A 115,343-nucleotide genomic window follows, 5' to 3' on the forward strand; every position below is an offset into this window, starting at 1 on the left:
GGTGCGGTGCTGCCCATTCTGGCGTTTTATATCGTCGCGGCCGAAGAGCAAGGGGTAGAGCCTGCGCTACTGACCGGCACTATTCAGAACGATATTCTGAAAGAATATCTGTGCCGCAACACCTATATTTACCCCCCCAAACCCTCCATGCGCATTATTTCCGACATCATCGCCTGGAGTTCGCAAAATATGCCGCGCTTCAACACTATCAGCATCAGTGGCTACCATATGGGAGAAGCCGGCGCTAACTGCGTGCAGCAAGTGGCTTTTACTATTGCTGATGGTATTGAATATATCAAAGCGGCCTTAAATGCCGGTTTAAATATTGATGACTTCGCCCCACGCCTCTCATTCTTCTTCGGCATTGGCATGGATCTGTTTATGAACATCGCCATGTTACGCGCCGCACGCTACCTCTGGAGTGAGGCGGTCAGTGGATTTGGCGCAACCGACCCTAAATCATTAGCGCTACGAACCCACTGCCAAACTTCAGGGTGGAGCCTGACCGAGCAAGACCCCTACAACAATATTATTCGTACTACCATCGAAGCTCTGGGCGCAACACTCGGCGGCACACAGTCTTTGCATACCAATGCTTTTGATGAGGCTCTCGGCCTACCGACTGATTTCTCAGCACGCATTGCGCGTAATACACAAATAATCATTCAGGAAGAATCGGCGATTTGCCGCACCATTGACCCGCTGGCAGGCTCTTATTTTGTCGAGTCATTAACCGATCAAATGGTGAAACAAGCCAGAACCATTATCAAACAGATCGATGATGTGGGCGGCATGGCCAAAGCCATTGAGGTTGGGCTACCCAAACGGATGATTGAAGAGGCGTCCGCCAGTCAGCAATCACTTATCGATCAGGGAAAACGCGTTATTGTCGGGGTGAATAAATATAAGTTAGAGACAGAAGCTGAAACTCAGGTGTTGGATATTGACAACGTTAAAGTTCGCAATGAACAAATTGCACAACTTAAACGTATTCGCGCCGAGCGAGATAACAGCGCGGTTCAACAAGCATTGCTAAACCTGCGTCATGCGGCGGAAAACCATGAAAATCTACTGGAAGCCGCAGTTCAAGCTGCACGACTGCGGGCAACACTGGGTGAAATCTCAGATGCAATGGAGAGGGTGTTTGACCGCTACCTGGTACCAAGCGAATGCGTTACCGGTGTCATTGCGCGCAGCTATCACCAGAGCGAGAAAGACGCTCAGGAATTTGATCAAATAGTGGCGCAGACCCAAACGTTCTTCAGTGAGAATGGGCGCAGACCCAGAATTCTGATTGCCAAAATGGGCCAGGATGGCCACGACCGGGGGCTAAGGTTATTGCCAGCGCTTACTCTGACCTCGGTTTTGATGTCGATCTTAGCCCGATGTTCTCAACACCGGATGAAATCGCCCGTCTGGCGGTGGAGAATGACGTTCACGTCATCGGTGCTTCTTCCCTTGCCGCCGGCCACAAAACATTGATCCCCGAGTTGATTGAAGCGCTGCGTCAATATGCACGGCCAGATATTCTGGTGGTGGCTGGGGGGGTTATTCCGCCACAGGACTACGCCTTCTTGCGTGAACAGGGTGTGGCAGCAATTTATGGGCCGGGTACACCAATGCTCGTTAGCGTGCGTGACGTTCTACAACTCATCAGCCGCCGCCATGATTGATATCGACAATATGGCGGACTACGTTCACCGTTTACGCCAGGGAGACCGAGCCGCATTAGCGCAAGCCATGACCCTGGCAGAAAGCCGCCTCCCCCGACATCAGGCATTAAGCGCTCGGCTGTTAGACCGCATTATGCCTTATACCGGTCAGGCTAAACGGCTAGGCGTTACTGGCACACCCGGTGCGGGGAAAAGCACCTTTCTTGAGGTGCTAGGCGAAGAGTTATTGGCACAAGGGCATAAGGTCGCGGTGATTGCCGTTGACCCCAGCAGCCCGATCAGTGGCGGCAGCATTTTGGGCGACAAAACCCGCATGCTGAATCTCTCACGCGCTGAGCATGCGTTTGTGCGCCCGGTGCCGTCAGGGGGCCACCTCGGTGGGATAAGCCAGAGTACCCGCGAGTTGATCTTGCTCAGTGAGGCCGCAGGCTACGACGTCATCATCGTTGAAACCGTCGGCGTTGGGCAGTCTGAAACCGAAGTGGCTGAAATGGTGGACTGCTTTATCTCTTTGCAAATCGCCGGTGCGGGCGATGACCTACAAGGCATTAAGAAAGGCATTATGGAAATGGCCGATTTTATTGTGATTAACAAAGATGACGGCGACAACCATAGCAATGTTGAAATCGCCCGCCATATGTATCACAGCGCACTGCATATCATTCGCCGTAAATATCCCGCATGGCAGCCACGGGTTCTCACCTGTAGCGCGTTGGAAAAACGCGGTATCCGCGAAGTGTGGCAAGCAGTACAAAGTTTTTGGCCGGTCATGACGCAAAGTGGGCAGCTCACCACCTTGCGCCAACAACAAAATCTTGGTTGGGTGCGTCATCAGGTAGAGGCAAATGCACTTGCAATGCTGTTTTCTCACCCCGAGGTCCGCCAGCACTATCAGCAAATTGAAGATCTGTTACGTCAAAATCAAATCTCGCCGCGAGCCGGTATTAATGACGTAACCCATTTTATTACACAAAAAATTATCAATTAAAGGGAACAACCATGTCTTATCAGTATGTCAAAGTGTTGATTGCCAATCGGGTGGGTATTATTGAGTTCAACCACACACGCAAACTCAATCGCCAATTCCCAAACGAAATGCAACAAAGTGACCCACCGGTCAGGTACGGATAAAATAGCCGTATTGACCCTGTCGGAGACCCTGTTGCATGAAGGGAAAACATTTGACTCAGCATGAGCGCTTTTACATCGAAAAACGAAAAGCTGAAGGCGTTAATCAGTCCTGCATTGCCAGAGAGCTCGGCGTCTCTCGCTCTACGCTGAGCCGGGAGCTCAGGCGTAATACGGACCCCGCCTTCAACGGACTTTACTCCTCCAGACGCGCTGATGCCTTAGCCAGACAACGGCGGGGCGCCACCTCGGCACACAATGCCTGTTTCCCTCTGGGCCAGCAGACACAAGACTTTCTCCGGCAGGCGCTGGCTGTACATACCTCCCCTGAGGTTATCTGTGGGAGACTGAAAATCCAGTTTGATATCGCCGTCAGCAAAAATACCCTCTACCGCTATATCCGTTCGGACAGACAGGCTGGCGGTAAGCTTTACCTTCAGCTCCCTCACCGGGGTAAACGCTATCGCTATGATACGGGTGAGCCCGGACGCACGCCCATCCCGGACAGGGTTGGCATTGAGCACAGGCCTGCTGAGGCTGAACTCAAACAGGTTCCCGGGCATGTTGAAATCGATACGATTTTTGGCAAAGACCAGAAGTCATTCCTGCTGACGGTCGTGGACAAAGCCACAAAGCAGGTCATTATCCGTAAACTCCCCAATAAGTGCGCTGAGAGCGTCGTGGAAGCGTTCAGGGACATCGTGGCGAATACTTTCTGTGAGTTTAAAACCCTGACGGCAGATAACGGACCCGAGTTTGCGAAACATAAGGACATCACTCAGGTAACGGGCGCAAAGGTTTACTTTGCCCGGCCTTATCATTCCTGGGAGCGGGGGTTGAATGAGCATACCAACGGTCTGATACGGCGGTTTTATCCGAAAGGAACCGATTTTAATGGCGTCAGCGATGAAGATATTGCGAGACTGGAGCACATCCTCAACACTCGGGGGCGCAAATCTCTGGAATACAGCTCACCGAATGAGGTATTTTTAGAGTATCTACTCGCTGCATAACGCATGATGGTTTGTTGCGTTTCGTTCGGGAATGGGGCATTGCCCTTAACGTCGGGCTTGAATTTGATATCTACGGCCATGCCAACTCGACCCACGTTGCCGGTACGGAATTGGTCAACGGTATTGGCGGCAGTGCAGATTTTGAGCGCAACGCCTATTTGTCGATCTTTATGGCCCCCTCCATCGTCAAAGGTGGAAAGGTCTCCACCATTGTGCCGATGTGTACCCATGTTGATCATAGTGAGCACAGCGTAAAAGTTATCGTTACAGAACAAGGCGTGGCTGACTTACGCGGGCTATCACCCATGCAGCGTGCCACCACGATTATCAATAACTGTGCACATCCGATGTATCGTGACTACCTGCATCGCTATCTGGCACAGGCCAAAGGCGGACATTTGCATCACAATCTGGCGCAAGCATTCCAGTTGCACCAAAATCTGTTCGAATTTGGCTCAATGTTGGCACCTTAATCACCCTCTCGGTCTGAATGTATATAGCCCATGACTTTTTCGATGTGATGATTATTCTTGAGCGAATATAGGTACTCTCGCATATACATGGGCTGATTCGGTGCATCAAAATATTTCAGCTTGGCGGGGTTAACTAACCGATAAGCAAACTGAGGCACTACCGTCAGAAACTGCCCTTGCTCAACAGCACTGATTTTTGCCATAAAGCTGTAGGGGCGATAGATAATAGTGGGGTTAATGCCAATCGCACGGAAATGCGCATCCAGTAGAGCCTCAAAATTTGCCCTATTTTGGAAGCGCATTTGCAACCAAGGCAATGTATTCAACAACTCTAGCGCCTGGATATTCTCAAAGCGACGTGACACTAAAAAACCGAGCCGTAAAGAGGGAAGCTCCGTGGCTTGCAGGGTATCAATATGGGTGACACGTTGTGACGCTTGCTGCGGGGAGATAATAAAATCTACACGGCGATCGAGTAAGTCATCAATCACACTGTTTTCGTTAAACTCAAAAGGCTGAGCGGTAATCCCGTCGTATTTATCGCTGAGACTGAACAATTGATCAAAAATGATGGTTGGGTAAGTGTTATCAATTCCTATCACAATATTCTTCTGACGCTGTGATATAGCCACAATGCTGTTATCTATAGCTGAAAGTCGTTGATAAATAGGAAATAGCTCCTGATAAAGCTCTTGTCCTGCTTTATTGAGGCTGATACTTTTCTCATTACGAGTAAATAAGGAATAACCGACCAATTCTTCCAGCGCCATAATACTTTTGCCGAAAGGAGATGCCGTCATGTGTAATTTTTCAGCCGCCTTCGCCATGCTATTTGTTTGGGCTAACACAATAAAATTACGCATTTTCTTGGAAATGAAAACGTTCATTACTTTACTGATATGACAGAGGAGAGAGTGCTACAGCATAAGGGAATCACATCAGAAATAGTGTGAGTGCAAGAAGAGTATCACTACCATTTTCTGGTAAAATTCTTTCAATACGTTAATTTATTTATATATCAATAAAATAGACAATAAAAAGGCCAGAATGCTGTGTCACACACTGGCTTGTTTCTATACATCTCTATCACTCAGCAAGGCTTTCTTACAACAGAATCACCCTTGAGCCATCAATCCCAACAATTTAAGAACAAAATAGCCCACCACAGCAATCACTAACGGCAAGATATATAAGGTAAAGAACTGCAAGAAGATGGTGTGATGCGGTAAAACCACCTTCTCTTCTAGCTGTTCACGGCTGCGCCCTTCGCTACCTTTGGCTTGTTCCAAAATCAATTGATCTTCAATACCCTCACGAATGTGCCGCACCTGCCGCGACATACGAGCACCAGATGCCTGTAGTGACAAACCGACAAAAATCAGCATATAGATGATAAAGAACATAATATTCGCGGCGGTTAAGCCCTGCTGAAGATCAGGTACTGGCGAGTTGAACCAGAAAACATCCAGAAAAGTGGTATTGAAGCGAATCATATCGGTCATCACATGGATAAAATCCAACATGACCGCATTAATCCCGCTGCTTTTTTGACTATATTGATAGGCAAAATTGATAATTGAGATCAATGTTGACAGCAGTGCTGGAATAAAAACGAGCCACCCTGCAATCCGTTTGATAACAGCGACGCGCCCAGCCTGTTGATAGGTCATGACTTCTCCTTGTAAATACCACAACTTATGTAGCTCTAGTTTACCCGCTACATTCGCTCTTTGTGCAAAATTTTTGCTATAACTCTCACCCTTAACACAAATTCAAGCCTAGCTCATTCGGCGCTTTATCATTAAGTTAATGATAAAGTATTCAGCCCGTAGCTAAAAAAACCACAGGAGTGATGATAAATGGCAACCCCTCACCCGATTAAAGCGGCAATTTTCGATATGGATGGCTTGCTGATAGATTCGGAACCATTATGGCTACAGGCCGAACTCGATATTTTCACCAATCTTGGGCTGGATACATCCTCACGGGATTCATTACCCGATACCTTGGGTTTACGTATCGATTTAGTGGTAAAGCTTTGGTTCCAAGCCATGCCATGGCAGGGTCCTAGTCAGGCGGAAGTGTGCAAACGGATTATTGTTCGGGCGATAGAACTGGTAGAAGAGACCCGCCCGGTGCTGCCAGGCGTTGAGTACGCACTGGACCTTTGCCGCCAACAAGGGCTGAAAATCGGCCTGGCATCAGCATCCCCTCTCCATATGCAAGAGCGTGTGCTGGACATGTTAGGTGTTAGAAATCAGTTCGACTGTCTGGTTTCAGCCGAATACCTGCCCTACAGTAAACCGCACCCTGAGGTGTATCTGAATGCTGCGGCTGATCTCGGTATCGACCCGCTACAATGCGTCACGCTGGAAGATTCGGTAAACGGTATGATTGCGACTAAAGCAGCACGAATGCGCTCTATCGTGATCCCATCGCCTGAATACCGCGCAGACCCACGCTGGGTATTGGCTGATCTTAAGTTGGAATCATTAGAGCAATTGAATAAAAAAGATATAACGTAATATTACCGTATTGATGATAGAGGGCGGTGGAGCCAATGACTCAACCGCCCAAATACCCTTTAGAGGAAATCATCTCGCTTAGGGTTAAAGGTGTCGATTAAAATACTGTTATCTTCCAGTGATACCGCGCCGTGCATCTCATTTTTCACGGCACGATACGCATCACCCGCTTTCAATATGCGTTTCTGCCCTTCAATTTCCACTTCAAAGCTGCCTGCGGCAACATAAGCAATCTGGTCATGAATGTCATGTTTGTGTGCAGTACCAATGGCACCTTTGTCAAAGTGAACGCAGACCATCATCAGATCATCGCTCCAAGTCATTACTTTGCGTTTAATGCCATTTCCTAACTCTTCCCATGGCGTTTCATCATTAATAAAGAACATCTTCATTGTCTCACCTCATTATGCAGAATAAGTTTCTGATGTAGCGTAGTCACAGTTTCACGCTGAATTCTGCCCATTCTACGGGCAAAATTGGCAGATAAGCCATAAATAATCCAAAAATCATGACATCCCTCAAAAAATAATAAAACATCATTTCATTTTTATTGAATTAACTTCCCGCAAACACTATCATCATCAGCATTACAAGAAACACTCGGTCAGACATCAGACCAGTACAAGTTGTCAGCAACAATTGTCGACATCATGCGCTTGTTTGAGCCGGTCTTGCTTTCTGAGTTGGGTTTTACCCACCAAGATACTGTTCTGTAAAAGAGGTACTGACATGCAAGTTCGCCAAAGCATCCATAGCGACCACGCGAAACAGCTTGATACTGCCGGTTTGCGCCGTGAATTTTTGATCGAAAATATATTCACCGCAGATGAGTACACCCTGACCTATAGCCACATTGACCGCATCATCGTCGGGGGTATTTTGCCCGTCAGTAAAGCAGTCAGCATTGGTGATGATGTAGGTAAACAACTGGGTGTCAGTTACTTTCTGGAACGCCGCGAATTGGGCGTTATCAACATCGGTGGCTCAGGACTTATCGTTGTTGATGGTCAGCGTTATGAAATTAACAATGAAGAAGCATTGTATGTGGGTAAAGGTGCGAAAGAGGTGCAGTTCAGCAGTATCGACAGCACAAAACCTGCCAAGTTTTACTACAACAGCGCGCCAGCACACACCACTTACCCGAACAAAAAAATCACGTTGGCAGAGGCCGCACCGCAAACATTGGGTGATGATGCCACCAGCAACCGTCGCACTATCAATAAATACATCGTGCCTGATGTGTTGCCAACCTGCCAACTGACCATGGGTTTAACCAAACTGGCTCCCGGCAATCTGTGGAATACCATGCCTTGTCATACCCATGAACGTCGTATGGAAGTCTATTTCTACTTTGATATGGACGAAGAAACAGCGGTGTTCCACATGATGGGCCAGGCACAGGAAACACGTCATTTGTTAGTCCACAACGAACAAGCTGTGATTTCACCAAGTTGGTCTATTCATTCTGGCGTGGGCACTAAGCGTTATACCTTCATCTGGGGCATGGTCGGTGAAAACCAAGTCTTCAGTGATATGGACCACATCGCTGTTAGCGAATTGCGTTAAGCGTCACCAACCGAATCCGTCCTTTGGGCGGTTTTCTCCCCAATATTGAAATCGCGGCAATCTTTGACCGCCTTGAGAGAGATGTTAGCTATGATTTTAGATTCCTTTGAATTGAAAGGTAAAGTTGCACTGGTTACTGGCTGTGATACAGGTTTGGGCCAAGGCATGGCGATCGGTTTAGCCGAAGCCGGTTGTGATATCGTGGGTATCAACATTGTTGAGCCACGTGAAACTATTGATAAAGTGACTGCACTAGGCCGCCGTTTCCTTAGTCTGACGGCTGACCTGAGCAAAATTGAGCACATTCCTGCCCTGTTAGAACAAGCTGTCGCTGAATTTGGTCAAATCGATATTCTGGTCAATAACGCCGGTATCATTCGCCGTGAAGATGCGATCAACTTCAGCGAGAAGGACTGGGACGATGTCATGAACGTTAACATCAAAACCGTGTTCTTTATGTCTCAAGCGGTTGCTAAACAGTTCATCAAACAAGGCCATGGCGGCAAGATTATCAACGTGGCATCAATGCTGTCTTATCAAGGTGGTATCCGTGTGCCATCTTACACCGCATCGAAAAGCGCAGTCATGGGTGTGACTCGTCTGTTAGCTAACGAGTGGGCTAAACATGGCATCAACGTGAACGCAGTGGCACCGGGTTACATGGCAACCAACAATACCCAACAGTTGCGTAAAGATGAAGAACGCAGCAAAGAGATCCTTGACCGTATCCCTGCTGGTCGTTGGGGCTTGCCTGATGATCTGAAAGGTCCAGTGGTCTTCCTGGCATCTAAAGCATCTGATTATATCAGCGGTTACACCATCGCGGTTGATGGCGGTTGGTTGGCTCGCTAAGCCGATAATCATGACTAATTTGAGTTAAGGTCTATCTGGCGGAGTTATTCGCAATATTTTGACTCAAAAACGCATCAAGGCACAACTTCTGTTGTGCCTTTTTTATTACTTATTTATCAAATAGTTAACAAATAAATCTACCGGTAAATTTCTGCCAAAAGCGCAAAAATAAAAAATTCAAAACAACGTTCCGACTCCGATCACACTTTTGTCATTCGCTCAATGACTCGTCAGTAAATACAAATATAATAGATTGTGAAACGACGTTTCTATTTATAAGGAACCTTAAACCGGTTCTATCCTGATGTTCGATGATGGGGTTATGGCAATGGATTTTATAGGCAACATTAAAGGCAGCGACGCAATGATGATTAACTGGCTCAGCGCTATTCGCAGCTATGTTGATCTGGTCCAGTCTATTGGCCATAGCAACCAAAACCCTACCCCCCTGCTAGCTGATGGCTTTGATGTGCTGACACATCAACCGGTCGTATGGGAATTTCCTGATGGCCACAATACACCAATATCTAATTTTGCCAGTCAGCAAAACTGGTTGCGGACATTGGATGCCCTCAGTCTGGTGACTCAGGATCCGCAATATCACCAACAAGCACGAGTGCAAAGCAGCTATTTTATGCACCTTGGCGTTCATGAGCAAAGCGGGTTGTTTTACTGGGGCGGCCATCGTTTCCTCAATCTGGATACATTAACGACCGAAGGGCCAGAATCAAAAGCGCAAGTACATGAACTGAAACATCATCTGCCCTATTACGATTTTCTGGTCACTGTTGACCGGGAAAAAACACTTAATTTTTTACAGGGTTTTTGGCACGCCCATGTAGAGGATTGGCAAACGCTGGATCTGGGCCGCCACGGTAGCTACGACAAGTTACGCGACCCACATGTGTTTACCCATGCTCGCCGCGATGTGGTTAATCCTACTGACTTACCGCGCCTTCCTGAAACCAAAGGCCTGACCTTTGTGAATGCGGGTACTGACCTGATTTATGCCGCATATAAATATGCTGAATATACCGGTGATATCGCTGCTGCTGCCTGGGGGAAACATCTCTATCGTCAATATGTATTAGCCCGTAACCCAGAAACCGGTTTACCGGTTTATCAGTTCAGTTCGCCACAACAGCGTCGCCCTATCCCGGCGGACGATAATCAGACCCAATCTTGGTATGGCGATCGTGCCAAACGTCAGTTTGGTCCAGAGTTTGGTGACATTGCTCGTGAAGCTAATGTGCTGTTTCGCGATATGCGCCCGCTACTGATTGATAACCCATTGGCGATGTTAGATATTCTGCGCCAACAACCCGACGAACAAGTCTTGCAATGGGTTATTGATGGCTTAAAGAACTACTATCGTTTCGCTTATAACGTTGAGAGTAATACATTGCGCCCGTTATGGAACGATGGACAAGACATGAGCGGCTATGTATTGCTGCGGGATGGTTACTATGGCGCCAAAGGTACGGTTATTTCGCCATTCCCATTAGATGTTGATTATTTGCTGCCATTAGTTCGCGCCTGGCGCTTGAGTGAAGATGAAGAGCTGCTGGATCTGATTGGTGTGTTACTGCACCGCTGGCAGTTTGCTGAATTGAACAAACAAAAACGCCGAGCATCATTGATGGTGGGTAAAAAACCTGCTGCCACTGCACACCTATTGTTGGCCCTAGTTGAACTGGCAGAACACTGCCAATGTAGCCGATTATTTGAATTAGCCTGGCAAGTTGGCGATGAACTATTTAAACAACATTACCATCGCGGCCTGTTTGTTGAATCGGCTCAACACCGTTATTTCCGTATCGACAATCCAATTGCATTAGCAATATTGGCCTTAATTGCAGCAAAACAAAATAAGTCTGCTGCTATGCCTCAATTTATTACCAATGGTGGTTACATTCATGGAGATTATCGGGTGAACGGGGAAAACCGTACTCTGTATGATATTGATTTTATTTATCCGACGCTTTTGAATCAGTAATTTTATTTATCTTTCATGTTATTAAAAATAGGTAAGCATTATGAATGAAAACAGAATGCTGGGGTTAGCCTATTTATCGCCTTATATACTCGGGTTGATAATATTTACGGCTTTCCCCTTTGTATCATCCTTCTTTCTCAGTTTTACTGAGTATGACTTAATGAACCCTCCCGTATTTAACGGGATCGAGAATTATCGTCATATGATTCTTGAAGATGATTTATTCTGGAAATCCATGGGCGTTACATTCGCTTATGTTTTTCTGACTATTCCTTTAAAACTGGCATTTGCTCTAGGGATCGCTTTTGTACTGAACTTTAAATTACGCGGTATTGGCCTGTTCCGTACTGCTTTCTATATTCCATCAATCCTCGGCAGCAGCGTTGCAATTGCCGTGTTATGGCGTGCCCTGTTTGCCATTGATGGCCTGTTAAACAGCTTTATTGGCGTGTTCGGGTTTGATGCCATCAACTGGTTGGGAGAACCAGCGCTGGCGCTGACATCCGTGACATTACTGCGTGTCTGGCAGTTCGGTTCCGCCATGGTTATCTTCTTGGCTGCATTGCAGAACGTACCGCAGTCACAATATGAAGCAGCCATGATTGATGGTGCCTCTAAATGGCAAATGTTTATGAAAGTTACCGTGCCACTGATCACGCCGGTTATTTTCTTTAACTTTATTATGCAAACCACGCAGGCGTTCCAAGAGTTTACCGCGCCGTACGTTATTACCGACGGTGGACCAACTCACTATACGTATTTATTCTCGCTCTATATCTATGATACCGCGTTTAAATACTTTGATATGGGATACGGTGCTGCACTGGCCTGGGTATTATTCCTGGTAGTCGCCCTCTTCGCCTCAATTGCATTTAAATCATCTAAATATTGGGTCTTCTACTCCGCCGATAAAGGAGGAAAAAATGACTGACGTACAACAAACTTCCAACCAGAAGAAATTAGATCTGGCGCAGGAAATTGCTAATGCGGAAATTAGCCGCACAGAACGCAAAGCAAAAGTCAGTGCTGCTTTCCGCTACATCATTTTGATTATTGTCGGTCTGATGATGCTTTATCCGCTGCTGTGGATGTTCTCTGCGGCGTTTAAACCCAATAATGAAATTTTCACCACATTAGGATTATGGCCAGAAAACGCAACCAGTGATGGTTTCGTTAATGGTTGGAAAACCGGTACTGAATATAACTTCGGTCACTACATGCTTAACACCTTTAAGTTTGTAATCCCGAAAGTCATTCTGACTATTATCTCTTCCACTATCGTGGCATATGGTTTCGCACGCTTTGAGATCCCATGGAAGAAATTCTGGTTTGCAACATTGATTACCACCATGTTGCTGCCAAGTACTGTGTTATTGATTCCGCAATACATCATGTTCCGTGAAATGGGCATGCTGAATAGCTACTTACCACTTTATTTGCCGACGGCCTTCGCCACCCAAGGGTTCTTCGTCTTCATGCTGATTCAGTTCCTGCGTGGTGTACCACGTGATATGGAAGAAGCGGCACAGATCGACGGTTGTAACTCGCTACAGGTGTTGTGGTATGTGGTTGTGCCAATCTTGAAGCCGGCCATTATCTCTGTCGCACTGTTCCAGTTTATGTGGTCAATGAACGACTTTATCGGCCCACTGATTTATGTCTACAGCGTAGATAAGTACCCGATAGCGCTGGCTCTGAAGATGTCAATTGACGTCACCGAAGGCGCACCGTGGAACGAAATTCTGGCAATGGCAAGCATCTCCATTCTGCCGTCCATCATTGTTTTCTTCCTGGCTCAACGCTACTTCGTGCAAGGCGTAACCAGCAGCGGAATTAAAGGTTAATAGAGGATTTATCATGGCTGAAGTCATTTTCAATAAATTAGGCAAAGTTTACTCCAACGGTTTCCGCGCGGTTCATGGCATTGATCTGAAAATCCATGATGGCGAGTTTATGGTTATTGTTGGTCCATCAGGCTGTGCTAAATCCACCACTCTGCGCATGCTGGCAGGTCTGGAAACCATCAGTGATGGCGAAGTTCGAATTGGTGATCGGGTGGTCAATAATCTGGCACCTAAATCACGTGGTATTGCCATGGTGTTCCAGAACTATGCGTTATATCCGCACATGACAGTGAAAGAGAATCTGGCCTTTGGCCTGAAACTGAGCAAGCTGCCAAAAGATCAGATTGAAGCGCAAGTCGCAGAAGCGGCCAAAATCCTGGAGCTGGAAGACCTGCTGGACAGACTGCCGCGCCAGTTGTCAGGTGGCCAGGCACAACGTGTGGCAGTAGGCCGGGCGATTGTGAAAAAACCTGATGTTTTCTTGTTTGATGAACCGTTGTCGAACCTCGATGCCAAGTTGCGTGCCTCAATGCGTATCCGCATCTCAGATTTGCATAAGCAATTGAAAAAAAGCGGCAAAGCAGCAACAACTGTTTATGTTACCCATGACCAGACCGAAGCCATGACCATGGGTGACAGAATCTGTGTAATGAAACTGGGCCACATCATGCAAGTTGATACCCCGGATAATCTCTACCACTTCCCTACCAACATGTTTGTTGCAGGTTTTATTGGTGCACCGGAAATGAACATCAAACCGAGTACGCTGGTAGAAAAAGAGGGGCAGATTGGCCTGACAGTTGGCCAATACACTCTGGTATTGAGTGAAAAACAGCAAGCCAAAGTGGCCGCCCATGCCGGAGAAAAAGTGTTCTTTGGTGTACGTCCAGAATTTATTCGCATGTCACAACAACCCTTTGCCAATAACCATTCGCAAGGTGAATTAGTTCGTGTGGAAAACATGGGGCATGAATTCTTCTTATACATCAAGGTTGACGACTTTGAATTGACTTGTCGCTTACCGTCTGATGAAGCACGGCCAATTATTGAAAGTGGCCTGCATCGCACCGTGTACTTCCAATTTGATATGGATAAATGCCATATCTTTGATGCAAAAACAGAAAAAAATATCTCTCTTTAACAGGAGCAGTACCCAATGAAAAAAGCGATCCTACACACGCTGATAGCATCCACTCTGGCTTTATTGTCACATCAGGCTTTTGCACAGGATGACGTTAACCTACGCATGTCATGGTGGGGGGGCAATGGGCGTCATCAAATGACACTTAAGGCTCTGGAGGAGTTCCACAAGCAGCACCCAAATATTAATGTTAAAGCAGAATACACTGGCTGGGACGGTCATCTTTCTCGTCTGACGACGCAAATTGCGGGTGGAACTGAACCTGACGTTATGCAAACAAACTGGAACTGGTTGCCCATCTTCTCCAAAGACGGCACTGGCTTCTATGACTTAAATAAAGTGTCAGAGCAGTTGGATTTGGCTCAATTCGATCCGAAAGAACTGCAACAGACTACCGTTAATGGCAAATTAAACGGTATCCCGATTTCAGTGACAGCGCGTATTTTCTATTTTAATGACGCGACTTGGGCTAAGTCTGGTTTAGAGTATCCTAAAACGTGGGACGAATTACTTAAAGCAGGTTTAGTATTTAAAGAAAAACTGGGTGACCAATATTACCCTGTGGTATTAGAGCACCAGGATACTCTGGCATTAATTCGCTCTTACATGACACAAAAATACAACACCCCGACTATCGATGAAGCTAATAAAAAGTTTGCTTATACACCAGAACAGTGGGTTGAGTTCTTTACTATGTATAAGAAAATGGTTGATAACCATGTAATGCCATCCACTAAATACTATGCATCATTCGGCAAAAGTAATATGTACGAAATGAAGCCGTGGATTAATGGTGAATGGGGTGGTACTTATATGTGGAACTCCACCATTACTAAGTATTCCGATAACCTGACTAAACCAGCAAAATTGATACTTGGCCCTTATCCGATGTTGCCAGAGGCAAAAGATGCAGGTCTGTTCTTTAAACCTGCTCAAATGCTCTCTATTGGTAAATCGACTAAGTATCCTAAAGAAAGTGCCATGCTCATCAACTTCCTGCTTAACAGCAAAGAAGGTGTTGATGCTATGGGCTTGGAGCGTGGTGTACCACTGAGTAAGACTGCGGTAACTCAACTGCGTGCCAGCGGTGTAATTAAAGATGAAGACCCATCTGTTGCTGGTTTAAATATGGCATTAGAACTGCCACATGAAATGAAAACGTCACCATACTTTGATGACCCGCAAATCGTTTCATTGTTCCGAGATGCAATCCAATATATCGATTATGGTCAGAAATCTGTTGAAGAATCTGCGGAATACTTTAATAAACAAGGTGACCGTATCCTGAAACGCGCCATGAGATAATCTGTAAATCTATTTAACTTAAGTGGTTATTAAACCCTGCCATTGATTTGGCGGGGTTGTTTTGTTTTATAAAAAAAAATAATAATAGCCAATTAGATCGCCATCACAAATTAATATCTGATTAAAAAATTAATCTCTAAGAAAGATCTGGATCACACAAATAATTATCCATATAAATAGAATATGAATCCACATAAAGTGAAACGTTGTTTCTTTGATTGTGGAATTGTTTTTTAGTCGTATGTTGATTTTTATAAACTTGTTAATGATTGTTGTTTTAAATAACCATAACCCTGGGATTATATAAAAAATGAAATTTAAATTACTTACTTTGGCAGTGGCATCTGTTATCAGTTTTAGTTCTGTTGCAACAACAATTGACTATCGGCATGAAATGAAAGATACCAGTAAATCTGATCATAAAGACCGTTTACTGATCTCCAACCGTTTTGCCAATGGTTTTGGTTTATCTTTAGAAGGGAAATGGGGCCAGCACAGCTCTGATACTACGCCTAATAAACCATTTAATGAGCAAGTCAGTAATGGTACCGAAGTGGTTGCCAGCTACGTCTATCAATTCAACAAAACATTCCAGATTGAGCCTGGTTTCTCATTAGAGTCATCATCTGACTCGAACAACTATCGCCCTTACCTGCGCGGTAAAGTGTCCTTTACTGATGATTTCTCTACCTCACTGCGTTATCGCCCATATTACAAGCGTAACCAGCCAGCTCAGACCAAAGCAACAGAGAAAGGCCATGAGTTCACCATGCTGTTTGCTTATAGTTTCTTGAAAGACTATTCAGCAGAATACGAATTAAACTACAAGAAATCTGAAGATGAAATTCTGGCAAATAAAGAAAAAGAAGAATGGAGTCATGATCTGAAAATTGCTTACAAATGGGATAAAAACTGGAAGCCATATGTTGCTATCGGCAACGTAGCAGGTAGCAAAACGACTGACGAGCGTCAAACTCGCTACCGTGTCGGTGTGCAGTACAGCTTCTAATTATTATGTTGTTATGAGTACCCTCATCATTATTTGTTAAATTATGCCCATACCCGTATTACTTTGGGGAAAAGTCGACTCCCGGTCACTTTTCCCCTTTTTTTATCAATGTAACTTCATTTCAGCCCAAGACCTGATATTTCCCCCCTGAATACTCACGTTAAACTCCCTGCTCTCAGCCAGAGAAAAATGAGACATTTAGTTACAGCGTAACGGCTATCCACGTCAAGATAAATCTCATATACTGGATAAACCAACAGCTACAGACTCGGAATTCAAGTATGACAGGGGAAGGACACCTTATTTTTTCTGTCGCCTGCGCTATCTTTGCCAAAAAAGTCGGTCTTACACCGGAACTGGCACAGGGTGACTGGTGGCATATTATCCCTGGCGCCCTGCTAACTTCCCTGCTACCCGATATTGATCACCCAAAGTCAATCCTTGGCCAGCGGTTAAAGTGGCTCTCCACCCCCATTGCCCGTGCATTTGGCCATCGTGGGTTTACCCATAGCCTATTGGCCGTTATCGGTGGTGTGGCACTATTTCAAATGGACATCTCACGCGATTGGATTATTCCCGCAGATGCGTTCCATGCAATGATTATTGGCTATTTCAGCCATTTACTAGCGGATATGCTCACACCTGCTGGCGTACCGCTGTTATGGCCTTGCCGCTGGCGATTCTGTATCCCGCTATTACGCCCACAAAAAGGCAATCAATTAGAACGCGTATTCTGTGTTCTATTAGTTTGTTTTTCCGTCTATTGGCAAACTGATACCACCATTCCCTTGCTATCCTATATGGAACAATTGAAAAACTTTCGACTGTGATCACATTTTAATGGGTTAATAATCACCAATTTGAATGTATTCCATACAAATCAGGGTAAAAATTTATATAAAATTCCTTTTGGATATAAGTGAGCCTGAAGAGGAACTGCTACCATATGCGGCTAATTGCACCATGACGGTGCTTGGCTCTGTTCTAGATAAAAATAGTAATAGAATATGTGCCAGTATTTAAAATAATAATTTGGAGATATGGGGATGAACCTTCCGCTTGTGATTAACGTGCTGGTATTTGTAGCACTGCTATTACTATTGGCACAAACCCGGCATAAACAATGGAGTCTGGCCAAGAAAGTTTTGGTTGGCTTAGCACTGGGGGTGCTGTTTGGTCTGAGCTTGCAATGGGTATACGGTGCTGATAACCCGGTACTGAAAGAGTCCATCACCTGGTTTAATATTGTCGGAAATGGTTATGTGCAATTATTGCAGATGATTGTTATGCCGCTGGTATTCGCCTCAATCTTGAGTGCTGTCGCTAAACTGCATAATGCCTCTTCGCTAGGTAAAATTAGCGTACTGACAATCGGTACGTTGCTTTTCACCACCTTAATTGCTGCTCTGGTTGGCGTGCTGGTTACCAATCTGTTTGGCTTAACCGCTGAAGGCTTGGTACAAGGTACGCAAGAGACAGCACGTTTGAGTGCCATTGAAAGCAACTACTTAAGCAAAGTGACGGATTTGACAGTGCCGCAGTTGATCCTGTCGTTTATTCCGAAAAACCCGTTTGCCGATTTGACCGGGGCCAGTCCGACCTCAATTATCAGCGTGGTGATTTTCGCGACGTTCCTCGGTATTGCCTCACTGCAATTGCTGAAAGATGATGTCGAGAAAGGACAACGCGTATTAGTTGCTATTGATACGCTGCAAGCTTGGGTGATGAAACTGGTACGTCTGGTGATGAAACTGACCCCCTACGGCGTATTGGCACTAATGACCAAGGTTGTCGCTGGCTCTAATATTCAAGATATTATCAAGCTTGGGAGCTTTGTCGTTGCCTCCTACCTTGGTCTGGCGATTATGTTTGTGGTCCACGCCGTGTTGCTGTCATTCACTGGCATCAATCCGTTGAAGTTCTTCCGCAAAGTCTGGCCAGTGCTGACCTTCGCCTTTACCAGCCGCTCCAGCGCCGCCAGTATTCCGCTGAATGTGGAAGCTCAAACCCGCCGCTTGGGTATCCCGGAGTCCATCGCCAGCTTCTCTGCTTCCTTTGGTGCCACCATTGGGCAAAATGGCTGTGCTGGCCTCTATCCGGCGATGCTGGCCGTAATGGTCGCACCAACGGTGGGAATCAACCCTCTGGACCCAGTATGGATTGCCACACTGGTTGGGATTGTAACCATCAGTTCTGCCGGTGTTGCCGGTGTGGGCGGTGGTGCAACCTTCGCCGCGCTGATTGTTTTGCCGGCATTGGGCTTGCCAGTTACATTGGTTGCTTTATTGATCTCGGTTGAGCCATTGATTGATATGGGCCGGACCGCGCTGAACGTCAGCGGTTCAATGACCGCCGGTACCATTACCAGCCAATTGATGAAACAGACCGATAAAGAGATTCTCAACAGCGACGATGATGGCGATTTAGCCCATCAGTAACCGACGCTAATTAGTCACTCTATTGTGATGGCTCAGAAAGCCAGTCAGTAAAATGACTGGCTTTCTGCTTTTAAAGTGCTTATTGCCGCTAATTAATTGGCGACGTCAACTACCCTATGGGTGATATTTCTCGACCAACGCCAGAGCAATGCGCCAATTCCCAAACGAAATGCAACAAAGTGACCCACCGGTCAGGTACGGATAAAATAGCCGTATTGACCCTGTCGGAGACCCTGTTGCATGAAGGGAAAACATTTGACTCAGCATGAGCGCTTTTACATCGAAAAACGAAAAGCTGAAGGCGTTAATCAGTCCTGCATTGCCAGAGAGCTCGGCGTCTCTCGCTCTACCCTGAGCCGGGAGCTCAGGCGTAATACGGACCCCGCTTTCAACGGACTTTACTCCTCCAGACGCGCTGATGCCTTAGCCAGACAACGGCGGGGCGCCACCTCGGCACACAATGCCTGTTTCCCTCTGTGCCAGCAGACACAAGACTTTCTCCGGCAGGCGCTGGCTGTACATACCTCCCCTGAGGTTATCTGTGGGAGACTGAAAATCCAGTTTGATATCGCCGTCAGCAAAAATACCCTCTACCGCTATATCCGTTCGGACAGACAGGCTGGCGGTAAGCTTTACCTTCAGCTCCCTCACCGGGGTAAACGCTATCGCTATGATACGGGTGAGCCCGGACGCACGCCCATCCCGGACAGGGTTGGCATTGAGCACAGGCCTGCTGAGGCTGAACTCAAACAGGTTCCCGGGCATGTTGAAATCGATACGATTTTTGGCAAAGACCAGAAGTCATTCCTGCTGACGGTCGTGGACAAAGCCACAAAGCAGGTCATTATCCGTAAACTCCCCAATAAGTGCGCTGAGAGCGTCGTGGAAGCGTTCAGGGACATCGTGGCGAATACTTTCTGTGAGTTTAAAACCCTGACGGCAGATAACGGACCCGAGTTTGCGAAACATAAGGACATCACTCAGGTAACGGGCGCAAAGGTTTACTTTGCCCGGCCTTATCATTCCTGGGAGCGGGGGTTGAATGAGCATACCAACGGTCTGATACGGCGGTTTTATCCGAAAGGAACCGATTTTAATGGCGTCAGCGATGAAGATATTACGAGACTGGAGCACATCCTCAACACTCGGGGGCGCAAATCTCTGGAATACAGCTCACCGAATGAGGTATTTTTAGAGTATCTACTCGCTGCATAACGCATGATGGTTTGTTGCGTTTCGTTCGGGAATGGGGCATGGCTTCAGTTTCTATATCTGGTACGCCGCGAATATTCTGCGCCCTGAAATGCATCTGAAAAGCCTTAATAACCTGAATGGTTTCATTATCCAGCACGCCGCTTTGTGGGATTTGATAACCATAACGGGCCAGTGCCTGCTGAATAACAGTAACTGAGCCGATATCATACTTATTTCGACCATCAATATACTTAGCGACTGTTGCGTCATCTGGCCAGGCGCCTATGCCTTGCTGCGCCAAACGCTGCCATGGGAATAGCGGACCGGGATCAGATTTTCGCTGTGGAGCAATATCGCTGTGAGCTACGACATTCATCGGAGCAATATTATAACGCTCGACAATATCTCTGGTAAGGCGCTCAATCAATTCAATCTGAGACTCATTGTAAGGATACCACCTTCTACCCAACATCCTCTCAGTGAAGCCCTTATTGACGATTTCGATACCGATAGAGGTATCATTGAGACTGGTGCGCCCTTCCCAGTAACTCACCCCGGCATGCCAGGCTCTTTGGCTTTCAGGCACCAATTGCAAAACAACCGGTTTGCCCTCAACATTTTGGGGATGTGTTTTTACCAAATAATGGGCACTGACATTACCCTGAGTCAGTATTCGCAGTGATTCAGCATCATCTGTTGCAGTATAATGAAGCACTAAAAAACGCACTCGTTCATTTTGAGCCACTGATGGATGATTAGTATCGATTTTATAATCATCACGGTCGATCAGTTTATGCGGCCGGTCACTGTGAGGGCTACTACAACCCGCCAATAGCAGTAACAAACCCGCGCTTAATAACTTCCTCATCATTTTTCTCCCTATAATATGATTAAGCACGGTTATAGTGACCCAACCGAATTAAATGGACTGTCAACAATACATTTAATTAACAAATCACAAGACCGAATAATACCAAACACAATAAATAGTATTAGATTGATAATTATACATAGAAATTAATTGCTGTTATGGCTGTTTTAACAACCCAGCTTACCGTCATATCACTGATTTTGGTACGTCGGGCCGCTTACACCTTGGCGCGGGGGATTTACCAATAAAAAACGGCTCCTGGTTAAAGGAGCCGTCCGGCATCGCTGGGAAGGAATAAATAGTTATAATTAACAGCTGATTAAAAATATCCAATAATTATAAAGTATTTACCCTATTTCGCTTTATCCTCAGAAAGGATAATCACGGTAACCCATTTGCTCTGAGATGTTACGTGCTGCGCGATGCAAAGATTTAACTATGTCACTCTTGCTGTCTTCAGAAAAACGCAGCGTCGGGTATGAAATACTTAAGCCCGCGATCACCACACCGAAACGGTCGAAAACAGGTACAGCGATACAACGCAAACCTTCTTCTTGCTCCTCGACATCTTCACCAAAGCCCTGCTCACGCACCAGATCCAGCACTGGCAATAATGCAGCCGCGCTATCCAGGGTGTGTTTAGTGCTACGGGTGAACTCGATATGAGACAAGATTTCCTCTACTTCACCACGGTCACGCCACGCCAATAACACTTTACCAATTGCGGTACTGTGCAGTGGGTTACGACGACCAATACGGGAATGCATCCGCAGGTTATACATAGAATCAATTTTATGAATATAAACAATGCTGTCTTCATCCAATGCACCCAAGTGAATAGTTTCACGAGTTTCATTAGATAATTCACGCATCTGTATATCTGCGCTACGAATCAAATCAACATTTTGTAGCGCTTTAGCCCCCAGCTCAAATAACTTCAGCGTAAGGGAGTATTTCTCTGATTCGCCTTCCTGAGCAACATACCCCAGGGATTTCATGGTCTGGAGAAAGCGGTAAACCGTACTTTTAGGCATCATTACACGTTGGGAAAGCTCGGTAATACCAATTTCCCGTTCTTCACCCAATGCTTGTAAGATGCCAAAAACCTTCAGAACCGACGACACAGAGTCGGGCTGTTTATCTAGATCTGCAATAGCCATTTCTTGGTTACCCTACTCAGTTTTCTGTGTTTCATAAAACAATATGTTTTAAAAAAAATAGAACAGTGGTTTTATTATAAAGGGAAGTTGCGAGACTGTGCAATAAACCAATGTGAATAATAAGATATTAACCTTGCAGACAGCAAATTAGCCTCTTTCCATGAAAGAGGCTAGTGCAAAATTTAACTATTGCCAGACTGATTCAGGCAAAGTAGCCAAATAAAGTGCAGGTTTGCCATGAACATCAGATGTGAACAGAACTTGTTTATCATCAGGGGTAAAGGAAGGATGTGGATGCGTTACCTGCCGATCACCTTCAAACACCTGCCATGAGGTATCGTGGCGAGCAACACGATGCTGGCTGCCATTTTTCATGTTGAATACATACAGGAAAGGATCGTTTTCGATCTTATAGCCGCTATCGTCTTGTACATCTACCGGTGCATCTGAACCATCGCCGACCATCAACGTACCGTCATAGTTACTCATCAGATGGGAACACGCCGGCATAGAGGTCAATTGGCGATTTTCCAATGTCTGTGGGTCAGCACTGTAGATAAAGCGATCCGGGCTGCCTTTCAAATAGGAGACATACACCAGCGCCGAACCATCGGGTACCCAGAACTCATGGGTACAGCTTTCGCCTTCAGCATGGGTTTTCACTTTACGCATGTTGCTGCCATCTTCATTGATTAGCCACATACGTGCATCAACCAGATCGTGTGGACCTTCATGGCAGAATGCGACCGTACTGTCATCATAAGGGCGATAGATTGGGTGACCTAGCCATTGATTCTCTTGCAAAATCACCGCCGACTCACCGGTTTTCAAGTCAACACGCATCAAACGGCAACAAGGCTTAGTGAAATAGAACTCGTGGAATTTTTTCCAATCGGTCAAGGGGACCCAGTCTTCGCGTTTAATTTCAATACCGACCAACTTGGTACAATCTGAATTGGCGACCCAGGTACCGTAACCCACCCACTCTTCAGGCACCTGATAAACCACGCTCTCTTCCAGTGTGGCAAGACAGACTCGCATCAGGTTACGCCCATCTTTGACATAAAACAGTGCATCATCTTCAGGTGACAAGAAACCACCAAAGGTATTGTCGCCACGCCCTTCTGTCAGTTGTGTTGCCACTTGCGTGTTGAGATCCAACAAGTAGTAGTTCCACGGACCATCAAAAGCGCCGCCGAACAATAACTTACTGCCATCACGGGTGAAACATTTTTGATAGAAATAGTTACGGTGGCAAGTGACATCAGGCGGCGTTAACCGTGTAACTTGTGCACCGGTAGAGGCATCCTGATATGTGTGAAATGTCAGGGGGATTTGTTTACCTTTGGCCATCAGGAAAGTCCTTAAAATCATCAGAGAATTAAAATTTGCCCGCAGAGGAACCTGTCAGGCTATTACTATCTCACATTATAGAAACGATGTTTCATTTTTCCGTGATCGCGGTTCTATTTTTACTGATTTAGCCAAATTACTGTGCTTATCAGCCTGTTAATCTGATTGCGATAACTGTACCACATCGCTATTTACAAATAAGCCGGCTGGCAAGGATGCATTCAAGCACAATACTGGTTAGCATATAAACACTTACCTACATCATTATTTTTACAGATAAAACCTATGATCCCATCATCAAACGATGGCATGCCGGTTCCTCAGCGCTATGCTGCAATATTGGTTATTGCACTCGGTATTACCATAGCGGTGTTGGATGGCACTATCGCCAACGTAGCTTTGCCAACCATCGCTCGTGACCTCAATGCCAGCCCAGCCACGTCTATTTGGGTCGTGAATGCTTACCAGTTAGCTATCACCGTGTCGTTGCTCTCAATGGCATCGCTGGGCGATATCATCGGTTATCGGCGGGTTTATCAGGCAGGTTTACTGGTGTTTAGTGTGACATCGCTGTTCTGTGCTCTGTCTGACTCCTTATGGACGCTAACATTTGCCCGTGTGCTGCAAGGGCTTGGCGCCGCAGCCTTAATGAGCGTTAATACTGCATTGATTCGGATTATTTATCCACGAGCACAACTGGGCCGTGGTATCGGTATTAATTCATTGATTGTGGCCGTTTCCGCCGCCGCCGGTCCCACCATTGCCGCGGCGGTGCTATCGGTTGCTTCATGGCAGTGGCTATTTGCCATTAATGTCCCCATCGGCTTGTTGGCATGGTTGTTAGGTATGAAGTATTTGCCTGCCAATAATATGAAAAGTAACGGTAACCGTTTCGATTTTACCAGTTGTGTGATGAATGCTCTGACCTTTGGTTTACTGATAACCGCTATCAGTGGCTTTGCTCAGGGACAAAGCCCAACCCTGATAGCGGCTGAAATTATCGCATTGCTGCTAATTGGTTTCTTCTTTGTACGCCGTCAACTTAGTCAGTCTTTCCCGCTGCTTCCGGTTGATTTACTGCGTATTCCTATTTTTGCATTATCAATCGGCACTTCTATTTGCTCTTTTGCCGCACAAATGCTGGCAATGGTGTCACTGCCCTTCTTTTTACAAACTGTTCTGGGCCGTGATGAAGTGGCAACCGGACTGCTGTTAACCCCATGGCCGTTGGCAACCATGGTGGTAGCCCCGATAGCCGGGCGATTAGTCGAACGTTATCATGCAGGATTATTAGGCGGGATAGGTTTGGCGGTGTTTGCCAGTGGTTTGTTCCTGCTAGCATTGCTGCCAGCCAACCCGAGTGATGTGGATATTATCTGGCGGATGGTGCTATGTGGTGCCGGTTTTGGCCTGTTTCAGTCGCCGAATAACCACACCATTATTTCTGCTGCACCGCAACATCGTAGCGGTGGGGCCAGCGGCATGCTAGGCACCGCACGTTTACTGGGGCAAACCTCTGGGGCGGCATTAGTGGCATTAATGTTCAATCTGTTTTCAACCAGTGGCACTCATGCTTCTCTGGTGCTGGCTGGCTGCTTTGCCAGTATCGCCGCATTGGTGAGTGTGCTGCGCATAAGCCAGAAACGTGGCTAGACTCGGGTTGCAATAAAAAAACCCCGCTGGCGGGCGGGGTTTTTAATCAGAAGAGTTGGTGGTGGCTACTTCAGATACTGGCCTGAACGTAGCGCTTCAATACGTTTGTCCAGCGGCGGATGTGACATAAACAGCTCGCTGAAGGTTTTGGACTTACCATTAATGCAGAAAGCCATCATGTTGCCTGCTTCCTGTGGCTCATAGCTGGTTTTCAGCCGTTGCAGAGCCGCTATCATCTTCTCACGCCCTACCAGTTTCGCTGAGCCGGCATCAGCGTGGAATTCGCGATGGCGCGAGAACCACATGGTGATAATGCTGGCCAGAATACCAAAGACCAATTCCAAGACCATTGATACGGCAAAGTAGACCATCGGGTTACCAGCGCTACTGCTTTCATTATCACGGTCCCCTGATAGGAAACCGGCCGCGACTTGCGCAATCAGGCGTGAAATGAAAATTACAAAGGTATTCACAATCCCCTGAATCAAGGTCATGGTGACCATATCGCCGTTAGCAACGTGGCTAATTTCATGAGCAATAACGGCTTCTGCTTCATCACGGCTCATGTTCTGCAATAGACCTGTACTCACTGCCACTAAAGAGGCATCACGACGAGCCCCGGTCGCAAAGGCGTTAATATCCGGTGCCTGATAAATAGCAACTTGTGGCATAGCAATACCGGCTTGCTGAGATTGGCGACGTACCGTATCCAGCAACCAGCGCTCAGTTTCATTGCGCGGTTGTTCGATAACCTCACCACCCACTGAACGCAAAGCCATCCATTTGGACATCAGCAACGAAACAAATGCGCCGCCGAAACCGAACAGACCAGCCATGATCATCAGCCCTTGTACACTGCTGGACTGAATACCTGTCAGGCTTAGTACCAACCCGAACACCAACATGACTGCCAGGTTGGTGAGAAGGAACAGAGCGATACGCATCATAAAAATTTATTTCCTTATTGTTTTAAGTCGACACTGTGTTGAGTCACATGGGTCTTAAGTCAAAATTGGCATAATCCTGGATGATGACTTAGCCAAATTACTACTGAGATACGCTGATCGTATGGGCATCTGATAAATTTTCAAGGCTTGTTAAGTTCTAACAGAGTAAATCAACATAACTTTACAAATTTGGATACTTTTCATTACATATTTTGCTATTTTTTCGCCAATTGATAAATTCGGCGATGAAAAAAACGTAAAAAAAATCCGGGCTCTTTTTAAGGCCCGGATCCTTCATATTATCTGCTGACTTATTTTGCCGCAGGTGCTGCCGCTGGTGGTGATTCAACTTGCGGCTGCGCTTTTTCTTTATGAGCCAAATCCAAAGCAATATGAACAGTCTCATCCAGATAAGGGTCTGGCTCCTGATAGTCTTTTGGCAAATCCTCCAATGACTTCAGTGGCTTTTTACCTTCACGCTTGAAACGCTCATTCAAGCGATTCAGCCGCGTGGCATCATCATCATGGTTCTCTTTTTCACGCTGAGCGTAATTGAGAGAGACGATGTTGCGTTTTTCTTTCAACGCTTTATAACGCTCAATATCTTGCTGAATATGCTGGAATTCAGGATCAGCGGCAATCCGCGCTGTATGTGCTTTCAGTAACTCCGGCTCCAGTGGCTTCAGATCACCACTCTTGACGTAACTGGCCGCATTGATACTGTCCCAAGGCAAGGCATTGTCTTCGAAACTCTCACCCGTTTCCGCCGGATCAACACCGGTTGGCATCACGATATCCGGGGTTACCCCTTTACGCTGAGTACTGCCACCGTCTACCCGATAGAATTTCTGGATAGTGTATTGCAGTGAACCTAACGCAGGCCATTCCGGGCGCAACATTTGATCATAAATACGATTTAACGACCGATACTGTTGAACAGTACCTTTACCAAAGGTTGGTTCACCGACAATTAATGCACGACCATAATCCTGCATGGCAGCAGCAAAGATTTCGGAAGCGGATGCACTGTAGCGGTCCACCAATACCACCAGCGGGCCTTTGTAGTACACCACGCCATCAGTATCACTGTCTTCACGCACTTTGCCGTTGTTATCCCGCACTTGAACCACCGGCCCACTCGGAATAAACAAACCGGACAGCGACACAGCCTCGGTCAGAGCACCACCACCATTACTGCGCAAGTCAATAATAATGCTACTGACATTCTCTTTCTCCAACTTCTGCAATTGCACCTTAACGTCTTCGGTCAGGCCAACATAGAAACCAGGGATATCCAGTACACCGACACGCTCTTTGCCGATAGTTTTCACCGACATTTTCACTGCGCGATCTTCAAGACGAATGCGTTCACGGGTCAAGGTTACAGTGCGCGGTTTAGTACCTTTACCGGCCGGTAAAATCTCCAGCCGCACTTTACTGCCCTTCGGCCCTTTAATGAGTGCCACGACATCATCGAGACGCCATCCAATCACATCCACCATCGGCTTACCGGTTTGACCCACACCGATCACCCGATCACCTACGGCGATAGTTTTACTTTTCGCCGCGGGGCCACCTGGAACCATAGAGTTGATTAAGGTGTAATCATCATCCATTTGCAAGACAGCGCCAATACCTTCCAGAGACAAGCTCATTTCAGTATTGAACTGTTCGGTATTACGTGGCGACAGATAGTTGGTATGCGGGTCAATTTCATGCGCAAACGCATTCATAATTAGCTGGAACACATCTTCGCTATTACTTTGCGTCAAACGCTTAATGGCCGCCTGATAGCGTTTTGTCAGCGTCTCTTTGATTTCTTTATCCGTTTTACCGGTTAATTTCAAATTAAGCTGATCGTACTTAACTTTTGCGTCCCAAAGCTTATTCAGCTCAGCTTCGCTGGTAGGCCAAGGTGCTTTACCACGGTCAATATCAATGGTGTCATTACCGGTAAAGACCATTGGCCGGTCCAGTACTGACAATGCATATTGATAGCGCTCAAAGCGGCGTTTTTGCGCCAAATTGAATAAAGCGAAAGGCGTGTCCAACTGGCCTGATTTTAACTCATCATCCAGCGACTGCTTTTTATCCGCAAACTGTGCCACATCTGATGCCAACAACACGTTATGGCTGTAATCCAGCATGTTGAGGAATCTATCAAATATTTTGGCGGAAAACTGATCGTCCAGTGTAAATTGACGATAGTGAGAGCGAGTGAAGCGCGATGTTACGCGCTCACTCACGGTTGCATGCTCGGGTTCCTGACGCAGTTGAGGTAGCTGATCGATGCGATAGGTGGTATCCGCTGCGTAACTCGCCCCCGCCAGTAACAAGCCTGCGATTGCTGTTAGTCTGACAAATTTGTTCATGCCTAGGTTGGCCTCCGTATCAGAACTGCAAGTGTTCTGCGCGCACAATCATCGCCAGACCGGAAGATAGCTGCACCCGTACGCCATCTTTAGCGATTTCTAATACGTTTGCATCCATCGCGCTCTTACCTGCTCTGACTTTGATTTCTTGACCAATTTGCAGTTTAGAGATATCTGTGACCGGCACAGGGCGTGGCTGGTTTTCCTCGGCCTGTGGCCGAGGTGGCCGAGCCTGTGGTGGGCGAGGTGACTGACGAGGCTTGCGGTTTTCCGAAGCCACACCCGCTTCACGACGCGGCGCAGGTTTTTTACCTGCCGGACGTGGGCGACGTGGCTCTGGGGTTTCACCCGCAGCAATGGCAGCTTCGCGCTTTTTAGCTTGTTGTTCAGCACGTTGTGCCTGAACACGGGCTTTCGCCTCTTCTAGCTGTTTGCGGGCATGTTCTACATGTTGCTCTTCCAGCACACCACAAGGGTTGCCGTCTAAATCAACACGTTCAGCACCGACTTTGACCCCATAAAGATAACGCCAGCTTGAGGTATAGAGACGCAGCGCAGAACGCAATTGCGTTTTGCTTAAATTCTCTTCCCCCTGAACACGTTCGACCAGATCTTGAAAAATACCGATCTTCAGTGGACGTGCTTCGCCTTCGGCGGTGAAGCAAAGCGGGAACCGCTCAGCCAAAAAGGCTATGACTTCTTTACTACTGTTCAACTTAGGTTGATTTTCCATGAAATTTCCTGATTACAACGGGTTTGCCAACCAGCGCAGGCATGAACAGGCGTCATTATAATGACGCCATCAGCAATTGCCACGTTATCCGTATATCAACTTGCAGTCTGTGTGACATATTTCTCACTGTCACACAGGTCAAGATGCTCGCAAAGCCCCGCCACAACTGAGATTAAACCCAATTCATCAGCGTCATCAAAGCGATCATAAACAATGCTGTCGATATCCAAAACGCCGATAATTTTACCCTTCACAGTGATTGGCAGCACAATTTCAGCATTACTTGCGGCGTCACAGGCAATATGTCCGGGGAATGCATGCACATCCGCCACTCGCTGAACGCGGTTTTCTGCCACGGCAGTTCCACATACGCCTTTGCCGATTGGAATACGGACACAGGCGATTTTCCCTTGAAAAGGACCCAGCACTAATTGTTTGCCGTCGATCAAGTAAAAACCGGCCCAATTCAACCCATCAAGACGCTCATAAAGTAAAGCGCTGGCATTAGCCAAAGTAGCAATGAAATTCGTTTCACCTGCAATCAGGGCACTCAAGTCACGTTTTAATTCCGCGTAGAATTCTGCTTTTTTCATGTAATGACCGTTAGAAACCTAAGAATAGCCAGAGGCGATAGTTATGCTTAGCTTATATAAAGTAATCATTAAATACCCTTGGCTACAAGGTTATTCCGCTATAACGAAGTAAAAGAGTTATCGCCATCGGGGGTTTGGCCCGTTTTGCCCCTTGTTTTGACCGATTGCTCTGCTACCATCCGCGCTATTCTTTATAAACCGGTGTCAGCATCAGGGTTTTATAATATGAAGGTACATGCCATTCAACGGCCACTCTCCACTGCAAGGGTTCAGCGTTGCTGCCAGTGCGATGCGCTATTTACCCTGCCGCCGCTCAATGGTACACAAACAGCCTATTGCCCACGATGCAGCGCAAAAATTGCCAGTGGGCGCGATTGGTCCCTTACCCGCCTAACCGCCATGGCGGTTGCCATGTTACTGCTGATGCCATTTGCTTTTACCGAGCCGCTGATTACCATTCGCCTGCTCGGCACGCGGATTGATGCCAGTCTGTTAGAGGGTATCTGGCAAATGAGTCGTCAGGGCGGCCCGATTACAGCCAGTATGGTGGCATTTTGTATTATTGGCGCTCCCGTTACACTCACCGCATCGATTCTGTATCTGCGTATCGGCAGCCGGATTGGCATGAACCTGCGCCCGGTGTTATTGATGCTGGAGCGGCTAAAAGAATGGGTCATGCTAGATATCTATCTTATCGGTATGGCGGTGGCCTGTATTAAGGTCAAAGAGTATGCGGACGTTATGCCCGGTGGCGGGTTGATAGCGTTTCTGGCTCTGACGTTACTCAGTATTCTGACGCTGGTGCATTTGAATCTGGAGCAGTTGTGGGAGCGATTTTATCCCCAGGAGCAGCCCCCCGGCCCCCGGGAAACATTGCGCATTTGCCTGTCATGCCATTATACCGGGCACTGCGATGCACACGGCCGCTGCCCACGCTGCCATACCCCTTTGCGCCATCGCCGCCGCCATAGCATCCAAAAAACCTGGGCGGCGTTAATTGCCTCGATAGTCCTGCTGTTGCCTGCTAATCTTTTACCGATATCAATTGTTTATGCCAATGGCTCCCGCATGGAAGATACTATTTTCTCCGGCGTGGTCTCTTTGGCCTCATCGGGTAACCTGCCCATCGCCGCGGTGGTGTTTATCGCCAGTGTGTTGGTGCCGTTTACCAAGGTGATTGTGTTGCTAACATTGTTGCTCAGCATTCATCTAAAGACGCAACATAGCCTTAAAACGCGCATGCGATTACTGCGACTGATTACCTGGATTGGCCGTTGGTCGATGCTAGACCTCTTTGTTATTGCGTTAATGATGTCGCTGATTAATCGTGATCAGCTCCTTTCCTTCACTATGGGACCGGCAGCCTTCTATTTTGGGTCTGCGGTCATTTTGACTATCCTTGCTGTTGAATGGCTCGATAGCCGATTGATTTGGGATGCACATGCAACAGGAAACGCCGAGTACACCGACTGAGGCACAGATTAAACATAAACGCCGGATATCGCCTTTCTGGTTGCTGCCTTTTATTGCCCTGCTGATTGCCGGTTGGCTGATTTATAACAACTGGCAGGACCGCGGTACCGAAGTCACTATTGATTTCCAGTCTGCCGCCGGTATTGTGGCGGGCCGAACCCCGATTCGCTATCAGGGCGTTGAAGTCGGGATGGTGCAATCCATCAGTCTGGATGATGACCTGCGCAATATAAAAGTCACCGCCAGTATCAAAAATGATATGGAAGACTCATTGCGAGAAGGGACACAGTTCTGGCTAGTGACGCCCAAGGCCTCTTTGGCCGGGGTCTCTGGCTTGGATGCGCTAGTCGGTGGTAACTATATCGGGATGATGCCAGGCGAGGGCAAACCGCAGAGCCACTTTACCGCATTGGATACCCAGCCTAAGTTCCGCCTGAATACCGGCGAATTGATGGTTCACCTCCATGCCCCCGATTTGGCCTCACTCAATAACGGCTCTCTGGTTTACTACCGTAAAATCCCGGTGGGTAAAGTCTATGACTACAATATCGCGCCTGATAATAATGGCGTTGTCATTGATGTACTGATTGATCGGCGCTTCGCCAAATTGGTAAAAAACGATACCCGCTTCTGGAATGTGTCTGGTTTTAAAGGTGACTTCAGTCTCAGTGGCGCGTCGGTTCAAATGGAAAGTCTGGCTGCCTTGGTCAATGGTGCCATTGCCTTTGACTCACCCAAAAACAGCCCAGATGCGAAACCGGACCAACCCTTTCAGCTCTACCCCGATTTAGCACATAGCCAACGTGGTGTGGCAATTACGCTGGATTTACCCAGTGGGAGTAGTTTAAGCGAGGGGAGAACACCGCTGATTTATCAAGGGTTACAGGTAGGCACCCTGACCAAAATGACACTTCAACCGGACAGTAAGGTGACCGGTGAACTGACCATTGACCCTTCAGTGGTCGATTTGATGCGTGCAGGCAGCCGCATTGAAATGAACAGCCCCCGAATCAGTCTTAATGATGCCAAACTGAGTGAACTCTTGACTGGCAATACATTAGAGTTAATCCCGGGTGAAGGGGCACCACAAAAACACTTTACCGTGCTACCAAGCAGTAAAAGTCTGTTGCAGCAGCCCAATGTGCTCGAATTGCAATTAACTGCACCGCAAAGTTATGGCATTGATATCGGCCAGCCGATCTCGCTACATGGAATTAAAATTGGCCAAGTCTTGACCCGTGAGCTATCAGCCGACGGTGTTACCTTCACGGCAGCAATTGAAGCCAAATACCGTGATTTGGTGCATAAAGACAGCAAGTTTGTGGTGAACAGTCGGCTGGAGGTAAAACTCGGGATTGATGGCATTGATATTCAGGGTGCCAGTGCGCAGGAGTGGATTGATGGCGGTATTCTGATACTGCCGGGCAGTAAAGGTGCAGCCCTGAATAAGTATCCGCTGTATAGCAGTGTCGCCAAAGCTACCGATGGCATTTTAGGCAACGCCCCCGCCACAACACTAAGTTTAACTGCTGCCAGCTTGCCCGATGTGCAAACCGGTTCTGTGGTGTTATATCGCAAGTTTCAGGTAGGTGAAATTACCCATATCAGGCCAAAAGCCAATGAGTTTGAAGTAGATGTCTATATTCAGCCCGAATATCGCAATTTACTCACTGATAAGAGCATTTTCTGGGCCGAAGGTGGGGCGAAAGTCCAGTTGAACGGCAGTGGGCTAACTGTGCAGGCATCTCCATTGAATCGCGCTCTAAAAGGAGCTATCAGCTTTGATAATCTGGAAGGTGTGACACTGGATAAGGGGGCCAAACGCACCTTGTATGGTAATGAAACCGCCGCCCGTGCTGTCGGTAGTCAAATCATCTTGCGCACCTTTGATGCCAGCAAACTGGCAACTGGCATGCCGATTCGTTATTTGGGTATCAATATTGGCCAAGTCGAATCGCTGAAACTGGCACCAGAGCGCAACGAAGTGTTAGCCAAAGCCGTGCTTTATCCAGAATATGTGCAGAACTTTACCCGGGCCGGTACCCGCTTTTCTATTGTCTCGCCGGAGATATCAGCCGCAGGGGTCAATAATCTGGACACCTTGTTCCAACCTTATATTAATGTAGAGCCGGGTAAAGGTGGCACATTACGTACTTTTGAGTTGCAAACCGCCACTATTACCGACTCCCGTTATCTTGATGGGCTGAGCCTTATTCTGGATACCGCTGAGGCAGGATCATTGCAAGTTGGCACACCGGTCCTCTTCCGTGGGCTTGAAGTAGGTACTGTTACCGGGTTTAACCTTGGTGCGATGTCTGATCGCGTGCAAGTATCGATACGGATCAGCCAGAAATTCCAGCAGTTGGTGCGGCAAAATAGCGTGTTCTGGCTGGCATCAGGGTACAACCTTGAATTCGGTCTAACCGGTCGCCAATTCCCAAACGAAATGCAACAAAGTGACCCACCGGTCAGGTACGGATAAAATAGCCGTATTGACCCTGTCGGAGACCCTGTTGCATGAAGGGAAAACATTTGACTCAGCATGAGCGCTTTTACATCGAAAAACGAAAAGCTGAAGGCGTTAATCAGTCCTGCATTGCCAGAGAGCTCGGCGTCTCTCGCTCTACCCTGAGCCGGGAGCTCAGGCGTAATACGGACCCCGCTTTCAACGGACTTTACTCCTCCAGACGCGCTGATGCCTTAGCCAGACAACGGCGGGGCGCCACCTCGGCACACAATGCCTGTGTCCCTCTGGGCCAGCAGACACAAGACTTTCTCCGGCAGGCGCTGGCTGTACATACCTCCCCTGAGGTTATCTCTGGGAGACTGAAAATCCAGTTTGATATCGCCGTCAGCAAAAATACCCTCTACCGCTATATCCGTTCGGACAGACAGGCTGGCGGTAAGCTTTACCTTCAGCTCCCTCACCGGGGTAAACGCTATCGCTATGATACGGGTGAGCCCGGACGCACGCCCATCCCGGACAGGGTTGGCATTGAGCACAGGCCTGCTGAGGCTGAACTCAAACAGGTTCCCGGGCATGTTGAAATCGATACGATTTTTGGCAAAGACCAGAAGTCATTCCTGCTGACGGTCGTGGACAAAGCCACAAAGCAGGTCATTATCCGTAAACTCCCCAATAAGTGCGCTGAGAGCGTCGTGGAAGCGTTCAGGGACATCGTGGCGAATACTTTCTGCGAGTTTAAAACCCTGACGGCAGATAACGGACCCGAGTTTGCGAAACATAAGGACATCACTCAGGTAACGGGCGCAAAGGTTTACTTTGCCCGGCCTTATCATTCCTGGGAGCGGGGGTTGAATGAGCATACCAACGGTCTGATACGGCGGTTTTATCCGAAAGGAACCGATTTTAATGGCGTCAGCGATGAAGATATTGCGAGACTGGAGCACATCCTCAACACTCGGGGGCGCAAATCTCTGGAATACAGCTCACCGAATGAGGTATTTTTAGAGTATCTACTCGCTGCATAACGCATGATGGTTTGTTGCGTTTCGTTCGGGAATGGGGCGGTGGTGTGGTGAAAAGCGGCACCTTCCAGCAATTTATACGCGGCGGCATTGCTTTCGCGACCCCACCAACTACGCCACTGGCCCCTAAGGCCAGCATAAATCAGCACTTCTTGCTTAACCCAGAAGAGCCGAAAGATTGGCGCAATTGGGGTACAGCAATCCCCCGCTTTTAGGTGCTCATCAGGGTAGCTCACACTGGGCTGCCCTGATAATTCTCCAACATTATTTCTGCGTAAAGATTAATCTTCGTGTGCAACCTGCTGCTCACTCGGTGTCACCACCACATCCAGCACACATTGTCGCAACCAACGATGCGCCGGATCAGCATCCATGCGCGGATGCCACAACATCGAAACCGTAATAGTCGGTAAGGTTAAAGGAAGCGGAAAACTGTACATCCCTCGGCGCAGATTCTGGCTATGCCGTTCGGGAACCGTCGCCACCAAGTCCGTCCCTCTCACCAGCGCCAATGCGGTGGATATAGAATCAACCGAGGCGATAATATTCCGTTCAATCCCAAGTAATTGTAGTGCCTCATCAATCGGCCCTTTATGGCCCTGACGCCGTGAAACCACAATATGCCCTTGGGTCGCATAGCGCACGGGGGTGATTTCCTCTCCACATAACGGGTGGTCAACACGCACCACCCCCATAAAGCGATCGCGGAAAAGTGCCCGTGTGCGTAATTCAGGGCTGGCAGCCAAACCCACAACACCCGTTTCCAGATCCACCATGCCATCACGTAACAATGCGCTGTCTTTATTCAATTTTTGCATGAAATGCAGTTGCACATTGGGGGCTTGTTGATGAATCCGAGTCAGCAATGCGCCGCCAAAGTTTTCGACAAAGCCATCGCTGGTACGCAAAGTGAAGGTACGCATCAACTGTGCCAGGTCCAGTTTTGCCGCAGGCCGCAGCGCCGATGTGGCTTCTTGTACTAATTGGCTGACCTGTTCACGCAGTTCAAGTGCTCTTGGTGTCGGTACCAAGGCGCGCCCTGCCCTGACCAGCAAGGGATCACCGGTTGTTTTACGCAATCTTGCCAACGCCCGGCTCATCGCCGATGGGCTAAGCCCTAATCGCTGGGCAGCACGCGCTACGCTCCCCTCGGCCAGCAGAACATTGAGTGTGATTAATAAATTGAGATCAGGTTTTGTCATGTACTGACTCTAGCACAACCTCATGCTGACATGGCGTTTTATGCATGGATAAACTGCATTCCATGCGCCTTCCGCCTTATGATGTAATGCTCTAGTCTCTCCTGAACAGGTCATTCAGGAGTTAATCTATTAATGAAAATCAATACCGAAAACATCAATAGTGACATCATCGCCAACAGTGCGCTAAGCAGAATAGTTATCAGCCTCTCCCTGCCGATGCTGCTTTCTTCATTAGCAACCAGTATCGCCAATGTGGGCTTACCCACGTTAACACTCACTTTCAGTGCCTCTTTTCAAGCGGCGCAGTGGGTCGTTTTAGCCTATTTACTGGCGATTACCACCTCGGCCATCAGCATTGGCCGTTTGGGGGATATCACTAACAAACGCCGATTGTTGAATGCGGGGATTGGTTTATTCACAGTGGCCTCTCTGGGTTGCGCGTTAGCCCCTGACATCGGAGTGTTAATTGCTGCCCGTGTGTTACAGGGATTAGGGGCCGCCACCATGATGACACTGACTCTGGCGCTGGTCGGTGAGGCGATTAGCAAAGAAAAAATCGGGCGGGCGATGGGCATGCTCGGCAGCATCTCGGCTATCGGCACGGCACTTGGGCCATCAGTGGGCGGCATGTTAATCAGCGGATTCGGTTGGCCAGCGATGTTCCTGATTAACATCCCTTTTGGGTTATTAGCCCTATTTTTGCTATCACGCTATTTACCCATCTCCGACTCATTCCCTAGCACTAACAACGAATTACAACAGGCCCATGGTGGTTTTGATCCTCTTGGGATGCTATTGCTGGGCCTGACTCTGGCACTGTATGCCCTTGCCATGACGCTGGGCCATGGCACCTTCGGCACACTTAATTTAGTGTTATTACTCGCTGCGGTAATCGGCATCGGATTATTCATCTGGGCGGAAAAGAACACCCCATACCCATTAATTCAAACCGCTATGTGGCGCCACTCACAACTGCGTAGTGCATTGATAGTCAGTGCATTGGTCACCACTATCATGATGGCAACCTTAGTCGTTGGGCCATTCTATCTTTCACGGGCTTTTGCCATGAGTACACCATGGGTTGGATTGTCGATGTCCGCCGGCCCGATAGTCGCGGCACTCATCGGGGTTCCTGCGGGTTATCTGGTCGACAGATTCGGTGCTCAAATGATGGTGATTACAGGATTAACGGCGATCACTACCGGGGCAATTGCACTGTCGATGATCGGGCCAATTGCCGGCCTGCCCGGCTATATTTTGCCGGTCTGCCTGATTACAGCTGGCTATGCTATTTTCCAGGCTGCGAATAATACGCTGGTGATTAAATCTGTTGGCGCGCAACAACGAGGCATTGCATCCGGCCTGCTGAATCTTTCACGCAATCTCGGGCTGATTACTGGCGCCGCTGTCATGGGGGCTATTTTCGCCTTTGCCTGCGCCCAGCAAAACATTCAATTAGCAACCGTGGATCATATCACCCAGGGAATGCAGTTTACTTACCGCATAGCCGCCCTATTGGGCGGTACTGCTTTAGCTATTTCTGCAATATATTCAAAAAATAAATCTAATCAATAGCCAGGATCTTTGATATGGATCTCAGCATATCCTTATTTGGCTGAATGGATTCATGCCAGTAAACCCCCGATATAAAAACATCAATTTATCTTGAATAAAATAGCTAACCCATTTTTAAATTTTTGCCAGTACAAATAGGAATAAATGATGCAAATGAGATGGATAAAGATTTTTTAATTAATTTTAAACACTTTCTAAATCTTGCTGCTATTAATTAAATATCTAAATTTTTAATGATTTGTTACATAAACATTAGTTTCGCTACGTTATTGGCGCAACTCTGTTCTCGCTTACCTGGCTGCAAATTAGATAATTAAGGAAGCAATAATGAAGAAAATCTTACTTATTTTAGGTGCGGTGATGGTACTACAGACAGCGCCAGTGCAAGGTGCAGGTACCGCCAGTGGAACACTAAACGCAACACTCAACATCATCGCCGGTTGTTACATCGATAATGGTCTCGGGAGTGGCAACTTAAGTAATCTGGGCACTGTAAATTTCGGCACAGTGAGCGACCTAACCGCACCTCTTAGCGTGACATTCAGTGGCACGACCAACGATTCACTTAAATTGCATTGCAGCAATAATACCGCTTATTCCATCGCAATAGATAATGGGCTGCATGACAACTCTGGGCAACGCCGACTGGCTGGCGGAACATCAGAATTCGTCAATTATAACCTTTACAGAGACAACGGTTTTCTTCAGCCATGGAATGCGACGCCAGTATCCGGCACGGTTGATGGAACGGGCACTGGGTTGGCCACCGCGATCCCACTGACTATTTATGCCCGCGTCCCTGTTCAAGCGACACCCAGTGTCGGCACCTATCTCGATACTGTTACCGTCACTGTTACCTGGTAATGGCAGGCCGCTTGTTTGCTCTGGCCGCCACTTGCAGCTTGTTACTGCTGCCACTTTTTCCCGTTGGGGCTATAACGAAAAATGCCAATATCACCGTCCGTGCCACGCTATTGCCCACTTGTACTGCGGGCACCATTGTTAATGGCGCAACCAGTTTTGGTACCCTGAATTTCGGCACTGTGGTGGCGTTAACTACTCCGATTGCCGTCGCCGGTCAGGGAAATAACGGTGCCATTTCCGTCCAATGCAGTAAGGGGACCAGTTTTAATGTGCTACTCAATGGCGGGCAGAGTGGTAGCACTGCCAGCCGTTATTTGGCCGGCGGCCCGTCAGGCCAGCATGTTAATTACAACCTGTATACCGATGCGGCACATAGCAAAGTTTGGGATAACCTGACTGGCATTTCCCAGATTGCTACCGGATCAGTGGTGGTCATTCCGGTTTATGGTCTGGTTTTTGCCCAACCGACCCCGGCGGTAGGGACTTATACCGACACCGTTCAGGTCACGGTGAATTGGTAAATATTATGGAGGATGCTGACAATGAAATATGCTTTATCTCAGTATAACCTCACCCGCGCCCTACTTATTTTAGTACTCAGCATAGCCGTTACCCATGCTGCCACCTCACCGGTATCTAAAAGTTTCACTGTCAATGCAATAGTGCAAACCGGCTGTAGCCTTGGGGGCGGAGCCACCGATACCAGCAACTTTGGCACATTGGATTTCGGCACCGTCTCTTCATTGGCAAACGCCACTAACGCAATATCTGGACTCAACTCAGGCAGTATCGTCCTCCAGTGCAGTGGTAATCCCACGGTCACACTGGCGCTTAATTCCGGGGCCAATACCTCAGGTAACATTTCTGCCGGCAGGCGCTTACTCAACAGCACAACGGGCGAATATTTGCTGTATCAAATATATCAAAACCCTGCCCGAACCCAGATCTGGGGGGATGGTGCCAATGGGGGATCGACACGTTTAGTGACCACCGATGGCACCCAGCAACAAGTCATTTTATATGCACAACTATTTGCCAGTAGTATGCAACCCAGCGCTGGCGTCTACACAGATACTTTATTAGTTACAGTTACTTATTGATTACTGGCACGATGCCGCAGGAGATTTCACTATGACGCCATTTAACCTACTATCTCGGGTAATATTGCTTTCGGCCACACTGACCAGTAGCCAACTGTATGCTGCGGCCTCCGTTCTGATCTGGCCCATTGACCCGATAATTTCAGACAATGATAAAGCCACTGCATTGTGGTTGGAAAATAAAGATAGTCAGCCTATCTATATGCAGATTCGGGTATTAGGTTGGCAGCAGGTCAACACCCAAGACGATTACACCCCGCAATCAAGAATCATCGCCAGCCCACCGGTTGCAACTATTCAACCCGGTAAGCGTCAACTGATTCGTTTAGTCAAAAACGCCCCCGTTCCCGCCGGGCAAGAACAAGCCTACCGCATATTAATTGATGAAATACCTTATAAGGACCCAAACGATAAAACCGCCCCCGCTGCCACTCAGTTAGGGCTGAAATTCCAAATGCGCTATTCCGTTCCCTTGTTTGTTTACGGCAGTGGTGTGCTGGCGGCATCTGATACCACGCCAGCCCCCGGTGTTATGCCGACGAAACTCAGTTATAGCGTGCATTCACAAGGCGAGAAACAATGGTTGAATATCACTAATCAGGGCGCTGTTCATGCACGGATTTCGCGGGTGACCCTGCAAGAGAAAGACATTAATAAAGGTTTACTCGGTTATGTGTTAGCCGGCGCAAAAATGAGTTTCCCGCTCAGCCCAACAGCCAGAACAGGAGAATTAAGCGCCATTATCAATAACAGCACCAAACCCATAGTCATCCCACACCAATAAGGTGTTCGCATACAGCAGATAAGGTGTGTTTAATAATAACCTAGGGTTGGGAATGACTATCAGATTCAAGCTGTCACCATTATTAATATTGATGTATGGCTCAGTGTTGTTGCCTCCACTCATCCCCTGGGAAGTTTGGGGGGATAATCTGCCGCCACCTATGGCAGCAATGCCCGACAGTACCTTATATCTTGAGTTAGTGGTCAATGACCGTAACTTTGGTGATGCTGTGCCAGTCATCTATCGCGGGGGACATTACTATCTTTCACCAGCACAGTTAAAAACCATCGGATTACCCTCTAGTGCTGAGGTTGCGGTTGATAAGATGGATAAGGTGGCCGTGAAATATGATGGAGAAAACCAACGGCTATTAATTGATGTTCCCAGCGAGTGGTTACCGAAACAGCAAATTAACTCTGCCGCAACCGATGATTTTAATCTTGCACAAAGTAGCCTGGGATTTTTATTAAATTATGATTTTTATGTCAGCCAGAACAGTGGTAACCCACAGTCAGGTAATGCCTCAGCCTGGAGCGAGCAACGTATTTTTGACCGTTTTGGTTTAATCAGTAATACCGGCGTTTATCGTACTAACTTTTCAGGTAATAACGGCGACACGGATAATAACGGCTATATTCGGTTTGATACCCAATGGCAGAGGAATGATGAAAAAAACCTGCTACGTTATACCGCAGGTGACCTGATCACTGGAGCCTTGCCCTGGAGTAGCGCGGTGCGCCTGGGTGGTGTTCAAATCGCGCGTAATTTTGCTATTCGCCCCGACCTTATTACCTATCCGATGCCGCAATTTGCCGGTCAAGCTGCGGTACCTAGCACTGTCGAACTGTATATTGATAACTTCAGAACACAATCAGCCAATATTAACCCCGGCCCTTTTGTTATCGATAATGCCCCTCGTATTAATGGTGCTGGCCAAGCGACTATTATTACAACCGATGCCCTCGGTAGACAAATCAGCACCTCAGTGCCATTTTATGTTGCCAGTTCACTGCTAAAACCCGGCATGTGGGATTTTAGCCTGTCAGCCGGTGCTTTACGCCGCAATTATGCCATCCGTTCTGCCGATTATGCTGATCCTGTCGCCAGTGGCGTGGTTCGTTATGGCACAACGTCTTGGTTGACACTAGAAGGCCGAGGGGATGCTGCCAAAGGCATGAATGTGGTAGGTGGCGGAGCCGGATTTCGACTGGGCCTATTTGGGGTACTGAATGGTGCCTACAGCATGAGTAGTACCTCTGCCGATGCATTTAGTGATGTCATCAGTCAACCAGCCACTGATATCAACAATTCAACCATTAATACCTCACAGGTTGCCATTAATACCCGTGGTGGTATCGGTAACCAGCGTTCATTAGGTTATACCTACAGTAATTCCTACTTTAATCTGAATGCTCAGCGCATTAGCCGCAGCGATAATTATGGCGATCTGGCTAATTACAAAAGCGACTTTCGTCTGAGCCGACGTACCGACCAGATAACCGGCAGTATCAGCCTTGGAAACTTAGGGACACTTGGATCTGGTTATTTCGATGTCAGGGATGCGCTCGGTGAGCGAACCCGGTTGGTCAATATCAGCTATAGCACCTCAATATTCCGTAATACCAGTATTTACCTCTCCCTCAATCGTGAGTTGGGGACCAAAGGTTACAACGCACAACTGATCTGGAGTATCCCGCTGGGTGAATGGGGATCAGCCAGCGCCAGCACCAGCCGTGATGTTGATAACCAGTGGTCCCAACGCGTGAATTATAGCCGGGCAGCTCCTTCTAATGGCGGACTGGGTTGGAATCTCGCTTATGCCAACGGCAACAGTGAAAATAGCAGTTACCAACAAGCAGATGTTATTTGGCGCACTCGGATAATGGAAAGTCGCGCCGGTGTTTATGGCAATAGTGATAACTATAATAGTTGGGGTGAATTAAGTGGCTCGCTGGTTATGATGAATGGCGGCGTTTATGCCAGTAATATGATTAACGATGCATTTGCCTTGGTATCAACCAATGGTTTTAGCAATATTCCGGTCAGTTACGAAAACCAACTGATTGGTACTACGAACAACAACGGATATATCTTGATTCCGACAGTTTCTTCATATTATCAGGCCAAATTCCAGATTGACCCCATGAATTTACCTGCCGATGTCATATTGCCAACAGTAGAGCGAAATTTAGCGATTAGCGAACGCAGTGGCTATTTAATTGATTTCCCCATAACACAGATTACCGCCGCAAATATCAGACTTACCGATAAATCCGGTCAAGACTTACCGAAAGGCAGCGCGATATATACCACGGGCGACACACCTAGCGGTTATGTCGGTTGGGATGGTATGGCTTATATTGAGCAAGCCACCCAGTTGAATAAACTCACCATCGTGCGGGCTGATAATGGCACCCGCTGCTACAGCCAATTCCAATTGAAAAATACTAAAGGGATACAAGATGCTGGTACAGCCATATGCCAATAATTGCCGTACCTGGCTATCGGCAACTTTATTTAAGGAGCAGCTAATGATATCGCTCACGACGCAAATTACCAGCAAGATACCTCGGCCATACAGGCTACCTTATTGGTTGGTTCTGTCTGTACTGTGGCTATTGTCTGTCAGCAGTGCCACCGCGTGCACTTTTGCTGCCGCAGAAGTAAAGCTGCCACAAAATTCATCGTTTAATGTCAATACCCTCCCCGAAAGTGCCAGTGGTATAACGGCACTTGGCTGTGATGGAACAGCGCTGAGCGTATTATCCACTCCCGTATTGAACAGCACCATCACCAGCACTGCTAATAATCTTAATCTTAAGAATGCCGCCGGCGACTTAATTCCTTATTCAATCTATTCTGACCCAGGCTACAACAATCCCATTATAGTCGGGGGGAATATTAACTATGCTAACAGCAATTTACTCACCATCGTGCTGGGGAAAATAAAAGCCAATTTACCTATCTATATCCGTACTGGCAGTAATAATGCCATTAACGTCAATATCAGTGCCGGCACTTATACCGATACTATCTCTTTGAACTGGAATTATGATTTATGCTCTGCCGTTATTGGCGTCTGTATCGGTGGCACATTCAAAGGAACGGCTTCATCAACAGTCACTGTCACATTGGTGGTCAACAACGATTGTGTCATAAACGCCGCGCCCAATGTCGATTTTGGTAGCTACGCGTTAATGTCACAATTTATTCCTGTAAATCAATTTATCACCGCTACCTGTACCAAGAACGCCACCTTCACTACCTACATAACAAATGGCGATAATTTCTCTGCCCCTTGGCCCCAAATGAAATTGCTCCCAGGGAGTGTTATACCTGCCCCCCCTACCGACTATTTACAGTATCAACTGTATCAGGGCTCGGGGTCGATTCCCTGGAATATAACCAACAAAAGATCAGATACCGCGACAGGCTCAGCTCAACAGATTCCTTATAAAGCAATGATCAATGCACAACAAACGCAAAGAACCGTTGGCACCTATCAGGACAATGTCAGTGTAGTGCTGGAATACTAGTGTGGTGCCGGAATACAGAGGAGGAGAAGCCATTAACTCGTTGTGTTTTATGCACTATTGGTCTTTTAACCTTTTATTTTTTTATGATTGAAATTTTTAGTTATTGTTTATTTATAAGAAAAATCCGATTGGACTGTACTAAATCTGTCCCTGTTATACAATCTGCGGGCTTAAATAATAGCCGACATATTTCTATCTAAGGAAAGCCGAGATTAAACAGGAGTGGACATCATGACTGACTACGATAATCGGGAAGAATCAGCTGACATTGGTCTGTTAAAAGAAATGAACAGCTTACGGGACATCATCGAGAATAATTCAGACTGGATCTGGGAAGTTGATGCTTCCGGCCGTTATACGTTTTCATCTGCAAAATCCATTGAGCTTCTTGGTCGCCTACCCCATGAGGTGGTCGGTAAAACGCCGTTTGACTTTATGCCTCAGGATGAAGCCAGCCGGGTAGGAAAGATATTTGCAGAGATTGCGGCTGCACGTATCCCTTTTGCCGGTTTGCAAAACCGTAATATTCGCGCTGATGGCAGCGAAGTCTTAGTTGAAACCAGTGGTATCCCACTGTTCGATGATAACGGCGAATTCAAAGGTTATCGAGGAATTGATCGAAACCTGAGCAATTTACCTTATGATGCGGGTAAACGCTTATTTGAGTTGGAATCGATTTATTCCAGTGCTCCGGCTGGTCTGTGCTTTATCGATACAACCCTGCGCTATGTTACTGTAAATGATTATCTGGCTGAACTTCTGGGTAAAAATACAGTAGAGATTAATGGGCGCAAAATTGCAGACTTCCTACCTGGCATTATTCCTATTTTGCAGAGTGCTCTGCTGAAAGCCTATTGCAATGACAGTATCCCCGATGCTGAGTTTCAGATGCCGGATAAAGCACGGGTGTTCTTTATGCGGATAAATGCCGCCAGATATCCCAGTGGTCAAGTGAGTGGGCTGTCCGTCGCGATGATCGATATTACGTCATTAAAAGAGATGGAAGAAAAGCTGCGCAGCAGTAAACAGCATTACCGCAATATGGTGGAGCTGAATCCGCAAATTCCCTGGACTGCATCCCCGGATGGCATGATTACCGATGTCAGTTCTCGCTTTGAAAAAATTACGGGATTAACCCGCGAAGAGGCGCTGGCAGATAAATGGCTGCGTACCATCCATTTAGATGATCGCCACCCCACCTTAATCAGTTGGGAACACTCCTTACAAACACAGCAGCCACTGGATGTTGAAATCCGCTTTTGTCATGTTGAAAAGGGATGGAACTGGATGCGAATCCGAGCAGTTCCCAGCGTAGATGACAATGGCGATGTGTTGTGTTGGTATGGAACCGCAGAAGATATCCATGAACGAAAATTGCTGGAACTTAAGCTGGTTAAAGCAAATCGACGTCTGGAAATTCAGGCCAGAACAGACTCACTGACTAAATTGCCTAATCGCCGGGCGTTCAAAAAAGTGCTGGCCCATGAATTTATGCGGGCAAAACGCTCAGACTCTCCGCTAGCAGTTTTAATGATTGATATTGATTACTTTAAGAACTTCAATGACTGCTATGGTCATATCTCTGGTGATGCCTGCTTACGGTTGGTCGCCAGGGCATTACGCAAATCACTAAAACGCAGCACCGATATTGTTGCTCGCTATGGTGGAGAAGAGTTTGCTGCTATTCTGCCAGATACCGATCAACAGGGCGCCAGCCTGGTGGCCGAGCATATATTGCAATCTATCCGTGCTATGGGAATTAAACACAATGACAGTAAATTCCGTAAAGTCACCATCAGCCTTGGTGTCACTGTTTATCAAGCCCATCAGCATAGTGGTATTACAGATCAAGCGGATTTAATGCTCGCGGCAGATCAAGCACTTTATTACTCGAAAAAGAATGGTCGTAACCAATTTAATTTGGCTGAACTCCCCTGCGAATGCAGCCATTAGGCTACTCTGACTAAACATACTCGGTATTAAATAATTAACACCCATCAGATTCGATGCGGATAGAATTTACGCCGAGGCGGTATTTTTTAGATGCGGCCTCTGGCACTTTTTTCTGACTCAGCTATTCTCAATAAGGCGACCAATCTGGTCATACCTCATACCACTTGGTAGGTAAGGAGTCTTTATGGGAAAAACCCTAGTAAAAATCAGAGATTTTGAAGTTGATGACGCAGAGTTATCTGCACCAGTGACAAAAGGCGAAAACACCCTCAGTATCCCCTGTAAATCGGATCCTGAATTGTGCATGCAGCTAGATGGGTGGGATGAACATACCAGCATTCCCGCAACGTTAGATGGGAAAGACCGGTTGCTTTTTAAGCAACATTACGATCGACATCAGGATGCTTGGGTAATGAGGGTAACGTGATTGTTGCAATAAGAAGATCCGTCAACCCATAGCTACAATTTATGAGTGACGGTTTCTTCTGTTGCGACTCGATAATATCTGTAGTGCAAAATCAATCAAATTACTGACCACTAGAAGCCAGCTATCAGAATTTTTCCAATACTTTGAACTGCATACAAATCAGCATCATTTCTGGGGAGAACAGCTCGTACTCCTCAAAAAAGCGCTGTTGCGTTTTACGCCAAAACGTCAGCGTTCGATCGCCCTCACCTTCAGCGACAGCATGGGCTTCATCAACCTGATCAAACGTTTTCAATTCTACGTCGGTCAACTCTATCGCACAAACCGGTTCATTGCGGCCATTGACCACAACAAAGATATCCCCCGCCTGCGGCACGCCATCTTCATCCAATGCCGCACAGGTCGCTGTTTTCGTACCGTTCAGTACTAATGCCAATACATCATCTGCCACTTGTTCAGTATCACCAAATGCCCAACGCTCGGCATCTTGATATTTTTGTGGGACTGTAGCCATAGTTTCATTATTCCTATTCGTCATCTTATTGATGCAGCGCATATTACACTTTATCTTAACTGGTACGAACTGACTAACTCTCGCATCAGCATAAATTTTCGCTACTATACCTAAAGTAACCAGCGTCGCAGTAAACAAATGAATTCCGCAGAGCTGACCCCGTCAGACATAATACTAAATTGAATAAGGACCCTATGGTGACCAAACGCTTGCATACGAAACATTGGAAAATGTTTGTGGTGTTACTCTGTATCTGTGGCGCATTAATGCTGCTGCGGTGGGCGTCGATGATTTTTGGCTGATATGACTACCGCTAGCGTTTGTCTTTAGGTAAAAATAAGCAACCACACTTTGGGCAAACCAAGGCCGTATTTTTGTGCACTTTTTCTGAGCTCTGCTCAGAGACTGCGCCACAATCTGGGCACTTGATCTTCACTTTTACACTGCTAACCAATCTTTTGACGCTATCAAGAAATGACATATGCTCGCCTCTCAGTTGTACAACCTCGTTAGATTACGTTAACCAACGGCAATAAACCGTGGAGTGGTCAGCGTTTACTCAGATTATCTGTACCGGGCCAGATTTTTGTTCACGAAAATAGCCGGTTTTGCAGGAGACAACGGAAAAAAAACAAGCGGAAAATGGAAAGTACGGGGAAATCATTCACCACGCAGCATGACTTGCATGCTTGGCGTAGTGATGTGGTAGACGGGTTATTGGAAACCTTTGGTCTGGGGTCAGTGATTCCATAATTCTTGGATCAACCCTCTGACCCGAACCTTGGAAGCACCAGCAACCAAACTGATAACACGGTTAGCACTCAACGTAGAAACGTCGGTATTCCATTCATCAAAAGAATGTTCTGCGTAACTATCGTTGAAAACTTTTTTTATCGAGGATTCAGCTTCGGACATCTCACTGAAACTCTTAGCGTTTATTAAGCACTGAGCAATGATTGAGACTTTTTTCATGTTTTATCCTTGATTATCGGTCGCATAGTGTAGCACAATTACACTCTCTCTGATCATATGCTGCTTAAATTGTTTTCAATTGAAGATAACGTTTTGATATTACAGCATATTAAACCAAGACTGACAGGCAAGATCTGGTCCTAACCTCATTGTTCAGTCACTCTAAAACCCTACTACGCGCTCAGAACTTACTTGAAAAGCATTCATCATTCTAAATCCACCCCAGCAGATTCATTATTTATTCACTATCAGTGCGTTTTTTAGTCAGCTCACATGCTATATTGTAGTGGCTTTGTCATGACAAAGACCTTATCTGTGTGAGTAATTGAGGTGCCGAATGATCAGCAATTTCTTTCTCTATTCACTATTTATTATCTATATCACCGCGGCGCTTATTGATGGCTCACTCCCACTGCTTGACCTAATGTAACCCAAGTACCAGCCTGACAATGGCATCAACACCAAAGTGCCCCCTCTAGTTACTGTGCATGGCAGCAGCATCTTGTAGTAAGGAGTTCATCTCAATGGTACCTGGTGGCCGTAGTGACCATTTTGGCCCCTGTAACGCCTCTGCATAACCCGCCTGATACAAACGCTCCATCTTGATGGGATCAAAAATCTCTGCGCCATTGGTATCAACATTTGATGGAATCGTTATCCAGTGGAATCCTGAATTTTCAGCCAAAGAGAATGCATAAATACGATACAAATCCCCGACCAATGCCGCTTTGCTGGTTGAGTCAAGAGTACGCATAGCGATATTACGCACCAACCGTGGGGTCGGTTCTGGTTGTGGGCCAAGCTGTCCATTATGGATGATATAAATATCTTCTTTACTGTCTGCCAGGCCCGCTCTGGTACGTACGACTTTTGAACTGTACACACCACCATTATAGAAGACCCGCGCCGCCACACCGCCGTCAACATGCATTTCATCGTAATGCTTACCCTGAGCCACCACATCAAAAAATACCGGTGAGAACGCGACAGGGACTGAAGAGGAAGCCAGCATCACCTTACGAAATAGCATTAAAGCTTCAGGAGTCCCTTTCATCGCAATCAGCCCCATGTTCCAGACAATAAATCTTTGCGAATCGAGATCCACCGTACCCATATACAACCGCCGACCATGCCGATGTGCCTGGGCGATTTCACTCATTAACTCAGGAGTAATATGCCCATCAATCAATTTAGACAACGGGCTGGTATCCGCTAATGATTCGCGGAAAAAGAGGCGAAATAATAGATTATCCAGATGGAAAATATCACGGGTGGTGGTGGTGGTATAAAAGTCATGTAATGCCTGGTCGTGATCACTCCCTAAAAAGGCGAAAGGTGCGATCAACGCGCCAGTGGAAACCCCACTGACCACCTTAAACACGGGGCGCTTACCTGTTTTCGTCCAGCCGTTCAAAAAACCAGCACCGAAGGCGCCATTTGGGCCACCACCAGATAATGCCAGATGGGGATAAACCAATGTTCCATCCGCGGCTCGGAACATCTCTTTCGATTCATCTTTATAAGATTGCAGTAAATCCGCTTCAAATATCGGGCTAATGTGCCCTGCCCCGGCACGGATATCCGGCATTCCAGGGATTTCGGCCGCTGGCATTAACTCCACTGGCACTGGATTTCTAGGTAATTGGCTACAGGCCACCAATAGAGAAACTCCGGTTAGCAACGCCATGGAACGAACTAATTCCCAGCTTATTATCATTATATGTCCTAGCAGATGCGGCCAAATATTACTGACTAAACGTAGACTAATTTGATGATAGTCTCACAAAATCATCCTGTCTGTTATGCCATTGTTGATGAGAAAGATGATACCAACAGTGTTGGCTTAACTTACTGTCAGGGCTGACAATTGGATGGGGAAAATGGTCTGGCGCGCGCACCATGCCGATTCGTTCCATCAATGCTTGTGAACGCAGGTTAATTAAAGCAGTAAATGAAACAATTTCAGCCAGTTTTAATTGATCGAAACCTACCGTCAATACTGCCAATGCAGCTTCCGTTGCCAGCCCTTGCCCCCAAAATGGAAAAGCAAAACGCCAGCCTATCTCGACACAAGGTGAAAAAGGTAATTTAACGGTAGGAATATGTAACCCCAATGCGCCGACAAACTGCCCGCTAGCTTTCAGCTCAACAGCCCACAACCCCCAGCCACACTGTGCTATCAATAATTGACAACGTGAAGCCATCATATCGCTTGCTTCACGTGTTAGAGGGGCTGGGAAAAATGCCATAACGCGAGGATCTGCGTTAAGCGCTGCAAAAGGTGCCCGGTCTGACGGGAGCCACTGCCGTAGCTGTAAACGCTCAGTTTCAAACTCAATAACGTTTTTCATTCTATCGAAGCTAATCCTACTTTGGTACAAGGTGAAGGATTGCCCCCACCCTCAATTTTTCTTACCTCTATTTCTGCGATAATGCTCGCCATTGCTGCACAGAAGGCCGCTGCCATTGGTAATTTGCATACTGACGAAGATACTCAGGTAAGTTGTCGCCATTCAGAACTAACCGGTTAAGCATCAGTGCCAAATCAGTATCTGCGATACACCATTCACTGAATAAATATCTTCTGCCATCCGACAGCAAACGCTCCAACCCCGAAATAAGTTTATTCGCCGCTTGTTGCGCGCTATCAGACAAAGGAGGCAGCCTTAACCCAGAAAAGACCACTTCAGTTGGCCGTTCAGTGCGGACCGGCATAAAATCACTGCGCAGCCATGCCTGTATTTCACGCGCTCTGGCACGCTCTTGCCTATCTTGCGGATACAACCGAGCGTAATCTGGCGCCGGGAAACGCTCGTCCAAATATTCAGCAATAGCTGAAGACTCAGAGAGTTGAAAATCATCGATAACCAGTGTCGGCACCCGACGTGTCGCCGACAGACGGGCATAAGCCTGTTGCAGATTCTCCCCAGCAGACAAATTAATGACGCTTAATGAGAAAGGCAGTGCTTTTTCTGTCAATGATACGAATACCGACATCACATAAGGACTAAAAAAATCTGAATCGGTATACAACGTAATAGTTTGCTGGCTCATCGAAACCCCGACTGATTATCACTAAGTAGATTGACGTTAATCGGTTTTAGCCAGATTGAATAGCAGCTTCTGCAAAAAAATATTATCGCTAATAACGCCCTATTTTCTGTTTCAAAAACCGCAGATGATCTTTATATAGCAACATTGCACAGACGAAAGCCAAAGTAATGAAATCTAATCCGCAGGTTGTTGGTCATCTAAAATTGTCAGCAGAATATCCGCATCCGGGGTTGTTATATGCTTCCCTTCGAGAAAACCAGCGAGTTTAGCCTCTGCATCATGTTCATACACTTCATAACCTGTGATTCGATAGCCCGGTACGCCATCCTGGCGGCGAATATACTCATCACCATCAATGTAGTACTCAACAACACCACTGGCATCTTCAATCTCATAACGTTTATCAAAAGGGAACTGTTTCATTACTCATCCTAAAAAAACAACATAGCTCTATGATGCCAATTTATAGCTGTTTTAGGAAGTGTTCGGCGTACCGTCTTCCCCACTAGCGCTCAACAACGTTGCTTTAGCAATGAGAAAGGTTGCCCTGTTAATCAGGCAACCTTTATTACTTTTTATCTATTTTTTTAGACTTAAAATAACTGAATTAACTAATAATGGTCACTTCTTAAACTTTAAAGAAAGCAGTGCATTCTTGCCAACATCCATATATTTGTCAGCTAAAGCTTCAGTCGTGTTAAACGTAGCAATAACTAGTTTCCCATCAATCGTAGTGAGCAACATCACATTCTTGATGGTTCCATCAGCAGCCGGGGTATCCATAGTGATGATATAAGCTTTACGCCCATCAACATCCTTCTCTTCCAGAGTCGGCTTGAATGGCGCAAATTGTTTCTTCATCATATTAACAACTTCAGCGAGCTTGCCATCGGGTATGGCACTATTGCTATCGCTGAATGCGAAGGACACACTGCCCTGTTCAACGGAATAGGCTTCTTGTGGTGCATTCTGCTGAGGGTATTTAGTTGCCAGCATTTCTTTAGACATTAAAGTGAATTCAGCTGGCATCTCAATGTAAGCTTTGCCACCAAAAACTTTAGTGCCTGTTGGTTCAGGTTCAGAACAACCGGCAAGAACAACGACCATAGCAAATAATAGGAAAACACTTTTTTTTAACAAAATAGACACCCCAGAATAAAATGAATGTAGACTCTGGCTAATAATAGCCAGACCCTGTTTTTGATAATAATTTATTGCCGTTGAATTATATCCACTGGTATTCTTTTTAGTCCATTTAGATCATCCAAGATATGTCCTAATTAATTATTCCCTTTTATCATAAATAAAATTAGAAACACGATTACTATCAATGATAAGGAAAAAGCAACGAATATCATATGCAATAAACACCCCCATTTACTTAATCAGAGCAATGTCACCTTGGCGTAATCCACCCTTATTTATTGCTTAAGAAAGTAAATAAGATGATACAGATGTTGTTAGTTAGTTATATTTACTCTTGCAATAAATCGGGACATTGAGCTCATTTTTTCATCTTCTCCCTCACTAAGAATCAGCTAGCTGGAACAATTTTTACGTGTTACAGACGTGAAAATAAATGCAATTAAGGTAAACTGAGACGCCTAAGTAAGGGGATAGAATGAGTAGTGAAATATTTCTTGCGGTGCTGGGCGCGGCACTGTTACATGCTTGCTGGAACGCTCTTGTTAAATTTGGCAATGATCGTTTTGTCGCTATCTCTTTGATGGCAATTTTCTCCGGAGTGATTTCACTGTTCGGTATTTTTTTGTGGCGTTACCCTCGCTGAGCGCGCTTCCTTGGTTACTGTTGTCGGTTGCTTTTCACACAGGTTATTGCCTGTTTCTGAGTAAAGCTTATGAACAAGCCGAGTTTGGTCAAATCTATCCTATCGCACGTGGCGTTGCCCCCCTGTTAAGTGCTCTGCTCTCTTGGTTAATCTTGTCGGAAATCCCCAGGTCGTTAGCCTTAGTAGGGGCGGCTATTTTAGTCTCCGGTGTCATCATGATGACATTTGATGGCCGACGTGGCCCTGACAAAGTCAATGGCAGGGCTATTATCTATGCCTTAATTACTGCGACTTTTACTGCCTGTTACACCCTATCTGATGGGGCTGGTAGCCGCGCCAGCATTGAACCACTTAGTTATATTTTTTGGTTGTTTATGTGCAACGGCATAGCCATGTTTGCATTACTTTGGATAATGCACCGCAATGTGGTTTTTCGTCAAATACGCCAACACTGGCGACACGGCGTGATTGGTGGTGCGATGCAATTACTGGCTTATGGCATTGTCATTTGGGCCATGAAAAGCACGCCAATCGCCCTCGTTGCCGCTCTACGTGAAACCAGTGTCTTGTTCGCCATGATAATCTCAATCTGGATGCTAAAAGAGAAACCATCGATGTTACGACTCATCGCCAGTGCCATTATTCTGATGGGGGTAGCAGTAACTAAACTTGGCTAATACTTAACCAAAAAATGTAAACTCCATTTCTTAGAAAAGGAGAGCACTACTTCTTCAGCAAACGCGCTATACTCATATAAATCCTATAAATAAGGAGAATATATGCTCATAGGATTTGTTTTATTGGTTAGCACCTGCGGTATGGATGCTTGCGAGGCACTGCCCGTGACCGATGATGTGTATACAACACGCCACGAATGCATGGCTGTAGCTACTCGTCTTCATGAACGCAGACCTGATGTAGTTTTGATTTGCGGTGAAGTATACCGCCAGCCTGACAGCGATCAATCTCATTGAGGGTTTCACTGTATTAATTCGATCTGCTGAACATCTGTTCCGATATTATTTTTAATATTAGAGGATGTGCTTTATTTCCTACATTTAATCTGTAAGAAATTGGCAAGTTAACAAAAAAACAACCAATGTGACGTTAACCACATTCGCCAATCATTAATGCTAATCACCAAAATAAAGTGTTAAATGGCCTGCTGAGTTAAATGTAATATCACAGAAAACCATTGATAAACACACTGCTGATATTAGTTTCCTGACTAAACTACCGAACCAATGATATAAAATATTAACATACTAGATATCACCACAACCACGATATTGTTAATGAACAAAGCAAACATCACACTGAATAGTGCGCCCCATAAATAGGGATTATCCGAGAATGAGCGTAGTGCACCATCCTGAAATAGATAATTGCCCCACAAATTGTGGTTAATAAACAGGGTGTGGCGTACTTAAGTGCCTGGGCGAACTTCCCTCAATAGCACAGAGGGACGATTGACCATCGGAACAACAATTGAAGCGAAGGTGGCAATAATGGAGAAATCTAGCTGCAAGCGGGCAAGATCAGGCATCATTGTGCCACTACAGGCTATTGTTTTCTCTTACCCGAACAATTAGAGCACATTTTATCGGAACAGTAATAAATATCAGGCAAGCTACCACCAGCCCGATCCCCACCCACCCCGTAATAGGCAGTCTTTCTCCCACGATAATCACTGCCAATATGGCAGCAATAACAGGCTCGATGAGGGTAATAGTCGTCGCCATACTTGCCGTTATACGAGCCAGCCCATATCCATAGCAAATATAGCCAAGAAACATCGGGACCAACGCCATATAGGCACCCACTGCCGCATTACTCCAAGATTCCAGCAGCGGGGCTCCAGTCATAAGGAGTACTGGCATTAGTAAAATGCCGCCAAGACCAAAAATCGCCCCCATCGCGGTGCGAGAAGGAAGTCCTCGCTGCATCAAACGGCGAGCAGCCCACGAATACAGCGCATAAGTAAAACCAGCAAGAAGGCCTAGAATTACTCCTATCGTGACATTGGGTGACTGAACCAGAGTGCCGTGCCCCCCACTTTCAGCCATACAAAGCAACACCATGCCTGCAATGCCAAGAGCAGCCCCCAACATCCAGCGAGTCGTCAACCGCTCGCCCTCCAAGACATATTCAATCAGAGCAGATAACAGAGGGGCAGAACCAATAGAAATGACAGTCCCGACAGTGACACCCGCTAAATGCATAGAGGCATAGAATGCCAGCGGATAGATGGCAACAGCAATGACCCCTATCAGCAGTAAACGCCACTGTTGAAGGAGTTTATCTACATAACTAATGATACTCCCAGCGGCTATCATCGCCTGGAGTAGCCCCCCTAGCCCCATCGCAACAGCGCCTATGGCAACAGCACTAACCGCAGGAGCAAATGTTGCCGCCGTTCCTGTGGTTCCCCACAAGATGGCCGCAATCAATACTCCCACCCTGCCCATCATGCGATCTCTTGGCGTGACAGTCATAGCGACTCCATCATTTCGGCGGCCATTGTCATTGCCTGACGAACGCACTCACCATTCCCTTCCAAGCCTGCGCGAGACATACTCCCCTCGAGTAAAAATGAAAAGTGCCTGGCCATCCGTATGGCACGTTGTTCATCACCAGAGAGAAGCACACAAAGATGTTCAGTCAAAATCGACTCTACCTGCTCCTTGTGCCCGCGCACTGCCTGTCTGCCCGGGGCGCCCGCGGGCAGTTCAGCCGCGGCATTCAATAGTCCGCACCCTCTGAATCCACGTTCATAGGCAAATTCAGCATGGTCTGCATAAGCAAGAAAAACAGCCATCACGCTCTCTTTTGGACTCGCCGTTTGTTGCAGACGATTAGCGTACAGTGCGAGCCACTCTTCATGACGAATCTGTAAGTAAGTAGCAACAAGTTCTGCTTTGGACTCAAAGTTGTTGTAGAGACTTTTCTTGGCAACACCAGCCCTTTTAACAATGGCATCAATACCCGTTGCCGCAATGCCATCGTTATAGAACAACACCCTTGCAGCACTCAGCAGCCGATCTCGGGCACTTTCTGATAATTCGCGTGAGGACATGGCCAATTTCTTCCTGTTTTGGATAATTATAGGTATACCAGTCTACCTACTATTATTGTGACGTCAATACGAGCAAGAAAGTATGCTCTATATTAAATATTGGGAACTAATGCCGTACTCAGGCCATAGCGTCAGGTTTGACAGGACATGAGGAAAAAGACTGATGATTGGTTTCACACCGGGTGTTTCATCAATATAAACTCGGCTATTGCCGAGTTTATATGCTTGAGTACTGAGACCGATGATAATTATGTGAGCTTAGCGCCCTTTCTTCTTACGTCCGGGCTGGGTAAAGCGCTTGCGGGAAGCTGAGTTACCATCGGGTTTTTCGGCCTTTTTCGCCCCACTAACACTCGGTTTTTTATCTGCCACGGGCTTAGCCTTGGCTTTTTTCACCGGTTTTTCGTCAGATGATGAGTTTTCAATCAGCTTAAATAACTCGATTAGCTCATCATCAGTCAAATCTCGCCACTCACCCATTGGCAGTCCTTTCAGGGTGACGTTCATGATACGAGTGCGCTCAAGCTTGGTGACTTCATAGCCAAAATGTTTACACATACGGCGAATTTGACGGTTAAGCCCTTGCACCAGCGTGATATTAAATACAAAGGTCGCGACTTTATTCACTTTGCATTTTTTGGTCACGGTTCCCATCATCGGTACACCAGCACCCAGACCGAGAATAAACTCGTCAGTCACCGGTTTGTTGACCGTAACCACGTACTCTTTTTCGTGGTCGTTCCCGGCGCGCAGGATTTTGTTAACCAAATCACCGTGATTCGTCAAAAAAATCAACCCCTGCGAGTCTTTGTCCAAACGTCCGATAGGGAAGACTCGTTTACTGTGATTAACGAAATCAACGATGTTATCGTTTTCCCCCTCTTCGGTGGTGCTTATGATGCCAACCGGTTTATTCAGTGCGATCAGCACCAAGTCGTTTTCGTCACGCGGTTCGATAAGCTGACCGTTAACTTTGACTACATCCCCGCCATATACTTGATCGCCAACAGCGGCCCGTTTGCCATTAATAAAAACATGTCCTTGTTCAATATAACGATCGGCATCACGACGAGAACAGATACCGCTCTCGCTAATATATTTGTTAAGACGAGTGGATGAGTTGGTCAGCATAAATCTTCCGTAAAAATAAGATTATATCACGTTAGGCTATGAAGCCGGCAGAGCAGCTTAGCAGAGAGAATGCAAAGTCATAAAGACGATTTCGAAGGATATGATGGCCGGTGGCAATATCATCGTGCTGCAACACATCCTCGGCCATTCAGATATTCGGGTCACCATGCGCTACTCTCACGTCGCGGCAGACCACCTGCAAGACGCTATTCACTCAACCCATTAGCCCGATTTAAGCATGGCGACAAAGTGGCGATAGGGATGAAATAACAAGTAACGAGGGGTGATGGTAGTCCTATTAAGCAATTGATATCATCTCAAAAAACACCTTCCATTACCTTACTTCCCTAGTCTTTAAATTCATATAGTTAACTGCTAATTCGGAACCATTCGTAAAAATTTCGATACGTTTAATGCGTTCGGGTTGTGTTCTGTAGCAAGGTACGAACAAGCCTGACTGTCAGCTATGAGCGAGAAGCGGACATTCACGGCCATCAATCTAGCTACTTAATAGCTGTGATATATGGTCAAACTTGCGGAGATTGTTCTTGGTGGTTATCCTCTTTCACCGATTTAAACTTCAGTTGCTATCACTCCTGCATCTTAACGACCACTTTTCCTTTCGCATGTCCCTGAGCAAGATAGGCAAGAGCCTCCTTCGCCTCTGCAAAGGGAAACACCTTATCGATCAGAGGATTGAGTTGTTCAGCTTCTATGAGTTTGCCAATTTGGGTAAGCTGATCGCCATCAGGACGGACAAAAAGAAATGAATAGCTCAGGCCCCGTTTTTTCGTAAGACGCATAATCTTGCGGCTCATCAGCCCGAAAACTAAACGCAGGAGGAAGTTTAATCCCCGCGCCTGGGCGAACGCGGCATCTAACGGGCCGATGAGAGAAACAATCTTTCCCCCAGACTTAAGAATTTGGGTGGATTTTTCAATTAAATCGCCTCTTACAGTGCCGAGAACAATATCGTAGCCGCTCAACACCTTTTCAAATTCTTGTTTCTTATAATCAACCACTTCGTCTGCGCCAAGACGACTCACCCACTCGACGTTGCCTGAACTCGTTGTCGTTCCCACCTTTGCGCCAAGGTGCTTCGCCAGTTGGATAGCAAAACTGCCAATGCCCCCGGAACCTGCCGGGATGAAAACCTTCTGACCAGGCCGCAACTTAGCCCGCTCTGTCAGCGCTTGCCAGGATGTAAGGCTCACCATCGGCAAAGAAGCAGCCTGAACGAAATCCAGATTTGAGGGTTTCATTGCTGCGGCGCTTTCAGGCACCACTGCAAATTCGGCAAGAGATCCCGTTCCCCTGTCGAAAATACTGGCAAAGATTTCGTCACCTGGAGTGAAACGCGTCACACGACTCCCCACGGCAACAACAACCCCGGACAAGTCGCTGCCCAATGTGGCGGGAAGCTTAAAATGCAAAACCGGCTTAAATATTCCGGTTGGGATCATGTTATCTATCGGGTTCAGACCAGCCGCGTAAACTTTAACCAGGATTTCATCAGCATTAATTGCAGGATAACCGACGTCATCCAATCCTGATTCAGGGGATTTACCATAGTGTTTAAATGTAAATGCTTTCATCGTCTTAGTCTTCATTTGTCGTTTACCCTGTCGCGTTTGTGAGTGAAATTTTTCTTAGCGGATCTGTTGCTGAGTAAAAAGGCAATCCCCAGGAATAGCTCGATAAACACGGCAAAAAGGATCTGCCCGTTAACGTGTCCTTCGCGCCATTCAACTATGCCCATTACGGCTAAAATAATAGATATCGTGCTGATACCGGCGGCCAGCGCGTAGCGGGTCAGTGACGGCTCTGCATTTCTGGCGAATAAACACATCACCCCTATTCCCGCAAAAAATGCGGCAGAGCGACGACTCACGACTCCTGTACCACTCGTAGATTCAATTCCCCATTGAGTTAAGAGCTGTTCCGGGAAAAACATCCATACTGTGGCCAGGATGAAAAATAACACTGAGGTCAGAATAGCCAGTTGAGAAAATTTCATTTTTATTCTTTCGCATCAAGCTGAAGACTTTTGCGTACCACCTTATCCAGGAATGATGCAGGCGCGAATCTGAGAATAAAATTCAATTTTCCTGCCTGCGCTCCCGCCGTGTAGCGTACCTTCGGATGTAAAGTCTGAGCCGCTTTAACAACCACATCAGCCACAACCTCCGGACTTTCCGCTTCGGCCATTGCCTTGCTCACCACTTTCGCCAGCTTAGCCCGGATCAGGTCATAATCTTCAAGCTTGGCATCCGGTTCTAAGTTATTGGCTTCAAACTGCGTTTTCGTATAGGCAGGTTCGATGACGGAAACTCTGATGCCCTGCGTGCGCAGTTCATGATCCAGTGCCCCCGTATATCCTTCGACCGCATGCTTACTGGCCGCATAAAGTGCCACATACGGCAACGGAACAATCCCCAGTATCGAACCGATGTTAATGATGCGCCCACTGCCCTGACGACGCATATGAGGGATCACTGCCCGCGTCAACCTGACTATGCCCAGAAAGTTGGTGTCGAAAATACGCCTGGCCTGTTCGATAGAACTTTCTTCCGCAGCCGCCGGAGCGACCCCGAAGCCCGCATTGTTCACCAGAATATCGATCCGCCCCTCCAGACGCAGCAACTCCTCAATAGCAGCCTCGACAGAGGTATCGTCCGTCACATCAAGCGTCAATAACGGAAACGGATGCATACCCGCCAGAGGTCCACGTCGGCTTGTCCCATATACCGTATAACCGGCTGCTAAGAGTTTATAAGCAGACGCTTCACCAATACCTGAGGAAGCGCCGGTAACCAGTGCTACACGTTTTTTTGTCATGCTGAATAAGGCCTTCATGATTTTTTTGATGTTTCTCATCACTGATGAGACGACAGGTTGTAAGGGATTTATGTCGGATTTACCTCTGTGCAGAACAGCCGGAAGACCGTTCTGCACAGTGCACCTCATTGATTACAGTGCTTTATATCGTTCGGCGGCTTCATCTTGTTTGATGTCTGAAAGCAGAGCCTGACGTGAAGCATCGAGGGTGTCCCAGCGGGCGGCATTATGTAAAGGCGGGATGGTGACCAGTTCACGGCGATCAAAGCCCACCAGTGCGGCATCCACTAACTCGCCCACTTCCATGAATTTTGCCGAATTACTGATGTCGATACCCGCACGATCCCAAATTTCCGTGTAAGTGCCGGCAGGGAGCACCGCCTGGATATAAATGCCCTTAGATGACAGCTCTACATTCATTCCCTGAGACAGGAAAAGAACAAAGGCTTTGGTTGCGCCGTAAACCGTCATGGCAAATTCAGGAGCGAGTCCGACGATGGAACTGATATTGACGATCGAGCCTTCTCCGGCTTTTACAAATCGTGGAGCCACCGCACTGGCAAGTCTCGTCAGTGCGGTGACGTTAAGCGCGATAAGGCTTTCTACCGAATCTGGCGTTTGCTCTGTAAAACTGCCGGACTGCGCGATACCCGCGTTATTGATAAGAATGCCAATCTGCGCGTCTTCACGCAGGCGGGCTTCGACCACGGCTAAATCACTCGTTTGCGTAAGGTCGGCAGGCAGAACATCGACAGAAATATCATTTTCTTGTCGCAGACGCTCGGCAAGTGTCTCTAACTTTGCTTTGTCGCGCGCGACCAGAACCAGGTCGTGGCCCCGGCGGGCAAACCGTTCAGCGTAAACAGCACCAATACCCGTGGATGCGCCTGTAATGAGAACTGAAGCTTTAGTCATAAGTTGATCTTCTTTGTTAATATGTAAACAGAATTCGCAATGTGCGACCCAGGTAGAACCGTGACACCGATGCTTTACTTGCTAGCCTCAGCAAGCGAGGGGTAATCGGTATATCCCGCTGCGCCACCGCCATAAAGTGTGTCAGGGTTGAGTGAGGCCAGAGGGGCGCCCGTATTGAGCCTTTCGACCAGATCCGGGTTGGAGATGAACGGGCGACCAAACGCGAACAGATCGGCTTTGCCCTGCGCAAGTTGAGTGGACGCCAACGCCAGGTCATAGCCATTGTTGCCGATGTAGGTGTTTTTAAAGCGCCGGCGCAGGGAGTCGTAATCGAACGGTGATACATCACGCGGGCCGCCCGTAGCACCTTCAACCACATGGATGTACACGATACCTAATGCATCGAGTTGTTCAGCGAGGTAATCATATTGTGGCTGCGGATCACTGCACGCAATCGCATTAGCAGGCGAAACCGGTGAAATGCGCACGCCGGTACGATCAGCACCAATCTCCTCTTTTACGGCCGCCGTGACTTCTAACAGCAGGCGCGCACGATTTTCGACAGAGCCGCCGTATTCATCAGTACGCTGATTTGCACCATCTTTGAGGAACTGTTCCAGTAGATAACCATTAGCGCCGTGGATCTCTACGCCGTCAAATCCGGCGGCAATGGCATTGGCCGATGCCTTTCTGAAATCGTCGATAATCCCCGGTATTTCCTGCAACTCCAGCGCACGTGGCTCAGAGACGTCAGCAAAACCGTTGTTCACAAAGGTTTTAGTCTCAGCACGAATGGCAGACGGTGCGACCGGTGCAGCGCCATCAGGCTGTAAATCGACATGCGAGATCCGTCCTACGTGCCATAGCTGTACAAATATGCGCCCACCTCTGGAATGAACCGCGTCAGTCACTTTGCGCCAACCTTCGATTTGAGCCTGCGTGTAGATCCCCGGCGTATCCTGATAGCCCTGCGCCTGAGCTGAGATCTGCGTGGCTTCGGTAATCAACAATCCTGCTGTGGCACGTTGGGCGTAGTAGGTCGCCGCCAGTTCGCCGGGTACCAAGCCTGCTCCTGCTCGGTTACGCGTCAGTGGTGCCATTACGATATGGTTGGCAAGTGTTATTGTCCCAAGATCATAGGGTTGAAATAAGGTCTGGTTCGTCATGTTTATTCGCCTGCTAAGTGGTTGGTAGAGACATTAATATAATGATGATGATCATAATCTATAAAGTCAATTGGTTTGATTATGATCATCATCAATGTATACTTAAACCCTACTTTTGAGAGGGGCAGGAAAGCATGAAAGTGTCGAAAGAGCAGGTTCGGGAAAACCGAATCCGCATTGTTGAAACGGCCTCAGAACTTTTTCGTGAGCGCGGTTACGATGGCGTGGGCGTCGCGGAACTGATGTCAGCGGCAGGCTTAACCCACGGTGGGTTCTACAAGCACTTTGGCTCTAAGGCTGATCTGATGGCGGAGGCAATGAGCTGCGGTTTTACGCGATCCGCCGAAAGCACGGCAGGTGTAAACCGGGAAAAATTTGTTGAATACTATCTCTCCCGACAACATCGCGATGACATGGGAAAGGGGTGTGTGATGTCGGCACTGGGCACCGATACAGCCCGTCAATCTGAGTCAATCAAGGCGACATATGCGGCCGGAATTGAACGTCAGCTGGCCGTTTTAGGAAATGAAAATAATGGGGAAGGCGGAACGCGTGCTGAACTCATCGACACCATTGCACATCTTGTTGGTGCCTTGGTGCTGTCCCGTGCCTGCCCAGATGATTCCGCTCTGGCAGATGAGATTCTGGATGTGTGCCGCACACGTCTTCTCAGTCAGGATGCACGTAAGGATTGAATTTGCCGGGCAACAGGGAATTTTTTCTGAGCAGTGCATATTAATAAAGTATCCACGTCCGCTTCTGGCACAGAGCAGCCGAAGCAACATCAGGGGACTGCTATGAGCGAGGAGCGGAAGTTGGCCTTACACCGCATTGATGTATAACTGTGTTTGTAAGTGCGCTGTAGTAGCGACTATCTACGCTTTTCAAGGCTGTCCATGAAAATCCCAGCGCGATGACCCCATTACGTCGTAGACGTGCTGATCCGTAAATGGTGGGAATAATGTACGTTTAGAAGCTTCCACTAAAGCATGACAATAACCTTCATCGCCGCTCTTTATGATGAAATTTTGTAGGGTACCATCAATTTTGAAATCGAGGTGTGCATCACATCTTTTACCACCCCAAGCATGGGGCTCAATGAGGGCTGCATCAAGTGCTTTTTTGATACCCAAGGCCTGGTAACCAAAAAGGTCTTTATCTGATACCTTCCCAGAACGGTTGTAGGTGCAAGAGTTAAGTGCGCTATTTTTATGACAATCTTTAGGAGTTAGTGGTGCGCATCCTGTAACAGTTGCCGCCAGTATCATCAACATCAATATTTTAGTCATGCCTAAATCCGTCCATGGTGATTTGCATTAAGTTGTGCTTGCAAATAGTAGTTTGGGTTATTATACCATTCAATCGCCCCATTCCCGAACGAAACGCAACAAACCATCATGCGTTATGCAGCGAGTAGATACTCTAAAAATACCTCATTCGGTGAGCTGTATTCCAGAGATTTGCGCCCCCGAGTGTTGAGGATGTGCTCCAGTCTCGCAATATCTTCATCGCTGACGCCATTAAAATCGGTTCCTTTCGGATAAAACCGCCGTATCAGACCGTTGGTATGCTCATTCAACCCCCGCTCCCAGGAATGATAAGGCCGGGCAAAGTAAACCTTTGCGCCCGTTACCTGAGTGATGTCCTTATGTTTCGCAAACTCGGGTCCGTTATCTGCCGTCAGGGTTTTAAACTCGCAGAAAGTATTCGCCACGATGTCCCTGAACGCTTCCACGACGCTCTCAGCGCACTTATTGGGGAGTTTACGGATAATGACCTGCTTTGTGGCTTTGTCCACGACCGTCAGCAGGAATGACTTCTGGTCTTTGCCAAAAATCGTATCGATTTCAACATGCCCGGGAACCTGTTTGAGTTCAGCCTCAGCAGGCCTGTGCTCAATGCCAACCCTGTCCGGGATGGGCGTGCGTCCGGGCTCACCCGTATCATAGCGATAGCGTTTACCCCGGTGAGGGAGCTGAAGGTAAAGCTTACCGCCAGCCTGTCTGTCCGAACGGATATAGCGGTAGAGGGTATTTTTGCTGACGGCGATATCAAACTGGATTTTCAGTCTCCCACAGATAACCTCAGGGGAGGTATGTACAGCCAGCGCCTGCCGGAGAAAGTCTTGTGTCTGCTGGCCCAGAGGGACACAGGCATTGTGTGCCGAGGTGGCGCCCCGCCGTTGTCTGGCTAAGGCATCAGCGCGTCTGGAGGAGTAAAGTCCGTTGAAGGCGGGGTCCGTATTACGTCTGAGCTCCCGGCTCAGCGTAGAGCGAGAGACGCCGAGCTCTCTGGCAATGCAGGACTGATTAACGCCTTCAGCTTTTCGTTTTTCGATGTAAAAGCGCTCATGCTGAGTCAAATGTTTTCCCTTCATGCAACAGGGTCTCCGACAGGGTCAATACGGCTATTTTATCCGTACCTGACCGGTGGGTCACTTTGTTGCATTTCGTTTGGGAATTGGCGATCTAGTCCGTGACCTGCCCCCTAATTTTTAACGCAACGCGATGTTAGCGACGTCCATATGTACTCTTTCAAAACTGGTTACGTCAGCTTCTGGCACCAATGGGACGACAAGTCAGTACATTATGCCAGGAACTGGGGATAACCAGGCAAACGCTATACAGGCATATATTTCCTGATGGTCAGCTGCGTTCTGACGGAATAAAACCTCTCAACCGGAGTTAGACCAGTTAATTAATTCTTTTTATTGAAGGTATTATATGATTATGAATGGTAAAAATGGTCATTTATATTATCGAACAAAAGGTAATGGTCCTCTTGTAGTACTATTACATGGCTTACTGATGGATGGAAATTCATGGCTCACTAATGGGTTGGTTGAGGCTCTCAGCCACAAATTTTGTGTCGCATATCCTGACATGTTAGGGCATGGAATGAGTGATAAGCCAGTTGAAATTGGTCTTTATGAGCAGGAAAAACAGGCATTAAATATAAAATTATTAATCAATGCATTAGGGTGCCAACAGGCTCATGTAATAGGCTATTCTTCGGGGGCTTGGCTGGCTGCAGGATTAGTAAAATACCATCCCAAAGCCCTGTCTTCACTGGTTATTGGGGGATGGGATGTTGAAAATGGCCTTCCTGAAGGCCCAAATGGAAAACTGGATTTTGATACATTTTTTGCGTACGCAAAAATTACTGCCCCTGAATTAACCGACTGGATAACACCAGCTACAGAACCAGCAGTACGTGCATATTTCAATGCAATCAGCTCGTACGATGGTTTTTATGATTCGGTACAGCTTACTCAGATCAACACTCCTAAATTATTTTGGGCTGGACTGGAAGATGTTTACTACCGACAACTAAATTACTGGAGCGAAGCGAACAAATTTGCGTTCATTTCGGCAACGGGAGATCATGTAAGCGCAATACTCAAGCCTGAACCTGCCATCATCAGTGAAATTTGTAAATTTGTTACACAAGCGGAATATCAAACCTCAGTATAGTTTTAACCGCAGGAAAAATCTGAGATTCCGGCGTAAAACCCTGATCTGTGAAATACGCTCTAACGTTTTATTTTTGCTCATGGCTGCTTAAAGTCTTTGCTACGGCAGCTTCGAGCGAGGTGCGGAAGTTAGAACTGAAAAATACATTCCTGGTATCAGCGGATCGAATGTTTCAGAATAGAACGTGGAGATTTAGTCAATCCAGGCTGGGTGAAATTTTTATTTCAGTGATAATCAAAACCCGGACAGCGTTGTCACACAGGAGCAATACGGGCAGTATCGGCGCGTGTCAAGGTAGTTGTCGCCTCAGTTAATTCATGCGGCCAACGTTTCACGTTCCGGATTTAACCAGACCTCATCCTGCCGGTGCCAGTTTCTCGTTGAACCTGACCACCGATGTGGATTCTGCATTTTCGCCGCTTCATAGACCGATTTACGCTGCGCCAGTAGTGCCCGATCTTCACCTCTGTGTCGTTGCCCTGGTGTGACGTAACGGATACCACTGTGCCGATGTTCTTCGTTATACCAGCCAACGAAGGTTTCTACCCACGCCTGCGCATCCTCCAGCGTCGCGAAGCCCTTCTCCGGCCAGCTCGGCACGTATTTCAACGTCCTGAACAGCGATTCAACATACGCGTTATCGTTGCTCACCCGTGGCCGGCTGTGCGACGGGGTTATCTTAAGTTCCGCAAGCTTTACCTGCAGCACCTGTGACTTCATCGGGGCTCCGTTATCCGCATGCAGTACCAGCGGCTCCTGCCAACAGCGTTCGCTCAGCACTGTCCGATTCATCAGCTCTGCCGCATGCTCACCACTTTCAACCAAGTGAACCTCGTGACCGACGATTTTGCGGCTGAACACGTCTTCTATCAGGTACAGATAGAACCAGTGTCCTGCCGTCAGCGACCTCAGCCAGGTAATATCCCATGACCACACCTGATTCGGTGCCGTCGCCCTCCAGGTCGATAGCGGCTTGCTTTGCGCTACCCTCTGCCGACCACGGTGCGTTGTTTCGCCAGCACGTCTTAGTATCCGATAAAACGTTGACTCACTGGCGATATAGCGCTTTTCATCCGCCAACAAAGGAACGATTTGCGTCGGTGGCAGGCTGGCGAACCGCAGTTCATGACAGAGGGCTAAAACCTGTTGTTCCTCTTCGGCAGTGAGTTTGTTCTTCGGGATGGGCCGTGACGCCGTGGGTCTGCGGTCATGCGTCCCTTTTCCCCAACGCTGTAATGTTCGCTCACTAAGCCCAATAGACTGGCAAGCCTCGCTCAGCCTCGCGCCTGCAGCAACGGCTTCCTTTACGATTGTCATCAATCGCAGCCTGTCCGGAGTCGGCGTCATTCGTCCCCGTTTTCCTCGACGAACAACGCCTTGAACTTTTTTTGCAATATCAGCAATGCCGCAGCCTCAGCCAACGCCTTATCCTTGCGGGCAATTTCACGCTTAAGCTGATGAATTTCGTTTTGCTGTTTCTTGACGAGTGCTTTCTCTTCACGCGGATCTGGCTGCATTATCTCATTCTTCCACTGCTGAATTTGCTCAGGGTAGAGCCCTTTACGGCGACAGTACTCAGCAACAGCATGGGCGGAAAGAGGTGCCGTTTCAACCAGGATGGCAAAACGAGCCTCACGGGACCATTGCTGCGGGGTTTTTACCTCAACGTGGGTGCTCGCGGTCGAAATACCTGCCTTGGAGCGCCAGGTGTAAAGCGTATTGACAGGGATCCCCTCAGAGCGTGCAATCTGAACAACCGGCTGATTGTGTGGTGGCATCATTCTGGCAATCACAGCGGCTTTAAGCTCAGGTGAATACGTTTTCATTCTTGTTGTCTCCAGCCCCTTGGATGTTTTCAGTTAGAGGCGACAACTACCCTGACATGGGGGGGTATGGATGCGATCTGAAACAATAATAAATAAGGGATTTTAATGTTCCGAAAATCGACTCTGATAACTTTACCCCTGCTGATGACGTCTATCTTCCTGCTGACAGGATGCCCCCCAGCACCGGATCTAACACAGTGGCAACGTCCTGATACGGATATCGACGGCGTGCGCGTCGCGATGGGTAAATGCGGCGTGCAACTCCCCGGCTCCGATATTCCCAAAACGGATAATGAGTCAGTTCTGTATTACCAATGCATGGAGAATATGGGGTTTACCCGTAAAGACGGATTCAAAATTTGCAGCGTTCGTGTTTACCATGATACACCAGCCTGCCTCAAGCAAGAGCAGGGGTATCCCTTGAGTCAGAGTCAGCTAGAAGCGCTGCCTTTTGTCGCAGACAGAGGATTTCATCCGATCAATCCGGATTCTGGCGTGAGCAAGTTTTCCTTGATTACCTGGCGTAAAGTGGGAGCCTCGCTGCATTTTTCTCATGAAGTTGAAAACGACAAGCAAGCATTGGCGGTGATGTATCAATGCGGTTATCCGCAACCGTTGGGTTCGACGCCTTACGTGCCGACGCTGCGCAAAGCCGCTAATATTCAACGATGCATGCTGGATAAAGGTTTCGAGCCGAAAAACAAACTCAATCTAGTATGTCGCAATTACCCGCAGGTCACTGACTGCCCAAAACATCACTCCTCCCCCTGAACTAGTCCTGAAGAAGCTGTATAGGCACTGTCGTTATCTCCCCCATATATGATCTCTGAGGAAGTTTTTTTGGCCGATGATGGGATTTTCCACGACGACATATTCATAATCAAACCTCCTCCAATGATTATGTTGGTCTCTCGAGAGCGAGGATCAGACATAATTGATCTGCCCCAATCCAGATAAGGGTACCGTTATTTTCTCTTAGGTTCCCAGACACATGTGATGCCGCAAACCTTTTCGATGAACGCACAAAGAGCTGCCGCACCTTCTTCAATCGTGTTGTAAGGCTCCGAACCGTAAATTTCGTTTTTCCCGTTGAACCAACTACGATGTTCTGGCCGTATATCAACTGAAGTGAAGCGTTTCAGACAATCTGGACTGGTACGAATCCGAAAACCACCATTTTTGTCGCGCTGAAGCATATGTACACCAGTGGTATTGTTACCTTTAGTGTTAGCAAGATTGACCATTTTCGATTCCTATTTGTATTAAGATGATTCTGAGGATAAACACACCACTAATCGTTGTATTTGCTCAACAGGGACCCGAATTTAACGATATTTAGATAATTTTTATAACCCATCGAGTCGAGAGTTACCAGATAACAGGTTGGTGAATTTTAGCAAAACCAGCACCGCTATAACGAATTACATCACGTGGCCACCAGTTGGGTATATATCCCCGCCATTGGTCGGGTTCGTATGCTGTTGAGTAGGTAATAGCTCCCGTCGTAGTCACTCGGAGATATGAGGGTGTTTTCAGTAATTGACTGTTTTGACGGGCGCTAAATAAAAAAGGCCACCAAATTGGTAGCCTTAAAATTATTCTGTAGTGATCGGGATGTTCTCTGGCTATATCAGTTTTAATCTATATATATTAATAATGAGCTAATTATATAAAACACATTTATAAATAATCTATTTTAATTCAATTAATTGAACTTATATATTCATTGACGGGAACGATCCCTTCGGTAAAATGAAATCAACATAACTTTCCCTGGTGTTGGCCGAATTGGCATCCCTTACCAAATAAGATAGAGGTAAGGGCTTTTTTTTGCGCCTAATAATCATATTGGATTGGTCGATGAAATATAATGCAGTGATAGCTAACTACCACGGGTAGGACGACTGAGCCACAATCATCAAAAAGCAACTGTCACGGCAAGTTATAATTTACACTAGCAACATAAACAATTAGTAAATATCGCTCATTTTTATTGAGCTCCTCGCCCCCCCAAAAAAAATGAATAAAAAATCACCGAAGTGAGCCTTAAAAATTGTCGTGAATTGATCGCTTAGCGTTGCATAAAACTAGTGACTAAAATTAAATCTATTACACTATAAAAGCACTCGGTGTAGCCCTGACTATAGCAGTTTCAATTAGCTAAACGTGACAGAGCTCGCAAGCACTCTTATCCGAAAGTTATAACCCTTTCGATGTTAAACGTGCCACGTGCTCGACAAATAGTTGAACAGGGTTGGTACTGCTGGTAACAACCCCCGCAGTTTGATTGATAGCATCCAGGTGATCCATTGAATAATCAGAGCGGATAACTTTGCCGAGATGCATACTATAGCGCCCAACCAACCCATCATTCTGTAAACGTTCTTTTGTGAACAGAAATGAGAGGGCAACCATTGAAATATGCAGCGGATCAAAATTATTGAGTCCCTGCTCAATCGGGTTGTAATTAATCACCCCACCCCAAGAATAATAATAAACGCCATTCTCATATTCTTTACCTTCGCCTCCCCAATTGCTTGGCAAACCCTGCGGATATTTGGCATTGAATTTAGCGACGCCTTCGCTGGTGAGCGAGTTAAGCGCTGCGACACTGTCTTGTGGCAGGGAGGGACGACCAGTCATAATGGAAAGGAATGAGCCAAAAACGTTCATCACTGCGCCCGCAATCGCTTCTGGAAGGGAGCCTGGTTTCATCGCCAAACGGACCAGATCGGCAATTTCCGAGCCAAAGTTTGCCCCATTAACGGAGGTAACAGACGCAACCAGTTCGGGATGAATGGCGGCGACGTAGCGGCAGGCCAAAGGGCCTTGGCTGTGACCAATCAGGTTGACCTTGTGGGCTCCGGTTAATTGGGTGACTTGTTTTACAAAACTGAGTAATTGTTCACCACGAGCTTCATTACTGTTTTCTGCCGATATAGAGGCAGTGAATACAGTAGCTCCGGCTTTTTCCAGTGCTTGCTGAATACCGAAAAAGTAAGGATAGATTCCAGCAATCTTATCGAAACCACTGAAACCGTGAACGAGAATAATGGGATATTTTAATGAATTAGACATGATGAATACCTTTTAGGATTATTTGTCCATGTGGTCGAAATAAATAGTAAATCAAGGTGATGACTCCAATCCGTCATTACTGTTGTGTGGCGAGTAATACAAAGAATGCGTAATGGTGACGCTGTTGAACATTAATAGGACATGTGCTTTTCAATGAAGGTATCCACCCATTCCACAAACCAAAAAGCCCTGACTTATGTCGGGGCTTATCATTTTTGAAGTCGGTTACGGTTCCGGCGTCAACACCTAACGATGTGCTGACCACATACCTTTAAATGTACTTCTGTGGTGGCGGGGAGTTCGCAGATGTCGTTTCACTGGTGTTCCACTTGTATCCCCACATATCGGTGCCGGCTTTCTCCACATTCGGCTGGATACTGTTTCACAACGATTGGATTAACCAATCCAGTACCCATGCGAATGTAGAAATGAAAAAAAGGCCAAAATTAAATAGCACCATAATCATTTCATTATTAACTAGTATACGATTCATCAATGATCCATGTATTTATTTTGACACTCATTAAATATTTCAAGTATATGGACGTGAGCATATAAAAACTCACCTGCAAATTTGGAGAAATCATTATGTTTAAAATTATAAAGTTTGGAGCGGTGGCGTTGTTGTTTACAATAGCAATCCCTACGTTTGCTTGTGTCTCTATGGGTGTTAGTCACACGTGTAATAAAGATTGTAATTCTTGGTCAGAGCCTTGGTACGCACTTTGTATATATGGTGGAGAACAACATCGATAGCTAATAAAAAGCCCCTGAGCAATTAACTCAAGGGCTGGAAAGTTGCCTGTTTTCCCCAACCGTTACTTCACATCAGTAAGGTACACTTAGCTTATTTTGGAAAGTCGATAGTGTGGATCTGCCCAGCGCTCATGCGAATGAGCCCTCCAGTAATTACAGCTCCCACCAATAATTCAACGGCATTGCTGAGAGATACTATCCGTCCCGCGAGGGCATATCTCTGAAGAACTTGGGTACGGCATTGGTATCCAACTCCAAGAACAAGCAGACAATGGTAAACACAAAATAACAGCAATTAACATTCTCATAAATCACATCCCTATCATTTGTTAAGGGAATATATCAAAATATTAATAACCCATTTTTAAACGAACAGTGATTTACTTAAAATAAAAAGCCCCGGCGATTAACCGAGGCTTTGAGTTTAGTGCTGTGATAGCTGACCCTGTAACCGTACCAATGATAATGCAATCCTTGCACCAAGGTAACTATCACAGCACTATATAATATACAGTGCAATTATAAACAAACATTAAACATGACCAGTTTTATAGTGGGCATGACTCACAAAACAGCCCCCCTATAACTATTAATTCAAGGGCTGGAATAGTTGCCAATATCTCATAGATATGATTACCAACAGAGAGGCGCACCGGGCAATTTTCCGTAGGGGTCTACGCATCAATTTATAAGCACGCCATCAGCAAGGTTACTTTTCAGATAATTCAGTCTACTAATGCAAACTCCAGAAAAGACAAAACCCCGCACAAAGGCGAGGTTTATTTGACTGAATAAGCGCTACTTCATAACCAACTCTTATCATACTAATACACTTTTTGCGGCCGCACCAACACTTTCATCATAAATTTCTGACTTCATTGTTGCAGGGTCCATTTCTAGGCAAACGTCTATCATCGACAAGCAACCATCAACAAATCCTTCGGCCATCTGCATGCTCACCCTGACGGCTCTTTCATCCCGTTTCTGCTGCCGAGCAATGGCCCGTTTTGACTGATTCAACACATAATGCCGTATAATCAGTTCGTACTCATCAGGTCGATATTGATTTAGTCAGGCAACCCGCTAACTGGAAAGGAATTATCTCTCGGCAAAATTGCCCGGCGAGACGCCCCATTCCCGAACGAAACGCAACAAACCATCATGCGTTATGCAGCGAGTAGATACTCTAAAAATACCTCATTCGGTGAGCTGTATTCCAGAGATTTGCGCCCCCGAGTGTTGAGGATGTGCTCCAGTCTCGCAATATCTTCATCGCTGACGCCATTAAAATCGGTTCCTTTCGGATAAAACCGCCGTATCAGACCGTTGGTATGCTCATTCAACCCCCGCTCCCAGGAATGATAAGGCCGGGCAAAGTAAACCTTTGCGCCCGTTACCTGAGTGATGTCCTTATGTTTCGCAAACTCGGGTCCGTTATCTGCCGTCAGGGTTTTAAACTCGCAGAAAGTATTCGCCACGATGTCCCTGAACGCTTCCACGACGCTCTCAGCGCACTTATTGGGGAGTTTACGGATAATGACCTGCTTTGTGGCTTTGTCCACGACCGTCAGCAGGAATGACTTCTGGTCTTTGCCAAAAATCGTATCGATTTCAACATGCCCGGGAACCTGTTTGAGTTCAGCCTCAGCAGGCCTGTGCTCAATGCCAACCCTGTCCGGGATGGGCGTGCGTCCGGGCTCACCCGTATCATAGCGATAGCGTTTACCCCGGTGAGGGAGCTGAAGGTAAAGCTTACCGCCAGCCTGTCTGTCCGAACGGATATAGCGGTAGAGGGTATTTTTGCTGACGGCGATATCAAACTGGATTTTCAGTCTCCCACAGATAACCTCAGGGGAGGTATGTACAGCCAGCGCCTGCCGGAGAAAGTCTTGTGTCTGCTGGCCCAGAGGGAAACAGGCATTGTGTGCCGAGGTGGCGCCCCGCCGTTGTCTGGCTAAGGCATCAGCGCGTCTGGAGGAGTAAAGTCCGTTGAAAGCGGGGTCCGTATTACGCCTGAGCTCCCGGCTCAGGGTAGAGCGAGAGACATCCAGTTCTCTGGCAATGCAGGACTGATTAACGCCTTCAGCTTTTCGTTTTTCGATGTAAAAGCGCTCATGCTGAGTCAAATGTTTTCCCTTCATGCAACAGGGTCTCCGACAGGGTCAATACGGCTATTTTATCCGTACCTGACCGGTGGGTCACTTTGTTGCATTTCGTTTGGGAATTGGCGGACGCCATATCCCAAGCCATTGAAGCCAATAATTTCATTGAACAAAATTACACTCCTGTCGCGCTTCTAGAAAAGCTCAAAAGCACGCAGGAGTACACACTGGCAGCATGGCTAAAACGGTATGACGTCATCTATAAGCGCCGGGAATTGGCCGAAAACACCTATAAAGTTCGCAAGGGACAAATAGCCATGATCAGCGAAAAGATGGGCAACAGGGTGTTAGCTAAAATCAGTACGCGCCATATTGCCGAGTTTTTAGAGTTTTGGGTGGCACAGGACAAAAAAACTATGGCCGCTACTATGCATTCAGTGTTGTCTGATATTTTCCGAGAGGCGATTGTCGAGGGCCATATAGAGAATAATCCGGTGGCACCGACACGCTCAGCTAAATCTGTGGTAAAACGTGAGCGCCTGGAACTGGATCAGTATCTCGCCATTCGTGATGTCGCAGGGCATTACCTGCATGGTTTGGGTTATCAATGGATCTGGCGCTAGTCACTGGCCAACGGCGTGAGGATTTATCACTGATACGCTTTGACCAGATTGTCGATAGCAGATTACAAATACACCAAGGTAAAACCGGTGCCAAAATATCCCTACTCTTAGACCTTGAACTGCTAGGTACAGTAATTGATCGATGTAGGTTAGCCAGTAATACAGATTTTATGATAAGTGCAGGCATCAGAAAAAATAGCCCTGATGGATCACTACATCCAGATAGCCTGACAAAGAAATTCGTAACGGCGAGAAAAGGAACAGATTTTCGTTTTGATGAGAGTCCGCCAACTTTTCATGAGATCAGAAGCCTAGCCGGACGATTGTATGAAAAGGAAAAAGGTAAGGAATTTGCGATGAAACTGCTGGGGCATAAATCGGAAAAAATGACGAACAAGTATCTTGATACGAGGGGTAAGGAATACGTGATGCTATAAAAGACCGAATATCAAAATTCGTGTAATTTTCGTGTATTTTCGTTTTTATCTAAAAATCACCTTTAAAATCAATAAGATAAAAAGAGACCGAATACGATTCCTAAAGGTGAAAATTATTGATTATATCTTTATAAAACAATAAGATAATCAGAGTTATGACCTTTAGCATACGTTAAACACCGTCCTTTAAACCCCTATATGATCAAACACTTATCAACTATTTCGAAAATACTCGGGAATTTTTCGGGCGGCAATACGTGGAAACATAACCTCATCAATACAGCAATCTCAGAACTTGAGGGTATTGTTAATACTCCTTTATGCTAGCTCCTTAGTGGTTTGGTGATGCATATCTAAATCAAAGCTCTTATCTTGAAAACTAATCAATTTAACGACTCTAAAACTTGTTAACTAAAAGGTTTACTTATACATTATTTAGACTGTGCTTAAGTAATATTCTCATTTTAACCTGCGGCCCGACCTTGAAGGGGTGAAAGATAGGATATGGGATAAGTAAAAGTGCTTCGGCATAAGTATGGCATCTGCGAAAATGCTCTATCTGTAATAAAATATTATGATTGAAAACAATTAGTTAATTTATTATTTTGAATATTCTATAAGGTTTCAGCATGGAAGAGCGTGGGAATTACCTAATCGAACCAGTCAACGAAATTGGTTCAGGTGGTTATGGAATTGTTGAGGAAATTAATCTCTACAACACAGATCATGACCTATGTGGAAGATATGCTAGAAAATTTTTGATCCCTGACACCTCCGATCCTGATCTTTACGATCGATTTAAGCGGGAAGTTGTATGTCAATGTAAATGTGTTCACAAATCTATAGTTCAGATTTTCATTTGCAATCTTGGGGTTCCTAAACCTTGGTTTGTAATGGAGTTGGCTCAATCCAATCTAGATGATGAAATAAAAAATGGAGCTCTTACAGACAGAGAAAAGATAAATATACTCAAAATGGTTCTCGATGGATTATCATTTATTCATAATAAAGGATACCTTCATCGTGATATAAAACCAATGAATATACTCAAGTTCAGTTCCGGTGAATACAAGTTATCTGATTTTGGCCTAGCCAAAAGTCTAAATCCTACACGTACTCAATTTGCAACAAAGATTGGCATATTTCTTGGAAGCCCAAAATATTTTGATTATGAAGTAATGGTTAATGGGTATTCAAAACAATCTGATATTTATTCCGTTGGAGTATTAATGGAGGATTTGTATGTTGATGGCCTTGATGATATTATAAGTAGATGCAAGCATCGCCAACTTAATAAGCGATATTTAAATATTGAACAAATTATAAATGCGGTAAATGAGTTAGAGGCTAAACTATAATGATAAACATGCTATCCTCATCGACATTCTCATTCCCAAAGGATGAGTCTAGGGAAAACCAAGATGCCGTACTATGTCCCAAAAAATTACCAAATGGTTATTTAATGGCTGTTGCTGATGGTGTGGGCGGCTATAAAGGTGGTAAAGAGGCATCCTCAGAAGTCATATCTTATTTATCTCAAATCAATGATGATATAAAAGATGTAGATTTAGATGATATTTTCTTTGATATGAAAAGAAATGTTACATCATTATCATCGAAAGATGACAGCCTCTATTCCGCAGCAACAACAATTACATTCTGCTACGTAAACAATGATCATGTTATTATTGGTCATTCTGGTGATTGTAGACTTTACTTCAAACAGGATAAAAAGTTAAAGCAAATAACTAAAGATCATACGCAACATCAAATACTTATTGATAAAGGTATGTATACCGCAAGACAACTTAAGAATGCACCTGGCGGAAATGTAATTACCACAGCGATTTCTGCAAAAATCGTATTAGACTATCAGGTTATATGTATTCCAAAAAATGAATTACCATTAGAAAGTGGTAAGCTTACACTATTTATAATGTCTGATGGTGCTCATCATTTTTGGGAAAAAAGGCCTAGATTTTCTCCTAATACACTAGCTAGTCCATCCAGATTTTCATCAAGCTTACAAAAAAGGATAGAGAATCTAGGTGCAACTGATGATTATTCACTATTAAGTGCTTGTATTCATTTCGATAGCTAGGATATAAGCCCGGCCCTTGCCGGGTTTGTAATTTAGTAAAATTAACATTGTAACTAGTTGAAAACTTTCTTCAATCTCCCTCTGGCTTCTTAAATATTCATTTGGGAACTAACTACTGATGAACTCAACAATATTCATAGTCTGCCTGATACTGACTGCTGCTATTGTCACCATCCACCCTGCTCTCTGCATTCCTTTTATTATCGCTGCTTACTTACTTGCAGGTAAAGGCAAAATGCACATGGACAGTAACACGAGTATTATTCTCGGTATTATTGGTTTTTTCATGCTATTAGTTTTATTTGTTGTTGTACGAAATGCACTCAAATAGGTATTGAAGAAATACTAGTGCCCCGCTAGTATCGATTACTGATGTTTTACTCATAGGAAGGGAATTATGGACAACGATCTCCCAACACCATCCGATAAAGAATTAACTACCCTTATTGATCATGCCTCACATTTAGTGGGTGACGCAGCCCGTAGAATATTTATTGCTGGTGAAATTATTAATAGCGACACCTTAACAGAGTGTTTAATTGATGATCTGACTCTCGCCCAAGTTAAAAAAGAAAAATATAAAGTAACCGCTCTAGAATTGGCTCTACAGTCAATCCAGCACAGAGAGATCTCATCTCAATCCTAAGAAGTCATGGGAGCTATAAAAACTCCCATGAGGTTTATTACTTATTGAAATACGGGTTCACCCTTTCCACCGCCTGCTGTACCAGTTTATTTCTGGTTGCCATCAGCCGGTCTATCTTTTCTCTTTTCTGATCCGCTGTTAGTATCCGGTCCCGCCTCATCATTTCAATCTGGGCATTCAGTGCTTTCACTTGCTTTTGCGTCGCTGTTAGCCCCTGACGCTGCGATAATTTCCCTCTATTGTCCTCTATCAATTCATTAGCATCATCGCCACGCCCCTGCTTACGGAAGCTGTTAATAGTGCTATTAATCTGATTGGCTTCGGTCATCATGCGGTAAAAATCTTCGGTGAACTGGGTAGACTTAGCCGGATCGGAGCCTCGGAAGAAGGATTTAATCACCGGCAGCTCATCTAGGCGCATGGCCGGGGTTTCGCCGTAGTCTTTCAGGTTACGCATGAGAAGGTTCGTAGCACCCATCACATAACCACCTAGGCTGCCGGTATACCCCATGACAATATGATCCAGCATCTTCGGTGACATATTGGTAGCCTGCCCAACTTCACGCATTAACAGGCTGGTCTGGTCGTTATAACGAGCACCCGCAATCAAGTTGCTGTCAGCCATGTTCTCAATCGGCCCACCTTTGAAGAAATCATAGTTAACATAAGCCTCGGCAATCGGCATCGCGACTTGTGGGATAGGGTTGAATGCCATGGTTTCCATAAAGTTATGCGCCACCAGCTTGCCGAATTTAGCCCCGGTATCTTTACCGCCCAGCGCACGAACAAATCGCTCGGGTAAAGTGCCAAATATCGCGCCAAACTCGAACGGTTTTGGAAAGCGAATATGTTGATCACCAATCCATACATGCCAATAGGTGTCTTTATCCCAGTCCTGTAGCTCTTCATAACGTTTATCATCCCAATTCAGCGCCATCAGTGCCAGAGAGGCCGCCGTAATCATGCCGCCGCGCTTCAGCACTTCACGCGGGTTCTCTTTGATACCTCGGCCTAATTTACTCAGCCCCTGCATGCGGGCGTTGAAGAACGGCAGCATATCACTCAGGTTAATCATGATATTGCTGGCACCCATCATGCTGAAGTCCATCAAGTCACGCGACTCAAATGCCGCCTGCGCTTTGCTTTTCCCCGATTTAATTGCAGCATCATAAGTGGCCAGCCGGTTAGCGTTTTCCGCCGCTTCACTGAGGTTCTTATATTTATGTAACCCCAGTTCGACCTTGTCCATCACCTCTTTGCTGTTACGGACAATAGAGGATTCAAATTCGTGGATTTGGCTATCGTTGTAACCTTTACGCCGCAGAACGCTGCGGATGGTTTTAGCAGTCGATGCCGGATCATAGACATTGGAATAACCACCGCCAAAAGTCGCGCCAGCAAACATCATATCCACCAGACTATCATCGGTGCGTAGGGCTTTTTTAAATCCGGCCCATGAAGCGGTAACCGGCTTAAAACCATCTTTGTTAATGGCCCATGAATGAATAGAGTCACGCATAAAGTTACGGATGATAAAGTCAGGCATGGATGTGGTGCTGACGGTCAGCACCTTTTTAGCCTGGCGGGCCGCTTTCATAAAGGTGGAATTACTGCGCTCAAGGTCAATCATGGTAAAGGCGCGATACAGTTCCGGATCATTAACCTGAACCAGTTTTTCCTGCCCATCGATAAATACCTTCACCACATCTTTGCCGATACGCTGAAAATCCATTTTATTCGGTGATTCAATTACCTCCAGCACGCCGGTATCCGCAAGATTGACCACTGAGCGGCGCATAGCTTCATTTTTCATTGAAGCATCGACCGATTTCGCCACGTAATTAAACAGGTTTTCGATAGGATCCTTAATGGTCAAATCACTGCCTTTTAACTTGCGCACAGTACTGCTCTGGTTAGCAATGCCTTTGCTGGTCCACGGCCCCTTCACCTCACCATCTTCTGCTTCACGGTAATATGGCAGGTACCAGGCATCCTCCCACTGTGCGCGGCTTTCTGGATCAATCAATCCCATATCCTGTTGCAGATCCAGAATCGACTTAATAAAGGCATCATACTTTTTCTTTTGACCTTCGAATAAAGCCTCATTACCCCGGTTGAGGGTTTTCATATAAGCAATTTCGTCAGCATTAAAGTTGTTCTCTTTGCCCTCTTTCATCAGTCGTTCAGAGCGATGGCCGGCGATCCATTTAAAGAAGTTTTCCCGATGGTTTCCCAGTCCGTCGAGAATACCCATAAGAGCGTCCTCTTTACCGGTACCGGATTGTCGCTCTACTATCCCTTCGACTTTGTTATAGCGAGGTAAGCCATGTTCTAAAGTGGCAGCAGTAACAGAGCCTGCCCCGGCAGCCATACGCGCTCCAATGTAGGCAGAACTTCGTGCATCATTGATACCAGCCGCATCCTCGGCATACTTCAGCGGAGCCATGCCATCAAAGGTTTTAGTATTGAGTTTACGGCCGGTTTCTTTTAGCCAGGCTTTCAGTTCCGTTTTATCTTTGCTGGTCACTGTACCGTAGAAAGTCTTGGCCTTATCAAACCACCCCCGCTCAACGTTAAAGCCCATTTTGCGGTTGGTTTCAGCATCCATTGATGGGTTAGCAGTGCGGGAGTAAAGTGCCTTATTCTTGCGAATATCGGTTGATGAGAGTATATTTTCAACTGAATCTTGATTTGGTGAACCGCGTTTAAGCAATTGAAGCTCTTGGGCCGTACCAGATTGGGATTCTGAACCCTGATAAGTGTTCTCCTTGGGCAATTGAAGCCCTCTGGAATGAAGCTTCTCAGGGTTTTGTTTTTCTCGTTTGTATAAAGTTAACCCCGCATCTTCCATCCCATTAATTTTTTGCATCCCACCAACAGTGCCATAAACAGATGCAATTTTATTGACCTCAATAAATCCTTTTTTTGCATTCAAGTGGATAGCTGTTACTACTGGGTTATTGCTTACATCTTTTGCCTCTAATAAAACGACAACGGCATTATCCTGAGTCGATGAGCGATAGACTGCCAGCGGGTCATGTAGTAGTTCAGGCAATTGTTCGATGATCGACATTGGCACTTCATGCTTAATACCATTAGTAGCTTTGCGGACCGTATCACGGGTAATAAACATATCCAGATTCGGTGCACCCAATGCTTTCAGCACTGGAGGTGTTCTACCTAATTTTACTGGTGTGTCTACTGAGCGTAGTGACCGCATAGCCTTATCAAGTTCAGATCTATATTGCTCGGCTTCCACCGGCACTGGCTTGAGTGGGTCAACATCATCATGTTTCGAATACAACGCATCAGAGCGAGAGAAAGTATTATCAAACTCCCGCGTTCCCGGTTGTTCGCCATCATACATAGCCGTCTTTTTGAAGCGCCCCGCGACCGTGCGCAGAATATTACGTATTTCCGTTGGGGAAATGTCATTCGCATTCATGATGCCCGTTTTCTTCAATCCATTGATCAGCACAGAAACAAAACGGTCCCACATCGCTCCAAGGCCGGTGAGTTCTGAACGCTCAGCCATGTGAGCCAAAAACTCATTAGCCTGCATTTCGAGAGACTCATTGCGGTATGATTTATCGACTTCCCGCCAAACATCCTGAATTTCTTTATTTTTGCTGTCACGCGTTTGATGTAACACACGCATGATACGATCATATTCCACATCGCCAATGACGGAAGCTAGCCCATGGTGTGCCAATACCTCATGACGTAATTTCGCCCGAAGCTCGCGGTCAGAAGTAATATTATCTGCTACCACAATCACCCGGCTGAGCTCTGGCTGATAGATAGCATGGACAACACCGAACTCTTTCGGGATCCCGCTCGGCATCATGGCTGCTGCCTCAGCTTGCGTTTGGACTACCTTAACTTTGATTTTGGCTGCACCATTCAAATTACGCACCCAAACATCAGCAATAACTTGGGCCCGCCCTTGCCGTATTCCCTGAGTGGGCTTGTCGCCAGCGGCCGTGTGACCACTATCTGAAATCACATTGCCTTTGCCAATGTCAGTACCCTTACGCGAATAGAAAGCGATACCTTTATCGGTTGGCTTGGTTTTGAGGGTTTGGAATAGGTGATCAAATGCCTGGCGCACGCCGCCATTTAATTCAGCTTCGGTTGGATAAGCATAGGTTTTAGGATTTGCGTGTTCGTCAGCTTTGCGCAGGTTAACCAGATAATCGTTAGTGATACCTTTACTCTCGGCTTTATCCAGCAGATAGCGTTCAAATGCTCGCGCTGACATTTCCAGTTTAGTTGTCCAATATGCTTTGCTTCGCCCACTGTCCAGTATTGCCGCCCGTTCCCTCATTCCACTATTAGTGACTTTCATGACTGCGCTCTTAAAGGCGTCATATACCTCTTGCCTGACCGGATGAGTAATCTCTTGCCTTTTACCACTGCTAAACTCATAACGAGGTCGTATACGATCGGTAATAAATTCAGATGAACGCTTACCGGACGACTCGCCATGGACATCATAGGTACCAAAATAGTTATCCAGTGCATGGAACCACTCATGTGCAAGTGAGCCTGCGCCATTACCTTTAGTTAGATTGATAACCACTTGCCCAGGCTCATAATGAGCTTTGGCCCCCGCCTTACCTCGCGCGCCAAATGCCAAGCCCAACTCGCCATTCAAGGACAGCGCTTGTGGCGGCACATTCAGTAATTCGGCCATATCAACCAACGAGTCATAAGCATCGTTTAATTCAGTTTGTCGGCGCGCACCCTCAACATAGTTACCAAACTGCACACCTCGGAAGCCAAATGCATCACTAAATTGTTCAGGCGTCACATTGCCATTACGGCGTTCAATTCCTATCCGGGGCTCGTTGGTTAATTTGCGTTGTTCTTCTCGCGATGTTTTGCGTAATTTATCCAGTTTGGCTTCTATTTCAGCGCGATTCTCTGCCAGATAAGCGCGTGCTTCGGTAGGTGTTTTGAAGCCAGCTTTAAGCGGTAACACGCCCATAGCCCCTTTGTAGCCAATAAACACACTCTTGTCTGCCCGTCGGGTATAGATCTCTAACTTAGCCTGTCTAGGCGTTAACTGAGCCTGTTTAAGCGCGTCATCTCCTTTATCACTATTAATCTTGGTGTCAATAAATTCCTTGGCTTTGGGTAATAGCTCCGGCATTGAACCCGCTGAAATATCAGTTTTCATCCCTCCAGGGGTAACCAGCTCATATAGGGTTTTCCCACCGGGATAGCTCTTGCCATCAAAGTAAGTGTAATGGCCGGAACGAATTGAGTATTTTGACGCTTCGGCCATATGCTCAGGCTTAAACTGCGAGATTAAGTCAATAGCATCTGCGGCAGAACGTAAGGAGGACTTACTGCGGAAAATGGTTTTTATATCGTCAACACTCGCATGGCTATTGATAATGGAACCCGCTAAATCACGAACTCCCTTAACCTGTTCTGCCCACTGATTTAGCTTATAAGGGGAGCCCGGTTTAGTTGGGATAAATGAACGCAATGCTGCCAGCAATGCCAATTTCTCAGGTTCAATACCGTTTTCATGCATTTTGGCATAATCAGGATGGGGGAACAGTTTCGACAAAGGCTGCTTTTTAATTTCTTCGATATCATGTTCGGCTTTCAATGATTCAGCTAACTGGCCCCACTTATGCTTTGCTGCCCCCTTGAGTTCTTCACCAAAATCATCAATTTTCGTATCACTTTTTTTGGTTTGCCCCACTGTCTCAGGTACGGGTAAGCGGACACCGTACCCCTTTCCTACCGGTTCAATCGTGGCACCAGGCATCTTGCCCCACTTGGAATACTTAGCGACTTTCTCACTGGAGAATGGTTGGCCGCCATGCAATCTTAATTCACCGACTGGCTGCTCACCAGATGCCACAGCGCCCTCATTGGAGGGCGCTGTTTTCGTGTTAGTCGTTGTTGGTTCAGGCGGTAATCGCACACCAAAGCCATCACCAACCGGCTCAATCACTGCTCCCGGCATCTTGGCCCACTTAGTGAATCTGGCTACTTTCTCGCTAGAGAACGGTTTGCCTGCATGTAGTCTCAACTCACCTAATACCTCCCCTTTAGCGTAGGCTTCTGTGCGGGCATCAATAGGGATACCACCAGCACGCTGACGCTGATCGGTAATAGCTGTTTCAGGCTGTCCACCCATAGTCTCAGTAAAGCGGCGCACATCTTTACGCTGCCCTCCCTCAAACTGCGGCGCTTTCCCTGACTGAACATCATCAGGATTAACTACAGGTCCATCAGCAAAGATGATGTTTTTATCCGTAATGGCCTGCGGATCCGTTTGCCCATCGTAGGTATGGGTTTCTCTGACCGCACCTTGCTGCTCTGCCTGCTCCCTCGGCAAATACACTTGCCCACGAGTCTGTTCCCCGGCAGTGAATTGTGGCGCGGAACCCGCTTGAGGTTCATCACCTTGAATGGGTCCTGGCATTGGGAAACCTTCACCCGGATGAATATTACCGGGAGCTGGCAGGCGTGGAGTTCGCTGCCCCCGAATCTGATCAGCCTGCTGAAGTATCGACAACTCATCAGGTGTAAAGCCCTGCTCACCCGACTCCATTTGTTGCTGAATCAGATCTTGTGCGGTCGGTTGTGCCTCTGGCTCTGCAAGTGAACGCTGTACATCGCTATCATCAGCAAAACCTTGCACGCGAGGATCCTGACGCAGATAGGCTGGAGTATCTCGGAAATCATCAATCTGAGAATTGGGTACGCCATTTTCGCTCACTGAATTCTGCTGAACTGCCACTTCAGGGGCAGCCTGATCTTCTGCCTGCGGTGTCACTTCTGGCTGGATAGTTGGGTCAATATTTTCAGATACTGGCGAACCCTCGATATCAACTGGAGTCTCTGGTGTGGTTTCCGCTGCGGATCTGCGACCTCGAATCCCACCGATAGTACCGGCTGCGCCACCAATGCCAGCCCCTAACACCGCATTATTGGCTCCAGTTTCGACCACTCCTTTCATAGGGTCTATTTTCTGGGCTGCTGTATCAATTAACTGCTGATTTTGAACATAACGCTGAGCTGCACCTTGAGTGAACTCGGTTCCACCTTCAGCCACCGCCCCCAACGAAGCACCGGAAATAACGCCAGAAGCAGCCCCTTTCTTGGTCAGTAAACTCAATAAGGTGTGATCGCCCAAGGTTGAGGCTGCAATGTTTATCGCTAGCATGCGAGGATCCGCCGTCACGCTGCTGGCGGCCTGATCTGCAACCTGATTGCGAGCCAGCGTCAATTTCTGTGTATCTGACAACGCTGAGTTATTTGGATCTTCATCTATGGTTGAAAAGGCTTTTTGAAAAGTTGGACTTTGCACTAACTGCTCAAAGGGCAATGCGTTAATTTCATCGCGCATTTCATTACCAGAAGAACCTTGAGCAGTACCTGCCATAATGCCAACAAATCCCGTTTTTTGGGCAATCTCTCTAGCCTTATCACCGGCCAGTTGAGCAGTCTCCCTCGCTACCGCATCTGGTACCGACTTTTTAAGTCTTTCATAGGTTGCTTGTTCAACCCCTCGGGAAACCGCTTTTGCGCTATATTTAGCAAATGCACCAGAACCAATCATTTGAGAAATAGTTGGAATAGCATTAATCAACCACGCATCTTTGTCGAACATCCCTGCGCCAGCCTGAAGGTTTCCATCTTTATCTCGTTCGATAAATGACATAGCAGCGGCTTGTTTGGCACCCTCACTGTAATTATCCTTGATGCTTTTAGAGGCATTTTCAGCTAAGGAACCTACTCCATCAATGAAAGCATTACCCGCGCTTGACAATGAATTACCGCCATTGTCTCGCATCACCTTCAGCATTTCAGGACTAACAGGAATATCAATCAGCGGTTTCTTTTCACCACTTCGGTATTCTGATGCTTTATCATCCAAAAGCCGATTGCCAGCCTTAAATAACTGAGCATTGCCACTAATGATATCTGTTGGTGCTGCCGCAGCGGAAAGAAGTACATCTTTTAAACCTACGCTAGGATCATTGGCTTGCGGAGCTTTTGACTGCCGTCCAGCAGCCTCACGCGCAGCCCTGACAGCTCCCCAGTCGAAACCAGTATTAGCATTCTCACCTGGTTGCTGGATATTGAGTGTTTCACGATTACTGTTATTGGTTTGCTCTTCTGGACGTAGTTGTTGCGGATCGTAAGTCATTTGGTACTCCTTTATTAGAAATGAACCTTTGGCGCATAGGAAACCAGCCCATCGAGGCGTACCAACCGTACTGGCTCCTCAAAGGCTCATTTCTAATCAGGTTCGATGATTTGATGCACATGCGTTGTGCTGGGGAAACTGGAATAAAAAAACCCCGGCAGGCGAACCTGTCGAGGCTAGATTTCGTGCATAAAAAACGAAGGGCTTTTTAAAGCTCACTTCGGCATCTTTGGATAATTTAGCGCATTCTTAGTATTTAGTTAAGCACGATTTGGACCTAAGCTATCAGCCCAAGTATCAATGTTAAACTCTTTGGCTGGCGGATAACATAACTCAAACTGAGTAAAAATGTGTGAAATCATATTCATACAACACTCCATCAATTCCTGCGCATGTTCTGCTTGTAATGTTGGTTTGAATATATGTGCAACCTCACAATTTAAAGTAGCCCTCATGCTTATGTTTGAAAGGAAGTCATCATCGACTTTGACTTCTCTTCTTTGTAAAATACTAACAAACTCATAAGCTTGCGTCACTTTCCCGAGAATGGTCAGTGAATACTGGTTTGGGCTTTTCATCGAAGAACCACCAGATAGCCAGAAAGTAACACTTGTATCTGAAATTTCATTCAAAATTTTAATAAGGTGATCTGCTGCGGCCTTACTCTCGGCTCTAGTAGCTATCTTTCTCGCATTCCAGTAGACAACCCGCCAGCCAATACATACAAAAACCAGACTAGCCAAGCTGAAAATCCATGCATATTGTGTCATAACAGGCATTAGTTTCTATCACACCTTCTCTGGCGCTGCATTTTCAACAAATTTTCTTATCTGTTGTTCGTAAATAGGCAACTTGCTTTTGATTGTTAGACAATTTATTACTCTTTTCTTGTCTATTCCTTCTTTACGAACCAGTCCACCAAAAGCTTCTTCGAGGAAAGAAGAACCCACCCCTAATGATATATCAGAAAAATCAACTTCAACTGGCTGTTCTTGCCCACGAAACGCGGGAGCCAAAATTTCCTTTCTAAACCGCTCAGCGCTATTTGGGCTGTCTGTTACATAACGACCGAAAGGAGTTTTTGAGAAATCTTTAGCAATCATGATTTTAATCATAATGCAATCCTCTTGGGTGCCAAAGTCCACTCAACTAGTGTACCTGGTATATGTTCATTTAAACGATAGCACATTGGCTCTGCATTTGCAGATGTATAGTAATACTGGGAGTTGCCACTTAAAACAAGCAACGTTTCCTTTTGCGTACATCCTTCACCAACAGGTCTTTTAATATCTTCAGAACCATTGCCTCTACCAGAACCGACAAATCTAGATCTACCACAACTTAGAGCTTCTTTTACCGAAGAGGTTTCATCCGGTGTCTCACCATATCTCTGTAGTGATGTATATGATTTAGCAATGCCCAGGCCAAGGTCACATATGATAAATACAGCTTCGTCTTCATCCTTATTAAACCATGCACATTGCCACCATCTTCTTCCTCCCATAGCACTAACTTGTTCTGTAAAATCTATATCACCTACTGTCTCATAAGCATGGTGAGATACATTTAACATAGCCTCACCGATCCCCATAGAAAGCAACGAAAACTGCTCAAAAGTAAACTCTGCATTTTTATCGAGCATTAGCGTTGTAGATTGTAGATGCTTATTCGGATTTACCCCTGATTGAAAATATCGACCTTCTGTAATTAACTCCTCCAGTTTCTCAAAAGAGTTTGCTAACAGTGCTTTTGACAAGCCAGTACTAACAATAAATCGATGACCACTTACATTTAGGTTCTTTTTTGGAAAAATAAATCTTATTACCTGGTTATCACGAACTAACAATTGAGCACGATTCACAATAGCAAAAAATAACAACGATGCCGCGGCAGAGGCATAAATCACTTCCTGTAAGTCAATCAAGACTGATTTATGCTCAATAATTACTCTAGTATCTATCTGATTAAGAAATTTTAAAGTTTTTCCCCTAAACTTCGCATCATAAACACATAAAAATTCAGGGGCATTTATTGGGATTATTTTTGCCATTTTCAACCGGGCACAGATTCATTGAGTTACATCACAATGTACACGATTAGTAACTACTTATGTACCATAATAATCTGCTCCAATAGTGACAGCTATCGAAAATCATCACTTTGTTTTACTTTGATTTAATCGCTGAACCTCTCTCAGTTGCTGAGCGGTGAAACTATCAACTGAAGGGTCGCTTTGATTTTTTTTGTTTACTTTATTTTGCGATGGTTCTTTCACTTGCTGCCGCTGTTGCTTCCATGCCATAAAAGCCTGTTGGTCCTGCGGGCTATTCAGATCGGGAACTTCACCAAACTCTTTTTGGTACTCACCGGCAAATGCTTCCAACTCTGCCGGGTCAATACCTGATTGATTTTGCGAACTACGGCCCCCACCAACACCATAGAGTTCAGAAGCTTGCTGGCGGCGTTGCTCAGAGTTGCTTTTTATTTCCTGTTTTGCCGCGGCCAGTTGCTTCTCATCCATCATGGCACCGTCTTTATTCAGGGCAGCCAGTTGCTTACCTTCATCTTTGCTAATATCCAGCAGTTCTTTACGGTAGCCCTCACTTTCCTGACGCATAGCGGCTTTATCTGGCGGGTTAACCATGCTGCCAATGAACTTGGCCCTATCTGGTTGGTTGAGCTGACCAACCATCTGGCTGTAACCTCTGACCTTATTCATAAACTCATCGATAGGGATTTTAGCTACCTGGTTATCATTCACATCAGCGGAACCGAATTGAGTCATAGGTTTGTTGGCGGTTGAACCATCGCTATAAGTGACTTTCAGACCGGGAATAACAAATTTGCCATCTTCACTGATACCAATATGAGCCAACTCTTTGCTCTTAATCTTCTTCCCTGACTCTGGATCGACTTCATCAATATTGCGTTCAATATAGGGGGCCAGCACAGTATTCATCGTTTTTAATACTTTCGGGTCGTTGTAGTTCATTTCCCCTGAAAGCACCTTCGGCATAACCTGGTTAATTTCCATCACGTTATCAATTGCATCTTTACCAAAGAAACGCGAAGGGTGAAGCGGATTATCCTTTGAAATTTGCCCATACAATTGAGGGTCAACCTGACCGGTGGTTTCAATTTGCTTATACAGCGCCTGAACAACCGGCATTTCTTCTTGCATGCGCTGCTGCCGCTCAGCTTGAGAACGTTGGAAATTAAACTCGTTCTTACGCATATTGAGTTCCTGCGCCCGCATGCCCAAGCTGGCATTTGCCGTGCGCTGACTAGCCTGCGCCAAGCCATAGTTCTTATTCCACTGCTCATCACCCACGCTATCACGCTGTGATTTATATTGATGATCACGATTGTCAGTTTCTTTGCGCCAGTTAACCTGATCCTGCGCCAGACCATAGTTACGGTCAGAGTCCTTAACCTGTTGTTGTTGTGCCGCATCCCGCAAACCCAGTTCACGGTCACGACTGATAGCCTGATCCGCGGTATTGAAGCCTGCCAAGAAGCCGTCTGCTAAACCTTGTACACCCATAATAATGATCCTTTAGAAGAAACTACTTGCCAGCAAACCTACTGCGGCACCAATACCCGCACCAATCGGCCCACCCGCAGCGCCATAGGTTGCACCAACCGCCATGCCAGTACCGGCCCCCACGCCAATCATGCTCATTTGGCTCTGTTTCTGTTGGGATTTGAGCTGCTCATTTGCAGATTCACGCTGTATCTCGCGGTTAGAAGCATCACCTAGCCCTTGCATGGCCTGCTGCCGAGTATCCCGTGCAACATCAATCAGTCCGTATCCCATTAGTTACTCCCCCCGCCAATACTCATTTGCTCACGTAGGCTTGCACTGCCACCGGTTAAAATATTCATCTGCCGATCTTGCTCAGCCTCCCGGATACCATTCTTCGCCCCGGCAGTGGCCAGTGCCGAGCGCAAACCTAAACTGTTATCGTTCGGGTTGGCCGTTTGAGTTGTGCCATAACGCGCCAACTGATTTTGAGTACCCAGCTGAGCAGAACGCAGACTGTTGGCAGAACTATCACTGACGCGGGTTAATTGCTGATTCATCAGTTCGCCGCTGGTAGCCAAACCCATCAGCTCTTTTTGCTTTGGATAAAAACGAGTGAGCCAATCGTTATACTGATCACGAATAAGATTGGCATAGGTATCAGATGCTTGCCCCATAACTACCTCCTATCATTAGCTGCCGCCAAAGATGCCAGTGGATTTACTACTCACGTCTTTGAGTCCATAAGTCGATTTGCTGCTGACATCCTTGACTCCATAATTACGAGCGGCCATACCACCAGCAGCACCAACTAATTGCCCTATTGCCTGTCGGTCGCTAAGTGACTTCTGTGCATCGCTGGTCGCTTTACTCAAACTCTGGCTGGCAATGTTGCTGTAACCAGACAGTGCATCAGCTTTTTGCCCTGAACCCATAGCGACAACATCCTGTAAGCCGGCGACATATTTATCCTGTTGTGAGGTTTGTGCTCGGTTAGTAGTGTCGATTTGCCCTGCCACCTGATCACTTTGCAACGTTTGTAGTGTTCCCTGGAATTTACCGCTACTCGGATCAACGCCCCCCGCAGACAATTCAGTAGCCGCCTGTTGGCGTGCCTTACCAAACTCCTGTTGATAACCTAAGTTGACGGTCCCAGCGGCATCGTCATATTTCGACTCGTTATTCATACTGTCTACTTTGCTAATAAACAGATTTTCCATTGGCTTAAGTTCGTTCTGGTACAGCGTCCATTGTTTACCCGCAATTTCAGCCGCTGCCAGTTCCTGAGAGGTTTCTTTAACCTCGGTGCTACCGCCACCTTTGCCCATAATGACCTCCCATTTTCACCACCAACGAACTACGGATAGCACATTGGACACACCATATAAAATGCCGACCAGCACAGTTGAGTAATACATGCGCCGGAGTGTTTTACTTCGTTCAAACAGTTCTAGAGCTTTCACAACCCATTCTCCTAGGTTAATATTCACCCATCTTCTCCCTTGCCTTTTTCAAGGTGCAGAAAGTAGAAAGCCCCGACTGCTGCTAACAGTTCGGGGCTTTCGCTTGTCTACTCATGTACATTAAATCGGTATTTTGAATTTCATCAATCCACCTTCATCGGCCAAACGCTCAAAACCGAGACGCCGCGCAATTCGGATAAACCCCTTACGTGCCGTATAAAACTCAGCCCAACGTCCGCCAATCATGCGAGTGAGGCTCTGAACTTCCGGTGTGTACTTAACCAAACCTTGCTGCCCGCTACTGATACCTAACCAGACCACCACATAGGGAATGCCCTCTTTCATTCGTGGACGCAGGACTATCACGGCATCTTCCGCTGAAAAGCAAAACGCCTGCTTTTTACGACAGGCGTCTTGGACATGAATAAGCAAATCAGGATCACCGGCATCGCTAGCGATTTGTGCCAGTTTAGAATTTAAAATAGTTTGCAGCATCCAGCACCATGATAGGGATACTTGAGACGTAGTAAGTGAATGGACCATGAGATGCTGGCTGATTCTGAGCCCAACCCCACGAGGGACCAATCTGAGTACCGTTACTGTTAACCCAGACATAAACCTGCCAGGGATAACTGTACATCGCACCAATATTACACGGTGCATACATTGGCCGAGAGATACCATCAACACTGCGCATTGAACCTAACCCTGCGCCTGTTAGAGCGACCAATTTAGGACGCGCAAGAATATCGTAGCCAGAGTTATAAACGACTGAACCGTTTTGCTTTGAATAGATTTCTAACCCATATTTACTTCTATTTAACGCACCATTGCCAAAAATACAAACCTTGGCTCTGATTGTCGCCCCACCACCGCCATTCACGTAAAACACACGGTAGCGGCGGTCATCTGGGGAGGGTGAAATACAAATAGTTTTGCTGGTATCTTCCGTGTAGAAATAACACATGACCTGATCGGCTGCGAATGCTGCATTAATATGGCTAGGAAGCCAGCCATCATATATGTCAATTTCCCCCTTAAATAAAAGGCACGTGAACTGGCTAATATTACTTATGCCGGTGAAGTTATTAACGCCCATAAATTGGATGCCATAACCGCTCAATGTGCCCGAGCTAGGCCAAATATAAGCACCATAATATGAGGCTGGAATCACACTTTGGAGACTGTGCGGCGTGACTCGTAGAATGCGATTGGCATCTAAATAAGGCTGAAGATAGGCAAATCCGCCGGGAACCCATTGACTACCACTGATATTATAATCAATCCAGGCATAGGAGGACATCCAAAGGAAATAGTCATAACCAGCGGGTACTGCAATTCCGGTATACCACTCCCCGAATGAAAGCCCCTTACTGCCCATACCGGCAATTTTGGTGACCGTTGTTTTATTGTCCATGACTACAGATGTGCCATCAGGACGGAATACTTCTAAACCGTAGCGCGACACTGCCAGACACCATTAAAATTAAACTCAGGTGGAGGATTCTTACCCACTGACATACAAGCCGTTAAACTAATCAAGCTTGCCAAGACGAACCATAAGCGCACCTTTTTCATCATAAACCTCTATTCTCTCGTTAGTGATAACAAGGCCGATGCTGCCCGCACCTTGTCTAATAGTGATTCTTCCCGTATTTGAAACACTGAATAGGTCGCCAATTTTCAGATTACCGGCGGCATCAACTGTGAACTTACCGTTATTTATCGTGGCACTATTAAGCGTCGGCGTTGAAATGCTGATTCCCGCCTTAACTTCATCAGCGATAATCGTTTGAGCGTTCAAAATCTTAATAGTGGCTTCACGAATGGCAGCCTCATCAATGACCACTCGCCCGCCGGAAATAGAAAACGGAATCGCATAGGAACCGGTATCGGTTGGATTATTCGGATCAAAGACAAAAAACTGACTGGCCGATATGGCGACCTGAGCAATGGGTTTACCGTCAGCATCCCTGCCCGCGACAATCCCGATCCCTGCGGTGATGCCGCTGGCATCAACTTTGGTGCTCCACATTTTCTGAAATGCCTGGCCGCCATTCTGGTCAAGATCATTGACGCTATTGGTCAGATCACCGATTAATGGAGATTCATTAATCTCCTTATTAATCAGGTCAATGATTTCATCAATATCCGCAGCCGTTTTTGCCGGAGTTCCCTCACTGGCATTAAATGGCCCTGCCATACCTGCGGCATTGATAAAGCGAATCCAGTAATAACCTTGCCATCCCGGATCTACAGGGTCGCCATAAACCGCCGCTGCTGAGCTGGCAACCATCACGGCATTAGCCACGTTATCTTCAGTGCTACGGTAGATTTCTGTCAGTGAATGCCCACGATAATTTGGCATCTCCCATTCAAGGAGTACCGCACCGAATCCCCCATTGGCTTTGAAGTTTCGCGGTTGAGTCGGAAACGCGGGGGCTGGCCCCGCATTATCATTTGGATTAGGTTTGAGCTGTAATTTACCGCCAGCACCAGTCCGTAACTTTGCTAAATCCAGATCGGCCAACTCGGCATAAGTGACAGCACGATTGCGACCATCACCGCGCTGACCGGTCAACACCTCTATATTTTCAGAGAGAGCAGCCGCATCACGACCTGCGCGAAAACCTTTGGTCATGCTGGCATCTCCGACATTGATGTACTCAGAGTGATACGATCAACTTGCGCGTAGCCCCAGACCTCAATGATCCATTTACGTCCAGTGATTGGAGGCAGTTTCAGGAGCCCATCAATTAAGGTTCCCGGTGGCAAAGACAAGACCGGTGAGCCATCAACAATCAAATTGACGCCCACGCGTATTGCACTCTCGCTCATAATCCGCAGACATGAAAACGATGTACCCGGTGGGGCAAGAAACGGCTTGCTACGCCACGTAATAGGTAAGGGTGTGGTACTAACTTGCGAGATATATAGTTTGTCGCCTTTAATGGTGTAAAGCGTATCAGACTCCAGATCATTAAATGCTGTATCAAAAACGGTTGTCAAATGACGGATATCCATCGCTTGTGGATCGAAAATGAATCCGGCGCTGGTTCCTTTCGCCGTCTGGTAAATCGCCAGATATTCGCCTTCCACCTGCCACGCTTTGATGCTTTCAGGATTGAAGTTTTTCCGCCATTGCCGTGGCTCGATAATCTGCTCAGTGGCGACTAATGCATTGCCAGCACCATCAACAGATACCAATCCATTGGGTGAGGCGTATAACGCAAAACTGTCCATACTCACCATGCTGCGGCGGCTGACACAGGCTTGCATCACGGGTAACTTGGCGTTGGTAATATTGGATGGTGTGATCCCACTAAACAGATAGGGCCGCCCTTTTGTACCGACAACCAGACCAGCACCGATAGGGGCAATAGCCACAATGTCGTGCTCTGTACTTTGCTTGTAATTTTCCGGCCAGGCATAGGGGAGAAACGCCTCAGAGAACATTACTTGGTTACCAGCAAAACCTGCGGCTATACCGTTTGCCATCAGACACAAACCAATCATTTCATCCGGCGGCATCAGGAAGTTTTCAGTTTCCAATACCGGACCAAGCTCTTTATCCAGTGAAACATCTTGGTAGGTAAGAACACCAACGTCCAACTCGACCAACAGCAGATAATCAGCAACCCCGCCGCCAGATGCAGAGCGATAAATACGACGGCGGGTAATATTTGAATTCTGGCTGCCTGGTGGTTGCAGGGCGAGGTCTACGGTACTGCCGGGGTAAACTATTGTCACTTCCTGCGATACTGGCCCCGGCGGTCCCTCTTCACCATAGCCGGTGACGTAGGTTTCAACATAGAAACGCGTATCGTCATCAGTCGGATCATCGTCACCATGATCAGCCGGCGGGGTAATTGCCGTGACTTCAATAGCATTACTTGGCGCAGGAATACCCAATCGGAAACTGACCGCTGGAAAATTCCCGTTACCCTGAGTTGCTATTTCATTGCTGGTGACCTTGGGATATTTGCCATCAGTGAAATACACTCGTTCATATTTATCCTGTGCCACAGGACTGCGAATAGCGTCAACAATATCGGACCATGCAAACCAGTAATCATCGCGGTACCGAAAAATAGTTGTTGGTTTCAGGCTAAAGGTTTTCACACCATCCACATCAGCCATGATCGGTGTAATAACTCCATGGCGAAAATGACAATTTTTGGCTACAGTGGCCGCTTGCTCAGGCAATAGATGTGGAACCGCCCGAGGCATTTCGCCGCGCATGGTGGTGATATCGATAGCTGACATAGTGAGGGGTTTCCAACAGGCATAAAAAAAGCCCCACTAAAAAGTGAGGCTTGGCATCTTTGGGTAATTTAGCGCGTTAATTCGCTTATATCAACAGTGGTTAAACTGTTCTGCTCCGGTGACGGTGGCCACTCTATATTTGGCGCTAGAGAAACATCGATGTTTTTTACTTTCACACGATACTGTTTCCACGCTTTTAAGTCGGCACGGAGTTTATCTGGCACATCATCGCCACCATCTTCTAGCCCCTCAATTTCATCTGACAGCGCACCTATCATGTCGGATGCCTGTGATAAAATCGTTGTCTGATTTTCTCGGGCTTCAATAACCATCTGTTGCAGCACTTGCGGTGAGGGGCCAACTAACCATTCGCCATTCTCACCTGCGTAATAAGTCGGATCTGGTCTGGGGCCATTCATTACAATGCAATTTTCCGGTAACTGAAACGTATCTGAATAGCTGATATATTCAACATTAGTCCCCAGCTCTGAGTATGTTTTCATGTTTAAGCCCCCAATCCATCAATTGTCCACACAGCAACTCGATAAGGGACGGAGGTTAGAGTGCTAGCTGAGGGGAATGAGTTAGCGGTCATTGCTGCTACATGTGCAACCCAAGTATTACCACTCCAGACGACAATATTATCCCCCCACGGGATAGCTAAAGCCCCTACTGACACAGAACCCGATCCAACGTTACTACCGAACCCCGCAACTCCCCATATTCCACCAAACTGGACTTCACATCGATAGTCTATTTTTCTGCCAGTGAAGGGATTATCCAACACTATTCGCTGTGATAATCCAAGGGTGGCTGGTGCGGCTGCGGAACCACCCGGATAAAGATATGTGAATTTTTGATGACCTTCGAGCGAAGTTACGCGCGTTGCTAACAATGTTATTTGAGTTGCCAGTTCCAGCGCATTTATTTGCCCCTCGTTGAAAGCGGAGCCAGCAAGTTTAATCACCCAACAAGTGGTTACGTTCAACACTCTCGTTTCGTTCGCGCCGAAATATGCTGTATTGATATTACTTCCGCCGCTGGCATTTGAGCTACCCATCTCGGCAAACCCATCAACGCTACTTCCTGCAGAACTATTCCATTTAACTGGAACACCGTGTGTATGTGCTCTCATTGCGTCAGCTTGAATAAAACCAACTGTTCCCGCTGAGTTTAAACCGTCCCCTCTACCAACAGTAGCCCCTAGCGACCCCGCATACTTGCCGTTCTTGTCTGGGATGCGGAATGTAGTTGTACCGTTGCCCGACGAGAAGAAGCCGCGTTTAAGCGGATCGGCCAACCATTCTGCATCTGTTATCACCGTCCTCTTTGCTTGAATCGTAGCCCATGCTTCTGGGAACAGGGCGCGACTGAGTTCAAGTCCGTCCTGTGGTGCTTCACCGGCCTCGATGTGGTCACGCGTATCCGACTGATATGAGTGCAATAGCGGTAATCCTCCCCCAAGGACTGATCGAGCACCTTCTATTGTAGTTTCTCCAGTCCCACCCTCGGAAATTGGTACAGCTATTGCAGAGTTCTGTATCTTACGAAAAGTAAACACTCTTGCGCCAGGCGCGCCTACACACAGAAGTTTATAAACTTTAAAGTTAGCATCTGCGCCTGTATCCGGGGTTAACTCTAATCCCATTCGAGATCCGTTAACCGACGATATATAAATCACTCGAATGCTTACGCGAGTACCGGCGTTATAAGTAACGCCAGCGGGCGGGTTAATCCATGAGTTATAGGATGTGACGTAATTAGCCCCAGACGCGAATGCGAAATTCTGCCAGTCGAAATTTGCAATATCCGACTGATTTGGTAGCCCAATTCCTAGCTGAGCCATTGTAAGAGACGTATACTGCTCAGCCCATGTCGAGAATGACCACACTCCGCCAGATAAAGTCCCGATTCTTACAAAATGTCTATTCGTATTACCAACCGTCATCACAGTCGCATGGAATATCTGCACAAGACTGGTACCACCTTGGCGAACATAAACTTCCATGACTCCAAGAGCCTGCAAGGGTAAGTTGAGGGCCGCAGCGGTTGGGTGATAAATACCTGACGTTATTGCCAAGTTTAAATCTGTAGATAAGAATGTGGATTGTATTGTGAGTTTATTGGCAAGAGCCAAATCAAACACTGTCTGACTAACTTTCTCATTAATCTGTTTTTCAAGCACAGACACATCGATGCTTTCTGCTGATGCTTTCGCCCTTGCAGCGAACAATTCAGCATCGCCCCGGAACCCCGCAGCAGCGGTTGCTGAATTTTCCGCTACCGAGGCGGCGGCCACAGCAGCTTGCTTACTCTGAGCGGCGGCGTTCTTACTGCTCTCGCTTTCAGTGGCGGATTGTGCGGCACTGTTCGAGCTACCAGCAGCAGATAACGCTAATTGCCCCACTTCAGTATGAAGCCGGTTAACTTCATCTGCCTGCGTATCAACCGCTGATTGTGCGGTTTCGGCATCTTCACGAGCGGCTTCAGCCCGATCTGCATCCGTTTTAACTGCCAGTTTAATTTTAGTGGCTGTCTGTTCGGCAGCTAGTGTTGATGCTTCATCGGCTGCTGACTGGGCATAATTTTTATATTGCAATGCATTTGCTTCAGACAAAGCAGCAGCATTGGCATTTGCGATAACAATACTCTCACTTTCAAGTGCATGTGCCGCAGACTCAGCGGCTGTGGTAGCACTATCCACAGCAGTATCTCGATACCCTTTTGCTAATGCTAATGCATCAGAGAGATCACTGGCATACTGCCTAGCTTCATCACGGGAATGACCGGCACTAATAGCTGAGTTACTAGCGCTGTTTTCTAAAACCTTAATGGTCGCCAGATCATTGGCTACCTGCTGTTGGATTTGTCGGAAGTACAGGATCACATCAGGTGTTAGCTCTGACTCCATGATCTGCTGCTTCAGCAACTGATTAAGGGTGCTGGGGCCGGTAGTGTCATCTAGCGTAACCGCACCATAGACAAAACTACGGCCATTGGCCGCCACCGTAATAGAGTAGCTACCCTCTTCCAACTGGATGCGATATGCACCTGTGTTGTCTGTTCTTACAGTAACTGAAAAGGTATTTAGGACAGTCAGACTATTTGCTACCGCAGTAAGGGTGATTTGTGCATTGACCACCGGCTCACCCACCGGATTAATCATAATACCGGAAACTGTTACGCTCACTGTCCACCTCCCTGATACTGCGCCTCTTTCAATTGCTGGGCGAAACTCTCAGAGTTCTGTTTAACCCCCAACTGATCACTGAATGCCTGGTAATGCTGCATAGCTAAATTGAGATTGGCCCCCGCGTCACCATCTTTACTAAATGAACGATACAGCATCCAATCTACCAACGGATTCACATAGAGTTCATCAATCGGTACCGGCGTTTTATCAGTCAGATCATTGATAGTAACGGCCATCGGAACTCTGGCAACTACCGCCTCAATACCTATGGGCTGCACCGCCCCCGGAAACAGGTAATACACTTTGGGTGTCAATTCGTTGTAGGTGTAACGCTCGACTGAGCCAGTCATCTGATGCCAGTCAGGGTATTGGCTATCCAGTACATCGCGCGGTACCGGCCTTAATGCCCTGCCGTTTACTAAACGAATCATTTCAATTAAGCGAATAGCACCATCAGGCAACGTCTGTTTAGTCCCAACTTCAGTGGTAATCACTTCAGTAGTGGCTCCCGCATCAGGTCGCGCCAGAATGACTGCCCGGACAGCATCATTGTAATAATCACATAGCTCCGCCAACGGCCAGCGTAGCCATGCAGTATCTTTGAGCTGGGTGTTAACCCGCCCAATAATCTCGGCAATGGTGATCATTAGAAGAACTCGTGTTTACGAACGGGGTTATTGAAGGCGGTGATCGGGGAGTTATCCAGCGCCTCACGGAATGCCCGACGATAGCCATCGACAAAGCGCACCCCGAAGTATTGTGAGCGCTGCGGATCCGTCCACGGTTTGCCCGGCATGATAAATAAATCTTCAAGTGCGCCAATGGCGATCACGTCTGCATAGTCGTCTACCAGTACATCCGGCACTTCAGTCACATCGCGCTTTGGTTCAATGGCAAAATCCACAGTCACTTTGGTAAACGGCTGATTGAAAGTGATTTGATTGGCAGACTTTACAGTAAATTCAATGCCTGCCGTCAACATGACACCCGGTGCACTGGCATTACTGACCTGATTAGTGAGGTCTAATATCCGTAGACGCTTGACGCATTTCACCAGATCACTGTCCGTCAGGATATAAGTCGTACCCGGAGTAACATCATTAAAAGTGACAGCGTCACGGCAGAACAATGACTCACGACAAAAAGTGATCGCTGCATCTAGTGCGGCCTGCTTCATCATGATATCTAGCGGGCCGCTGATATGCTTTCGTATGGTTGGTAGAAATGCGTCAAGTGTTGCCATTGTTATTCAGCCTCAGTGCTAGCCGCGTTCTTGGCCTGAATTGCTTCACGAACACGAGCGCGGAAATCATCAACCTTTTCCTGAGCGCCCTGCTTGATATCCAGATCTTCAGATTCGACTAACGTTGCCAGTTGAACAGAAGTCAGCTTGGCAATATCAACATCATCACCACCGATCTTCAGGACAAAACTATTTTTTGCAGCCTCAAGTTTGGCTTGTTCTATAAGTTGCGCAGCCAGCTCTGCATGTTCTTGCTCTGAGGCTTGTTGCAGATTGAGCGTATTTTCCAACTCATCGTGTCGAATAAATACTGTTGGGAAATCCAACAACTGATGGGCAATGGCACTTTCAACATCGACCGGTTTATGGCGCGGGAATACCAAGCGGCTACCGGTAATGGTGTCACGTTTTTTTTCTTTTGGGCCGATATAGACCACTGCGATTTTATTAGGCATGGGAAACTCCAGATAGCAGATAGCAAAAAGCCCACCGAAGCGGGCTTAGAGGGGAATAATATGGAATTAGTAACCGACAGCTACGTACAAAATGTTAACGACCAGACGGCCATTTGCCGCGCCACCGGCAATCACCGCAGTCACTTTCTCACCTGCTGCTTGCGTACTGTAAGGGGCAATTGGCACATTCTTTGCGACAGCAGCGGTATGGCTAGCAGCGGCCACTAATGAGGTGGTTCCGCTCTTAACTTCTACGGTTACACCTGCACCAAGCGCTTCACTGACCACACTCACACCATAAATTCGCATACCAATAGGCAATTCCAGAAACTCAATCACATCACCGGCAGCAGCATCTTTCAAAATAATCTGCCCTTCAGCCAGCGACAGGTTTCCTTGCGGGCCTTGATATACCGCATCGCCAATAGAAGGCGCTTTAATAATTGTCATAACATTTTTCTCCAGACAAAAAGAAAGCAGGCCGAAGCCTGCCAGTTGCATTACTGGGGATTACTTGCCCAGAGTGACCGCTGAGTCCACTACCATGACGCCGTGGTCATTGACTCGGCCATCTTTCTGTTTGAAGCGGATCTTCTTCAAACCGTTAATCCAGCGGATAGAGACTTCAGTACCGTTGCCATGGTCCACTTTCTCTTCGTTGTAACCGAAGAAACCGCCGCCATCGCCAGTACCGTAAGCGTTAGCCAGTGCTTGTCCGCCCAACAGCATAGCGCGGTCAATAGTGGTACTGGTGGTGATGATCTTGGTTGATGCCGCCAAGTCATTATTGGATACCAGCACTTTAGAACCCGCGTTGAAGCGAACGGGTGTACCGCCATATTTACGCACCAACACATTGCGCCACATGGCACATTCGCCTTTGAACAGCGGGTGATCGAAGCCCTTAGAACGCTGCACTGCTCGGGTCATCATTGCTTGCCAGTCTTTACCGGACGTGGAGGTATACCAGTCATTCCACTGGCGTGGTGTCACGTACAGAACAAAGTACGGATCCTCATTAGCCAACTCATCTTTAGACATACGGATAGGCTGTAATGGATGAGCCATTTCATCAAGGAACAATGCAATGTTATCGACAGTGGCCAGTGTGAACAGGTCCGCTGCATCCAATGTTTCCATTGAAGTTGCATCACCAGAATAGAAATGGCGGTCATAGGTTGGCGGCAACACATCGTTAATCATGATCTTGCCAAACTCACCGTGGTCAGCCAGAGGCACAATGGTGTCATCTGCCATGTAATCACCACGCGCCCCCGCCAGATGGAAGGTTGCAGACTGGTCCTGCACATCATTGAAGTAAGTCCCCAGCAGAGTGCGGGCGGTCTTATTCAGGTTGTGCTTGAAACGCTGCTCAGACATCTTCCCACCAGCATCAACCAGATGGCGACCTTGGTTAATCTTCAGTGCGAAATCCGCAAATGCCAGATTTTCACCGCGACCAGCCAATTTCTCATCGCCCATAGTTGGACGCTTAGACAGTTTGTGCACGATCTGCATATCTACTTCATCACCCTTCTGCTTTTGCAGATCAGTGATACGAACAACCGGTGCATTGTGGCTGGTCTGGGTAGTACCTTTCTTATCAGGATTGACCGACTTCGGCGCTTCCTGTTGTTCGGTTAACACGTTAACAAATGAGCGGTTACGGTTTGCAGCCGTGAACAGCGCTACCTGCATCAGCTTATTCGCTTGGGCAGAGGTGATAGTCGTCATAGATACTCCATAAATAAAAAACCCGCCAAAGCGGGTTGAGGTTTAAGTCAATTGGATTACTAGATTGCCTGGTCTAACAACGCCTCAATTTGGGCATCAGTCATACCGGCAAACATTGCCTGTAACTGATCTGGAGAAGCGTTAGCGGCCTGCTCCAAGGGCGAAGCTGTATGAGTTGTTGTTACGCCGAGATCTGACGGTGAGCCAGGTACTTGAGTCGCCGCAGTTGCAGCGGCTAGTTTCTCAGCAGCAATCCGTTGCACATCTGCGGTGGTCTGCGTGGCCGCAGTGGTGGTGGTGGTCGTAGCCTGCTCTTGTTGAACCGGTTCGACCGATTCACCGTAGGCAGCCTTGGTGCGTTTCGCTACTTCCGCAAAGCGCTCAGTTAAAGACTTGTCTTTCCATGCAGGGTCATTTTGCAGATTAGTATCAATGTGTACCGCCAGTGTGAAACGGTCAGGGTCTTGATCCTGCCATGACTTCAAATCAGGTACGGCATTCATGGCATCTGCAACTGGATTACCACTCGGCTGATTGGTGGCTTGTGCTGGCTGGCCTTGTTGCAGGTAATCGATTTTCTGCACCACAGTGTCCAATACTGCCGCCATCTCAGGAAAGTTTTCACGGATGACATTGATCTGCTCAGGCGTGATCTGCGCTTTTTCAGGTAACGGTACCGGCTGCATACCCGCCGAATTAATCTGATGGGTTAAAGCAGCCAATTGGCGTTTAGCTTCAGCTAACTCAGTTGCTGTTTGCTGATTGGTACCCACTAAGCGCTGTTTTTCAGTCCGCTCGGCCACCAGTACATCGTAAGGAATGACGTGCTGACCGTCTTTGCTGAGAATACCTTTTGGCTTCTCAGTGCCTTCAGCTATTGCAGCCTGCGTGGTTGGTGTAACTTCCGTGGTTTGTGCTGTAGTCGCGCCCGGCGTCAGCTCGTCTTTCTTATCGCCCGTATTTACTACTGCATTGGTATCTTCAGTAACAGCAGCAACTGGGGTAGTCGTTACCGCTGCTGTCTGTGTTAAATCAGAAATATCCACATCACCAAATCCATCGATCAGTGCTTCCAACTCTTCTGGCGTTTCATTACCTGTTAATTCAATGTCCACGTTATGACTCCTGCATGACTATTTACCGGATAGATCCGAATGAGAAAGGCGTATCGCTGCCCATGCGAATAAGCACTCTTGGATAAGAGCGCTTAGCGGCATGAACCTTGATGGTAGAAAAAGAAAAGCCCACGAATTGTGGGCAAGTAATTCAGATGAAAATCAGAGATACCAGAAAGCAAAAAGCCCCGCGGTTAGGCGAGGCTTAATTCAGTGCAATGTAGTGCATCTTTGGGAAATTTAGCGCGTATCTAGGATCAATTCAATAAGTTTAATAATTTATCGGTATGTGGCAGCGGAACGGCGAGGCTTTGCAAACACATCATTAATATTAAGAAATTTATATATATCATATTCCGTGAATTTATTTTTCGGGCCTAATACCACATCAACTATTGCATTTAGTGCCGAAAAATCAAATTCATAGTAAGAAGTTAGATAGCCAGAAGCAATGCGATATCTTAACTCGCCAACCTGTTCAGGCTGATCGAGCCTAGGTACATCGTAACTTAAGGACGATGTTGGCCAATAAATGATCCGCTTTTCTTTCTCTTCCTCAAATGCAGGATTTTTGATCTGCATGCCCAACTCGTTAAGTTTATCGGCGAGGATACGCAGAGATTCTTCAGAATTACCAGGCATTACGTAATATTTATTCAGTAAAAGGCTAATCTTCCGCTCTAATTCATGCGTGTCTAAATAGTCAATTTTACTCAGCTTAATTCCTGTTTCGCCATGCAAGCGTAGTGAATCACCCAAGCCAAAGCAGGATTCATCAAACCCAATTGCAACTCCTTCACCATCCAGTGCATACGCCCGCCACTGGCTAAGTGAATCGTCATCCGTAGAGAAACAAGCCACATACTTCGGCAAATTACTTACAGTAAAAGAAGACCATACCTGATTACACCAATCATTATTAGTCTCATCTATTATGCTTCGTAGTACATTACCAAGAGAATTTTCAACCCAACGATCCTCAGCAGAATCATTCATATTGTTAGTGGCAGAGAGCCAAAGTTTCTTCTTCTCAATAATCTGTAGGAAAGCCTCAGGGTTGCAGTAATGGTAAATCAAGGACACGGTAGAACCCTCAGTCTGTTTCGATAATTTATTCTAAGGGAATCTGATCTATCTGTCCCTGAATAGTCTGCATCATCTGTTCATGTAACGCACCAATCTCTTCGGTCACATTCTGCATATCTTGCAGCACCTGCCCCGTTTTAGCCTGAGTATAAGCATCACTAAAGCGCTGACCATTGGCTAAATTTGTCTCACGTTCTGCCTGGGCATTAATGCGTTTAGCCTCGGCCTCTAAGCGTTCAACTTTCGCTGCTAACTCACGCATTGCCAGCTCTTGCTGTTGCTGCTGTAGCTGTTGTTCCTGCTGTGCCGCCTGCTGTTCTTCTGGTGTCATCTCATCCGGCGATTTTGGTGTACCCAATGCACCACGGATCCGCTCAACAAATTCTTGTTTATTTGGCAGGTCTAACAGTTCTACCCACATATCCAACACGCTAACCTGAATCTGCGGTGGCAAGCCGGTGATGACCTCAGACAAACGCTGCGCCAGTTGAGATTTATAGGCTGGCGTCTGTTGAATCGGTGCCAGAGCGATATGCGCACGTAGCCGTGATACATCGTTATTCATCCGGCCAGCCTCTTCGGCGGCATTCAATACCACCTCTTTGCGCTTGCGTGGATCATCACGATTAATCACTACCGGATAATTTCGGCGCTTGGTTAACTCTTCCAGCAAATAGCACAACAATAACTGGCCCACCTGTTGGCAAGCAAACTGATAGTTGTCGTTGATTTCCGCCAAGGTAGTCGCACCCTGCTCTACCAAGTTACTGATCGCCACCCCACTGGATGCATTGGAGTCTTGCCCGAGGAACGCTGAGTAAACACCCAGACCATCCTGAATCAACTTCATGGATTCCTGCATAACCTGAAACTGCTGCTGTGCAACTTGAAAGTCTTGCTGGATGTTTAATGCATCTGCAGCTGTCGTCTTATTTGCACGGTTGGGATTTAGGTTAATCACTCCATCCGGGCGTTCAATTTCTTCGGCCAACTGTTTATCTGTCATGTTGGTCGCATCCGCATCCTTAATCACTCGCTTGGCCTGCAATAGCCAGGTCAGTTTAATGCGGCGGAAATTCACTTCATCCTGTGCGGGAATGGCACGGCAGGCCAAACCATACGGCGCTCCCGTTTTATCTTTGCGATAGCCCCAGAACGGAATCAGTGGAAACATACCTTGCGGCGCTGTACATGGGCGGTCAATGATGAAATGAGGACCGACAAACCACGACTCACGGATCCGGCTGACACGAGCCATGGTGACCTGAACCCGGTCAGTGGCCACAGCCACAGCATGCATAACGTTGTTCTTGTCATATTCTACAACGCGGCCATTGCTTAATTGCAGGATTGGCAGGCGCTGGAAGGTCCGATAGTAGATAACCTGAAGCAATACGCGCTTACGGTTGGATGATACCCATTCGGTGCTCTCACGGCTCCACGATTGATACTCTTCATAGGCGCTCATCAGATCCGATTCTTGCCCGGCCGCCAGTTCGGTATCAACAAAGCCTTTCCACTCATTGAGGGAATAATCGATAATTTGCGATTTGTCGGGGAATGTCCCTTTCACCTCATCTACATCCAGCCAACGCTTACGCATCAACCAACGGCAATCACTCAGATCCGCCTCGCGGCTGAACCAATCCCAGAACACCTCATTACGATGAACGGTAGACACTTTAAATTTATTATCGAATGGGTCACTGTTGCGGCGCACCTCAACCCACGATAGCCCGGCTTTAATTTGCTCGGCATAAGCATCACTGCGGGCCTTATTCAAACCACTTAGTCGGCAGGCATCAGCAAACTCAGCATTGACTGCTTCGGCCATCACTTCCATTTCTTCATTAGGATCATCAGCAATCACCATTAGATCGGTGCGGGTCTTAGCCTCCATGCCCAGCACGCCGTCGATAGTCGGAGCGATAAGGTTATGTTGCGTTAACGGTTGTCCGCGTTCTCGTAGCTTTGCTACCACTTCCGGTGCAAGCTGGTCACCATCGTAATAGGCGCAGGCGGTATTGGCGTTAGTGCGCCAGTCTGGCTGATGGTCAATATCCGAAGAGATATCCATCAATCGCTCAAGAGTAAAGCGGTCACGGTTTGCTGACTGAGATTGAGTAACCTCAGATTCATTAGTTGGGATATTCATCAGATAGCCATCCAGTGTTTAGGTTTAGAACGGTCAATAGGTTGGTGTTTCGGACGTGCAGGCATTCGCGCACGCATTTCTTGTGCAATGGCATAGCTCATCACCTGGTCATCAAAACAACCCGTTTGGGCATTCATGCGACCTCTTGCGTCATAAACGTAGGTATTCAATTCATTGATGGTGCCAATCCAGCGGACTCCAGAAGCATTCTCACGAAGCAGTGACTTAAGTCCTTCAATAATGACCGGCTTGCTTTGTGCTGTAGTTAGCCAGCCAAGCTTTGGTGTTTCATCATCATGATCACGGTCGAGGTATTGCTCTGAGTAGATAGAACGGTGTGGGTAAACTTCACGTAACTTCTGTATGACTGCGTGGCCGTGGTTGTTTCGTTCTGGACCGATAAATGCCATGTTGTACCAGCGGCCAACGTGGGCTATAAGTTGGGCGAATAACTCAGCATCCAGGTAGCCGAACCAGTGGGCGACCTGTTCCCCGGTAGACTTTTTCACCACATCAAATGATGATCGGTCACGATTTTCCAAACCCTCAGCCACATCCCCACCAATGGCGTAATCTTCATCAGGGTCTGGCAACTCCCAAACTAATAAGTGATTCAGTAGCGTGCGTTGAAGTTCTTCTGCATTGCCAGCACGTAATGCCTGAACTTTGGTTCGTTTACCGGTTACTGGCTCAATGTCATATACCAGCAACGGAGACTTACACTGACCTTCGGCCTGCATGACATTGATGGCGGCGAATACGCGGCGGCCAGATGTTAGAAATGCCTCAGATGGCGTGCTAGGGAATTCCTGTTTCATTTCCTCCTGCTGCTCAATCTCTTTGCGGATATACCACTGCTTTTGTTCATCGAGCAAAGTGATACCCATCGTTTGCTCAACAGCAGCAAAATACTCCTGATGGTATTTACTTAAACGCAGACCGCCAGTTGGCACTGAAGTTTGATATTTAGGATCTTGCCACCAGGCAAAGAAATGGAATTTATAATCTTGTGATGTGAGCGGTAGATTTAATTGGCCTAAATCCATTGCTCGCGTGCTCATGGTGTGGAAATCGCCGCCTACGCCTTCAGCAGTGCTTTCAATAAATACAATGCAGCCGTCTTTGATGGCGTTGAGCGTTCCCGTTCTGACCTCTTTCGCCTTGGCCGGATACTTGGCGCAAATTTTTCCATGCTCTGAAATATGTAGCCGTTGAACCGTCCCTGAGCGAAATGAGGTTGATACGCGGATCTTTGAACCATGAGCAAATTCTATATGCCCTCCATTGGCACCTTCACGTCGGGTATTGATTTGAAACGTTGCGCGTAACCAAGCAGGCAAGTTATCGAACGGAATAGATATTTTAGTACTGAATATTTCCCCTGCCGCCGGTAAATCCTGAGCGATGATCCCACAGGAGAGATTTTTGTTAAAAAGCGCCTGATCTAGAAGGTAGATATCTATACCTGTTGAGAAGCCTAGTTGGCGAGCTTTTAGAATGATATTTCGATAGTGCATATTCTTGAACAACTCTCGCTGTGCAGGGCGCATGCGAAAGGTCACTAGCTCGCCATCTTCATTGACTATCTTGTATAGGTTATTCAACCGCCACCAAACATCAGATAAATGAGCTTTGATATAGGCTATCTGTTCTGCCTCAGTCATTACGGCAATATCTGCATCGTTAAGTCTATCGTCTTGTTTCACAGCAAACCGTCCTGTCCTGAGTCCCTAACTTCCTTCACTGCTTCGCTGAGTGGTGTTGTAACTCCCTTGCCTTCTGACGTTAATTTTTGAGTCTCAGCCTCCAACTTAGAAGTGGCTGCTTTAATGCGGTAGGTATCAGCCTTTAAACGAGGTCCGTTGATGGCATCCAATTTCAATTTACTCAAACTGTTCTCTATGGATTCAATACGGCCAATGTTTCTATCCATCGCTGATTCAGCCTTGAGCAGCTTGTCATACAGTTCTATTCGCGCTTCAACAGACTCCGCTGCCACTAAATCCTCGTGGATTTTCCGCATGGTCTTGGTAACTGATAATGCCCGCGCTCGGGTGAATATCAGTTCGTCATGGAGATCTGAATCTGCCGCCGCCTCAAACAAATCATCTGCATTCAGATACCGCGCATAAGCGCCATGTTTTCTGGCTGCCTGATTGCCGGGAGTAAAAGCGCCAACCGGATTGGGATTACCTGCATTACCTTCTGAATGACGGTTGCCTTTGGTGAATTGCCCATTGCCAGATCTGCCGGAGTTCGGTTTCTCGGTTGGCTCTGACTCGGGATCGCGGTCATCGTCTGTGTCCGATGATAATTTCTGTTCTTCCTCTTCCACGTCATCACTGTTTGCGCACTGTTGCGCAGTAGCATCGGATTGTAGTGGTCAACTAAAATTGGCCACGGTAGTAGACTGTTCATAGAACAGCCGTTCGGATTCATTGGGCGTTAAGCCTCCGTTGTACCAGTGCGGGCGAAGTTCGCTGTAGTAACCCGTTATATATCGGGTGATTGCATTTCTGCCCTCCCCGAAGCTCTGGTAACCTGTCGTCGGTACCCATTCGGATTTCAGACTTCTGAAAAATCGCTCCATTGGCGCGTTGTCCCAACAGTTCCCACGCCGGCTTAGGCTCTGTTTTATCCGGTAACGCCACAGCAACTGACGGTATTTTTTACTGGTGTAATGACTGCCCTGATCGCTGTGGAACATCACTCCGCCTGGGCGTCCCCTGAGTTCCCATGCCATCTGTAACGCTTTACCCGTTAGCGCTGAGTCAGGTGAAAACGACATCGCCCAGCCTATGGGCTTGCGGGCAAACAGATCCAACACCACAGCCAGATAAGCCCAGCGCTTACCTGTCCAGATATAGGTCACATCGCCACACCAAACCTCATTCGGTTGGGTTACTGCAAACTGCCGCTCCAATAGATTCGATATATCAACATGCTCCTGCCCACCCCGTTTATATTTGTGTGTGGGACGCTGGCAACTTGTCATGTTCAGCTCTGCCATCAATTTTCCGGCAAGCCAACGCCCCAGTTTTACGCCCTTATTCGTCACCATTATGGCGATATTTCGGGCACCGGCTGACCCGCCGCTAGCATGCCAGACTTCGTTAACCAGGCTGCGTTTAATGGTGCGCTCGACATCTGGGACGCGTTCTCTGTTATGCCAGTACCGATAGCTGCTACGCTGAACATCAAAAGCCTTACACAGTGCTTTTACCGAATAAAGCGCTCTCAATTTATCGACTATCGCGAACTGTTCAACGAGTCCGACATCAAGAGAGCGGTGGCCTTTTTTAGAATTTCGTTCTCCATTTCAAGACGTTGAATCCTTTTCTTCATTTCCCGAAGTTCTATTTGTTCAGGCGTCAGTGGAAGCCCAACGGGGGTTTTACCCTGACGTTCCAATCTGAGCTTACCCACCCATCGGCTAAGGGCGGAAAGACTGACATTCATGGCTTTAGCGGCCTCCGAATGAGAGTATTTCTGGTCAACAACCAGCTTTGCCGCTTCGAGTTTGAATTCAGCCGTGAAATATTTGGTCATGGATCACCTGTAAAGTTATTGAGGCAAGAATAACACCTCTGGTCAGGTGGCCAAATTCACTATGCCACTACAGATTGCGCATTGTGCGCAGTTCTACGGGGTTTCTTTTGCGCAGACTGCGCAGCACGAGGTTTGATATAGCGGCGTGCAGATTGGTAATTAAGTCCATGCTGTTCACACCATTGCTGAGCGGTAATTCCTGTAACCGCGTTATCAGCCAGAAAGGCAGCTTGTAACGCTTCCCAATCATGCTTTGCCATAGTGTTCTATTAGTCTGTTGTGGGCCATTATTGAGCCACCTCTTGGGAAGTGACTCTGTAATGACTTAGACAGCCTGAATCCCTGTGTTCTTATCCGCACTGAGAACATCCAGTACATGCTGACCACTTAGCGCCCTCACCGGCTCCCGCAACTCAAATGGGTAACCATCTATTTTTACAGTTTGTCCGATAGGTAATTCATACTCACCAACAGGGTTGACCGCTGGCTCATTACCTAGGATGCACCAATCTTCTGCTAACATATCGGTTTGGGATGCCAACCAACCTGGCTGCATCTCACCTGTGGCGGTTTTCATATCGATATGAGGATTGATGGTCACAACGCCTTGGGGAGAAACGGTCAAGTCTGCATATGGTGTTCCCTCGTTAGGCACTACATCTTTAGTGCCTGAGATAAGAATTAGAAACATGCTTTTTCCATTCCACCCTGTGCGGGCCACTTTACATCCAGCTTTTAGTGCTTGAATTGCTTGTCCGAAATTCATAGTCATTTCCTGTTGAAGTGATTGTTAACCTAATTTGGCACGTACAAGGCAATCCTTAGCCTCTAGTAACTTGCGCAGCCCAGCCGCTTTCTCTGCGCTATCGGGTAATTGCTCATCCATTGCTATGGCTAAATCACCAATTGGCTTACTGACTTCCTGAAGCACTGGTGGTAAATGGGCATATGCAAAATATTTGATAATTGGTGAGGCCATAATTCACTCCTGTTTAGTTGGTTGCTGTGATGGCAGATTGCGGATTGACTCTCTATCGTTGTTGGCCCGGTCTAACAGGGTCAGTAACGGGTCAAGCCACAGCACTGCTTGGCGGTAAGTCATTCTGTGGGGGGAAGTGGTACGAGTAAGGGTTCCGTCAGGCTGGCCGGAATTGCGCATTGCCCTGGCACGTAGACCGTCCGTATAGTCGTACATCCGCTGAGCAATAGAGTCAGGGATATACCGATCAGCGCATTCCTCAACTTTGAGGTCTTTACGGTTTTCAATTTGCCTTTCCTCGCTTTTGGCTGAAATGGTGACGTTATAGCTACCGGCCTGAGCAGCTATCTCATTGGAGCGCTGGAAGTGGAAAGCCTGTAATGCCAGAGTGGCTCTTGATTCATCCAGATCACTTTGCAGTTGTGATAATTGCCCAGCCTTCTCAACAGCAGATTGGTGGAAATAGAAAGCAGTACCGCCGAGGCTCAAGATCACCACCAGCAGAACGCTGGCAATCGCGATAAGTATTTTTGTGGACATATCAGGATCCGGGCTTAAAGCCGTTCGCTATGAAAAAAGCAGGGGTTATGGCATACACCAGTGATTCAGATTTCACGTAGCGTTACCAAAACAACTTAAAAATGGGTGTTATTAGCTAATTTATAAGGCTTTTATGGCATCAGACATAATTCGCGCTCAACTTCACGGCGATTAACTAACCCCTTCCAGACCTTGCCACCCGCTTTAATCCATCGACGTAACTCATCGCACGCGCCTGATGTATCACCTCGGTTTAGCTTTTTCACCATTGTTGAATTGGTCATGGCAGAAATACCGACGTTGTAACCAAATGATGCCAGAGCAGCCTTGCGGAAATCAGACATTGGAACTTTAACAATGCGGTCGATAGCGGCAAATACGGGGATCAAGTCTTGATGCAGTAAAGCGTCGCATTCAGTATCGTTGTAGCGTTTCCCGAGGATAATATCTTTGCCGGTGTGACCATCGCATACTGTCAGCACACCAACCACATCGTAATAAGGCACATACTCGCGCCCTTCTAATCCGTCATGACCACCGATTAGAGCCACTGCTATTGCCATGGCACCACCCGCTACGACACTGGCAATTTTAGTCATTAACCGTTGGGGGACTGCCATTACTTCGATCCCCGTATAATGGCGTATCCTTCGCGGGCTGCTTTCTCTATGGCTTTGGTTTGACGACGTTGCCAATAGGCATTTAAGAAGAATGTGGCGACGCAGATGATGATGCCGATAACAATGGCCCAATCATTGAGGGTTAAATCATTTAACAGCCTCCCTAACTTGCCAATAATCACCATCACCACCCCAGTAATGTACGAAGCCAAGGCTGTTTTTTCAGGCATTTTCATGCTCCACCTCCCCGGTTTGGGGAAATAAAAAAGCCTGCTGGGCGAACCATGCAGGCTTTCGGGGTAGTCAGGACTGACCGGAACTGACCAATAAAAAACCGGAGCAGCTTTTAAGCATACTCCGGCATCTTTCGGAAATTTAGCGCATATATGATTCAGGGTCAATCATTGGTCAAAAGTCTTTTCTAACTGAATTCTTTCAATTAAAACCTCACCGGCATTCGACTCTTCAACATATAGCCACTGCATGCATTCCTTAATCAGTGGCGCATATTGTTCAGCCCACTCTCTAGCTGATATCTCAGCCCCTATGATACCCATAGATTTGCGCAGATGTTCCATTGTTGGCGATATACGGCCACTACCGCCGCATTCGTTGCATATTTCGGGATGAGGTCGCAGAGTTTTACCGGCACCGTGACAGCGGGGGCAAACTTGTGTGATGGCCGCTTGCTGGTCGGCCCATGACCGTAACGCGCCACGCTCTGTTTTGACTTTTGCGTGAAGTTTACTGATTTGAAGGGAAATAAATTCAATGATTCCATCATGCTGAGACTGAGCTTTGTCTCTTTCCAATAATTTGATTTGCTGCTGAAGTCCTTCAACGACTTTTCTTGTCATCCCTGTGCGAGATCCGTAACGCCGTAGTAAAGCTGCAATTTGTTCTATCTGTGCCGGAAGATTACGATCTAAAACTATATTAAGCGCTAACTGGCAGGCTGCAATGGCACGGGGGGGATGTGGTCGCTTATGTAACCATATACTAATAGCGGCCCGTATACGTTGTTCAGCTTTGCAGTCACTGCGGTATTTGGTCATCAAGATATCGAACCCGACAGGATGTATATGCTGACAGGTCGCAAAAGTCCCTAGTATCTGGTCTTTGGTAAGAACTGCACGACCTCGGCCAATGTTCAGCGATTCTATGCTGACACAGCGAGGATCATGCATTTTAATAAGTTGTTCAATAGCAGTGGTCATATTGGTCAGTCCTGTGTTTTAAAATCACAAGACTGATTCTATAGTTCATTTCATAAATCGCAATAATAATGAATTAATTGCAAAAAATGAAATCATTTTGTATTCCCATCATGTACAAAATCATCGCTGCCAACACGATGAGAACCATAAGCAACTTTATAATCAGAGTCATACTCAGCTCTTTTTTCTAAAGCTTCTTGCTCAGTATTAAATGTCTCAACAAAATGCCACGGTGAATTGCGGAAAACTCCGTATCCAAGTACCCATCCTTTGTTATCTGGGTCTATTAAGAAACTGCTGTAGTTTTTCATTTAATCCCTCAGGTATTTGTCATTTGATAAGTAAGAGATAATAGCATCTTTAGCACTTAAGAAACTGTAGAAGACATCTACTTTGTAACCTATGTCAGTAAGTTTCACTAACCAACAATTTTGATTATTATCTATTTGGCCCTTACTACTCTTCATCTCAATCCACAAACCAGCATACCCTCCACGCGGTAATGCCAGAAACAAATCTGGCACTCCTTTTCGCAATCCTAGCCGCTTAGCATCCCTAGCCGCCTTTGGCCCACGCTTCCCCTCATTGGGGATATGGATCAGATAGTCCCCGATACAAATGCCATCAATAACAGTTTTATCTGCCCACGCAATAAGCGCGGCCTGTTCCTCGGTTTCCGCCTGGTGGTTAACTTTACGAACTTTCCCGTTACGCACTTCCAGCTTTGCTGCTGTTCCGATGATGCCAATCGCATCTATGCTATTAAGCAAACTGGCCCCCTTTAGCGGTTACCAGCGATTCCTCCAGCCAAATCCTAAGAGTTGCATGCAATGCCAGTAATATCGTTTCCCCAAGCTCTCCAGGCTGCCATTCATATGGTACCCACCCATCAATAACATCATGGCAGCAGTTGCACCCAAATACGGCCCAGTAGTCATCTGACTTATACCCCATGCCATGGGTTGAACTGGGCAAATGGCACAGTACCGTTGTTTCTGGGTTACTGTTACAGATACCGGGAATCTGGAGCGTGCAGAATTGGCCCCGCGCAGAATCGCGTAGGGCTTTGCTTCTAAATGCCGGGGACTTACTCACTTTTATCCCTTAGATCGCTCTCTGCTTGGCTGATCTGGAGGTTGATATCATTCAACTTGAATGCGGCGTTTTTAATTCTTGCCCGGCAATTAACCTCTTCACGTTTCAGCTTTTCTAAACCTTCACGATGTTGCTTAATTTCTCCACGCAGTCCTTTAAGTTCCCAATCGACTTTTGTTTCATTTTTCGTTACTGAGTTAATCCAGTCGAATGCTTCCACTACGGCACCACACAGGCGGCAAGTAAGTTGACGCAGATGATCATCAACTAAAATTTTACTATGAGTACAGCGTCGGCTTTGGCTTGCTGCTGGCTCAGCCTTAACAAAATTCAGCATTTCTTTGATATCAGCGTTCTCATTAAATCGCTTGGTGAATGCCAATACATTGTCACTTTGATCATCATGAATATCGTTATTATCGCTCATTGGTCAGTCCTCAGTATTCCAGCAGTCGGTTAACTGCCTGTTCCATTTCATACTCGTTATCAAAGTGCTGGCCTAATGTCTCATTCCAGATAACACCGGCCACGCCTTTATAAATACGGTCAAAAGCCCCCTGATCCATATTCACGAATGCGATACTCCAACGCTGTTTCAATGTGCCACCCTCTGGGTTGGGCATCAGGTCATAGAATCCGGCTTTGATCATGACGTGGTTGAAGTAGGCTGCATCAGTCTTTACCGCCTCCCCATCAAACCTCTTCTGGCGCTGCCTGATTACCCTGTCTAATACTGCTTGAGCAATAGACTTTGTAACATTCTCATAAAGTTCTGGATCTCCAGCGGCACTACCCACAGCTTTAGCCACCTCATGGGCTATCCATTCCTCTGGCGCACTAACAAAGGTCCAATCCGGTACCCAATATGAGAAACCCAGCTCCAACAATTTCCAGAATTTACGGTGATGCTTCAAGTTGCGCCGGTCGCCAATTGGACTCATTGAGATTGGAGTGCCCGCAGGCACCCCCTTCATAGTTTCCCGATCATGATCAGTGGCATACTTGATTCCACCACCGGGTAACAGGACGCCCAGCACCTCAGTCTTTTTCCTTCTCGGGGACTTAGTTCGCTGCGCTGTTGTCATGCCGCCACCTCTTTACGTTCTACGCACATCTCCGGTAAGTTGGCACGAACTAATGCCTCAGCAAACGGTGGTGGTACTGCATTACCACAGCGGGCTACTTGTTTATCTTTCGCGTATTTAGTGCCAGTGTAATCGCGGTCGATGATGTACCAGCTCGGGAAGCCCTGTGCGGCGTAAAGCTCATGCGGTTGCAGCATACGCATGCCGATATCAACGATTTGATAATCAATACCCTCGACCGTAACCAGCCCAAATCTATCGTTAGTGGTAACTGTATGCAGGGGATCATTCAGGCTAACACCCTCTTTCTCATTGCCGTAATACTTGAGTAAGAAAGCACGAACCTCACCGATATGCAGGCCACCAGCAGTAATGGTTGGCATTGGCTGGGTAACCTGTTGACCGTCTTTGCAGGTGCCGCGCAGCTTTATTAAGTTGGACGTCACTAGCGCATGGTGATCAACAGTTGTTACCGTATGGGCTGGCTGGCCTAGATCAGCACCAGGGCCGGTATAGTTGCCACCGAAGTGTTTAGCTAAGAACGCAGAAACAAGCCGAGACTTTCCACCACCGCCCGCAGTAATAGTACCGCTTGGCTCATCAACCATATGCCCCACGCTATTGCCAAACTCACGGGCAATAATCGGGGCTACAAGAAGGTGTTCAGCCTTGCTAGTGACTGTAGTCAGTGGTTTACCAGCCTCATATGCCATGCGGTCGCCACCAAAACCGGTTTGACCAATGCGGGCAATGATTGGAGCAATAAGGCAAGAATGATTTGTATTGCAGACTGTGTGCATCGGTTGCGCTACAGCACGTGGTTTTGCTGAATAACTAGGGCCACCAGCGCCAGCAATAAATGGGGCCAGTTTTGCTTCTACCATCCCCAGAGCATGACCGTTACCACCAGGGCGAATAGAACTACCTGCGGTGATTGTTGGCAATGGTTCATCGCATTCCTGCCCTGTGGCGCCAGAGCGGAATTTCGTTATATGTGGAGTGACCACCGCATAACCGTGGGTCTTTGTTATGGTCTGCAATGGCTGATCCAGTGACTGACCTCGAAAACAGTCGTATGAGGTTTTGGTACTGGTATGGTTGCACTTC

General features: G+C 46.9%; 107 protein-coding genes and 8 pseudogenes (2 of these 115 only partly in view). 42 read left to right on the top strand and 73 right to left on the bottom strand.

Annotated features, from left to right (window positions below):
* The 5 genes and pseudogenes from scpA to ACWJJO_RS12265 all read left to right on the top strand — a co-directional run.
* Positions 1 to 1,673: pseudogene (gene scpA / locus ACWJJO_RS12245) on the top strand (methylmalonyl-CoA mutase); it begins 471 nt to the left of the window's first position.
* Positions 1,666 to 2,661 carry a methylmalonyl Co-A mutase-associated GTPase MeaB gene (gene meaB, locus ACWJJO_RS12250; protein ID WP_481091586.1) on the top strand — a complete coding sequence of 332 codons (996 nt, stop codon included), beginning with the start codon at positions 1,666 to 1,668 and terminating at the stop codon, positions 2,659 to 2,661. The pseudogene scpA and the gene meaB overlap by 8 nt, the downstream one beginning before the upstream one ends.
* 11 nt (positions 2,662 to 2,672) lie before the next feature.
* Positions 2,673 to 2,804, top strand: a complete 132-nt coding sequence (locus ACWJJO_RS12255) for a hypothetical protein (protein ID WP_481091066.1) — start codon at positions 2,673 to 2,675, stop codon at positions 2,802 to 2,804.
* A gap of 35 nt (positions 2,805 to 2,839) precedes the next feature.
* Complete coding sequence (locus ACWJJO_RS12260; RefSeq protein WP_481090511.1) at positions 2,840 to 3,814, top strand: IS30 family transposase; 975 nt, start codon at positions 2,840 to 2,842, stop codon at positions 3,812 to 3,814.
* A 38-nt stretch (positions 3,815 to 3,852) separates the two neighbouring features.
* Positions 3,853 to 4,287: pseudogene (locus ACWJJO_RS12265) on the top strand (acetyl-CoA hydrolase/transferase C-terminal domain-containing protein); the annotation flags it as partial.
* Here ACWJJO_RS12265 and srsR read toward each other — a convergent pair.
* Both srsR and ACWJJO_RS12275 read right to left on the bottom strand, forming a co-directional pair.
* Entirely contained in the window at positions 4,284 to 5,174 is an 891-nt protein-coding gene (gene srsR / locus ACWJJO_RS12270) for a LysR family transcriptional regulator SrsR (RefSeq protein ID WP_083158672.1), read from the bottom strand. The pseudogene ACWJJO_RS12265 and the gene srsR overlap by 4 nt on opposite strands.
* A 228-nt stretch (positions 5,175 to 5,402) precedes the next feature.
* Positions 5,403 to 5,957 (bottom strand): YniB family protein, encoded by a 555-nt coding sequence (locus ACWJJO_RS12275; protein ID WP_083158671.1) that lies wholly within the window; start codon positions 5,955 to 5,957, stop codon positions 5,403 to 5,405.
* Positions 5,958 to 6,146: 189 nt separating this feature from the next.
* Between ACWJJO_RS12275 and hxpB the strand changes: the two genes are divergently transcribed.
* Entirely contained in the window at positions 6,147 to 6,812 is a 666-nt protein-coding gene (gene hxpB / locus ACWJJO_RS12280; RefSeq protein WP_372569243.1) for a hexitol phosphatase HxpB, read from the top strand.
* A 59-nt stretch (positions 6,813 to 6,871) separates the two neighbouring features.
* Here hxpB and ACWJJO_RS12285 read toward each other — a convergent pair whose 3' ends face one another.
* Positions 6,872 to 7,204 (bottom strand): cupin domain-containing protein, encoded by a 333-nt coding sequence (locus tag ACWJJO_RS12285; RefSeq protein ID WP_032905805.1) that lies wholly within the window; start codon positions 7,202 to 7,204, stop codon positions 6,872 to 6,874.
* A gap of 337 nt (positions 7,205 to 7,541) precedes the next feature.
* Here ACWJJO_RS12285 and kduI point away from each other — a divergent pair, with 337 nt between their 5' ends.
* The 11 genes from kduI to ACWJJO_RS12340 all read left to right on the top strand — a co-directional run bounded on the left by kduI (position 7,542) and on the right by ACWJJO_RS12340 (position 20,178).
* Positions 7,542 to 8,378: a 5-dehydro-4-deoxy-D-glucuronate isomerase gene (gene kduI / locus ACWJJO_RS12290; protein ID WP_083158669.1), complete on the top strand. Its 837-nt coding sequence runs from the start codon at positions 7,542 to 7,544 to the stop codon at positions 8,376 to 8,378.
* Between the two features lie 90 nt (positions 8,379 to 8,468).
* Entirely contained in the window at positions 8,469 to 9,230 is a 762-nt protein-coding gene (gene kduD, locus ACWJJO_RS12295; RefSeq protein ID WP_005182925.1) for a 2-dehydro-3-deoxy-D-gluconate 5-dehydrogenase KduD, read from the top strand.
* A gap of 328 nt (positions 9,231 to 9,558) precedes the next feature.
* A complete protein-coding gene (locus tag ACWJJO_RS12300; protein WP_083163598.1) occupies positions 9,559 to 11,226 on the top strand; it encodes a pectate lyase in 1,668 nt (555 codons plus the stop codon).
* A 40-nt stretch (positions 11,227 to 11,266) separates the two neighbouring features.
* Positions 11,267 to 12,157 (top strand): carbohydrate ABC transporter permease, encoded by an 891-nt coding sequence (locus tag ACWJJO_RS12305; protein ID WP_083158668.1) that lies wholly within the window; start codon positions 11,267 to 11,269, stop codon positions 12,155 to 12,157.
* Positions 12,150 to 13,070: a carbohydrate ABC transporter permease gene (locus ACWJJO_RS12310; protein WP_083158667.1), complete on the top strand. Its 921-nt coding sequence runs from the start codon at positions 12,150 to 12,152 to the stop codon at positions 13,068 to 13,070. Before ACWJJO_RS12305 ends, ACWJJO_RS12310 begins: the two co-directional genes overlap by 8 nt.
* A 13-nt stretch (positions 13,071 to 13,083) precedes the next feature.
* A complete protein-coding gene (locus ACWJJO_RS12315) occupies positions 13,084 to 14,211 on the top strand; it encodes an ABC transporter ATP-binding protein (protein ID WP_083158666.1) in 1,128 nt (375 codons plus the stop codon).
* Positions 14,212 to 14,226: 15 nt separating this feature from the next.
* On the top strand, positions 14,227 to 15,516 hold the full coding sequence (locus ACWJJO_RS12320) for an ABC transporter substrate-binding protein (protein WP_083158665.1): 1,290 nt from the start codon (positions 14,227 to 14,229) through the stop codon (positions 15,514 to 15,516).
* 310 nt (positions 15,517 to 15,826) lie between these two features.
* Positions 15,827 to 16,525 (top strand): oligogalacturonate-specific porin KdgM family protein, encoded by a 699-nt coding sequence (locus ACWJJO_RS12325; RefSeq protein WP_083158664.1) that lies wholly within the window; start codon positions 15,827 to 15,829, stop codon positions 16,523 to 16,525.
* A 281-nt stretch (positions 16,526 to 16,806) separates the two neighbouring features.
* On the top strand, positions 16,807 to 17,355 hold the full coding sequence (locus tag ACWJJO_RS12330) for a metal-dependent hydrolase (RefSeq protein ID WP_005182936.1): 549 nt from the start codon (positions 16,807 to 16,809) through the stop codon (positions 17,353 to 17,355).
* Positions 17,356 to 17,571: 216 nt separating this feature from the next.
* Positions 17,572 to 18,963, top strand: a complete 1,392-nt coding sequence (locus ACWJJO_RS12335; protein WP_372569244.1) for an L-cystine transporter — start codon at positions 17,572 to 17,574, stop codon at positions 18,961 to 18,963.
* A gap of 240 nt (positions 18,964 to 19,203) precedes the next feature.
* Positions 19,204 to 20,178 (top strand): IS30 family transposase, encoded by a 975-nt coding sequence (locus ACWJJO_RS12340; RefSeq protein WP_481091067.1) that lies wholly within the window; start codon positions 19,204 to 19,206, stop codon positions 20,176 to 20,178.
* Here ACWJJO_RS12340 and ACWJJO_RS12345 read toward each other — a convergent pair.
* The 3 genes from ACWJJO_RS12345 to ogl all read right to left on the bottom strand — a co-directional run bounded on the left by ACWJJO_RS12345 (position 20,102) and on the right by ogl (position 23,541).
* Positions 20,102 to 21,025 (bottom strand): N-acetylmuramoyl-L-alanine amidase, encoded by a 924-nt coding sequence (locus ACWJJO_RS12345; protein ID WP_481091587.1) that lies wholly within the window; start codon positions 21,023 to 21,025, stop codon positions 20,102 to 20,104. The two genes, ACWJJO_RS12340 and ACWJJO_RS12345, sit on opposite strands and share 77 nt — an antisense overlap.
* A gap of 371 nt (positions 21,026 to 21,396) precedes the next feature.
* The gene (kdgR, locus tag ACWJJO_RS12350) at positions 21,397 to 22,188 is read right to left on the bottom strand and encodes a DNA-binding transcriptional regulator KdgR (RefSeq protein WP_050077553.1); all 792 of its coding nucleotides are present in this window, start codon (positions 22,186 to 22,188) and stop codon (positions 21,397 to 21,399) included.
* A 186-nt stretch (positions 22,189 to 22,374) separates the two neighbouring features.
* Positions 22,375 to 23,541 carry an oligogalacturonate lyase gene (ogl, locus tag ACWJJO_RS12355; RefSeq protein ID WP_083158661.1) on the bottom strand — a complete coding sequence of 389 codons (1,167 nt, stop codon included), beginning with the start codon at positions 23,539 to 23,541 and terminating at the stop codon, positions 22,375 to 22,377.
* 285 nt (positions 23,542 to 23,826) lie between these two features.
* On the opposite strand from ogl, the gene ACWJJO_RS12360 reads away from it, so the two are divergent.
* Entirely contained in the window at positions 23,827 to 25,194 is a 1,368-nt protein-coding gene (locus ACWJJO_RS12360) for an MFS transporter (protein ID WP_083158660.1), read from the top strand.
* Between the two features lie 65 nt (positions 25,195 to 25,259).
* Here ACWJJO_RS12360 and htpX read toward each other — a convergent pair whose 3' ends face one another.
* The 4 genes from htpX to ACWJJO_RS12380 all read right to left on the bottom strand — a co-directional run bounded on the left by htpX (position 25,260) and on the right by ACWJJO_RS12380 (position 29,839).
* Positions 25,260 to 26,141: a protease HtpX gene (gene htpX / locus ACWJJO_RS12365; RefSeq protein ID WP_005182949.1), complete on the bottom strand. Its 882-nt coding sequence runs from the start codon at positions 26,139 to 26,141 to the stop codon at positions 25,260 to 25,262.
* Positions 26,142 to 26,452: 311 nt separating this feature from the next.
* The gene (prc, locus tag ACWJJO_RS12370) at positions 26,453 to 28,513 is read right to left on the bottom strand and encodes a carboxy terminal-processing peptidase (protein ID WP_083158659.1); all 2,061 of its coding nucleotides are present in this window, start codon (positions 28,511 to 28,513) and stop codon (positions 26,453 to 26,455) included.
* A gap of 19 nt (positions 28,514 to 28,532) precedes the next feature.
* Positions 28,533 to 29,246 (bottom strand): RNA chaperone ProQ, encoded by a 714-nt coding sequence (gene proQ / locus ACWJJO_RS12375; protein WP_481091068.1) that lies wholly within the window; start codon positions 29,244 to 29,246, stop codon positions 28,533 to 28,535.
* 95 nt (positions 29,247 to 29,341) lie between these two features.
* Positions 29,342 to 29,839: a GAF domain-containing protein gene (locus ACWJJO_RS12380; RefSeq protein ID WP_083158658.1), complete on the bottom strand. Its 498-nt coding sequence runs from the start codon at positions 29,837 to 29,839 to the stop codon at positions 29,342 to 29,344.
* A gap of 225 nt (positions 29,840 to 30,064) precedes the next feature.
* Here ACWJJO_RS12380 and yebS point away from each other — a divergent pair, with 225 nt between their 5' ends.
* The 4 genes and pseudogenes from yebS to ACWJJO_RS12400 all read left to right on the top strand — a co-directional run bounded on the left by yebS (position 30,065) and on the right by ACWJJO_RS12400 (position 35,016).
* A complete protein-coding gene (gene yebS, locus ACWJJO_RS12385; protein ID WP_083158657.1) occupies positions 30,065 to 31,312 on the top strand; it encodes a membrane integrity lipid transport subunit YebS in 1,248 nt (415 codons plus the stop codon).
* Positions 31,281 to 33,740: pseudogene (locus tag ACWJJO_RS12390) on the top strand (PqiB family protein); the annotation flags it as partial. The gene yebS and the pseudogene ACWJJO_RS12390, both read left to right, overlap by 32 nt.
* An 89-nt stretch (positions 33,741 to 33,829) precedes the next feature.
* Positions 33,830 to 34,804 carry an IS30 family transposase gene (locus ACWJJO_RS12395; RefSeq protein ID WP_481091069.1) on the top strand — a complete coding sequence of 325 codons (975 nt, stop codon included), beginning with the start codon at positions 33,830 to 33,832 and terminating at the stop codon, positions 34,802 to 34,804.
* Between the two features lie 11 nt (positions 34,805 to 34,815).
* Complete coding sequence (locus ACWJJO_RS12400) at positions 34,816 to 35,016, top strand: hypothetical protein (protein ID WP_481091618.1); 201 nt, start codon at positions 34,816 to 34,818, stop codon at positions 35,014 to 35,016.
* Positions 35,017 to 35,082: 66 nt separating this feature from the next.
* Here the strand turns inward: ACWJJO_RS12400 and ACWJJO_RS12405 are convergent, their stop codons facing one another.
* Positions 35,083 to 36,003 carry a LysR family transcriptional regulator gene (locus ACWJJO_RS12405; protein WP_442850841.1) on the bottom strand — a complete coding sequence of 307 codons (921 nt, stop codon included), beginning with the start codon at positions 36,001 to 36,003 and terminating at the stop codon, positions 35,083 to 35,085.
* Positions 36,004 to 36,135: 132 nt separating this feature from the next.
* Between ACWJJO_RS12405 and ACWJJO_RS12410 the strand changes: the two genes are divergently transcribed.
* The 9 genes from ACWJJO_RS12410 to ACWJJO_RS12450 all read left to right on the top strand — a co-directional run bounded on the left by ACWJJO_RS12410 (position 36,136) and on the right by ACWJJO_RS12450 (position 46,242).
* Positions 36,136 to 37,578, top strand: a complete 1,443-nt coding sequence (locus tag ACWJJO_RS12410) for an MFS transporter (protein WP_442847789.1) — start codon at positions 36,136 to 36,138, stop codon at positions 37,576 to 37,578.
* 327 nt (positions 37,579 to 37,905) lie between these two features.
* Complete coding sequence (locus tag ACWJJO_RS12415) at positions 37,906 to 38,442, top strand: Csu type fimbrial protein (protein WP_372559177.1); 537 nt, start codon at positions 37,906 to 37,908, stop codon at positions 38,440 to 38,442.
* Positions 38,442 to 38,963 (top strand): Csu type fimbrial protein, encoded by a 522-nt coding sequence (locus ACWJJO_RS12420; RefSeq protein WP_372569249.1) that lies wholly within the window; start codon positions 38,442 to 38,444, stop codon positions 38,961 to 38,963. The genes ACWJJO_RS12415 and ACWJJO_RS12420 overlap by 1 nt, the downstream gene beginning before the upstream one ends.
* Before the next feature lie 21 nt (positions 38,964 to 38,984).
* Entirely contained in the window at positions 38,985 to 39,542 is a 558-nt protein-coding gene (locus ACWJJO_RS12425) for a Csu type fimbrial protein (protein WP_083158651.1), read from the top strand.
* Between the two features lie 31 nt (positions 39,543 to 39,573).
* Positions 39,574 to 40,326: a fimbrial biogenesis chaperone gene (locus ACWJJO_RS12430; protein ID WP_083158650.1), complete on the top strand. Its 753-nt coding sequence runs from the start codon at positions 39,574 to 39,576 to the stop codon at positions 40,324 to 40,326.
* Between the two features lie 52 nt (positions 40,327 to 40,378).
* Positions 40,379 to 42,814, top strand: a complete 2,436-nt coding sequence (locus ACWJJO_RS12435) for a fimbria/pilus outer membrane usher protein (protein WP_083158649.1) — start codon at positions 40,379 to 40,381, stop codon at positions 42,812 to 42,814.
* Between the two features lie 43 nt (positions 42,815 to 42,857).
* Positions 42,858 to 43,862 carry a Csu type fimbrial protein gene (locus tag ACWJJO_RS12440; RefSeq protein WP_442848337.1) on the top strand — a complete coding sequence of 335 codons (1,005 nt, stop codon included), beginning with the start codon at positions 42,858 to 42,860 and terminating at the stop codon, positions 43,860 to 43,862.
* Between the two features lie 231 nt (positions 43,863 to 44,093).
* Positions 44,094 to 45,815, top strand: coding sequence for a sensor domain-containing diguanylate cyclase (locus ACWJJO_RS12445; RefSeq protein WP_083158648.1), 1,722 nt, complete (start codon positions 44,094 to 44,096; stop codon positions 45,813 to 45,815).
* Positions 45,816 to 45,999: 184 nt separating this feature from the next.
* Positions 46,000 to 46,242 (top strand): DUF1480 family protein, encoded by a 243-nt coding sequence (locus tag ACWJJO_RS12450; protein WP_481091070.1) that lies wholly within the window; start codon positions 46,000 to 46,002, stop codon positions 46,240 to 46,242.
* A gap of 124 nt (positions 46,243 to 46,366) precedes the next feature.
* On the opposite strand, the gene ACWJJO_RS12455 is transcribed toward ACWJJO_RS12450, so the two are convergent.
* Complete coding sequence (locus ACWJJO_RS12455; RefSeq protein WP_481091071.1) at positions 46,367 to 46,756, bottom strand: ASCH domain-containing protein; 390 nt, start codon at positions 46,754 to 46,756, stop codon at positions 46,367 to 46,369.
* 194 nt (positions 46,757 to 46,950) lie between these two features.
* Here ACWJJO_RS12455 and yniD point away from each other — a divergent pair, with 194 nt between their 5' ends.
* The gene (yniD, locus tag ACWJJO_RS12460; protein WP_086018937.1) at positions 46,951 to 47,058 is read left to right on the top strand and encodes a small membrane protein YniD; all 108 of its coding nucleotides are present in this window, start codon (positions 46,951 to 46,953) and stop codon (positions 47,056 to 47,058) included.
* Between the two features lie 11 nt (positions 47,059 to 47,069).
* On the opposite strand, the gene ACWJJO_RS12465 is transcribed toward yniD, so the two are convergent.
* The 7 genes from ACWJJO_RS12465 to ACWJJO_RS12495 all read right to left on the bottom strand — a co-directional run bounded on the left by ACWJJO_RS12465 (position 47,070) and on the right by ACWJJO_RS12495 (position 51,922).
* Positions 47,070 to 47,237 (bottom strand): YnfU family zinc-binding protein, encoded by a 168-nt coding sequence (locus tag ACWJJO_RS12465; RefSeq protein WP_227746530.1) that lies wholly within the window; start codon positions 47,235 to 47,237, stop codon positions 47,070 to 47,072.
* Between the two features lie 257 nt (positions 47,238 to 47,494).
* Positions 47,495 to 47,728, bottom strand: coding sequence for a hypothetical protein (locus ACWJJO_RS12470; protein WP_005182969.1), 234 nt, complete (start codon positions 47,726 to 47,728; stop codon positions 47,495 to 47,497).
* A gap of 475 nt (positions 47,729 to 48,203) precedes the next feature.
* Positions 48,204 to 49,445, bottom strand: a complete 1,242-nt coding sequence (locus tag ACWJJO_RS12475) for a patatin-like phospholipase family protein (RefSeq protein WP_420073793.1) — start codon at positions 49,443 to 49,445, stop codon at positions 48,204 to 48,206.
* Positions 49,446 to 49,491: 46 nt separating this feature from the next.
* Positions 49,492 to 50,079, bottom strand: a complete 588-nt coding sequence (locus tag ACWJJO_RS12480; RefSeq protein WP_083158644.1) for a GNAT family N-acetyltransferase — start codon at positions 50,077 to 50,079, stop codon at positions 49,492 to 49,494.
* Between the two features lie 67 nt (positions 50,080 to 50,146).
* Positions 50,147 to 50,782, bottom strand: coding sequence for a glutathione transferase (gene yfcF, locus ACWJJO_RS12485; RefSeq protein ID WP_481091072.1), 636 nt, complete (start codon positions 50,780 to 50,782; stop codon positions 50,147 to 50,149).
* A gap of 174 nt (positions 50,783 to 50,956) precedes the next feature.
* On the bottom strand, positions 50,957 to 51,205 hold the full coding sequence (locus ACWJJO_RS12490) for a hypothetical protein (protein ID WP_083158642.1): 249 nt from the start codon (positions 51,203 to 51,205) through the stop codon (positions 50,957 to 50,959).
* Between the two features lie 198 nt (positions 51,206 to 51,403).
* Complete coding sequence (locus tag ACWJJO_RS12495) at positions 51,404 to 51,922, bottom strand: hypothetical protein (protein ID WP_083158641.1); 519 nt, start codon at positions 51,920 to 51,922, stop codon at positions 51,404 to 51,406.
* A 481-nt stretch (positions 51,923 to 52,403) separates the two neighbouring features.
* Here ACWJJO_RS12495 and ACWJJO_RS12500 point away from each other — a divergent pair.
* Together ACWJJO_RS12500 and ACWJJO_RS12505 are read left to right on the top strand one after the other, a co-directional pair.
* A pseudogene (locus ACWJJO_RS12500) lies at positions 52,404 to 53,248 on the top strand (DMT family transporter).
* Positions 53,249 to 53,350: 102 nt separating this feature from the next.
* The gene (locus ACWJJO_RS12505) at positions 53,351 to 53,545 is read left to right on the top strand and encodes a hypothetical protein (protein WP_083158639.1); all 195 of its coding nucleotides are present in this window, start codon (positions 53,351 to 53,353) and stop codon (positions 53,543 to 53,545) included.
* A 254-nt stretch (positions 53,546 to 53,799) separates the two neighbouring features.
* Here ACWJJO_RS12505 and ACWJJO_RS12510 read toward each other — a convergent pair whose 3' ends face one another.
* The 4 genes from ACWJJO_RS12510 to rluF all read right to left on the bottom strand — a co-directional run bounded on the left by ACWJJO_RS12510 (position 53,800) and on the right by rluF (position 56,778).
* Positions 53,800 to 53,967, bottom strand: a complete 168-nt coding sequence (locus ACWJJO_RS12510; RefSeq protein WP_372569252.1) for an AzlD domain-containing protein — start codon at positions 53,965 to 53,967, stop codon at positions 53,800 to 53,802.
* Positions 53,968 to 54,127: 160 nt separating this feature from the next.
* Positions 54,128 to 55,042 carry a DMT family transporter gene (locus ACWJJO_RS12515; protein WP_481091073.1) on the bottom strand — a complete coding sequence of 305 codons (915 nt, stop codon included), beginning with the start codon at positions 55,040 to 55,042 and terminating at the stop codon, positions 54,128 to 54,130.
* 20 nt (positions 55,043 to 55,062) lie between these two features.
* Positions 55,063 to 55,647 carry a TetR/AcrR family transcriptional regulator gene (locus tag ACWJJO_RS12520; protein ID WP_083158637.1) on the bottom strand — a complete coding sequence of 195 codons (585 nt, stop codon included), beginning with the start codon at positions 55,645 to 55,647 and terminating at the stop codon, positions 55,063 to 55,065.
* Between the two features lie 258 nt (positions 55,648 to 55,905).
* Positions 55,906 to 56,778: a 23S rRNA pseudouridine(2604) synthase RluF gene (gene rluF, locus ACWJJO_RS12525; RefSeq protein ID WP_083158636.1), complete on the bottom strand. Its 873-nt coding sequence runs from the start codon at positions 56,776 to 56,778 to the stop codon at positions 55,906 to 55,908.
* Between the two features lie 100 nt (positions 56,779 to 56,878).
* Between rluF and ACWJJO_RS12530 the strand changes: the two are divergent.
* Positions 56,879 to 57,048 (top strand): annotated as a pseudogene (locus ACWJJO_RS12530) (site-specific integrase); the annotation flags it as partial.
* 320 nt (positions 57,049 to 57,368) lie between these two features.
* On the opposite strand, the gene ACWJJO_RS12535 reads toward ACWJJO_RS12530, so the two are convergent.
* The 5 genes from ACWJJO_RS12535 to ACWJJO_RS12555 all read right to left on the bottom strand — a co-directional run bounded on the left by ACWJJO_RS12535 (position 57,369) and on the right by ACWJJO_RS12555 (position 61,697).
* Positions 57,369 to 58,388, bottom strand: a complete 1,020-nt coding sequence (locus ACWJJO_RS12535) for an NADP-dependent oxidoreductase (protein ID WP_372569254.1) — start codon at positions 58,386 to 58,388, stop codon at positions 57,369 to 57,371.
* Positions 58,385 to 58,795 (bottom strand): hypothetical protein, encoded by a 411-nt coding sequence (locus tag ACWJJO_RS12540; RefSeq protein ID WP_372569255.1) that lies wholly within the window; start codon positions 58,793 to 58,795, stop codon positions 58,385 to 58,387. Before ACWJJO_RS12540 ends, ACWJJO_RS12535 begins: the two co-directional genes overlap by 4 nt.
* Before the next feature lie 2 nt (positions 58,796 to 58,797).
* Positions 58,798 to 59,616, bottom strand: coding sequence for an oxidoreductase (locus ACWJJO_RS12545; protein WP_481091588.1), 819 nt, complete (start codon positions 59,614 to 59,616; stop codon positions 58,798 to 58,800).
* A 132-nt stretch (positions 59,617 to 59,748) separates the two neighbouring features.
* Positions 59,749 to 60,531 carry an SDR family NAD(P)-dependent oxidoreductase gene (locus ACWJJO_RS12550; RefSeq protein ID WP_057621277.1) on the bottom strand — a complete coding sequence of 261 codons (783 nt, stop codon included), beginning with the start codon at positions 60,529 to 60,531 and terminating at the stop codon, positions 59,749 to 59,751.
* A 74-nt stretch (positions 60,532 to 60,605) separates the two neighbouring features.
* A complete protein-coding gene (locus tag ACWJJO_RS12555; RefSeq protein ID WP_057621276.1) occupies positions 60,606 to 61,697 on the bottom strand; it encodes an alkene reductase in 1,092 nt (363 codons plus the stop codon).
* Between the two features lie 134 nt (positions 61,698 to 61,831).
* Between ACWJJO_RS12555 and ACWJJO_RS12560 the strand changes: the two genes are divergently transcribed.
* Positions 61,832 to 62,392, top strand: coding sequence for a TetR/AcrR family transcriptional regulator (locus tag ACWJJO_RS12560; RefSeq protein WP_420073567.1), 561 nt, complete (start codon positions 61,832 to 61,834; stop codon positions 62,390 to 62,392).
* Between the two features lie 189 nt (positions 62,393 to 62,581).
* Here ACWJJO_RS12560 and ACWJJO_RS12565 read toward each other — a convergent pair whose 3' ends face one another.
* Together ACWJJO_RS12565 and ACWJJO_RS12570 are read right to left on the bottom strand one after the other, a co-directional pair.
* Positions 62,582 to 62,986, bottom strand: a complete 405-nt coding sequence (locus tag ACWJJO_RS12565; RefSeq protein WP_083158633.1) for a cell envelope integrity TolA C-terminal domain-containing protein — start codon at positions 62,984 to 62,986, stop codon at positions 62,582 to 62,584.
* A gap of 113 nt (positions 62,987 to 63,099) precedes the next feature.
* Positions 63,100 to 64,074, bottom strand: coding sequence for an IS30 family transposase (locus ACWJJO_RS12570; RefSeq protein WP_481090692.1), 975 nt, complete (start codon positions 64,072 to 64,074; stop codon positions 63,100 to 63,102).
* A 352-nt stretch (positions 64,075 to 64,426) separates the two neighbouring features.
* On the opposite strand from ACWJJO_RS12570, the gene ACWJJO_RS12575 reads away from it, so the two are divergent.
* The gene (locus ACWJJO_RS12575) at positions 64,427 to 65,170 is read left to right on the top strand and encodes an alpha/beta fold hydrolase (protein ID WP_481091074.1); all 744 of its coding nucleotides are present in this window, start codon (positions 64,427 to 64,429) and stop codon (positions 65,168 to 65,170) included.
* Between the two features lie 315 nt (positions 65,171 to 65,485).
* Here the strand turns inward: ACWJJO_RS12575 and ACWJJO_RS12580 are convergent.
* A protein-coding gene (locus ACWJJO_RS12580) for an IS3 family transposase (RefSeq protein WP_481090522.1) occupies positions 65,486 to 66,996 on the bottom strand; the annotation gives its coding sequence in 2 pieces (ribosomal slippage) (positions 65,486 to 66,561 and positions 66,561 to 66,996; 1,512 coding nt in all).
* 105 nt (positions 66,997 to 67,101) lie between these two features.
* Here ACWJJO_RS12580 and ACWJJO_RS12585 point away from each other — a divergent pair.
* Positions 67,102 to 67,767 (top strand): hypothetical protein, encoded by a 666-nt coding sequence (locus tag ACWJJO_RS12585; RefSeq protein ID WP_481091075.1) that lies wholly within the window; start codon positions 67,102 to 67,104, stop codon positions 67,765 to 67,767.
* Between the two features lie 194 nt (positions 67,768 to 67,961).
* Here the strand turns inward: ACWJJO_RS12585 and ACWJJO_RS12590 are convergent, their stop codons facing one another.
* The 4 genes and pseudogenes from ACWJJO_RS12590 to ACWJJO_RS12605 form a co-directional block, all read right to left on the bottom strand.
* Entirely contained in the window at positions 67,962 to 68,240 is a 279-nt protein-coding gene (locus tag ACWJJO_RS12590) for a hypothetical protein (RefSeq protein WP_083158630.1), read from the bottom strand.
* A gap of 955 nt (positions 68,241 to 69,195) precedes the next feature.
* Positions 69,196 to 70,074 (bottom strand): lipase family alpha/beta hydrolase, encoded by an 879-nt coding sequence (locus tag ACWJJO_RS12595; protein ID WP_083158629.1) that lies wholly within the window; start codon positions 70,072 to 70,074, stop codon positions 69,196 to 69,198.
* A gap of 1,575 nt (positions 70,075 to 71,649) precedes the next feature.
* A pseudogene (locus tag ACWJJO_RS12600) lies at positions 71,650 to 71,901 on the bottom strand (antiterminator Q family protein); the annotation flags it as partial.
* 95 nt (positions 71,902 to 71,996) lie between these two features.
* Complete coding sequence (locus tag ACWJJO_RS12605) at positions 71,997 to 72,971, bottom strand: IS30 family transposase (protein ID WP_481090514.1); 975 nt, start codon at positions 72,969 to 72,971, stop codon at positions 71,997 to 71,999.
* Between the two features lie 89 nt (positions 72,972 to 73,060).
* Here ACWJJO_RS12605 and ACWJJO_RS12610 point away from each other — a divergent pair.
* From ACWJJO_RS12610 to ACWJJO_RS12625, 4 genes and pseudogenes are all read left to right on the top strand, one after another.
* Positions 73,061 to 73,992: pseudogene (locus ACWJJO_RS12610) on the top strand (tyrosine-type recombinase/integrase); the annotation flags it as partial.
* Between the two features lie 629 nt (positions 73,993 to 74,621).
* Entirely contained in the window at positions 74,622 to 75,350 is a 729-nt protein-coding gene (locus tag ACWJJO_RS12615; RefSeq protein WP_481091076.1) for a protein kinase domain-containing protein, read from the top strand.
* A complete protein-coding gene (locus tag ACWJJO_RS12620) occupies positions 75,350 to 76,093 on the top strand; it encodes a PP2C family protein-serine/threonine phosphatase (protein ID WP_481091077.1) in 744 nt (247 codons plus the stop codon). Before ACWJJO_RS12615 ends, ACWJJO_RS12620 begins: the two co-directional genes overlap by 1 nt.
* Positions 76,094 to 76,490: 397 nt before the next feature.
* Complete coding sequence (locus ACWJJO_RS12625) at positions 76,491 to 76,739, top strand: hypothetical protein (RefSeq protein WP_481091078.1); 249 nt, start codon at positions 76,491 to 76,493, stop codon at positions 76,737 to 76,739.
* A 37-nt stretch (positions 76,740 to 76,776) separates the two neighbouring features.
* On the opposite strand, the gene ACWJJO_RS12630 is transcribed toward ACWJJO_RS12625, so the two are convergent.
* The 38 genes and pseudogenes from ACWJJO_RS12630 to ACWJJO_RS12815 all read right to left on the bottom strand — a co-directional run.
* The gene (locus ACWJJO_RS12630) at positions 76,777 to 84,918 is read right to left on the bottom strand and encodes an LPD38 domain-containing protein (protein WP_481091079.1); all 8,142 of its coding nucleotides are present in this window, start codon (positions 84,916 to 84,918) and stop codon (positions 76,777 to 76,779) included.
* Between the two features lie 260 nt (positions 84,919 to 85,178).
* Positions 85,179 to 85,697: a hypothetical protein gene (locus ACWJJO_RS12635; RefSeq protein WP_481091080.1), complete on the bottom strand. Its 519-nt coding sequence runs from the start codon at positions 85,695 to 85,697 to the stop codon at positions 85,179 to 85,181.
* A 9-nt stretch (positions 85,698 to 85,706) separates the two neighbouring features.
* Entirely contained in the window at positions 85,707 to 86,033 is a 327-nt protein-coding gene (locus tag ACWJJO_RS12640; protein WP_481091081.1) for an STAS-like domain-containing protein, read from the bottom strand.
* A complete protein-coding gene (locus ACWJJO_RS12645; RefSeq protein WP_481091589.1) occupies positions 86,030 to 86,968 on the bottom strand; it encodes a hypothetical protein in 939 nt (312 codons plus the stop codon). The genes ACWJJO_RS12640 and ACWJJO_RS12645 overlap by 4 nt, the downstream gene beginning before the upstream one ends.
* Positions 86,969 to 87,073: 105 nt before the next feature.
* Positions 87,074 to 88,462 (bottom strand): hypothetical protein, encoded by a 1,389-nt coding sequence (locus ACWJJO_RS12650; RefSeq protein ID WP_481091082.1) that lies wholly within the window; start codon positions 88,460 to 88,462, stop codon positions 87,074 to 87,076.
* A gap of 12 nt (positions 88,463 to 88,474) precedes the next feature.
* Positions 88,475 to 88,735, bottom strand: coding sequence for a hypothetical protein (locus ACWJJO_RS12655; protein ID WP_050126862.1), 261 nt, complete (start codon positions 88,733 to 88,735; stop codon positions 88,475 to 88,477).
* Positions 88,735 to 89,118: a hypothetical protein gene (locus ACWJJO_RS12660; protein ID WP_004712659.1), complete on the bottom strand. Its 384-nt coding sequence runs from the start codon at positions 89,116 to 89,118 to the stop codon at positions 88,735 to 88,737. Before ACWJJO_RS12660 ends, ACWJJO_RS12655 begins: the two co-directional genes overlap by 1 nt.
* A 15-nt stretch (positions 89,119 to 89,133) precedes the next feature.
* Positions 89,134 to 89,769, bottom strand: coding sequence for a hypothetical protein (locus ACWJJO_RS12665; protein ID WP_050875400.1), 636 nt, complete (start codon positions 89,767 to 89,769; stop codon positions 89,134 to 89,136).
* A 255-nt stretch (positions 89,770 to 90,024) separates the two neighbouring features.
* On the bottom strand, positions 90,025 to 90,399 hold the full coding sequence (locus ACWJJO_RS12670; RefSeq protein WP_050875399.1) for a hypothetical protein: 375 nt from the start codon (positions 90,397 to 90,399) through the stop codon (positions 90,025 to 90,027).
* Positions 90,374 to 91,321 (bottom strand): hypothetical protein, encoded by a 948-nt coding sequence (locus ACWJJO_RS12675; RefSeq protein WP_481091083.1) that lies wholly within the window; start codon positions 91,319 to 91,321, stop codon positions 90,374 to 90,376. Before ACWJJO_RS12675 ends, ACWJJO_RS12670 begins: the two co-directional genes overlap by 26 nt.
* A 117-nt stretch (positions 91,322 to 91,438) precedes the next feature.
* On the bottom strand, positions 91,439 to 92,545 hold the full coding sequence (locus ACWJJO_RS12680; protein ID WP_481091084.1) for a phage tail tip fiber protein: 1,107 nt from the start codon (positions 92,543 to 92,545) through the stop codon (positions 91,439 to 91,441).
* Positions 92,542 to 94,170, bottom strand: a complete 1,629-nt coding sequence (locus tag ACWJJO_RS12685) for a hypothetical protein (protein ID WP_481091085.1) — start codon at positions 94,168 to 94,170, stop codon at positions 92,542 to 92,544. The genes ACWJJO_RS12680 and ACWJJO_RS12685 overlap by 4 nt, the downstream gene beginning before the upstream one ends.
* Before the next feature lie 68 nt (positions 94,171 to 94,238).
* Positions 94,239 to 94,673, bottom strand: a complete 435-nt coding sequence (locus ACWJJO_RS12690) for a tail fiber assembly protein (protein WP_481091086.1) — start codon at positions 94,671 to 94,673, stop codon at positions 94,239 to 94,241.
* A 2-nt stretch (positions 94,674 to 94,675) separates the two neighbouring features.
* Entirely contained in the window at positions 94,676 to 97,360 is a 2,685-nt protein-coding gene (locus ACWJJO_RS12695; RefSeq protein WP_481091087.1) for a prophage tail fiber N-terminal domain-containing protein, read from the bottom strand.
* Positions 97,357 to 98,010: a phage adaptor protein gene (locus tag ACWJJO_RS12700; RefSeq protein ID WP_481091088.1), complete on the bottom strand. Its 654-nt coding sequence runs from the start codon at positions 98,008 to 98,010 to the stop codon at positions 97,357 to 97,359. The genes ACWJJO_RS12695 and ACWJJO_RS12700 overlap by 4 nt, the downstream gene beginning before the upstream one ends.
* Complete coding sequence (locus ACWJJO_RS12705; protein ID WP_481091089.1) at positions 98,010 to 98,606, bottom strand: hypothetical protein; 597 nt, start codon at positions 98,604 to 98,606, stop codon at positions 98,010 to 98,012. The genes ACWJJO_RS12700 and ACWJJO_RS12705 overlap by 1 nt, the downstream gene beginning before the upstream one ends.
* Positions 98,607 to 98,608: 2 nt before the next feature.
* Positions 98,609 to 99,061, bottom strand: coding sequence for a hypothetical protein (locus ACWJJO_RS12710; RefSeq protein WP_481091090.1), 453 nt, complete (start codon positions 99,059 to 99,061; stop codon positions 98,609 to 98,611).
* 66 nt (positions 99,062 to 99,127) lie between these two features.
* Positions 99,128 to 99,511, bottom strand: a complete 384-nt coding sequence (locus ACWJJO_RS12715; protein WP_481091091.1) for a hypothetical protein — start codon at positions 99,509 to 99,511, stop codon at positions 99,128 to 99,130.
* A 60-nt stretch (positions 99,512 to 99,571) separates the two neighbouring features.
* Complete coding sequence (locus tag ACWJJO_RS12720; RefSeq protein ID WP_050126839.1) at positions 99,572 to 100,795, bottom strand: N4-gp56 family major capsid protein; 1,224 nt, start codon at positions 100,793 to 100,795, stop codon at positions 99,572 to 99,574.
* A gap of 59 nt (positions 100,796 to 100,854) precedes the next feature.
* Positions 100,855 to 101,910, bottom strand: coding sequence for a hypothetical protein (locus tag ACWJJO_RS12725; protein ID WP_481091092.1), 1,056 nt, complete (start codon positions 101,908 to 101,910; stop codon positions 100,855 to 100,857).
* Positions 101,911 to 102,189: 279 nt separating this feature from the next.
* The gene (locus ACWJJO_RS12730; protein WP_481091093.1) at positions 102,190 to 102,993 is read right to left on the bottom strand and encodes a DUF2971 domain-containing protein; all 804 of its coding nucleotides are present in this window, start codon (positions 102,991 to 102,993) and stop codon (positions 102,190 to 102,192) included.
* Positions 102,994 to 103,021: 28 nt separating this feature from the next.
* Entirely contained in the window at positions 103,022 to 105,151 is a 2,130-nt protein-coding gene (locus ACWJJO_RS12735; protein WP_481091094.1) for a portal protein, read from the bottom strand.
* Complete coding sequence (locus ACWJJO_RS12740; RefSeq protein WP_050126903.1) at positions 105,151 to 106,815, bottom strand: terminase large subunit; 1,665 nt, start codon at positions 106,813 to 106,815, stop codon at positions 105,151 to 105,153. Before ACWJJO_RS12740 ends, ACWJJO_RS12735 begins: the two co-directional genes overlap by 1 nt.
* 38 nt (positions 106,816 to 106,853) lie before the next feature.
* Positions 106,854 to 107,486: a terminase gene (locus ACWJJO_RS12745; RefSeq protein ID WP_481091095.1), complete on the bottom strand. Its 633-nt coding sequence runs from the start codon at positions 107,484 to 107,486 to the stop codon at positions 106,854 to 106,856.
* 48 nt (positions 107,487 to 107,534) lie between these two features.
* A protein-coding gene (locus ACWJJO_RS12750) for an IS3 family transposase (protein WP_481090614.1) occupies positions 107,535 to 108,700 on the bottom strand; the annotation gives its coding sequence in 2 pieces (ribosomal slippage) (positions 107,535 to 108,445 and positions 108,445 to 108,700; 1,167 coding nt in all).
* A gap of 59 nt (positions 108,701 to 108,759) precedes the next feature.
* Positions 108,760 to 108,960: a hypothetical protein gene (locus tag ACWJJO_RS12755; protein WP_481091096.1), complete on the bottom strand. Its 201-nt coding sequence runs from the start codon at positions 108,958 to 108,960 to the stop codon at positions 108,760 to 108,762.
* Positions 108,961 to 109,196: 236 nt separating this feature from the next.
* A pseudogene (locus tag ACWJJO_RS12760) lies at positions 109,197 to 109,472 on the bottom strand (DUF2829 domain-containing protein); the annotation flags it as partial.
* 18 nt (positions 109,473 to 109,490) lie between these two features.
* Entirely contained in the window at positions 109,491 to 109,679 is a 189-nt protein-coding gene (locus tag ACWJJO_RS12765) for a hypothetical protein (RefSeq protein WP_057634099.1), read from the bottom strand.
* A 3-nt stretch (positions 109,680 to 109,682) separates the two neighbouring features.
* Positions 109,683 to 110,219, bottom strand: coding sequence for a DUF2570 domain-containing protein (locus ACWJJO_RS12770; protein WP_481091097.1), 537 nt, complete (start codon positions 110,217 to 110,219; stop codon positions 109,683 to 109,685).
* Positions 110,220 to 110,350: 131 nt separating this feature from the next.
* Positions 110,351 to 110,839: a lysozyme gene (locus tag ACWJJO_RS12775; RefSeq protein ID WP_481091098.1), complete on the bottom strand. Its 489-nt coding sequence runs from the start codon at positions 110,837 to 110,839 to the stop codon at positions 110,351 to 110,353.
* A complete protein-coding gene (locus ACWJJO_RS12780) occupies positions 110,839 to 111,075 on the bottom strand; it encodes an HP1 family phage holin (protein WP_481091099.1) in 237 nt (78 codons plus the stop codon). The genes ACWJJO_RS12775 and ACWJJO_RS12780 overlap by 1 nt, the downstream gene beginning before the upstream one ends.
* Before the next feature lie 165 nt (positions 111,076 to 111,240).
* Positions 111,241 to 112,056 (bottom strand): TIGR02642 family protein, encoded by an 816-nt coding sequence (locus ACWJJO_RS12785; protein ID WP_481091100.1) that lies wholly within the window; start codon positions 112,054 to 112,056, stop codon positions 111,241 to 111,243.
* 92 nt (positions 112,057 to 112,148) lie between these two features.
* Positions 112,149 to 112,367: a hypothetical protein gene (locus ACWJJO_RS12790; RefSeq protein ID WP_050128217.1), complete on the bottom strand. Its 219-nt coding sequence runs from the start codon at positions 112,365 to 112,367 to the stop codon at positions 112,149 to 112,151.
* On the bottom strand, positions 112,368 to 112,826 hold the full coding sequence (locus ACWJJO_RS12795) for a VRR-NUC domain-containing protein (protein WP_481091101.1): 459 nt from the start codon (positions 112,824 to 112,826) through the stop codon (positions 112,368 to 112,370).
* Positions 112,819 to 113,151 (bottom strand): DUF1364 domain-containing protein, encoded by a 333-nt coding sequence (locus ACWJJO_RS12800; RefSeq protein ID WP_481091102.1) that lies wholly within the window; start codon positions 113,149 to 113,151, stop codon positions 112,819 to 112,821. The genes ACWJJO_RS12795 and ACWJJO_RS12800 overlap by 8 nt, the downstream gene beginning before the upstream one ends.
* On the bottom strand, positions 113,144 to 113,578 hold the full coding sequence (locus tag ACWJJO_RS12805; RefSeq protein WP_145594117.1) for a hypothetical protein: 435 nt from the start codon (positions 113,576 to 113,578) through the stop codon (positions 113,144 to 113,146). The genes ACWJJO_RS12800 and ACWJJO_RS12805 overlap by 8 nt, the downstream gene beginning before the upstream one ends.
* Positions 113,579 to 113,588: 10 nt before the next feature.
* Positions 113,589 to 114,188: a DUF1367 family protein gene (locus tag ACWJJO_RS12810; RefSeq protein WP_427216746.1), complete on the bottom strand. Its 600-nt coding sequence runs from the start codon at positions 114,186 to 114,188 to the stop codon at positions 113,589 to 113,591.
* A 44-nt stretch (positions 114,189 to 114,232) separates the two neighbouring features.
* A protein-coding gene (locus tag ACWJJO_RS12815) for a DNA cytosine methyltransferase (RefSeq protein ID WP_481091103.1) crosses the window boundary here: on the bottom strand, positions 114,233 to 115,343 show its 3' portion. Its footprint extends 875 nt past the window's final position; only the last 1,111 of its 1,986 coding nucleotides appear in the window; its start codon lies beyond the right edge, outside the window; it ends in the stop codon at positions 114,233 to 114,235.

It is taken from the genome of Yersinia antarctica (genome assembly GCF_056636475.1).

Coding starts and splice junctions, on each gene's coding strand:
- ACWJJO_RS12700 (WP_481091088.1), bottom strand. CDS start 98,010: ATGATCACCATTGCCGAGATTATTGGGCGGGTTAACACCCAGCTCAAA.
- ACWJJO_RS12650 (WP_481091082.1), bottom strand. CDS start 88,462: ATGGGTGTACAAGGTTTAGCAGACGGCTTCTTGGCAGGCTTCAATACC.
- ACWJJO_RS12655 (WP_050126862.1), bottom strand. CDS start 88,735: ATGGGATACGGACTGATTGATGTTGCACGGGATACTCGGCAGCAGGCC.
- yebS (WP_083158657.1), top strand. CDS start 30,065: ATGAAGGTACATGCCATTCAACGGCCACTCTCCACTGCAAGGGTTCAG.
- ACWJJO_RS12380 (WP_083158658.1), bottom strand. CDS start 29,839: ATGAAAAAAGCAGAATTCTACGCGGAATTAAAACGTGACTTGAGTGCC.
- ACWJJO_RS12255 (WP_481091066.1), top strand. CDS start 2,673: ATGTCTTATCAGTATGTCAAAGTGTTGATTGCCAATCGGGTGGGTATT.
- ACWJJO_RS12585 (WP_481091075.1), top strand. CDS start 67,102: ATGTTCCGAAAATCGACTCTGATAACTTTACCCCTGCTGATGACGTCT.
- ACWJJO_RS12780 (WP_481091099.1), bottom strand. CDS start 111,075: ATGAAAATGCCTGAAAAAACAGCCTTGGCTTCGTACATTACTGGGGTG.
- ACWJJO_RS12275 (WP_083158671.1), bottom strand. CDS start 5,957: ATGACCTATCAACAGGCTGGGCGCGTCGCTGTTATCAAACGGATTGCA.
- ACWJJO_RS12770 (WP_481091097.1), bottom strand. CDS start 110,219: ATGTCCACAAAAATACTTATCGCGATTGCCAGCGTTCTGCTGGTGGTG.
- ACWJJO_RS12670 (WP_050875399.1), bottom strand. CDS start 90,399: ATGCTGCAAACTATTTTAAATTCTAAACTGGCACAAATCGCTAGCGAT.
- ACWJJO_RS12260 (WP_481090511.1), top strand. CDS start 2,840: ATGAAGGGAAAACATTTGACTCAGCATGAGCGCTTTTACATCGAAAAA.
- ACWJJO_RS12635 (WP_481091080.1), bottom strand. CDS start 85,697: ATGCCTGTTATGACACAATATGCATGGATTTTCAGCTTGGCTAGTCTG.
- ACWJJO_RS12705 (WP_481091089.1), bottom strand. CDS start 98,606: ATGGCAACACTTGACGCATTTCTACCAACCATACGAAAGCATATCAGC.
- rluF (WP_083158636.1), bottom strand. CDS start 56,778: ATGCTGACCAACTCATCCACTCGTCTTAACAAATATATTAGCGAGAGC.
- ACWJJO_RS12470 (WP_005182969.1), bottom strand. CDS start 47,728: ATGAAAAAAGTCTCAATCATTGCTCAGTGCTTAATAAACGCTAAGAGT.
- ACWJJO_RS12785 (WP_481091100.1), bottom strand. CDS start 112,056: ATGACCACTGCTATTGAACAACTTATTAAAATGCATGATCCTCGCTGT.
- ACWJJO_RS12565 (WP_083158633.1), bottom strand. CDS start 62,986: ATGACTAAAATATTGATGTTGATGATACTGGCGGCAACTGTTACAGGA.
- ACWJJO_RS12320 (WP_083158665.1), top strand. CDS start 14,227: ATGAAAAAAGCGATCCTACACACGCTGATAGCATCCACTCTGGCTTTA.
- ACWJJO_RS12415 (WP_372559177.1), top strand. CDS start 37,906: ATGAAGAAAATCTTACTTATTTTAGGTGCGGTGATGGTACTACAGACA.
- ACWJJO_RS12790 (WP_050128217.1), bottom strand. CDS start 112,367: ATGAAAAACTACAGCAGTTTCTTAATAGACCCAGATAACAAAGGATGG.
- ACWJJO_RS12645 (WP_481091589.1), bottom strand. CDS start 86,968: ATGGCAAAAATAATCCCAATAAATGCCCCTGAATTTTTATGTGTTTAT.
- ACWJJO_RS12425 (WP_083158651.1), top strand. CDS start 38,985: ATGAAATATGCTTTATCTCAGTATAACCTCACCCGCGCCCTACTTATT.
- ACWJJO_RS12515 (WP_481091073.1), bottom strand. CDS start 55,042: ATGATGGGCAGGGTGGGAGTATTGATTGCGGCCATCTTGTGGGGAACC.
- kdgR (WP_050077553.1), bottom strand. CDS start 22,188: ATGGCTATTGCAGATCTAGATAAACAGCCCGACTCTGTGTCGTCGGTT.
- ACWJJO_RS12590 (WP_083158630.1), bottom strand. CDS start 68,240: ATGGTCAATCTTGCTAACACTAAAGGTAACAATACCACTGGTGTACAT.
- ACWJJO_RS12410 (WP_442847789.1), top strand. CDS start 36,136: ATGAAAATCAATACCGAAAACATCAATAGTGACATCATCGCCAACAGT.
- ACWJJO_RS12570 (WP_481090692.1), bottom strand. CDS start 64,074: ATGAAGGGAAAACATTTGACTCAGCATGAGCGCTTTTACATCGAAAAA.
- ACWJJO_RS12395 (WP_481091069.1), top strand. CDS start 33,830: ATGAAGGGAAAACATTTGACTCAGCATGAGCGCTTTTACATCGAAAAA.
- srsR (WP_083158672.1), bottom strand. CDS start 5,174: ATGAACGTTTTCATTTCCAAGAAAATGCGTAATTTTATTGTGTTAGCC.
- yfcF (WP_481091072.1), bottom strand. CDS start 50,782: ATGAGCCAGCAAACTATTACGTTGTATACCGATTCAGATTTTTTTAGT.
- ACWJJO_RS12305 (WP_083158668.1), top strand. CDS start 11,267: ATGAATGAAAACAGAATGCTGGGGTTAGCCTATTTATCGCCTTATATA.
- ACWJJO_RS12640 (WP_481091081.1), bottom strand. CDS start 86,033: ATGATTAAAATCATGATTGCTAAAGATTTCTCAAAAACTCCTTTCGGT.
- kduD (WP_005182925.1), top strand. CDS start 8,469: ATGATTTTAGATTCCTTTGAATTGAAAGGTAAAGTTGCACTGGTTACT.
- meaB (WP_481091586.1), top strand. CDS start 1,666: ATGATTGATATCGACAATATGGCGGACTACGTTCACCGTTTACGCCAG.
- ACWJJO_RS12685 (WP_481091085.1), bottom strand. CDS start 94,170: ATGTCAGCTATCGATATCACCACCATGCGCGGCGAAATGCCTCGGGCG.
- ACWJJO_RS12480 (WP_083158644.1), bottom strand. CDS start 50,079: ATGAAAAACGTTATTGAGTTTGAAACTGAGCGTTTACAGCTACGGCAG.
- ACWJJO_RS12335 (WP_372569244.1), top strand. CDS start 17,572: ATGAACCTTCCGCTTGTGATTAACGTGCTGGTATTTGTAGCACTGCTA.
- ACWJJO_RS12545 (WP_481091588.1), bottom strand. CDS start 59,616: ATGACAAAAAAACGTGTAGCACTGGTTACCGGCGCTTCCTCAGGTATT.
- ACWJJO_RS12605 (WP_481090514.1), bottom strand. CDS start 72,971: ATGAAGGGAAAACATTTGACTCAGCATGAGCGCTTTTACATCGAAAAA.
- ACWJJO_RS12540 (WP_372569255.1), bottom strand. CDS start 58,795: ATGAAATTTTCTCAACTGGCTATTCTGACCTCAGTGTTATTTTTCATC.
- ACWJJO_RS12675 (WP_481091083.1), bottom strand. CDS start 91,321: ATGGACAATAAAACAACGGTCACCAAAATTGCCGGTATGGGCAGTAAG.
- htpX (WP_005182949.1), bottom strand. CDS start 26,141: ATGATGCGTATCGCTCTGTTCCTTCTCACCAACCTGGCAGTCATGTTG.
- ACWJJO_RS12285 (WP_032905805.1), bottom strand. CDS start 7,204: ATGAAGATGTTCTTTATTAATGATGAAACGCCATGGGAAGAGTTAGGA.
- ACWJJO_RS12595 (WP_083158629.1), bottom strand. CDS start 70,074: ATGTCTAATTCATTAAAATATCCCATTATTCTCGTTCACGGTTTCAGT.
- hxpB (WP_372569243.1), top strand. CDS start 6,147: ATGGCAACCCCTCACCCGATTAAAGCGGCAATTTTCGATATGGATGGC.
- ACWJJO_RS12805 (WP_145594117.1), bottom strand. CDS start 113,578: ATGAGCGATAATAACGATATTCATGATGATCAAAGTGACAATGTATTG.
- ACWJJO_RS12315 (WP_083158666.1), top strand. CDS start 13,084: ATGGCTGAAGTCATTTTCAATAAATTAGGCAAAGTTTACTCCAACGGT.
- ACWJJO_RS12660 (WP_004712659.1), bottom strand. CDS start 89,118: ATGGGGCAAGCATCTGATACCTATGCCAATCTTATTCGTGATCAGTAT.
- ACWJJO_RS12620 (WP_481091077.1), top strand. CDS start 75,350: ATGATAAACATGCTATCCTCATCGACATTCTCATTCCCAAAGGATGAG.
- ACWJJO_RS12520 (WP_083158637.1), bottom strand. CDS start 55,647: ATGTCCTCACGCGAATTATCAGAAAGTGCCCGAGATCGGCTGCTGAGT.
- ACWJJO_RS12735 (WP_481091094.1), bottom strand. CDS start 105,151: ATGAATATCCCAACTAATGAATCTGAGGTTACTCAATCTCAGTCAGCA.
- prc (WP_083158659.1), bottom strand. CDS start 28,513: ATGAACAAATTTGTCAGACTAACAGCAATCGCAGGCTTGTTACTGGCG.
- ACWJJO_RS12430 (WP_083158650.1), top strand. CDS start 39,574: ATGACGCCATTTAACCTACTATCTCGGGTAATATTGCTTTCGGCCACA.
- ACWJJO_RS12345 (WP_481091587.1), bottom strand. CDS start 21,025: ATGAGGAAGTTATTAAGCGCGGGTTTGTTACTGCTATTGGCGGGTTGT.
- proQ (WP_481091068.1), bottom strand. CDS start 29,246: ATGGAAAATCAACCTAAGTTGAACAGTAGTAAAGAAGTCATAGCCTTT.
- ACWJJO_RS12680 (WP_481091084.1), bottom strand. CDS start 92,545: ATGACCAAAGGTTTTCGCGCAGGTCGTGATGCGGCTGCTCTCTCTGAA.
- ACWJJO_RS12440 (WP_442848337.1), top strand. CDS start 42,858: ATGATATCGCTCACGACGCAAATTACCAGCAAGATACCTCGGCCATAC.
- ACWJJO_RS12505 (WP_083158639.1), top strand. CDS start 53,351: ATGCTCATAGGATTTGTTTTATTGGTTAGCACCTGCGGTATGGATGCT.
- ACWJJO_RS12450 (WP_481091070.1), top strand. CDS start 46,000: ATGGGAAAAACCCTAGTAAAAATCAGAGATTTTGAAGTTGATGACGCA.
- ACWJJO_RS12765 (WP_057634099.1), bottom strand. CDS start 109,679: ATGGCCTCACCAATTATCAAATATTTTGCATATGCCCATTTACCACCA.
- ACWJJO_RS12465 (WP_227746530.1), bottom strand. CDS start 47,237: ATGTCATTTCTTGATAGCGTCAAAAGATTGGTTAGCAGTGTAAAAGTG.
- ACWJJO_RS12555 (WP_057621276.1), bottom strand. CDS start 61,697: ATGACGAACCAGACCTTATTTCAACCCTATGATCTTGGGACAATAACA.
- kduI (WP_083158669.1), top strand. CDS start 7,542: ATGCAAGTTCGCCAAAGCATCCATAGCGACCACGCGAAACAGCTTGAT.
- ACWJJO_RS12550 (WP_057621277.1), bottom strand. CDS start 60,531: ATGACTAAAGCTTCAGTTCTCATTACAGGCGCATCCACGGGTATTGGT.
- ACWJJO_RS12325 (WP_083158664.1), top strand. CDS start 15,827: ATGAAATTTAAATTACTTACTTTGGCAGTGGCATCTGTTATCAGTTTT.
- ACWJJO_RS12630 (WP_481091079.1), bottom strand. CDS start 84,918: ATGACTTACGATCCGCAACAACTACGTCCAGAAGAGCAAACCAATAAC.
- yniD (WP_086018937.1), top strand. CDS start 46,951: ATGGTGACCAAACGCTTGCATACGAAACATTGGAAAATGTTTGTGGTG.
- ACWJJO_RS12690 (WP_481091086.1), bottom strand. CDS start 94,673: ATGAAAACATACTCAGAGCTGGGGACTAATGTTGAATATATCAGCTAT.
- ogl (WP_083158661.1), bottom strand. CDS start 23,541: ATGGCCAAAGGTAAACAAATCCCCCTGACATTTCACACATATCAGGAT.
- ACWJJO_RS12665 (WP_050875400.1), bottom strand. CDS start 89,769: ATGGGCAAAGGTGGCGGTAGCACCGAGGTTAAAGAAACCTCTCAGGAA.
- ACWJJO_RS12720 (WP_050126839.1), bottom strand. CDS start 100,795: ATGACGACTATCACCTCTGCCCAAGCGAATAAGCTGATGCAGGTAGCG.
- ACWJJO_RS12310 (WP_083158667.1), top strand. CDS start 12,150: ATGACTGACGTACAACAAACTTCCAACCAGAAGAAATTAGATCTGGCG.
- ACWJJO_RS12740 (WP_050126903.1), bottom strand. CDS start 106,815: ATGACTGAGGCAGAACAGATAGCCTATATCAAAGCTCATTTATCTGAT.
- ACWJJO_RS12330 (WP_005182936.1), top strand. CDS start 16,807: ATGACAGGGGAAGGACACCTTATTTTTTCTGTCGCCTGCGCTATCTTT.
- ACWJJO_RS12560 (WP_420073567.1), top strand. CDS start 61,832: ATGAAAGTGTCGAAAGAGCAGGTTCGGGAAAACCGAATCCGCATTGTT.
- ACWJJO_RS12755 (WP_481091096.1), bottom strand. CDS start 108,960: ATGGCAAAGCATGATTGGGAAGCGTTACAAGCTGCCTTTCTGGCTGAT.
- ACWJJO_RS12490 (WP_083158642.1), bottom strand. CDS start 51,205: ATGAAACAGTTCCCTTTTGATAAACGTTATGAGATTGAAGATGCCAGT.
- ACWJJO_RS12535 (WP_372569254.1), bottom strand. CDS start 58,388: ATGAAGACTAAGACGATGAAAGCATTTACATTTAAACACTATGGTAAA.
- ACWJJO_RS12405 (WP_442850841.1), bottom strand. CDS start 36,003: ATGACAAAACCTGATCTCAATTTATTAATCACACTCAATGTTCTGCTG.
- ACWJJO_RS12435 (WP_083158649.1), top strand. CDS start 40,379: ATGACTATCAGATTCAAGCTGTCACCATTATTAATATTGATGTATGGC.
- ACWJJO_RS12625 (WP_481091078.1), top strand. CDS start 76,491: ATGGACAACGATCTCCCAACACCATCCGATAAAGAATTAACTACCCTT.
- ACWJJO_RS12445 (WP_083158648.1), top strand. CDS start 44,094: ATGACTGACTACGATAATCGGGAAGAATCAGCTGACATTGGTCTGTTA.
- ACWJJO_RS12710 (WP_481091090.1), bottom strand. CDS start 99,061: ATGCCTAATAAAATCGCAGTGGTCTATATCGGCCCAAAAGAAAAAAAA.
- ACWJJO_RS12475 (WP_420073793.1), bottom strand. CDS start 49,445: ATGATAATAAGCTGGGAATTAGTTCGTTCCATGGCGTTGCTAACCGGA.
- ACWJJO_RS12615 (WP_481091076.1), top strand. CDS start 74,622: ATGGAAGAGCGTGGGAATTACCTAATCGAACCAGTCAACGAAATTGGT.
- ACWJJO_RS12360 (WP_083158660.1), top strand. CDS start 23,827: ATGATCCCATCATCAAACGATGGCATGCCGGTTCCTCAGCGCTATGCT.
- ACWJJO_RS12300 (WP_083163598.1), top strand. CDS start 9,559: ATGGATTTTATAGGCAACATTAAAGGCAGCGACGCAATGATGATTAAC.
- ACWJJO_RS12575 (WP_481091074.1), top strand. CDS start 64,427: ATGAATGGTAAAAATGGTCATTTATATTATCGAACAAAAGGTAATGGT.
- ACWJJO_RS12775 (WP_481091098.1), bottom strand. CDS start 110,839: ATGGCAGTCCCCCAACGGTTAATGACTAAAATTGCCAGTGTCGTAGCG.
- ACWJJO_RS12715 (WP_481091091.1), bottom strand. CDS start 99,511: ATGACAATTATTAAAGCGCCTTCTATTGGCGATGCGGTATATCAAGGC.
- ACWJJO_RS12340 (WP_481091067.1), top strand. CDS start 19,204: ATGAAGGGAAAACATTTGACTCAGCATGAGCGCTTTTACATCGAAAAA.
- ACWJJO_RS12420 (WP_372569249.1), top strand. CDS start 38,442: ATGGCAGGCCGCTTGTTTGCTCTGGCCGCCACTTGCAGCTTGTTACTG.
- ACWJJO_RS12455 (WP_481091071.1), bottom strand. CDS start 46,756: ATGGCTACAGTCCCACAAAAATATCAAGATGCCGAGCGTTGGGCATTT.